General features: G+C 62.3%; 107 protein-coding genes, 2 tRNA genes and 1 pseudogene (2 of these 110 only partly in view). 57 read left to right on the plus strand and 53 right to left on the minus strand.

Annotated features, from left to right (window positions below; genetic code table 11):
- The 9 genes from G4923_RS06910 to tapM all read right to left on the minus strand — a co-directional run.
- Positions 1–798, minus strand: partial view of a Dam family site-specific DNA-(adenine-N6)-methyltransferase gene (locus G4923_RS06910; protein ID WP_139745818.1) — the 5' portion only. 75 nt of this gene lie to the left of the window's left edge; the window shows 798 of its 873 coding nt (coding positions 1–798); its start codon is at positions 796–798; its stop codon lies off the left edge, out of view.
- A gap of 70 nt (positions 799–868) precedes the next feature.
- A complete protein-coding gene (locus G4923_RS06915) occupies positions 869–2,398 on the minus strand; it encodes an SPOR domain-containing protein (protein ID WP_111910330.1) in 1,530 nt (509 codons plus the stop codon).
- Entirely contained in the window at positions 2,388–3,470 is a 1,083-nt protein-coding gene (gene aroB / locus G4923_RS06920) for a 3-dehydroquinate synthase (RefSeq protein WP_111910331.1), read from the minus strand. Before aroB ends, G4923_RS06915 begins: the two co-directional genes overlap by 11 nt.
- A gap of 16 nt (positions 3,471–3,486) precedes the next feature.
- Entirely contained in the window at positions 3,487–4,005 is a 519-nt protein-coding gene (aroK, locus tag G4923_RS06925; protein WP_010673824.1) for a shikimate kinase AroK, read from the minus strand.
- Positions 4,006–4,196: 191 nt separating this feature from the next.
- The gene (locus G4923_RS06930; protein WP_163136295.1) at positions 4,197–6,422 is read right to left on the minus strand and encodes a type IV pilus secretin PilQ; all 2,226 of its coding nucleotides are present in this window, start codon (positions 6,420–6,422) and stop codon (positions 4,197–4,199) included.
- Positions 6,423–6,438: 16 nt separating this feature from the next.
- On the minus strand, positions 6,439–6,966 hold the full coding sequence (locus G4923_RS06935) for a pilus assembly protein PilP (protein WP_025326151.1): 528 nt from the start codon (positions 6,964–6,966) through the stop codon (positions 6,439–6,441).
- 2 nt (positions 6,967–6,968) lie between these two features.
- A complete protein-coding gene (gene tapO, locus G4923_RS06940) occupies positions 6,969–7,568 on the minus strand; it encodes a PilO family type IV pilus biogenesis protein TapO (protein WP_111910333.1) in 600 nt (199 codons plus the stop codon).
- Positions 7,565–8,134: a PilN family type IV pilus biogenesis protein TapN gene (gene tapN / locus G4923_RS06945; RefSeq protein WP_106887549.1), complete on the minus strand. Its 570-nt coding sequence runs from the start codon at positions 8,132–8,134 to the stop codon at positions 7,565–7,567. The genes tapO and tapN overlap by 4 nt, the downstream gene beginning before the upstream one ends.
- A complete protein-coding gene (tapM, locus tag G4923_RS06950) occupies positions 8,122–9,183 on the minus strand; it encodes a PilM family type IVa pilus assembly protein TapM (RefSeq protein ID WP_162627200.1) in 1,062 nt (353 codons plus the stop codon). Before tapM ends, tapN begins: the two co-directional genes overlap by 13 nt.
- A 297-nt stretch (positions 9,184–9,480) precedes the next feature.
- On the opposite strand from tapM, the gene G4923_RS06955 reads away from it, so the two are divergent.
- Positions 9,481–11,970, plus strand: a complete 2,490-nt coding sequence (locus G4923_RS06955) for a penicillin-binding protein 1A (RefSeq protein ID WP_111910334.1) — start codon at positions 9,481–9,483, stop codon at positions 11,968–11,970.
- A gap of 58 nt (positions 11,971–12,028) precedes the next feature.
- Here the strand turns inward: G4923_RS06955 and oxyR are convergent, their stop codons facing one another.
- The 3 genes from oxyR to G4923_RS06970 form a co-directional block, all read right to left on the minus strand.
- The gene (gene oxyR / locus G4923_RS06960; RefSeq protein WP_139435706.1) at positions 12,029–12,925 is read right to left on the minus strand and encodes a DNA-binding transcriptional regulator OxyR; all 897 of its coding nucleotides are present in this window, start codon (positions 12,923–12,925) and stop codon (positions 12,029–12,031) included.
- A gap of 166 nt (positions 12,926–13,091) precedes the next feature.
- Positions 13,092–13,727: a DsbA family protein gene (locus tag G4923_RS06965; RefSeq protein ID WP_163136297.1), complete on the minus strand. Its 636-nt coding sequence runs from the start codon at positions 13,725–13,727 to the stop codon at positions 13,092–13,094.
- A gap of 80 nt (positions 13,728–13,807) precedes the next feature.
- Positions 13,808–14,665, minus strand: coding sequence for a Vmh family MBL fold metallo-hydrolase (locus G4923_RS06970; protein ID WP_163136299.1), 858 nt, complete (start codon positions 14,663–14,665; stop codon positions 13,808–13,810).
- 121 nt (positions 14,666–14,786) lie between these two features.
- On the opposite strand from G4923_RS06970, the gene G4923_RS06975 reads away from it, so the two are divergent.
- Positions 14,787–15,689 carry a LysR family transcriptional regulator gene (locus G4923_RS06975; protein ID WP_163136301.1) on the plus strand — a complete coding sequence of 301 codons (903 nt, stop codon included), beginning with the start codon at positions 14,787–14,789 and terminating at the stop codon, positions 15,687–15,689.
- 48 nt (positions 15,690–15,737) lie between these two features.
- Here G4923_RS06975 and G4923_RS06980 read toward each other — a convergent pair whose 3' ends face one another.
- From G4923_RS06980 to G4923_RS07005, 6 genes are all read right to left on the minus strand, one after another.
- Complete coding sequence (locus G4923_RS06980; RefSeq protein WP_106887556.1) at positions 15,738–16,520, minus strand: BPSS1780 family membrane protein; 783 nt, start codon at positions 16,518–16,520, stop codon at positions 15,738–15,740.
- A gap of 39 nt (positions 16,521–16,559) precedes the next feature.
- The gene (locus tag G4923_RS06985; RefSeq protein WP_240455268.1) at positions 16,560–17,594 is read right to left on the minus strand and encodes a fimbrial protein; all 1,035 of its coding nucleotides are present in this window, start codon (positions 17,592–17,594) and stop codon (positions 16,560–16,562) included.
- On the minus strand, positions 17,587–18,354 hold the full coding sequence (locus G4923_RS06990; protein ID WP_205597115.1) for a fimbrial biogenesis chaperone: 768 nt from the start codon (positions 18,352–18,354) through the stop codon (positions 17,587–17,589). The genes G4923_RS06985 and G4923_RS06990 overlap by 8 nt, the downstream gene beginning before the upstream one ends.
- The gene (locus tag G4923_RS06995; RefSeq protein WP_338120442.1) at positions 18,351–20,903 is read right to left on the minus strand and encodes a fimbria/pilus outer membrane usher protein; all 2,553 of its coding nucleotides are present in this window, start codon (positions 20,901–20,903) and stop codon (positions 18,351–18,353) included. Before G4923_RS06995 ends, G4923_RS06990 begins: the two co-directional genes overlap by 4 nt.
- Positions 20,904–20,979: 76 nt before the next feature.
- Entirely contained in the window at positions 20,980–21,741 is a 762-nt protein-coding gene (locus tag G4923_RS07000) for a fimbria/pilus periplasmic chaperone (RefSeq protein ID WP_163136303.1), read from the minus strand.
- A gap of 10 nt (positions 21,742–21,751) precedes the next feature.
- Positions 21,752–22,291 carry a fimbrial protein gene (locus G4923_RS07005; protein WP_025326137.1) on the minus strand — a complete coding sequence of 180 codons (540 nt, stop codon included), beginning with the start codon at positions 22,289–22,291 and terminating at the stop codon, positions 21,752–21,754.
- Between the two features lie 249 nt (positions 22,292–22,540).
- Between G4923_RS07005 and G4923_RS07010 the strand changes: the two genes are divergently transcribed.
- Entirely contained in the window at positions 22,541–23,368 is an 828-nt protein-coding gene (locus tag G4923_RS07010; RefSeq protein WP_163136305.1) for a peptidoglycan DD-metalloendopeptidase family protein, read from the plus strand.
- Between the two features lie 67 nt (positions 23,369–23,435).
- On the opposite strand, the gene G4923_RS07015 is transcribed toward G4923_RS07010, so the two are convergent.
- On the minus strand, positions 23,436–24,773 hold the full coding sequence (locus G4923_RS07015; protein ID WP_163136307.1) for an MATE family efflux transporter: 1,338 nt from the start codon (positions 24,771–24,773) through the stop codon (positions 23,436–23,438).
- Positions 24,774–24,926: 153 nt separating this feature from the next.
- Between G4923_RS07015 and mscM the strand changes: the two genes are divergently transcribed.
- From mscM to frdD, 7 genes are all read left to right on the plus strand, one after another.
- On the plus strand, positions 24,927–28,202 hold the full coding sequence (gene mscM / locus G4923_RS07020; protein ID WP_163136309.1) for a miniconductance mechanosensitive channel MscM: 3,276 nt from the start codon (positions 24,927–24,929) through the stop codon (positions 28,200–28,202).
- A 67-nt stretch (positions 28,203–28,269) separates the two neighbouring features.
- Entirely contained in the window at positions 28,270–28,947 is a 678-nt protein-coding gene (locus tag G4923_RS07025; RefSeq protein ID WP_106887560.1) for a glycerophosphodiester phosphodiesterase, read from the plus strand.
- A 159-nt stretch (positions 28,948–29,106) separates the two neighbouring features.
- Positions 29,107–30,984 (plus strand): methyl-accepting chemotaxis protein, encoded by a 1,878-nt coding sequence (locus G4923_RS07030; RefSeq protein WP_106887561.1) that lies wholly within the window; start codon positions 29,107–29,109, stop codon positions 30,982–30,984.
- A gap of 515 nt (positions 30,985–31,499) precedes the next feature.
- Complete coding sequence (frdA, locus tag G4923_RS07035) at positions 31,500–33,284, plus strand: fumarate reductase (quinol) flavoprotein subunit (RefSeq protein ID WP_025326131.1); 1,785 nt, start codon at positions 31,500–31,502, stop codon at positions 33,282–33,284.
- Positions 33,277–34,011, plus strand: coding sequence for a succinate dehydrogenase/fumarate reductase iron-sulfur subunit (locus tag G4923_RS07040; protein ID WP_025326130.1), 735 nt, complete (start codon positions 33,277–33,279; stop codon positions 34,009–34,011). The genes frdA and G4923_RS07040 overlap by 8 nt, the downstream gene beginning before the upstream one ends.
- 16 nt (positions 34,012–34,027) lie before the next feature.
- On the plus strand, positions 34,028–34,426 hold the full coding sequence (locus G4923_RS07045; RefSeq protein ID WP_106887562.1) for a fumarate reductase subunit C: 399 nt from the start codon (positions 34,028–34,030) through the stop codon (positions 34,424–34,426).
- 11 nt (positions 34,427–34,437) lie between these two features.
- Positions 34,438–34,794 (plus strand): fumarate reductase subunit FrdD, encoded by a 357-nt coding sequence (frdD, locus tag G4923_RS07050; RefSeq protein ID WP_033130989.1) that lies wholly within the window; start codon positions 34,438–34,440, stop codon positions 34,792–34,794.
- A gap of 148 nt (positions 34,795–34,942) precedes the next feature.
- Here frdD and G4923_RS07055 read toward each other — a convergent pair whose 3' ends face one another.
- Entirely contained in the window at positions 34,943–35,641 is a 699-nt protein-coding gene (locus G4923_RS07055; protein WP_163136311.1) for a DAPG hydrolase family protein, read from the minus strand.
- Between the two features lie 94 nt (positions 35,642–35,735).
- Between G4923_RS07055 and G4923_RS07060 the strand changes: the two genes are divergently transcribed.
- On the plus strand, positions 35,736–36,377 hold the full coding sequence (locus tag G4923_RS07060) for a TetR/AcrR family transcriptional regulator (protein WP_163136313.1): 642 nt from the start codon (positions 35,736–35,738) through the stop codon (positions 36,375–36,377).
- 22 nt (positions 36,378–36,399) lie between these two features.
- Here G4923_RS07060 and G4923_RS07065 read toward each other — a convergent pair whose 3' ends face one another.
- Both G4923_RS07065 and G4923_RS07070 read right to left on the minus strand, forming a co-directional pair.
- On the minus strand, positions 36,400–37,608 hold the full coding sequence (locus tag G4923_RS07065; RefSeq protein ID WP_163136315.1) for a winged helix-turn-helix domain-containing protein: 1,209 nt from the start codon (positions 37,606–37,608) through the stop codon (positions 36,400–36,402).
- A 74-nt stretch (positions 37,609–37,682) separates the two neighbouring features.
- Entirely contained in the window at positions 37,683–38,324 is a 642-nt protein-coding gene (locus tag G4923_RS07070) for a class I SAM-dependent methyltransferase (protein ID WP_111910346.1), read from the minus strand.
- Between the two features lie 129 nt (positions 38,325–38,453).
- Here G4923_RS07070 and G4923_RS07075 point away from each other — a divergent pair, with 129 nt between their 5' ends.
- From G4923_RS07075 to G4923_RS07105, 7 genes are all read left to right on the plus strand, one after another.
- Positions 38,454–39,119: a thermostable hemolysin gene (locus G4923_RS07075; protein ID WP_106887565.1), complete on the plus strand. Its 666-nt coding sequence runs from the start codon at positions 38,454–38,456 to the stop codon at positions 39,117–39,119.
- Entirely contained in the window at positions 39,116–40,621 is a 1,506-nt protein-coding gene (locus G4923_RS07080) for an AMP-dependent synthetase/ligase (protein WP_163136317.1), read from the plus strand. The genes G4923_RS07075 and G4923_RS07080 overlap by 4 nt, the downstream gene beginning before the upstream one ends.
- Complete coding sequence (locus G4923_RS07085; RefSeq protein WP_163136319.1) at positions 40,618–41,274, plus strand: iron-containing redox enzyme family protein; 657 nt, start codon at positions 40,618–40,620, stop codon at positions 41,272–41,274. The genes G4923_RS07080 and G4923_RS07085 overlap by 4 nt, the downstream gene beginning before the upstream one ends.
- Complete coding sequence (locus G4923_RS07090) at positions 41,271–42,119, plus strand: SDR family oxidoreductase (protein WP_163136321.1); 849 nt, start codon at positions 41,271–41,273, stop codon at positions 42,117–42,119. The genes G4923_RS07085 and G4923_RS07090 overlap by 4 nt, the downstream gene beginning before the upstream one ends.
- A gap of 1 nt (position 42,120) precedes the next feature.
- Positions 42,121–42,768, plus strand: a complete 648-nt coding sequence (locus G4923_RS07095) for a tetratricopeptide repeat protein (RefSeq protein WP_171275642.1) — start codon at positions 42,121–42,123, stop codon at positions 42,766–42,768.
- Positions 42,769–42,849: 81 nt separating this feature from the next.
- Positions 42,850–43,542, plus strand: coding sequence for a response regulator (locus tag G4923_RS07100; protein WP_106887569.1), 693 nt, complete (start codon positions 42,850–42,852; stop codon positions 43,540–43,542).
- Complete coding sequence (locus G4923_RS07105; protein WP_163136323.1) at positions 43,539–44,981, plus strand: ATP-binding protein; 1,443 nt, start codon at positions 43,539–43,541, stop codon at positions 44,979–44,981. The genes G4923_RS07100 and G4923_RS07105 overlap by 4 nt, the downstream gene beginning before the upstream one ends.
- Before the next feature lie 77 nt (positions 44,982–45,058).
- Here the strand turns inward: G4923_RS07105 and rloA3 are convergent, their stop codons facing one another.
- Positions 45,059–45,559 carry a retropepsin-like aspartic peptidase RloA3 gene (gene rloA3, locus G4923_RS07110; RefSeq protein ID WP_420884897.1) on the minus strand — a complete coding sequence of 167 codons (501 nt, stop codon included), beginning with the start codon at positions 45,557–45,559 and terminating at the stop codon, positions 45,059–45,061.
- 398 nt (positions 45,560–45,957) lie between these two features.
- Between rloA3 and G4923_RS07115 the strand changes: the two genes are divergently transcribed.
- From G4923_RS07115 to G4923_RS07140, 6 genes are all read left to right on the plus strand, one after another.
- Complete coding sequence (locus G4923_RS07115) at positions 45,958–47,001, plus strand: GMP reductase (RefSeq protein WP_106887572.1); 1,044 nt, start codon at positions 45,958–45,960, stop codon at positions 46,999–47,001.
- A gap of 164 nt (positions 47,002–47,165) precedes the next feature.
- Positions 47,166–48,341, plus strand: a complete 1,176-nt coding sequence (earP, locus tag G4923_RS07120) for an elongation factor P maturation arginine rhamnosyltransferase EarP (protein WP_163136325.1) — start codon at positions 47,166–47,168, stop codon at positions 48,339–48,341.
- Between the two features lie 43 nt (positions 48,342–48,384).
- A complete protein-coding gene (efp, locus tag G4923_RS07125; protein ID WP_011707002.1) occupies positions 48,385–48,951 on the plus strand; it encodes an elongation factor P in 567 nt (188 codons plus the stop codon).
- A 198-nt stretch (positions 48,952–49,149) separates the two neighbouring features.
- A complete protein-coding gene (locus G4923_RS07130) occupies positions 49,150–49,761 on the plus strand; it encodes a DUF2238 domain-containing protein (RefSeq protein WP_111910353.1) in 612 nt (203 codons plus the stop codon).
- A 107-nt stretch (positions 49,762–49,868) separates the two neighbouring features.
- Positions 49,869–50,621 (plus strand): DUF3530 family protein, encoded by a 753-nt coding sequence (locus G4923_RS07135; protein ID WP_025326114.1) that lies wholly within the window; start codon positions 49,869–49,871, stop codon positions 50,619–50,621.
- Between the two features lie 121 nt (positions 50,622–50,742).
- Positions 50,743–51,699: a D-2-hydroxyacid dehydrogenase gene (locus tag G4923_RS07140; protein WP_163136327.1), complete on the plus strand. Its 957-nt coding sequence runs from the start codon at positions 50,743–50,745 to the stop codon at positions 51,697–51,699.
- 56 nt (positions 51,700–51,755) lie between these two features.
- On the opposite strand, the gene G4923_RS07145 is transcribed toward G4923_RS07140, so the two are convergent.
- Positions 51,756–52,250 (minus strand): glycine zipper domain-containing protein, encoded by a 495-nt coding sequence (locus G4923_RS07145; RefSeq protein WP_111910356.1) that lies wholly within the window; start codon positions 52,248–52,250, stop codon positions 51,756–51,758.
- 244 nt (positions 52,251–52,494) lie between these two features.
- On the minus strand, positions 52,495–54,042 hold the full coding sequence (locus G4923_RS07150; protein WP_163136336.1) for a GGDEF domain-containing protein: 1,548 nt from the start codon (positions 54,040–54,042) through the stop codon (positions 52,495–52,497).
- A 281-nt stretch (positions 54,043–54,323) separates the two neighbouring features.
- On the opposite strand from G4923_RS07150, the gene G4923_RS07155 reads away from it, so the two are divergent.
- Entirely contained in the window at positions 54,324–54,926 is a 603-nt protein-coding gene (locus tag G4923_RS07155) for a nitroreductase family protein (protein WP_106887579.1), read from the plus strand.
- On the opposite strand, the gene G4923_RS07160 is transcribed toward G4923_RS07155, so the two are convergent.
- Entirely contained in the window at positions 54,919–55,638 is a 720-nt protein-coding gene (locus G4923_RS07160) for an HAD-IA family hydrolase (protein WP_163136338.1), read from the minus strand. The two genes, G4923_RS07155 and G4923_RS07160, sit on opposite strands and share 8 nt — an antisense overlap.
- On the minus strand, positions 55,635–55,859 hold the full coding sequence (locus G4923_RS07165; RefSeq protein WP_106887581.1) for a hypothetical protein: 225 nt from the start codon (positions 55,857–55,859) through the stop codon (positions 55,635–55,637). The genes G4923_RS07160 and G4923_RS07165 overlap by 4 nt, the downstream gene beginning before the upstream one ends.
- A 113-nt stretch (positions 55,860–55,972) precedes the next feature.
- On the opposite strand from G4923_RS07165, the gene G4923_RS07170 reads away from it, so the two are divergent.
- Positions 55,973–56,863, plus strand: a complete 891-nt coding sequence (locus tag G4923_RS07170) for a LysR family transcriptional regulator (protein ID WP_163136340.1) — start codon at positions 55,973–55,975, stop codon at positions 56,861–56,863.
- Between the two features lie 98 nt (positions 56,864–56,961).
- Here the strand turns inward: G4923_RS07170 and G4923_RS07175 are convergent, their stop codons facing one another.
- Together G4923_RS07175 and G4923_RS07180 are read right to left on the minus strand one after the other, a co-directional pair.
- Positions 56,962–57,540, minus strand: a complete 579-nt coding sequence (locus tag G4923_RS07175) for a cysteine hydrolase family protein (protein WP_163136342.1) — start codon at positions 57,538–57,540, stop codon at positions 56,962–56,964.
- 33 nt (positions 57,541–57,573) lie between these two features.
- On the minus strand, positions 57,574–58,737 hold the full coding sequence (locus G4923_RS07180) for an FAD-dependent monooxygenase (RefSeq protein WP_163136344.1): 1,164 nt from the start codon (positions 58,735–58,737) through the stop codon (positions 57,574–57,576).
- A 226-nt stretch (positions 58,738–58,963) separates the two neighbouring features.
- Between G4923_RS07180 and miaB the strand changes: the two genes are divergently transcribed.
- The 5 genes from miaB (at position 58,964) to lnt (ending at position 64,984) form a co-directional block, all read left to right on the plus strand.
- Complete coding sequence (gene miaB, locus G4923_RS07185) at positions 58,964–60,397, plus strand: tRNA (N6-isopentenyl adenosine(37)-C2)-methylthiotransferase MiaB (protein WP_106887585.1); 1,434 nt, start codon at positions 58,964–58,966, stop codon at positions 60,395–60,397.
- Between the two features lie 49 nt (positions 60,398–60,446).
- Positions 60,447–61,505, plus strand: coding sequence for a PhoH family protein (locus G4923_RS07190; protein WP_139745855.1), 1,059 nt, complete (start codon positions 60,447–60,449; stop codon positions 61,503–61,505).
- Positions 61,502–61,972 (plus strand): rRNA maturation RNase YbeY, encoded by a 471-nt coding sequence (gene ybeY, locus G4923_RS07195; protein WP_111910363.1) that lies wholly within the window; start codon positions 61,502–61,504, stop codon positions 61,970–61,972. The genes G4923_RS07190 and ybeY overlap by 4 nt, the downstream gene beginning before the upstream one ends.
- 402 nt (positions 61,973–62,374) lie before the next feature.
- Positions 62,375–63,256: a CNNM family magnesium/cobalt transport protein CorC gene (corC, locus tag G4923_RS07205; protein WP_005329827.1), complete on the plus strand. Its 882-nt coding sequence runs from the start codon at positions 62,375–62,377 to the stop codon at positions 63,254–63,256.
- 198 nt (positions 63,257–63,454) lie between these two features.
- The gene (lnt, locus tag G4923_RS07210) at positions 63,455–64,984 is read left to right on the plus strand and encodes an apolipoprotein N-acyltransferase (protein WP_163136346.1); all 1,530 of its coding nucleotides are present in this window, start codon (positions 63,455–63,457) and stop codon (positions 64,982–64,984) included.
- Positions 64,985–65,049: 65 nt separating this feature from the next.
- Here lnt and G4923_RS07215 read toward each other — a convergent pair whose 3' ends face one another.
- Positions 65,050–65,532, minus strand: coding sequence for a zinc ribbon-containing protein (locus tag G4923_RS07215; RefSeq protein ID WP_106887589.1), 483 nt, complete (start codon positions 65,530–65,532; stop codon positions 65,050–65,052).
- Between the two features lie 234 nt (positions 65,533–65,766).
- On the opposite strand from G4923_RS07215, the gene leuS reads away from it, so the two are divergent.
- The 16 genes from leuS (at position 65,767) to G4923_RS07295 (ending at position 81,523) form a co-directional block, all read left to right on the plus strand.
- On the plus strand, positions 65,767–68,343 hold the full coding sequence (leuS, locus tag G4923_RS07220) for a leucine--tRNA ligase (RefSeq protein ID WP_163136347.1): 2,577 nt from the start codon (positions 65,767–65,769) through the stop codon (positions 68,341–68,343).
- 120 nt (positions 68,344–68,463) lie between these two features.
- Positions 68,464–68,946 carry an LPS-assembly lipoprotein LptE gene (locus tag G4923_RS07225; RefSeq protein ID WP_041205225.1) on the plus strand — a complete coding sequence of 161 codons (483 nt, stop codon included), beginning with the start codon at positions 68,464–68,466 and terminating at the stop codon, positions 68,944–68,946.
- 135 nt (positions 68,947–69,081) lie between these two features.
- Positions 69,082–70,116, plus strand: a complete 1,035-nt coding sequence (gene holA, locus G4923_RS07230) for a DNA polymerase III subunit delta (protein ID WP_163136348.1) — start codon at positions 69,082–69,084, stop codon at positions 70,114–70,116.
- Positions 70,117–70,180: 64 nt separating this feature from the next.
- Complete coding sequence (gene nadD / locus G4923_RS07235) at positions 70,181–70,834, plus strand: nicotinate-nucleotide adenylyltransferase (protein WP_163136350.1); 654 nt, start codon at positions 70,181–70,183, stop codon at positions 70,832–70,834.
- A 213-nt stretch (positions 70,835–71,047) separates the two neighbouring features.
- Positions 71,048–71,383: a ribosome silencing factor gene (gene rsfS / locus G4923_RS07240; RefSeq protein WP_025326094.1), complete on the plus strand. Its 336-nt coding sequence runs from the start codon at positions 71,048–71,050 to the stop codon at positions 71,381–71,383.
- 6 nt (positions 71,384–71,389) lie between these two features.
- Positions 71,390–71,857 carry a 23S rRNA (pseudouridine(1915)-N(3))-methyltransferase RlmH gene (rlmH, locus tag G4923_RS07245; protein ID WP_005329815.1) on the plus strand — a complete coding sequence of 156 codons (468 nt, stop codon included), beginning with the start codon at positions 71,390–71,392 and terminating at the stop codon, positions 71,855–71,857.
- Positions 71,858–71,958: 101 nt separating this feature from the next.
- Positions 71,959–73,887, plus strand: coding sequence for a penicillin-binding protein 2 (mrdA, locus tag G4923_RS07250; protein WP_163136352.1), 1,929 nt, complete (start codon positions 71,959–71,961; stop codon positions 73,885–73,887).
- A 68-nt stretch (positions 73,888–73,955) separates the two neighbouring features.
- Positions 73,956–75,059 carry a rod shape-determining protein RodA gene (gene rodA / locus G4923_RS07255; protein WP_025326091.1) on the plus strand — a complete coding sequence of 368 codons (1,104 nt, stop codon included), beginning with the start codon at positions 73,956–73,958 and terminating at the stop codon, positions 75,057–75,059.
- Positions 75,059–75,193 carry an FtsW/RodA/SpoVE family cell cycle protein gene (locus tag G4923_RS21360; protein ID WP_163136354.1) on the plus strand — a complete coding sequence of 45 codons (135 nt, stop codon included), beginning with the start codon at positions 75,059–75,061 and terminating at the stop codon, positions 75,191–75,193. Before rodA ends, G4923_RS21360 begins: the two co-directional genes overlap by 1 nt.
- Positions 75,193–76,191: a lytic murein transglycosylase B gene (gene mltB / locus G4923_RS07265; RefSeq protein ID WP_163136356.1), complete on the plus strand. Its 999-nt coding sequence runs from the start codon at positions 75,193–75,195 to the stop codon at positions 76,189–76,191. Before G4923_RS21360 ends, mltB begins: the two co-directional genes overlap by 1 nt.
- Entirely contained in the window at positions 76,133–77,065 is a 933-nt protein-coding gene (locus G4923_RS07270; protein ID WP_163136358.1) for a septal ring lytic transglycosylase RlpA family protein, read from the plus strand. Before mltB ends, G4923_RS07270 begins: the two co-directional genes overlap by 59 nt.
- Positions 77,066–77,257: 192 nt before the next feature.
- A complete protein-coding gene (locus tag G4923_RS07275) occupies positions 77,258–78,487 on the plus strand; it encodes a D-alanyl-D-alanine carboxypeptidase family protein (RefSeq protein ID WP_106887597.1) in 1,230 nt (409 codons plus the stop codon).
- 289 nt (positions 78,488–78,776) lie between these two features.
- The gene (ybeD, locus tag G4923_RS07280) at positions 78,777–79,040 is read left to right on the plus strand and encodes a DUF493 family protein YbeD (RefSeq protein WP_025326087.1); all 264 of its coding nucleotides are present in this window, start codon (positions 78,777–78,779) and stop codon (positions 79,038–79,040) included.
- 82 nt (positions 79,041–79,122) lie between these two features.
- Entirely contained in the window at positions 79,123–79,800 is a 678-nt protein-coding gene (gene lipB, locus G4923_RS07285) for a lipoyl(octanoyl) transferase LipB (protein ID WP_111910370.1), read from the plus strand.
- An 85-nt stretch (positions 79,801–79,885) separates the two neighbouring features.
- A complete protein-coding gene (gene lipA / locus G4923_RS07290) occupies positions 79,886–80,851 on the plus strand; it encodes a lipoyl synthase (RefSeq protein ID WP_163136360.1) in 966 nt (321 codons plus the stop codon).
- A gap of 165 nt (positions 80,852–81,016) precedes the next feature.
- On the plus strand, positions 81,017–81,523 hold the full coding sequence (locus G4923_RS07295; RefSeq protein WP_163136362.1) for a GNAT family N-acetyltransferase: 507 nt from the start codon (positions 81,017–81,019) through the stop codon (positions 81,521–81,523).
- Between the two features lie 48 nt (positions 81,524–81,571).
- Here G4923_RS07295 and nqrE read toward each other — a convergent pair whose 3' ends face one another.
- The 4 genes from nqrE to G4923_RS07315 all read right to left on the minus strand — a co-directional run bounded on the left by nqrE (position 81,572) and on the right by G4923_RS07315 (position 85,466).
- Positions 81,572–82,171 carry an NADH:ubiquinone reductase (Na(+)-transporting) subunit E gene (nqrE, locus tag G4923_RS07300; RefSeq protein ID WP_111910371.1) on the minus strand — a complete coding sequence of 200 codons (600 nt, stop codon included), beginning with the start codon at positions 82,169–82,171 and terminating at the stop codon, positions 81,572–81,574.
- 178 nt (positions 82,172–82,349) lie between these two features.
- Positions 82,350–82,742 carry a hypothetical protein gene (locus G4923_RS07305; RefSeq protein WP_163136365.1) on the minus strand — a complete coding sequence of 131 codons (393 nt, stop codon included), beginning with the start codon at positions 82,740–82,742 and terminating at the stop codon, positions 82,350–82,352.
- A gap of 311 nt (positions 82,743–83,053) precedes the next feature.
- On the minus strand, positions 83,054–84,784 hold the full coding sequence (recJ, locus tag G4923_RS07310; protein ID WP_163136367.1) for a single-stranded-DNA-specific exonuclease RecJ: 1,731 nt from the start codon (positions 84,782–84,784) through the stop codon (positions 83,054–83,056).
- Complete coding sequence (locus G4923_RS07315; protein WP_106887602.1) at positions 84,750–85,466, minus strand: disulfide isomerase DsbC N-terminal domain-containing protein; 717 nt, start codon at positions 85,464–85,466, stop codon at positions 84,750–84,752. Before G4923_RS07315 ends, recJ begins: the two co-directional genes overlap by 35 nt.
- A gap of 260 nt (positions 85,467–85,726) precedes the next feature.
- Between G4923_RS07315 and mscL the strand changes: the two genes are divergently transcribed.
- A complete protein-coding gene (mscL, locus tag G4923_RS07320) occupies positions 85,727–86,137 on the plus strand; it encodes a large-conductance mechanosensitive channel protein MscL (RefSeq protein WP_111910374.1) in 411 nt (136 codons plus the stop codon).
- 69 nt (positions 86,138–86,206) lie between these two features.
- Here mscL and xerD read toward each other — a convergent pair whose 3' ends face one another.
- Positions 86,207–87,118 (minus strand): site-specific tyrosine recombinase XerD, encoded by a 912-nt coding sequence (gene xerD / locus G4923_RS07325; protein WP_163136369.1) that lies wholly within the window; start codon positions 87,116–87,118, stop codon positions 86,207–86,209.
- A gap of 198 nt (positions 87,119–87,316) precedes the next feature.
- On the opposite strand from xerD, the gene fldB reads away from it, so the two are divergent.
- From fldB to G4923_RS07345, 4 genes are all read left to right on the plus strand, one after another.
- A complete protein-coding gene (gene fldB / locus G4923_RS07330; RefSeq protein ID WP_163136371.1) occupies positions 87,317–87,835 on the plus strand; it encodes a flavodoxin FldB in 519 nt (172 codons plus the stop codon).
- A gap of 258 nt (positions 87,836–88,093) precedes the next feature.
- Positions 88,094–89,494, plus strand: coding sequence for a TldD/PmbA family protein (locus G4923_RS07335; RefSeq protein ID WP_163136373.1), 1,401 nt, complete (start codon positions 88,094–88,096; stop codon positions 89,492–89,494).
- Positions 89,494–90,834, plus strand: a complete 1,341-nt coding sequence (locus G4923_RS07340; RefSeq protein ID WP_163136375.1) for a TldD/PmbA family protein — start codon at positions 89,494–89,496, stop codon at positions 90,832–90,834. The genes G4923_RS07335 and G4923_RS07340 overlap by 1 nt, the downstream gene beginning before the upstream one ends.
- A gap of 206 nt (positions 90,835–91,040) precedes the next feature.
- Positions 91,041–91,436, plus strand: a complete 396-nt coding sequence (locus G4923_RS07345) for a VOC family protein (protein ID WP_163136377.1) — start codon at positions 91,041–91,043, stop codon at positions 91,434–91,436.
- A gap of 66 nt (positions 91,437–91,502) precedes the next feature.
- Here G4923_RS07345 and G4923_RS07350 read toward each other — a convergent pair whose 3' ends face one another.
- Complete coding sequence (locus G4923_RS07350; protein WP_005326662.1) at positions 91,503–92,429, minus strand: L,D-transpeptidase family protein; 927 nt, start codon at positions 92,427–92,429, stop codon at positions 91,503–91,505.
- Between the two features lie 455 nt (positions 92,430–92,884).
- On the opposite strand from G4923_RS07350, the gene trhP reads away from it, so the two are divergent.
- The 3 genes and pseudogenes from trhP to G4923_RS21405 all read left to right on the plus strand — a co-directional run.
- Positions 92,885–94,246, plus strand: coding sequence for a prephenate-dependent tRNA uridine(34) hydroxylase TrhP (gene trhP, locus G4923_RS07355; protein ID WP_106887607.1), 1,362 nt, complete (start codon positions 92,885–92,887; stop codon positions 94,244–94,246).
- A 1-nt stretch (position 94,247) separates the two neighbouring features.
- Complete coding sequence (locus tag G4923_RS07360; RefSeq protein WP_025326072.1) at positions 94,248–94,496, plus strand: YfhL family 4Fe-4S dicluster ferredoxin; 249 nt, start codon at positions 94,248–94,250, stop codon at positions 94,494–94,496.
- 134 nt (positions 94,497–94,630) lie between these two features.
- Positions 94,631–94,714: pseudogene (locus G4923_RS21405) on the plus strand (YfhL family 4Fe-4S dicluster ferredoxin); the annotation flags it as partial.
- 91 nt (positions 94,715–94,805) lie between these two features.
- On the opposite strand, the gene G4923_RS07370 reads toward G4923_RS21405, so the two are convergent.
- Positions 94,806–95,198, minus strand: coding sequence for a DUF1090 domain-containing protein (locus G4923_RS07370; protein ID WP_163136379.1), 393 nt, complete (start codon positions 95,196–95,198; stop codon positions 94,806–94,808).
- Between the two features lie 159 nt (positions 95,199–95,357).
- Between G4923_RS07370 and G4923_RS07375 the strand changes: the two genes are divergently transcribed.
- On the plus strand, positions 95,358–95,711 hold the full coding sequence (locus G4923_RS07375; protein ID WP_163136381.1) for a DsrE/DsrF/TusD sulfur relay family protein: 354 nt from the start codon (positions 95,358–95,360) through the stop codon (positions 95,709–95,711).
- Positions 95,712–95,714: 3 nt separating this feature from the next.
- Here G4923_RS07375 and G4923_RS07380 read toward each other — a convergent pair whose 3' ends face one another.
- The 16 genes from G4923_RS07380 to rlmE all read right to left on the minus strand — a co-directional run bounded on the left by G4923_RS07380 (position 95,715) and on the right by rlmE (position 112,530).
- Positions 95,715–96,926, minus strand: a complete 1,212-nt coding sequence (locus G4923_RS07380; RefSeq protein WP_163136383.1) for an MDR family MFS transporter — start codon at positions 96,924–96,926, stop codon at positions 95,715–95,717.
- A 147-nt stretch (positions 96,927–97,073) separates the two neighbouring features.
- On the minus strand, positions 97,074–99,215 hold the full coding sequence (gene pnp / locus G4923_RS07385; protein ID WP_163136385.1) for a polyribonucleotide nucleotidyltransferase: 2,142 nt from the start codon (positions 99,213–99,215) through the stop codon (positions 97,074–97,076).
- Positions 99,216–99,395: 180 nt separating this feature from the next.
- Positions 99,396–99,665 (minus strand): 30S ribosomal protein S15, encoded by a 270-nt coding sequence (gene rpsO, locus G4923_RS07390; RefSeq protein WP_005326646.1) that lies wholly within the window; start codon positions 99,663–99,665, stop codon positions 99,396–99,398.
- 160 nt (positions 99,666–99,825) lie between these two features.
- Positions 99,826–100,785: a tRNA pseudouridine(55) synthase TruB gene (truB, locus tag G4923_RS07395; protein WP_111910381.1), complete on the minus strand. Its 960-nt coding sequence runs from the start codon at positions 100,783–100,785 to the stop codon at positions 99,826–99,828.
- 1 nt (position 100,786) lies between these two features.
- Entirely contained in the window at positions 100,787–101,221 is a 435-nt protein-coding gene (gene rbfA / locus G4923_RS07400) for a 30S ribosome-binding factor RbfA (RefSeq protein ID WP_005326642.1), read from the minus strand.
- Positions 101,222–101,276: 55 nt separating this feature from the next.
- Complete coding sequence (gene infB, locus G4923_RS07405; protein ID WP_106887613.1) at positions 101,277–103,973, minus strand: translation initiation factor IF-2; 2,697 nt, start codon at positions 103,971–103,973, stop codon at positions 101,277–101,279.
- A gap of 20 nt (positions 103,974–103,993) precedes the next feature.
- Positions 103,994–105,496, minus strand: coding sequence for a transcription termination factor NusA (gene nusA / locus G4923_RS07410; RefSeq protein WP_106887614.1), 1,503 nt, complete (start codon positions 105,494–105,496; stop codon positions 103,994–103,996).
- A gap of 14 nt (positions 105,497–105,510) precedes the next feature.
- Positions 105,511–105,969 (minus strand): ribosome maturation factor RimP, encoded by a 459-nt coding sequence (gene rimP, locus G4923_RS07415; RefSeq protein ID WP_106887615.1) that lies wholly within the window; start codon positions 105,967–105,969, stop codon positions 105,511–105,513.
- 166 nt (positions 105,970–106,135) lie between these two features.
- Positions 106,136–106,212 (minus strand) — tRNA-Met (locus tag G4923_RS07420).
- Between the two features lie 92 nt (positions 106,213–106,304).
- Positions 106,305–106,389, minus strand: a tRNA-Leu gene (locus G4923_RS07425).
- 9 nt (positions 106,390–106,398) lie between these two features.
- Positions 106,399–106,725: a preprotein translocase subunit SecG gene (gene secG, locus G4923_RS07430; protein ID WP_025326063.1), complete on the minus strand. Its 327-nt coding sequence runs from the start codon at positions 106,723–106,725 to the stop codon at positions 106,399–106,401.
- Positions 106,726–107,490, minus strand: a complete 765-nt coding sequence (tpiA, locus tag G4923_RS07435; protein WP_111910382.1) for a triose-phosphate isomerase — start codon at positions 107,488–107,490, stop codon at positions 106,726–106,728. It abuts the gene before it with no gap.
- Between the two features lie 131 nt (positions 107,491–107,621).
- Positions 107,622–108,956 (minus strand): phosphoglucosamine mutase, encoded by a 1,335-nt coding sequence (gene glmM, locus G4923_RS07440; protein WP_106887617.1) that lies wholly within the window; start codon positions 108,954–108,956, stop codon positions 107,622–107,624.
- A 17-nt stretch (positions 108,957–108,973) separates the two neighbouring features.
- Positions 108,974–109,819, minus strand: coding sequence for a dihydropteroate synthase (folP, locus tag G4923_RS07445; RefSeq protein ID WP_163136387.1), 846 nt, complete (start codon positions 109,817–109,819; stop codon positions 108,974–108,976).
- Positions 109,820–109,902: 83 nt separating this feature from the next.
- On the minus strand, positions 109,903–111,855 hold the full coding sequence (ftsH, locus tag G4923_RS07450; protein WP_111910384.1) for an ATP-dependent zinc metalloprotease FtsH: 1,953 nt from the start codon (positions 111,853–111,855) through the stop codon (positions 109,903–109,905).
- Between the two features lie 45 nt (positions 111,856–111,900).
- Complete coding sequence (gene rlmE / locus G4923_RS07455; RefSeq protein WP_005326622.1) at positions 111,901–112,530, minus strand: 23S rRNA (uridine(2552)-2'-O)-methyltransferase RlmE; 630 nt, start codon at positions 112,528–112,530, stop codon at positions 111,901–111,903.
- 97 nt (positions 112,531–112,627) lie between these two features.
- On the opposite strand from rlmE, the gene yhbY reads away from it, so the two are divergent.
- On the plus strand, positions 112,628–112,816 hold the 5' portion of the coding sequence (gene yhbY, locus G4923_RS07460) for a ribosome assembly RNA-binding protein YhbY (RefSeq protein WP_025326057.1). Its footprint extends 108 nt past the window's final position; the window shows 189 of its 297 coding nt (coding positions 1–189); its start codon is at positions 112,628–112,630; its stop codon lies off the right edge, out of view.

Raw genomic sequence — 112,816 nt, forward strand, 5'->3', positions numbered from 1 at the left:
CAGCAGCTCGGCCACCTTGTTGCGGCTGCCACCGTTGCGGCTGATGGTGCGCTTGACCAGGATCTCGTCCAGCCGGGCACCGCGATAGAGTTCCCGGGTCAGCTCGATGTCGTGATTGCTGATGAGCACGGGCACCCCCTTGTGGGCGGCAGTATGGCGCGCCAGCCTGGCCAGCAGGGCCTGATCATCCAGGGTGAAGCCACCGGCCGAATAGCTGGTGAAGCTCGCCGTGGTGGAGAGCGGCGCATAGGGGGGATCGCAGTAGATCACCCAGTCTTCCTCCGCCCTGGCCATGGCATCGGCATAACTCTCGCAGATAAAGGTCGCCTTCTGGGCCTTCTCGGCGAAGGCCCACAGCTCTTTCTCCGGAAAATAGGGCTTCTTGTACGAACCGAACGGCACGTTGAAGCCGCCCTTCTTGTTGTAGCGGCACAGGCCGTTGAACCCGTGGCGATTCAGAAACAGGAATAGCTGAGCCCGTTCGAACCCGGCTTCGGTCTGGTTGAACTGGGTGCGCAACCGATAATAGGCAGTCTTGTGGTTGTGCTCGGCCACAAACAGCTTGCGCGCCTCGTGGATGAAGTTGTCCGGCTGCCGCTTGAGATGGTTGTAGAGACCGATCAGATCCGGATTGATGTCGTTGAGCACATAGGCATCGTAATCCGTGTTGAGAAACACGGAGCCCGCTCCGACGAAGGGCTCCAGCAACACACGCCCGGCCGGCAAGCGCTCGGCAATCTCTTCGACCAGGGAGTATTTTCCCCCGGCCCATTTTAAAAACGCGCGTGTTTTTTTCATGGAAGTCCGGTGTTAAGAAGGCAATGCCCAAAAAAGGGGGACGATTCTACCCCCTTCCCCGGGCGACTGGCTATTGCTTCAATTCTTTTTGTATCTGGGCAAACGACTTGGGCCAGGGCTGTCCCTTGAGCAAGGCGGGGGAGAGCTTGCGGATCGCCGCCTTGGCCTGGGTACTGTTGGCATAGTCGCCCTGCACCACCACGTACCAGGGGCTGCCACGGAAGCGGGTCTTGTAGACCCAGACCTTGCCCGCCAGCCCATGCTCGGCCACGAAGCTGTCGACCGCCTGGGTGTTGCTCGCCCCCATTAACTGGATGCTGTAATGGTTCCTCGCCTTCTTGTTGAGGGTCGCCACCGGCGTCAGGGCCACCTTGGGTGCCGGTGCCGCGGCGGGCGCAGTCGCGGCAGGAGTGGGCGTCGCCTTGGCAACAGGCGCCGTGCTCTGTGTCTGTGCCGCCGCCCCGGTCGGGGCCGCACGGGAACTCCCGCCGACCAGCTCGTCCACCACAGCCGTCGGCAGGGCACCGCTGACGTTGGGCTGTGTCATCAATTTCTCAACCACTTCATCGGAGATGACGACCCGGCGCCCCTCGTAATTGCTCGACTCAGTGGTGACCGTCTCGCTCTCGACCTTCTTGGGCAAGGTCTTGGCATCCGGTTGCCAATCCCGGGCAACCAGGTTGCTTGAAGAGCTGGCATCGGCGCCACTGCTCGCCTGAGCCCCGCTCGCCGCACCGACATTCAGCGGATCGGTGGCGACGGGGTCGGGCAATGCCATCCCCTTGGACGAGGCCGGGGCCTGCTCCTTGCCTGCCTCCTCGAACAGAGGGAGATAGCTCAGGGCCAGCAAACCGGCGGCCGCCAGGGCCAGCACGGTCGCAATCTTCTTGACGGGCAACTCGGCCTGACGTTTCTTGGGCCTTCTGTCGGTCATGACATCCTCCAATGACTGCATGATGGCGGACGGGTGTCCCCCCGCCCCCTTCAGGATCTCTTCCACTTTCGGCTTGGGCAAGAGGGCCGCCGGGATCTTCAGCTCCTTGGCCTTCTCATACAGGAAGATGCGTTGCTCAGGCGCGCTCAGTGGCGCGACTTCCAGCTCGAGTGCGGGCATGGCCCGCCCCTTGAGGGCACTCTTCTGATCGCGACACCAGACGTCACTGCCCGAGAGCAGGATGGCCAGTTTATGGGGAGAGGCCAGGGTATCGTTATGGCGACAGAGCGCCCACAGCTCCCCCACCAGTTCGGCGGGCAGGGTGTCGGCGCGCTCGATCATGAGCAGCAGGGTGGAAGGCTTGCCCTCCAGCATGCGGAAGAAGCTGTCGGCCAGCGCATCCTGCGCATTGAACAGGGGGCGCGCCACCACCTGCTGAAGCAGCAACTGGCGCACGTCCGCCATCTTCATGGCCGGGCTGCCGATGAGGCTCACCACCCGAACAGTGTCAGGCAGTTGGGCAAGCAGGGATTCACACAGGGTGCCACGGCCGCTGCCGGGCTTGCCTGAGAGAAAAATATAGGGGTGATTGAACTCAATCAGATGCAGCAGCCGGTCAACCAGCTGCCGCTGGGAAGGCAATTTCAGCAATTTGTTATTGGTCACGACCAGACTCGATCACCGCCATCAGCTGCGCATCCGTCACATCGGCCACCACCTGGGCCTGCCCGATCCCGACTGGCAACACCAGCCGCAGCTTGCCTTCCAGCACCTTCTTGTCACGGCGCATATGGCGAATGAAGGCGGCAAAGTCCATCTCGGGCGGCGCCAGCACCGGCAGCTCCGCCGCCAGCAGCAGGTCGCGGACTCGTGCAACCTCTTGCGCCGTCATGTCGCCACGGGCCAGGGCCGTTTCGGCCGCCAGCATCATGCCTGCCGCCACCGCTTCCCCATGGAGCCAGTTGCCATAGCCCTTCTCGGCCTCGATGGCATGGCCGAAGGTGTGACCCAGGTTCAGCAGGGCGCGCACGCCATGCTCGGTCTCGTCCTGACCGACCACGTCGGCCTTGATTTCACAGCAACGGCGAATGGCGTAAGAAAGGGCTTCTGCGTCAAGACGTTGCAGCCGCGCCATGTTGACTTCGAGCCAGGCGAAGAAGGCCGCATCCCAGATGATGCCGTACTTGATCACTTCGGCCATGCCGGCGGCAAATTCCCGCGCAGGCAGGGTCTTGAGGCAGTCGGTGTCGATGATCACATGCTTGGGCTGATAGAAGGCGCCCACCATGTTTTTGCCAAGAGGGTGGTTGACGGCGGTCTTGCCGCCGACGGAGGAGTCAACCTGGGAAAGCAGTGTGGTAGGCACCTGAATGAACGGAATGCCTCGCTGATAGCTTGCCGCAGCAAAGCCGACAACGTCGCCTATCACGCCGCCCCCCAGGGCGATGAGAGTGGTGTCACGCCCATGGCTGGTTTCCAGCAGAGCAGACATGATCCGCTCGAAGGTAGTCAGGGTCTTGTAGGCCTCGCCATCCGGCAGTATCAGGTGTTCAACCTGAAAACCGGGCAGCAACTGAATGATCTGCTCAAGATACAAGGGGGCGACGACTGTGTTGGTCACTATCATGACCCGCTTGCCCTTGATCGTCTGCGCCAGCACCTCGGGGCGTTGCAACAGACCAGCAGCTATCTCAATCGGGTAGCTGCGCTCACCCAGTTCGACCTTCAACCTTTCCATGGACGTCCTCTATTGATTACATACCAATCAACTTAACGATTTGATTAGCTACAACTTTTGCACTTTGATCATCCGTCTGGATGACAAAGTCTGCGACTTCTTCATACAGGGCGTTGCGCTCTTGGGCCAGACGCTCCAGCACTTCGCGGGGCGGCTCTTCGGTTTGCAACAAGGGGCGACGTTTGTCTCTCTGGGTACGCGCCAGTTGCTTTTCAATGGTGGTTTCGAGGTAGACCACGATGCCGCGCGCAGAGAGTTTGTTGCGGGTTTCACGGCTCTTGATGGCGCCGCCGCCCGTTGCCAGCACGATACCCTGCTGCTCGGCGAGTTCACCGATCACCTTCTCTTCGCGGATCCGGAAACCCTCTTCGCCTTCAACATCGAACACCCAGCCGATATCGGCACCACTGCGGCGCTCAATCTCATGATCTGAGTCGAAAAACTCCATGTGCAGTTGTTCTGCCAGATGTCTACCTATGGTGCTCTTGCCCGCACCCATGGGACCTATCAGGAAAATATTGCGTTTCTCAGCCATGTCTTTTCGTTAGTAATTACAAACTGTATGGCCCCGGTAACTACTCGACCGGGGTACCTATGAACCTTATCTTGCGATGGATCAGGAGGGGGATTATCTCAATAGAAACCAGGACTGGCAACCGCAGCCCTTACGCCCCAGCCTCATCGGGGCGTAAGGTTATATGTGTTTTACCCTCACATGTAAAGTTTTCAGAGGGCGTCGGTGACTATCCTCGGGGTCACGAAGATCAGCAGTTCACGCTTCTTGTTCTCGCTGGTGGTTTTCTTGAACAGGTAACCGAGACCGGGAATATCCCCCAGCAGCGGCACCTTGCTGACGTCGCTCTTGATGGTCTGCTGATAGATGCCGCCCAGCACCAGGGTCTCGCCGTTGTTGACCAGCACCTGGGTGGTGATGGACTGGGCGTTGATGGAGACCGCATCCCCGGTACCGGTCGGGACGGTCTCCCCCTTGGTATCCTGGGTCACGGTCAAATCCAAAATGACCCTGTTGTCCGGGGTGATCTGTGGCGTGACCTTGAGACTCAGCACCGCCTTCTTGAAGGTGACCGAGGTCGCCCCGCTGGACGAAGACTCCACATAGGGGATCTCTGTCCCCTGCTCGATCAGGGCCGGCTTCTGGTTGGCGGTGGTCACCCTGGGGCTTGCGATGATCTCGGCCTTGCTCTCCTTCTCCAGGGCGGAGAGTTCGAGATCCAGCAGAGTGCCATTGGCCAGACGAGCTACCTGGAAGGCCAGGGTACCGGCGGCATTGGTCACAGGCAGGTTGACGTTGAGACGATTGTCCAATGCGTCAGGATCACGTGTAATTTGTGAGCTGCCATTATCATTACCTGAATCATCATTACCCTCTATGGTGCCCGAGGTACTGTTACCGTGACCGTCATTCTTGGTCACCCCCCAACGCACTCCCAGGGCCTCGTCAAAACCGTCGTCTATGGTCACCATGCGCGCCTCGATCACCACCTGCTTGACCGGAATATCGAGGATATCCAGCATCCGCTTGACGTTGCTGATGACATCCGCCGTGTCCTTGACCACCAGCACGTTGGTGCGTTCATCCACGCTCACCGCCCCTCTGGGAGAGAGCAGCTTGGTACTATCGGAGGAGAGCAGGGCCGCCACTTCGGATGCCTTGGCATAGTTGATCTGCAGGTACTCGGTATAGAGCGGCGCGAGGTCGGCTACCTGATTGCGGCTCTCCAGCTGCTGTTTCTCTCGTGCGGCAATCTCCTCCGCCGGGGCTACCAGCAGGATGTTGTTGTCCAGCCGCTTGTCGAGCCCTCTGACCTTGAGGATGATGTCGAGCGCCTGCTCCCAGGGCACACCATCGAGACGCAGGGTGATATTGCCGGAGACGGAATCCGTGGTCACCAGGTTGAGATTATTGAAGTCGGCGATGATCTGCAGCACTGTCCGAACAGGAATATCCTGGAAGTTCAACGAGATTGGTTTGCCCTGATATTGTTTCGCTGTCGTGGTCGCGACCCGCTTCTTCACCTCTATGATGAACATCTTGTCGGCCTGGTCGTAGCGATAATCAAACTGACCATTGACCGAGAGCTCAAACAGGGTGTCATTGCCCTGGCGGAACACCTCCACCTGGGAGACAGGGGTCGCAAAATCCTGCACATTGATAAGATTCAGTTGATCATCCGGGATCCGGGTACCGTGGAACTTGGCGAGCACCTTCTGGCCGCGGCTGCTCACATCCACTGCCGCCGAGCTGTTGTCCAGGGTCACCAGAAACTCCCCCTGTCCCTCCTTGCCACGGCGAAAATCCACCCCCTTGACCGAGTTGAAATAAGCACCGCCTGTATTCGCCTGCGAGACGGACAACACGGGTTTGCTGGCAGCAACAGGGGCGGGAGCCGCCACGGGAGAGGAGACAGCCGCGGGCTGGTACTGAGACTGGTTCTGGGCGACCCGCTGGGTATCAATCAGCGCAGACTGGGTAACAGGCTGGCTCCTGACAAGGGCCGACGGGCTGGCAGTTGGAGAGACCGTCGTCGCAGCCACCGGCTGGCCGGCCTTCTCTCCCAATGACACCAGCAATTTGTTGCCCTGTTGATGGACCTGATAAGGGGTCAGCTGATCGAGCGCTATCTTGATATCCAGCCCCTCTCCCTTGCCCTCCACCTTGAGGTTGTCCACCCCCTGCTGCTTGATGGGCAGCGGGTTGACCGTCAGCGCCCCTATGGCGCCGGGCACGTGCAGCAGGAGCTGATTGGGCTCATACGACAGTCTGTCGGTAAATCCGCTCACTGGCTCGCTGAAGCTCAGCTCCAGCAAGAGTTGATCGGCCAGCAGCGGATTCACCTTGACCTCCTGCAACGCCGGCACCGCCCACACCTGAGTGCATACGCCCAGCCACAGCAGCGCCACACCCCTCATCCTTCTTATTGTTGTTCTCATCTCTGCTCATCCCTGATCATAGTTTTGCGTCGAGATTGGCCATGGCCAGCTGAGTTTCTCGGGTGACCCAGCATCCTTTGCCATCCGGTACCGTTTCCATCAAGTCAACATGGGTATTCGTTATCTTGATGACTCTTCCCTGATCCAGCCCCATGTACTGATTGAGCCCCACACGCACGGCTTGCCCGTCCGGGGTCCTGATCAGTGCCCACAACTGTCCCTGTTTGCCGATGGATCCCTTCATGCTCAAACTGGCCAGCGAGTAGCGCTCCAGCACCTCCTTCTCCCGACTGGCCACTATCTGGGCACAGTCCGGCTTGGTCTTGGCATCCACCCTGGAGCTGGTCTCTGGTTGCGGTTCAATGAAGGGGCTACGTTGATCACTGCGCTGATAGGCCATGGGGGAGAATGGTTTTATCTCCGGCAAGGGCTCGATCGGGATGGGTTTCCTCGCCTTGGTTTGTTGTACGTACTCGTCCATGTCCTCCTGCCCGCCACAGGCCGTCAACAACAGCACCGGCAAGAGGAGTCCGATCACTCTCATGCTCATGGCTTCTGCTCCAGGGTTTTACCGTTGTACTTGTAGGTCTTGGCCTGCATGGACATGCCTATCAACTCGTCCTGACCCCGGCCTTGATTGAGCTGAAACGAATCCAGGATCACGATACGCGGCAACGCGGCCATGTCTGCCGTGAACTTGCCGAGCTCGTGATAGGTGCCCACCACCTCGATGCGCATGGGCAGTTCGGTCGAGAATTCGTGTTTGACCTCTGCCTCCCAGTTGATCCTGTTCAATTTGAGCCCGTTATCGGTGGCGATGAAGCTGATGTCATCCAGCAGCCCCGCCACCTCATGGGTATTGGGCAACTGCTTGAGCTGGGTATCCACCAAATGTTCAAGCTGCACCATCTGCTTCCTGTACGCCTCCAGGTTGGCGGCCAGCATGGCCTTGCTCTCGAATTGGGTCTTCAGCTCCTGTTCTTTAGCGGCTTCCTGCCGCAAGGCCGTCAGGGAGTTGGCAATCACATAGTAGTAAATGGCGCCACCCAGCAGGGCACAGCAAAACAGGATGAAGATCCCCTTGGCGACTTTCGGCCAGCGCGCGATGTCATTGAGATCCAGGTCATTGAGTTGTTGCAGGTTCATTGTTGCCCCTTAGTCGCGACCGGAGCGACGCCGGCAATCTGGAACATCATGGAGAACTGGCTGAGGGCCACGGGCGCCACGTCTGCCGTGAAGATGGTGCTGAGCTGAGACTGTCCCAGCCAGCCAGACCCATCGATGCGCCTCATCATGCTGGCAACCCGCCCATAGGCTTCGGCCTTGCCGTTGACATCGATTCTGTTGGCCTGCAAGGCCAGGGTATTGAGATAGACCCCATTGGGCACCAGCACGGGTAGCTGGTTGAACAGGCGTACCGGTATGTTGCGCCTTGTCTGCAACTGCTCGATAAGCTGCATCCGATCGATCAGCTCCTTGCGGCGCTCCTTGAGCAGCCGGATCTCGCCGAGCTGGGTATCGAGTGTGGCCATCTCCTGCTGCAGACGCTGGTTGCGCTGCTGTTGATACCCGATCTGCTGCTGCACCAGCCAGTCGACGGCAAAGGCAAGGGAGGCGGTGGCCGCCAGAAAAAGGCCGATCATGATGCCAAACTGCTTCTTCTGGCGCTGGGCCCTGGCCAGCCGCCAGGGCAGGAGGTTTATATTTGACATGGTGTGAAGCTCCGCAGTGCCAGACCGAATGCCGCCATGTATTTGGCCCCATGGATGAGGCCTCCTTCCCCCCTGGGCTTGCCAAACAAGGCGAAGGGGTCGGGATGCAGCACTTCACAGTTGAGCTCGCTGCCTAGCTGCCCGACGAGACCCGGCAGCAGACTGCCCCCTCCCGTCAGCACCAATTTTGACAACTCCTTGTTGCCGGACGAGCTGCAGAAGAGCTGCACATTGCGCCTGACCTGCAACACCAGCGTGCTGAGGTGGGGCAACAACACATCCACCTCATGGTCGGCAGGCAAGCTGCCCTGAACCTTGGCAAGCTCCGCCTCTTCCAGGCTCATGCTGTAAAAAGAGGCCAGGGCCTGGCTGTATTGATCGCCACCGAAATTCTGCAGGCGGGAATAGACGACCTCCCCCCTGAGCAGGGCGGCAAAGGTCATGGCACTGGCGCCTATATCGACGATGCCGACCGGCTTGTCCCAGGTTTGCAGCTCGGGCAGACAGGCCAGCACGGCACGTCCCAGCGCATGGGCCCCCACGTCCACCACCATGGTATTCATGCCAGCCTCCGTCAGCGCACTGACCCGGCCGTTGACGCTCTCGGTGCGCGCCGCGCTCAGCAGCACCTCCTGGCGGCTCTCGTCGGCCGTCAGACCGAGGATCTCGAAATCCAGGCTGACCTCATCGAGGGGGAAGGGAATGAGCTGTTCTGCCTCCAGGTGAACCTGGTTCTCCAGCTCGTTCTCGTTGATGTTGGCATCAACCTGAATGACCTTGGTGATGACATTGGAGCCTGTCACGGCCGTGGCCACCTGCTGACAATCCCCTTGAATGAGCCGCTTGAGCGACTTGAGGGACTGGCTGACCCGTTCAATGTCCTGCAGTTGATAATCGACCAGAGTGCCCTTGGGCATGGGTATCTCGGCAACCGACTCGAGATGCACCTTGCCAGGACGTCCGCTGAGGGTGACGGCCTTGATGGTTTGACTGCCAAAATCAATGCCCGCCAAGGAGAGGAGGGATCCCTTACTTAATAGCCCAAACATATACACATCCATGCGTTATTGGGTTTTAGGACTTATTGTAGGACAGCGCATCACGAGGTGATGACTTAACTCAATATAATGCTCTATCTATCAATGTCATAAAGTTTATGTCAAAAGTTGACGCTGCTCTCCTTTCGGCCTTGATTGCGGCCCCCTTGGTAATTGCGTCCTGGAATGCTACCCTCCCGCCTCTTCTCGAGGTCGATGTCCCCGGACAGGAAAACCTCGAATCCGCGAGGGTAAAAAGGCTATACTCTGCGCCCGTTGGCTAATTTTAAGACGATTGGTAGTTCTTCCATGCTGAAATGGCTCGTTCGCCTGTTTATTGTCATGATGCTGGGTGCAGTGCTGGGTGTTGCCAGCCTCATCGGCATCTACTTCTACATCAAGCCCCAGTTGCCGGATGTGAGCGCCCTGCGCGATGTCAAACTGGCCACCCCGATGAAGGTGTACAGCCGGGATGGGGAGTTGATCTCCCAATTTGGCGAAATTCGTCGTATCCCGTTGCGGCTGGATGAAATTCCCCAGTCCATGATAGATGCCGTGCTCGCCACCGAAGATGCCCGCTTCTACGAGCACCCGGGCATAGACCCCATCGGCATCATCCGGGCCGCCACCGTCTGGGCCGTCTCCGGCCAGGCCCGCCAGGGCGCCAGTACCATCACCCAGCAGGTTGCGCGCAACTTCTTCCTGAGCAACGAGAAGACTCTGGTGCGCAAGATAAAGGAAGTCTTCCTGGCCTGGCGCATCGAGCAGAATCTCTCCAAGGATGAAATCCTCACCCTTTATCTCAACAAGATCCCCCTCGGTTACCGGGCATTCGGGGTCGGCGCCGCCGCCCAGGTCTACTTCGGCAAAGACGTCAAGGATCTGACCCTGGACGAGATCGCCATCATAGCCGGGCTGCCGAAAGCCCCCTCCATGCTGAACCCCATACGTTCGCCGGAGCGCGCCTTTGCGCGCCGCAACGTAGTCCTGGGCCGCATGCTGGAAACCGGCAAGATCACCCAGGCCCAGTTTGACGAGGCCTCCAAGATGCCGGTCAAGGCCCGTTATCACGGTGCCGAGACGACCCTCAACGCCCCTTACCTGAGCGAGATGGTGCGCCAGAAGATGGTGGAGCAGTTTGGTGAAGATGCCTACACCATGGGGCTGCACGTCTACACCACTGTCACCGCCAAGCGCCAGCGCGCCGCCCACCAGGCGCTGCTGGACGGCGTCTTCGACTATGACACCCGCCACGGCTATCGCGGCCCGACCGCCCTGCTGTGGAAGACCGGGGATACGGCCTGGGACTACGACCAGATCATGGCCCACCTGGCCAAGCAACCGACCTATCAGCCGCTGATGGCCGCCGTGGTCACCAAGGTCGGTGACAAGAGCGCCACCCTGGTGCTGAAGAATGGCAAGCAGGCCGAACTCGGCTGGAACGGCATCAAGTGGGCCCGAACCTTCATCACCGACGATCGCCAGACCTATCCACCTAAATCGGCACGGGATGTGCTCAAAGTCGGTGCCCAGATCTGGGTGCGGGAGAAAGGGGAAGAGCTGCTGCTCTCCCAGATCCCTGACGTCAACGCCGCCCTGGTCGCCATGAACCCGCAGGACGGTGCCATCGAGGCCCTGGTCGGCGGCTTCAGCTTCGAGCTCTCCAAGTTCAACCGGGTCGATCAGGCTCGCCGCCAGGTCGGCTCCAACATCAAGCCCTTCCTCTATGCCACCGCACTGGAGCAGGGTTATACCTTGGCGTCCCTCATCAACGACGCCCCGATCAACCAGTGGGATCCCGCCAAGGGCCCCATGTGGCAGCCCAAGAACTCGCCGGCCATCTATGAGGGCCCGACCACACTGCGCCTTGGCCTCGCCAAGTCCAAGAACGTGATGTCGGTCCGGCTGATGCGCGCCATCGGGCTGGATACCTATATCGATGGCCTGACCCGCTTCGGCTTCGCCCGCGAGCACATCTCCGCCAACGAATCCCTGGCCCTGGGGGCGGCCGAGTTCACCCCGCTGGAAGTGGTGCGCGGCTACTCGGTGCTGGCCAATGGCGGCTTCCAGGTGACCCCCTACTTCATCACCGAAGTGACCGACAGCTTTGGCACTCCTCTGTATCAGGCCAACCCGGCCGCCGCCTGCCGCGACTGCGGTGTGCTGGCCGCCGCCGGGCTCGACAGCGCCGATGCCTACGCCAACACTGTCCCTGACTGGAAGGCCCAGTGCCCAATTGACCCTGTCGTACCCAACAACATGGCGCCCCAGACCATCAGTGCCCAGAGCGCCTTCCTGATCACCGACACCCTGACCACCGCCATCTGGGGTGGCAATGGCTGGCGTGGTACCGGCTGGCGCGCGGCCCGTGACCTCAAGCGTCACGACATCTCGGGCAAGACGGGGACCACCAACGAATCGAGGGATGCCTGGTTCTCCGGTTACACCCCGAATCTGGTGGCCACCTCCTGGATAGGGTTTGACAATCACCAGCGCGGTCTCGGCCGGGCCGAGTTCGGTGGCGGCGCCGCCCAGCCCATCTGGATCGACTTCATGAAGACGGCGCTGCAGCAAGTGCCCGAGCGCAAGATGCCGGTCCCCGAAGGGATCATGCAGGTACGCATCGATCGGGAGACAGGTCTGCTGACCAACCGTGCCGATGGCGCCAGCATGGAGGAGTTCTTCAAGGAAGGAACTGAACCGACCCGCTATGCGAGCCAGCTCTCCGATGGCAATGAGGTCTACGGCGGCGATGGCTCCAGCAGCGATGGCCCCGTCTCCACCGACGACATCTTCTAAGCTGCCCGTTGCGGCAAAAAAAAACCGGCGCCCTGGCGCCGGTTTTTTTATCTGCCCCTCAGCCGAGCAGCCCCTTCATCAGGGCTGAGATGCGGGAGGCCAGTTCATTGAAGCAGGGGCGGCGCACCGAGTAGTGGCGATAGAGCAGGGAGATGGTGCGCCCCGGCACAGGGTCTATCACAGGGCGATAGCTGACGCCCCCCTCCTCGGCGTTGGCGGGCACCGCCAGCCTGGGCACCAGCGTCATGCCGCTGCCGGCTGCCACCATGTTGCGCAGGGTCTCGAGACTGGTGCCCTTGAAGCGCTGATCCTCGCCTATACCGGCGGCAAAACAGAAGCCCATCGCCTGATCCCGCAGGCAGTGACCGTCGGCCAGCATCAGCAACTTCTTGCCCTTGAGATTGCCAAGCGGCACCGCCCTGGCACTGGCTTCCGGATGATGCTGGGGCACCGCCAGCCACATGGGCTCCTGATAGAGAGGGATGGAACCAAAGCCGTCCATGCCCTCCAGCTCGGCGAGCACCAGGCAATCCAGCTCCCCCTCCTCCAGCCGCTTGAGCAGCACCTGGGTCTGCTCTTCGTAGAGATAGAACTCCAGCTTGGGGAAGTGTTCCCGCAGATCCTGAATGATATGAGGCAACAGGTAGGGGCCCACGGTGGGAATGAAGCCGATGTGGATCTCGCCGGACATGGGCTCGGCGAAGTGCTGGCCTATGCTCTTGAGCTCGCGCACTTCTTTGAGCACCTTGCGGGCCTGCCGCGCCATGGCATCGCCGGCCGGGGTAAACAACACCTTGCGGGAGGTGCGCTCGATCAGGATCACCCCCAGCTCATCTTCCAGCTTGCGCAGCTGGCCGCTCAGGGTCGGCTGGCTGACGAAGCAGCGCTCCGCCGCCTTGCGAAAATGTTTCTCCTCTTCCAGCGCTACCAGGTACTCGAGATCGCGAAGGTTCATAGGTACTGCATCCTGCCAATCTAAAGAGGCCGTTAGCATGCCCAAGAACGGTGCGGGGGACAAGGGAAGCCCGAAACGGGGAGTGATCTCCCCTGCCCCGCCAACCCGGCATGTCCCGCCGCCGCGCCCCTTAGGGCCGATGCGGCAAACCCGGGCATGGCCAGGATCAGGCCGTCATCAGGGCGGCGAGATGGCTCGCGAAGGCTTGCGGCTCCCCCAAGAATGAGGAGACGGGCAGCGGGATGAGGCTTCCCCCCCGCATCAGCCCGAGGGTCGGGAATCCCTGCCCGCCGAGCCGGCGCAGCCAGCCCTGGCTTTGGGCCAGATGCCCGGCGAGATCCACCTTCTGGCAGGTCTGGGCGAACGCCTCCGCCGTGATGCCCTGCTCCTGCGCCAGCAGCGCGAGACGGGCCTGGTCGCCAACCCACTGACCGTCAAGGTAATGGGACTGCTGAATGCGATGCAGCAGGCTCAAACCATCGCCCCCCAGTTCGGTGACCGCCAAGATGGCCCGGATGGGGGGCTCGGAGTCGAGGAAGAGACCGTCGCTGAGCAAGAGATCGTTGAAGTAGCGCTCACCGAAAGGCTGGCCGGTCAGGGCCTGGATCCGCTCGTCATGGGGGCGGACATGGTCCCGCAGGGCCTGGCCCATCTGCTGGCGGCGCGGGCCCAGCCAGAGGCCACCCGCATGCAGCGCTACCTGCAAATCCGGGATCCCGGCCGCGGCCTCGAGCAGGGGGGCGGCGCCATAGCACCAGCCACAGAGGGGGTCATAGACATAGTGCAGTGTGGTGTCGTTCATCTGCGTGCTCCTCGGCAATTGATCAAAAAACCGGGCAATGAATGCCCGGCAAAAAAACACAGGGAAAAGGACTCAGGCCATTACCACTTCATCTCGCCCATGTTGACCTTGGCACCTATGGCCAGGCCATCGTCCACCGGCAGGGACGGGAACGCCTTCTTCAGGCCGTCGATCAGCTGATCGCTGTGCTTGGCGGTGGCCAGCTCCTGCTCGAAGCGCTGGACGTAGTCACGGGTAAAGGTCACGGCCTGGGTGCCCTTGGGCTCTGTCCCCAGGAAATGCCCCGGAATGACCCGCTCAGGCTGGAGGGCCAGCATGCCGTCGAGGGCCTGCATCCACTGTGCCCGCGCCGCCTTGGTCTGGCTGTCCGCCATCCAGACGTGCACTCCGCTGTATACCGGCACGCCGCCAAACGCCGTCTTGATGGAAGGAGCCCAGAGATAGGCACTCGGCGTGTTCATCTCCTTGATCTCGATCTTCTCGCCATCCAGGGTCAGGTGGGAGGCCGTCATCACCTGCGGCACTATCAGGGTCTTGGGTGCCTGCTCGGCGAGGATGGGACCCCAATAGGCCAGCTTGGCATCCTTGGTCTGCTTGATGTGATCGACCACATGCTGGCTGGCCAGGATCTTGACGTCGGGGAAGGCCGCCTTGATGGGTTCCAGCCCGAAGTAGAAGTCGGGATCCCCGCCGCTGATGTAGACGGTGGTCAGTCGCTTGCCGCTCTGCTTGATCAGGTCCACCAGCGCCTGGCCGTCATTGACCCCGAACTGGGCGTCGATGAGGATGGCCTCCTTGTCGCCGGTCACCAGCTCGGAGGAGACGGGGAAGATGGCCTTGTCGCCGGGATTGTAGACGGTCACTGTCAGGGGGCTCGCCAGGGCGGTGCCACCGAGCAGGGTGGTGGCCAGGGTCAAGGTGCGAAGTACTGTGTTCATGGGTATGCCTCGTGGGTAAGTGGTCATCGAATGGACACAGTTTATTGCAAACTTTTCAGCGCAAATACCGCATAATAAGCACATCACTGTTGCACAAATCGAGCATATAGAGGTGCTGAGCATGGATCGACTGACCGCATTGCGGGTCTTCGTCTGCGTGGTCGAACAGGGCAGCCTGAGCGGCGCCGGAGAGAAACTGGAGATGTCCCGCGCCATGGTGTCGCGCTATCTGGCCGAGCTGGAGCGCTGGATGGGGGCCAGATTGCTGCACCGCACCACCCGTCGGCTCAGCCTGACCGGGCCGGGGGAAGAGGCTCTGAATCGGGCCAGGGCCATGCTGGCACTGGGGGAAGAGATGGAGCACCTGGCCATCCGCAGTGACGAGACCCCCAAGGGGCAACTGCGCATCACCAGCAGCTACTCCCTCTCCGAAGCCCTGCTGGTCCAGGCCGCGGACGACTACCTGGCTCGCTACCCCGGTACGGCCATCGACATCCTGCTGCTAGACAGAACCGTCAACCTGGTGGAGGAGCGCATCGATCTCGCGGTGCGCATCACCAACGATCTGGATCCCAACCTGGTGGCGCGCCGCCTTGGCACCTGCCACTCGGTGGTCTGTGCCAGCCCCGCCTATCTGGCCCGCCATGCGCCTTTGCAGCAGGTGCAGGATCTGGCCCTGCACAACTGCCTCACCTACACCTATTTCGGCAAGAGCCTGTGGGAATTTAAGGGGCCCGATGGTCCCGAATCCGTACCGGTGAGCGGCAACCTCAGCGCCAACATCTCCAACCTGCTGCTGGCGGCGACCCTGGATGGGGCGGGGATCAGCCTGCAGCCAGCCTACTCGGTGCAGGCCCACCTGGAGAGTGGCGCCCTGGTGCCTCTGCTGACCCAGTGGCAGCCCAAGCAGCTCGGCGTCTATGCCGTCTATGGCACCCGCAAGCAGATGTCCCCCCTGCTGCGCAGCTTCCTCGACTTCCTGATCGCGCGCATGGCGGACGATCCCCTGTGGCAGGCCCACTGAAGAGCCATGAAAAAGGGGCCTGTCGGCCCCTGTCATCCCTGTGTCGTCTTATGCCTCGAAGCCAAACGCCTTGACCGGCGACTCGCCGTCGTCGGCAGCCTCCTCGTCCACATAGATGTCGCGATAGGCGGCGTAGATGGAGTAGTTGATGGCTGGCAGCACCACCAGCAGACCCACCAGCATCAAAAGCGCACCAAAGAAAATCAGCACTGCCCCCAGCAGCCCCCACCAGAGGAAGGGCCACATGTTGCACATACAGCCCTTGAAACTGAGCCGGGCCGCCTGCCAGGCTCCCACGCCATGGAAGAAGATGAGGGCGGGGGCGAAGGTGATGGCCATCAGCACGGGCACCAGCAAGGCCAGCCCCAGCAACAGGCAGAGCAGGAACCCCTGCGCCTGTTCGGGCGTCAGGGTCAGGGTTTCCGGATCCTGGGAGAGCAGGCCGGTCAGGCCCCACTGATGCAGCATGAAGGCGCAGATGAGCAGTATCCCCATGAACAGGGCGAGCACCATCAGCCCCCCCAGCATCAGCGGGGTCAGCCGATGACGAAAACCGGCGAAGAAGTCGGCAAACTGCAGGGGGTGACCCTCATAGCCCCGGCGGGCCACCGCGACCCAACCGGCCCCCCACACCATGTAGAGCAACTGGGAGATGAAGCCCCCCGCCGGCAGCTGTTCCAGCAACATGCCCACCAGGAACCAGATCACTATCATGGCCACGCTGGCGCCCATGCCCTTGTTGAAGATGTCGAACCCGGTGCGGATCCAGATCCAGCCCTGCCCTATGGTGTGGCGTCTGGGTTCGCGGCGCAGGGCGCTGTCACTGTTCATCATTGACCTCGTCGAAAATAGGGGCAGAAAACCCTGTCATCAGGGCACGCTCACCGTGACCATGATGGTGCCCGTGTAAGCACCGGGGCGCACCACCTGACCCGGCAACCGGGTCGGATACAGCCTCACCTGATATTGGGTGTTGTGGCTGGCCGCCGAGTAGGGTACCGCGATGGCAGTATCAAATGGAATAGGGGTCAGCGTATCCTGCTCGACCATGCCCACCCCGACCCCGGCCAGGCTGGTGGTGACGAAGCGATTCTGGCTGCTGAGCGCCCCTCCGAAGCTGTATTGCAGTGGCACCAGGTAGTCACTCGGGATCTGGCTGCAGGTCACGCTCACATTGACGCTGCGCGGGGCATAGCCTCTCGGGATCTCCCCCTCGACGAAGGCACTCTGCGCCACGGCGCCGAGATCGATGGGAATGCTGGTGCCGGCGGGGAACTGGCAGGTCGGCGTCGAGGTGACGCTGATGTTCATCGCCAGGGTACTGAAGGCATTGACCGGGCTGGTGTCCGGTGCATTGGCTCGCCTCACGAAGAGGTGGGCGACAGTGCCGCTGAAGGTCTGGGTACCCGTGACCCCCTTGAGCAGTTTCAGGGTATAACGGCCGCCATTAACATCAATCCCGCCCAAGGCCAGATTCAACAGGTTACCGATGCAGACGGCCAGCAACCCGCTGCTGGTCGCGTTGAAGGGGATAGTCCGATAATTCCCTGCCGCATTGAACTCGACCTTGAGGCCGAAATAGGGGTTGAGCTTGATGAGGGTCCCCAGAGGATCGGAGAGGGTCGGCAGGCTGGTGGTTCCCTGGTAATAGACGGTCACAAGCAGCCCCACCGAGATCCCGGTGCAATCACAGGTGGCCGTGCCCGTGGTCGAGAAGGGGGTGGGACCACTGGTCCCCCCGGGCTGATAGAGACCGCTATCGGCGGTGATGGCGCCGGTCGCCACGAAGGGACTGGTGCACTGGCCATTGACGGCCTGCACCTCGCCTGGCCATGAAGCCGCCACCAGCAGGAGTGCCGCCAACAGCAAGGAAGACAGGCCCAGGTTTCCGACGCCGTCACTCATCCCGCTCTCCTCCATGCCTGCCCAGAACAAATTCCTGCTCATGATAATTGCCATCGTCGTCTATCCAGCGCAGCCGCCCGCGGGCCCCCGCCGGTACGGCGCCCGCCATGGGAAGAGAGAGGGTACCGTAAGGCGGCAGCACCCCGCCCTCGCGCCAGGCGAGATGCGGCCCGCTCAGCAACACCTCGCTCAGGCTGATGTGAAAGGGGCCCGGATTGCTGACCTTAAGTCCGCCCCCCGCCTGCCCCTGCCAGCCAAGCCGGCTAACCGCCTCGGCCGGGGAACCCGCCAATCCGGCCGGCCGGTAGAACAGCTTGATGCGGGTGCGATAAGCCAGTTGCACGCTCGCCTGCGAGGCTTGCGTCTTGGGGGGCAGTCCAAGGACATTGAGCCAGAACAGGGACTCCCTGTCCCGGGGGAGCCGGCTCAGATCCGCGCCAAGGATGCGCAGCACCTGCCCCCTCTGCGGCCCCAGCCGCATCATGGGCGGCACCACCAGAAAGGGGGTCGAGACATCGGCCGGTCCCTGCTGCTCATTGCCGCCATCGACCCAGGCCTGCAGCAGGCTGGGCTCGTGGCCGTCGTTGCGTACCATCAGCCTGGCCTCGGTGCTCCCCTCATAGATCACCCGGGTACGCATCAGGTTCAGGGCGGCCTCGCTGCTTGAGCACCACAACAGGGAGCCCAGCGCCAGCCATGACAGCACGGCGTACCCTTCCAGGGCCCGGCACCAGCCATGCCAACCAATGGGGTCTCTCATGAACTTGCTCCCGGAGTGAGGCAGCGGGCGGCGACCTGCTGATAGGGCATGGCAGGATCCGGCCGAGGAACCCGATAATCGAGCCGGCACCGCTCATCCCCCTCATTGCCCCACTGGACATGGAGGGTTCCCTGCTCGCCACGCACGAAGATGAGCCCCCCCTGGCCGACCACGGCCACGGCATCGCCGCGACCATCGACCACCTCGGCCCCAAAAGGTGGCGCACTGCCATCCTGACGCACGGCCTTGAGCAGCAAAGGCTGGCCGACATGGGTCTCATACGCCAGCTTGACGATGGCCCCCCGACGCGGGGCCACCATCTGGGCGCTGCCATCTATCTCCACATCCAGCGGCAAGCCGCCGGGATCCAGGCCTATGATGTTGGTGCGATAGGGGTTGAGCCCGGCCAGCACGGCATAGCCATCCCCATCCACCTCGCTGCCGATCCCGTGACTGACCCTGGCCCCCTGGGCTCCCTTGGCTTCCACCAGCGCCATCGTCTCCCCTTGCGTCTGCCCCAGCACCCAGCCCTCCTCATGGACCAGCAGGGTTCCCTTGGCCGAGGCCACATACTGGGCGTAACCCTCCCCCTGGCTGGTGCTCAACCCCAGCTGGGTGGCCGCCGTCTGATACTGCAGGTTGGCACCATAGCTCAGGGCCGAGTTGCCACTTCCCCGGCTCTGATTGCCATAGACGCCGTAATAGAAGCGCCCGTCCCGGGAGCCGCCGTTGAGATCCAGCCTGGCGCTGGCCCCCTGCCCCTCCTGATAGGAGAGGGTGCTGCCAAGACGCGGCGCCCCCAGTTTGTCCCCGATGGGGATGCTGAGGCTCAGCACGTATTGATCCCCCACCCCCTCCTCCAACGAGTGGCTGGCCGACAGGGTCAGACTGCCCCAGTCAAACCCCCGGTTGTAACCGAGCTGGAAGCTGCTGCTCTCCCCCTGGCCACCCCAGTAGTCGCGGCGAATGCCGTTGAAGTAGAGGTCCCCCCACTCCCCTACCGGCTGGTTGATGTTGAGCTGGAAGCGATTGCGCTCCCGCTGCAACCTGTCCAGCGCCTGGGTCTGTATCGCCGCCACGTCGTTGAGGTCGAGATAGCCTTCGCTGGAGAAGCGATAGGCGGCCAGGGTGAAGTAGGTCTGGGTCCTCTCCATCTGCTTGCTGTAAGTGAGGCGATAGCTCTGACCGACGAGGGAATCAGGCACGTTCGCACTGGCGGGCAACGCCCGCGCCCAGGAGCCGGTCACATCCAGGGCCAGGGCGCCGTAGTCCGAGCCCATGGCCGCGCCTCCCAGCAGGGCGCCGTAATCCTCGGCGGCTATGGTTCCGCCATAGAGGGTCAGGGCATCCGAGAAGCCGCGCCTGTAGGTGCCTTGCAGAAAATCCGGGCCATCGGGCCCCGCATCGTTGCGATAGCGTCCCAGGGTCAGGCTGAAGCGGGAGGTGTCGTCTCGCAACATCTGCACCACGGAGGAGAACGGCAGGGTGAAGCTGCGCTCGCTGCCATCCGCCTCCGTGATGGTCACATCCAGATCACCGGCAAAGCTGGTGGCATAGAGATCGTCGATGGCAAAGGCGCCGGGGGCGACCTGGGTCTCATAGATGAGGGCGCTGCCCTGCCGTATGGTGACCCTGGCATTGCTCTGGGCCACCCCGCGCACCACGGGGGCAAAGCCCCGCTCGAAATCCGGCAGCATGGCGTCATCGCTGGCGAGCTGCACGCCGGTGAAGGGCACGCTGTCGAAGCTGTCGCCCGGGGTGAAGTACTCCCCCAGGGTCAGCTGGGCTTTGCGGGAGGTGACATCTCGCTGCGCATAGCTGTTGAGGGGTTGATAGCCGCCCCCCTGGTTGCCCTGCCAGGAGCCGTTGTGACGCAGGCGCCAGGCACCTAGGTTGATGCCGGTGTTGAGGTTGATGCTGCTGCTCAATGGCTCCCCTATGCTCTCCTGTTCGCTGTAATAAAGGTTGGCGTTATAACCGACGAAGGCCGCATTGATCCCCTGCACCCACTGCTCAGGCCCCACATAGTCACGTCTGATCTGACCGAGATAAGCCTGGGGCAGGCTGAGTGCCCCGCTCAGGCTGGCCAGATCGAAGGTGAAGCTGGCCCCCGGCACCAGGGCTCCCACCTCGATGCAGTCGCCCTGGAGTTGCTGCTGCACCGACCCCTGATCGGGCAGCTTGTCGACCAAGAGCCCCCACTGCGTCAGCTGATCCGGATGAAAGCAGAACAGGGGCGTCCCGGGATCCTGCCCCGCTCTCACCTCCACCTGCTGGCTTATTCTCTCCTTACCATTGATGGTGATGTCGAGCTGGTAGCGCCCGGGGGGGATGAAGTCGGCACGGGAGAAGCGGGCCAGGTCGATGTTGACCCCCAGGCTGTCGAGCAGGCGGCTGTCAAACTCGATGTCAGCGGGTGGACTGACCGCTTGTCCTGCCACCTCGTCCCCCATGGCAAGGGGGCACCAGAGCAACAGGGAGAGACAGCAGCCGGCGTGCCAGAGGGCGGTGGCATGAAGGCAGCAAGAGAGGGGCATTCTGGCTGTCACTGTATAGCTCCCCCTCAGCGCCGGCCTGTGCACCGGGAGCGCCGAACCTTGAGTCCAGCTCCGGCATCTTCCGGAATCAATTGAAGACGAATTGGCCCACCTCGCGGGCACCATAGTCGTTGAGCCAATAGAAGGTCACGGCCTTGGCATTGACGGCCCCAGACAGTTGCTCAAGGGGAAAATCGAAGCTGCCCCCCGGCGCCACCATGCCGCCACTTGAGTTGCTGTAGCGCTTCGATGACGCCGTCGCCTGCAGCTCCAGATTGCTGATGCTGACGTGATAGAGGCTGGGGTTGCTGGCACGCAGTGCGTAACCGTCCCCCTGCCGGATCAGGCGCCAGCTCAACTGCCGGGCGGAGCGCTCGACATTGCCAGGCAGCCCGGATGGCCGGTAGAACATCTTGATCCGGGAGCGGAAGGCGAGCTGCACCAGATTCTGACCCGCCTGGGTCGACTTCACGCTCGGCGGCACCTCCAGCACGTTCAGCCAGAACACCGATTCGCGATCCTGGGGCAACCCCTGCCCCACGTAGGCCAGACGCAGGGACTGGCCACGCTGGGCCTCGATGCGGGTGATGGGAGGGGTTACCAGGAAGGGGAGCGCCTCGGCGCCCGGCCGGATGCGGCGATCGCCCGCATCTATCCACACCTGTACCAGCGAGGGGGTGCTCCCCTTGTTGGTCAGCTCCAGGGTGACCTCACGGGCGTTGGCCGGGTAGATGACCCGGGTGCCCGAGATCTGGACATGACCCCAGGCCAGCCAGGGCAGGAGCAGCACGCACCAGAGCATGAGGCTCAGCCCCGCCCTGCGGGGCCTATGGATACGAAGCGCCTTCATGACTGAGCGCTCAGTGGTAGTCCAGGGAGTAGATGAGATCCGCCGAGACCAGACCGGCGCCGACGGCACCTGTGGCTATGTACTGGGCGCTGTAGTAGAGGGTGGCCCCCCCGGTGGCACTGAAGTTGACCAGCACGTTGTTGCCTGTGTTGGTTCTCAGATCGATGGGGGTGCTGTTGGCCGAGAGGATCTGCACCTCCACGTTCTGGGCCGGGTTCTTGCCGCCCGAGGCGACTGCCTTGTTGCTGAGGTTGCCCGTGGTCTGCTCCACCCCGATGTTTTCGAAGTAGGCCCGCACCGACCCCGTGGTCGGGCAGCTGGTGAGGGCGAGGTTGAAGCCTGTCGCCCCTGCGGTCTGGCCTATGCTGCCGAGCGCATTGGTGCTGACGGTCGGCAGGGTCACGGTCGCCGACGCCGTACCACCATTGACAGCGATGGCACAAGTCCCGGCGGTCACCTCGCCATTGATGGTAATGACCCCGTTGAAGGCGGCAACGGGTGCCGACATCCCCATGGTGAGTCCGAGTATCAAGAGAGCCTTCGTCTTCATCACAACCTCCACCTGTCACTGGATGTCGCTGGCGACTGCTTTTCTCCTGCCAGTGCCTTACTGCCTTGCCGCTATAGGTGCCATTCAAAGACACCTTTAGTGACACATTAGTAAATAGCACAGGATTCTCAATCCCGCCGCCGTACTACTCCCTTTCCGGCGCTATGGCCCGAGGTGACGGACAGCCGGGCAAGAATGTGGCATCATTTTCCCCCTTTTGATCTCACCGCCTTATTCGATGGAGCCACCATGCGCCGCCTGTTCTTCCTCCTTCTGCTGCTCGGCAGCGCCTCCCTTCATGCCGAACCCGGCTTCATCAGCCGCCTGCTCAACCACCCGGTGCCGGGGGGCGTGGCCGTGGTGCCGCTGGGGGATGGGCCCAAGGCGCCCGCCGCTCGCTATCTGGACAAGCCGGTCCTGGTGGTGCGCGAAGAGGGGCGGCACTGGATTGCCATCGTCGGCATTCCGCTAAAGAGTCATTCGGGCCCCCATCAGCTGCAGGTGAGCGATGGCCGCACCCTGGGTTTCACCGTCGGCAACAAGCACTATCGCGAGCAGCACATCAAGCTGAAGAACAGCCGCCAGGTCAATCCGCTGGCCGAGGACATGGCGCGCATCAACCGTGAGCTGGCCGAACAAAACAAGGCCTACCAGACCTTCAGTCCTATTCAGCCCAGCAACCTGCTGTTCGACAAGCCGGTCAACGGCCCCCTCTCCAGCCCCTTCGGACTGCGCCGCTTCTTCAACGGCGAGGAGCGCAACCCCCACTCCGGCCTCGACTTCGCGGTCGGCGCCGGCACCCCCATCAAGGCACCGGCCGCCGGCAAGGTGATCCTGATCGGCAACTACTTCTTCAACGGCAATACGGTATTCGTCGACCACGGCCAGGGGCTCATCAGCATGTTCTGCCACATGTCCAAAATCGACGTGACCCTGGGCCAGAGCCTGCCCCGCGGTGGCATCGTCGGCCGGGTCGGCGCCACCGGCCGCGCCACAGGTCCCCACATGCACTGGAACGTCAGCCTCAACGATGCCCGCGTCGACCCCGCCATCTTCATCGGCGCCTTCAAGCCCTGAACCGGGCAGCACGAAACGACAAAGGCAGCCTGGGCTGCCTTTATCGTTCATGGAGAGAGGGCGTTAATCACGGGGCTGCGGCATGCTGCCCGGCCTCCTTGCCCATGGCCCGCCACATCACCAGCACCAGCAAGGTGCTGCAAGTAGGCAGCGCCAGCCAGACCCCGGCCACTCCCCACAGGGAGGAGAAGCCCCACAGGAAGCCGCCGATCAGCACCAGCTTGCCCCCGGTGAGCAGGGAGGCGATGCGGGCCCGGTTGATGGCCTGGAAGTAGGTCGCCCCCACCAGCAGCAGCCCCTCCATGGGCAGACCCCAGAAGTAGAGCCAGATGCCGAGGCTGGCCACCGGCAAGAGGGCCGCGTTGTCACCGGCGAACAGATAGACCACCCCTTCCGGCCAGAGGTAGAGCGGTATCATGCCGCACAGCGCCACCACCAGGGTCACCCCCAGCGCCAGGTTGCGCACCCGCAGCACCCGCTGCCAGTTGCCCGCCCCGGCGTTGAAGCTGGCGATGGGCTGGATGCCCATGGCGATCCCCTCGAAGATGAGATAGAAGAAGGCCTCGCTGTAGCTGATGACCCCGTAGGCGGCCACGTGCAGGGAGCTGCCGACCGACAGTAGCGCCTTGTTGTGCAGCGCCAGCACCACAGACAGATAGAGGTACATCAGGAAGCTCGACACCCCGAGTCTCAGGGTCTCCCGCATCAGCCGCCAGTCCGGCACCAGGGTATCCCAGCGAATGCGCAGCTGGCTGCGGGGGGTGAAGAAGTGCCACAGGCACAGGCCCCCGGTCACCGCCTGGGAGAGCATGGTGGCGATGGCCGCCCCCGCTAGCCCCCAGGGGATCACCGCCATCAGCAGGTAGTCGAGCAGCACGTTGAGCACGCCGCCCCCCACCAGGATCCAGGTGGTGAGACCGGGTCGCCCGTCGTTGCGCAGCAGGGCGGTGAACGCCATGGAGAGCACGGCAAAGACCCCGAGCCAGGCGTACCACTGCAGGTAGGCGAAACCGGCGTCGAAGATGACCCCCTCGGCCCCCATCCAGATCAGCATCTCCTTGCCGTACCGGATGCCGATGAAGGCGAGCACGGCGGAGGCGATGAGTACCATCACCAGCGCATTGCCGACTATGTGACGCGCCTTTGCCTGCTCCCCCTTGCCCAGATAGAACGAGGCGAGCGACGAGGAGCCCATGCCGATCAGCGCCCCCACCGCATAGAGTACGGCGCAGATGGGGTAGGCCAGCATCATGCCGGCCAGGCCGTCCTGGCCCAGGATATGGCCGACGAAGATGCCGTCTATGGTGACATAGACGCCGGTGACCAGCATGGCGGCCACCGTCGGGGTGACGTAACGCAGGAAGAGGCGAGAGAGGGGGGCCGTGCCCAGATCGACAGTGGACATAAATTGCTCAAGGGAGGGGAACGGCCAGAATAATAGCCAAACAAGACCCGGATCACCCGTTATTTATGTTGCAGATCATTAATGTGGAAGGCTTTACCCACCCCTGCCCCTGCTTTAGGCTAAGGCGACTTCTCATGAACGGAAACGTGCGCCATGTTGCAACGCCTGCTCTGCCTGATGCTCTGTCTCAGCCTGCTCCCCTTCTCCGCTGCCCAGGCCGATGATGCCGTCACTCAGGTGGAAGAGTTGCTGCAAAGCGTCCCCAAGACCGACAGCCCCGAGAACCAGCAACTGCGGGAGAGCTATCAGCAGGCGCTGCAGTATGCCCGGGATGCCCAGCGCTATCGGGAGCAGGGCAAGGCCTATCAGCAGATCCTCATCGACTACCCCAAGGAGTCGGCCCGTCTCAAGGAGAGCCTGCACAACTATCAGCCCCAGTCCCGCCCGCCCCTCTCCTCCCTCAAAGAAGAGGCACTGCGCCAGGCCATTGGCCTGAGCAGCAACCGCCAGATCAACCTGCGCAAGGAGCGCCAGGCGGTGACCGACAGCCTCAACCAGCTGGAGAGCACGGGCCAGGAGTACCATGTGCGGGTCGATGAGCTGCGCAAGCAGTTGCTGCAGACCCGCTCCCAGCTCGATCGCTTGAGCTTCAGCAACGAGTCGGATCGCCTGCAGGAGGCCCAGCAACTGGCCACCCGCCTCAAGGAGCAGAGCCTGTCGGACCGGATCCAGATGCTGGAGCTGGAGCAGCTCTCCGCCCAGCAGCGCAACGATCTCGGCAAACTGAAGCTGCAGGAGCTCAACCTCGCCATCACAGACGAAGATGAGTGGCAGAACAGCCTGCTCAACCAGCAAAACCAGCTGCGGCGGGAAAAAACGGAGCAGGCGCTGGCGGAAAGCGAGCGGCTGCGCCGGCAGCTCACCTCGGATCTGCCCCTGCTGCAGGAGCAGCAACAGCAGAACCAGGCGCTCTCCCTGCAACTCGGCGCCCTGGAAGATCAGATAGAGCGGGTACAGGACGAGCAGCGCGGCATCGACACCTCACTGTCAGGACTGAACGATCTGGTCAACTCGGTGCGAGAGCAACTGGAATGGCTGCAGATAAGCAACGCCTACGGCGAAAACCTGCGCAGCAAGCTGGCCGATCTGCCCAACTACTTCCCCCTGGAGAAGCTGGAGTCCGACATCGTCAAGGCGCGCATGGCGAAGTACCAGTACGAGACAGAGCAGGATGCCTTGAAGGATACAGTGCAGATCCGCAACAACCTGCTCAGCGGGGACGAGATCACCCTGGACAGGGCCCAGCAGGCCGTGCTCGACAACCTGCTCAAGGCCAGACGGCAACTGCTGACCCGGCTCAACGACGCCTCAGATACCCTCATTCAGGAGCAGACCCGGCTCAAGCTGCTCTATAGCCGCCAGAACAGCAAGATCGACGAGATCCGCGAGATCAGCGCCAGCCACCTGTTCTGGATGCCGGACGTGCGCCCGCTCACCCCGGCCGTCTTGCTCGGCGTGCCCACCGCCCTCAGCCTGCTGCTCGATCCCGTCAACTGGCTGCAACTGCCCAGGGCCATAGTGGAGAACAACCCCATGACCCTGACCCTGGCGGGACTCGGTCTGCTGGTGCTGGCCTGGTGCTGGGCCAAGCTGGGGCGCCACCTGGTGCAGTACAGCCACTACATAGCCCCGCGCATCGGCAAGGTGACCCAGGACAAGTTCAGCCTCACCAGCCGGCTGCTGGTGCGCTCCCTGCTCGCGGCCCTGCCGCTGCCCGCCATGGTGCTGATGATGCGCGGCCTGCTGGACGGCGCCTGGCAATACCCCTTCGCGGTGGCCGTGGCCCGGGGCCTTGGCGAGATCTGGTTCCTGCTGCTGGCGCTGCTGGTCGCCCGCCATCTGACCCTGGAGAAGGGGATCCTGATCCTCCATTTCCGCTGGCCGAAAGAGCCGGTGCAGCGGGTCTGGGGCCAGTTCCGCACCCTGCTGCTGGTGCTGATCCCCAGCTTCTTCGTGCAGGGCATGGCCAACAGCTATCAGGAGCACGCCTTCTACGACTCCCTGGGTCGCCTCGCCTTCATCGTCGGCGCCCTCTGGCTGCTGCTGTTCTTCGCCCGCCTCAACCGGGAAAAACTGCCGCTCACCTGGGGCCAGGCGGACATGACCAAGCCCCACCTGCTGCACCACTTCATCTGGAACAGCCTGATGCTGGCCCCCCTGCTGGCGGTGCTGGGCTCCCTGTTTGGCTACTTCTATACCTCCCGCATCCTGCTGCGCCAGCTGGAGCTGAGTCTGCTGGCGGGACTCGGCTGCCTGCTGGTCTACTACCTGGCCCATCGCTGGATGCTGATCCAGCGCCGCCGCCTCGCCTTCGATCGCGCCAAGAGCAAGCGGGCCGAGATCCTGGCCCAGCGGGAGCGTGACGAGGACGATCTCAGCTCCGAGATCCCGGACGTGGTGGAGGAGCCCGAGCTGGATCTGGACACCATCAGCGCCCAGTCGCTGGGCCTGGTGCGCACCCTGCTGATGCTGGGCTTCACCATGCTGGTGGTGGTGCAATGGTCGGATCTCAACTCGGCCTTCAGCTTCCTCAGCAGCATCGAGGTGTGGCAGGTGAGCAGCAAGGTGGCCGGCATAGAGCAGCTCTCCGCCATCACCTTGCAGGATCTGATGCTGACCGCCTTCGCCTTCATCCTGACGGTGGTCACCGCCCGCAACCTGCCGGGGCTGATGGAGCTCACCCTGCTCCAGCACCTGAGCCTCTCCCCCGGCACCGGCTTCGCCCTGACCACGGTCAGCAAGTATCTGGTGATCCTCATCGGCGCCCTCACCGGCTTCTCCATGCTCGGCATCGACTGGTCCAAGACCCAGTGGCTGGTGGCGGCGCTCTCGGTGGGCCTGGGCTTCGGTCTGCAGGAGATCTTCGCGAACTTCGTCTCCGGCCTCATCATCCTTTTCGAGAAGCCGATCCGGCTCGGCGATACCGTCACCATTCGTGATCTGACCGGCACAGTCACCAAGATCAAGACCCGCGCCACCACTATCGTGGACTGGGACAGGAAGGAGATCATTGTCCCCAACAAGGCCTTCATCACGGAGCAGTTCATCAACTGGTCCCTGTCCGATGCCATCACCCGGGTCAAGCTGCGCATCCGCATCGGCCTGACCCAGGAGCCCAAGCGGGTGCAGCAGCTGCTGGAGCAGTGCGTACAGGAGTCCACCCTGGTGCTGGATACCCCCACCCCCGAGGTGTTCCTGATCGAGTTCACCGACTCGGCCCTCATCTACGAGATCCGGCTCTATGTAAACAACATGGATCACCGTATGCCGATCACCCATGAAGTCCATTCGCTGATCCTGGAGAAACTCAACCAGCTCGGCATGCCTCTGCCCCACCAGCAGATCGACATTCGGATGAGCCGGGGCTGACAGACCCCCTCCCGCCTCCCCCTTAGTGAGGGCGAGGGAGGGGTTGTTATGACAACAGGAGCCAATCATGCAGATCATTGCCCATCGCGGTGCCAGCAAGCTGGCGCCGGAGAACACCCTCAAGGCGATGGAGATAGCCATCGCACTCGGAGTCGGCGCCATCGAGCTCGACGTGCAGCAGGCAGACGGCGAGCTCTGGGTCTTCCACGACCGGCGGCTGGAGCGTTGCACCGACGGCCACGGGGTGCTGACCGAGCAGTCCCGGGACTATCTGGCGAGCCTGGATGCGGGTGACGGGGAGCGGATCCCGACCCTGTGGCAGGTAATGAGCCTGATTGCCGGGCGCTGCGAGCTGCATATAGAGCTCAAGGGGGCGCACACCGCCGAGCCGGTGGCGGCCCTGACCCGGCGGGCCGAGCGCGAGCTCGGCTTCACCCCGGCCCACTGGGTCGTCTCCTCCTTTCACCATCCCGAGCTGGCGCACTTCGCCCGGCTGCGGCCGGATCTGCGCCTCGGGGCCCTGACCGCCAGCCTGCCGCTGCACGGTGCCCGCTTCGCCGAAGAGCTGGGAGCCTGGTCGCTGAATTGCGACGTGGATTTTGTCGACGCCGGGCTGGTGGCGGATGCCCATAGTCGTGGGCTCAAGATCCTGGTCTACACGGTCGACGAGTTGAGTGATGGGGCTGCATTGGCGGCCATGGGTGTCGATGGCATCTTTACCAACCGGCCAGATCGATTCAGCTGAGTATCGGCGCGGCCTGGCGGCCTATCAGGAGGTGAAAAAAGATCGAAAATTTCCTGTTCACCGGGATACATAAAGTCCACTTTCAGCCGATACAGAGTTGGCTCATAACAATAACAAACACCACACGGATCTCAGACTGACGCTCACAAGGATGTAAACATGAATCTATCCATCAAGAACAAGCTGGTCCTCGCCATCGGGGCCATTATCCTGGTCATCTCCAGCCTGCAGGTCTGGTACAACACCACCCAGCTGCGCAGCGAAACCCAGCGGCTGATCTGGAGCTTCATCGACGACAGCTCCATCGCCAACGTCAAGGGCATCTCCCGCTGGCTCGATGCGCGCATCGGCCTGGTCACCGCCACCAAGGAAGCCTTCACCAAGGAGGATGAGCCCCTCAGCCACCTGGCCCAGTCCATGAACGCAGGCAACTTCGACCTCGTCTATGTGGGCACCAAGGATGGCCGGATGATCCAGAGCAAGCAGACCAACCTGCCCGCTGGCTATGATCCGCGCCAGCGTCCCTGGTACAAGGACGCCATGGCGGCCGGCAAGCTCGCCATCACGGCTCCCTATGCCGATGCCTCGTCTGGCAACCTCATCATCACCATCGCCGAGCCCTTCAGCCGTGGCAACACCGACGGCGTCATCGCCGGTGACGTCTCCATCGACGGCCTGGTGCGCGACGTGCTGGCCATCAACTCGGAAGGCACCTACGCCATCCTGGTGGACAGCAACGGCACCATCATAGCCCACCCGGACAAGGCGCTGACCCTCAAGCCCGCCACCGCCCTCTCCCCCGAGCTGACGGCGGCCAAGGTCAACGAACTGGCCCATGACAACACCATCTCCGAGATGGATATCAGCGGCAAGGCCAGCGTGTTCGACCTCACCGAGATCCCCAACACCAACTGGTATTTCGGCATAGTGGTGGACAAGGCGGTCGCCTACCAGTCCGTCTCCCGCATGGTCACCTCAGCCCTGCTGCAAGGTCTGCTGACCATCCTCATAGTCGCCGGTTTCTCCTACGTGGCCATCAACAGCTCCCTGGCCCCGCTGAAGACCCTCGGCGAGGCGATTGCGGATCTCTCCCGCGGCAACGGTGACCTGACCCGCCGCATCAAGATCGAGCGGGAAGACGAGGTCGGCACAGTCGCCAAGCACGTCAACACCTTCATCGAACGCATCCACGTCATGGTGCAGGACATCTCCAACTCCTCCGGACAGCTCAACCAGCAGGCCAGGTCCTCCCACGACATGGCGGAGAAATCCAACCAGGGTCTGGCGCGCCAGCAGAACGAGATCTCCCAGATAGCCACAGCGGTGCACGAGATGTCCGCTACCGCCGTCGAGGTCGCCAGCAATGCCGAGCAGACCGCGGAGGCAGCCCGCAGCTCCTCCAGCAGTTGCGAGCACGGCAAGCAGGTGATCGCCCGCAACCAGCGCTCCATCACGGATCTCGCCACCCAGGTCAAGCAGGCCTCCGGCATCATCCAGGAACTGGAAAAGAACGCCCAGGAGATCAACACCATACTCTCCACCATCCAGGGCATCGCCGAGCAGACCAACCTGCTGGCTCTCAACGCCGCCATCGAGGCCGCCCGGGCCGGTGAGCAGGGTCGCGGCTTCGCGGTGGTCGCCGACGAGGTGCGGGTGCTGTCACAACGCACTCACAGCTCCACCGTCGAGATCCGCAGCATGATAGAGACGCTGCAGCGCAACACCCAGGGGGCCGTCAGCACCATGCACGAGGGCCAGCTGCTGGCCCAGAACAGCGTGGAAGACGCGAACGATGCCACCCAGGCCCTGGAGCAGATCACCACCTCCATCAACCAGATCTCCGACATGGCGACCCAGATCTCCAGTGCCGCCGAAGAGCAGCGGGCGGTGACCGACGAGGTCAGCCGCAATATCCAGGCGGTCAAGGACGTCTCGGACGAGCTGGCGGTGGATGCGGACAGCTCCCGCAATCTCTCGGCTCAACTTAAAAATATTTCAGGTGAGCTCAACAATCAGGTCGGCATGTTCCGCATCTGATCGAGCCAATGAAAAGGGGCCGTCCAGGCCCCTTTTTTTCTATAAACCCTTTTCGTTTCAATGGTTATAATTCCCCTTCGACACCGGACACTCTGTGATCCGCCTCTCCATTCGAGTATCCTTCTGACGCAACTGATGCCTGCCCTGACTATATTCGCATTACTTTTTTCGATGTTTTTTCAGCAGCCCCAAGGTGATAATAGTTATCACTAAACATTTCTGATAAAAAACTTAAAAACTTTAGGGGTAATACCTAAAAAGAGAGGCATTTCTCATTTTTTTGAAAGAAAACTACGTACAATCTTGGGGTTAAAATCACCAGAGTAGCGAGTACGGCTGATCCAGATCACTGATGGATGGCGATAATGACGGCATTTTCATCCAAGGAATGGGGTGGTTGTAATAAAAACCACCGTTGCCAAGCACTAAAACAAAGCAGTTTGACTTGCATCAAGCCTGAATTTTTTTCATAGAGCAAAATCGTGCCCAGCAAATCTATCCCTAAGGAGGCAGATGTGGATATTATCAAGACCGATGTTGCCATCATCGGTGCCGGTGGCGGTGGCCTGCGTGCCGCAATCGCCATTGCAGAAGCCCACCCGGAGCTGGAAATCGCCCTGATTTCCAAGGTCTATCCGATGCGCAGCCACACAGTGGCCGCCGAAGGTGGCGCCGCAGGCGTCGTCCGTGATGACGACTCCCTCGAAAACCACTTCAACGACACCGTCTCCGGTGGCGACTGGTTGTGTGAGCAGGACGTGGTCGAGTACTTCGTCAACAACGCCACCAACGAGATGATCCAGCTGGAACACTGGGGCTGCCCCTGGAGCCGCAAGCCGGATGGCAAGGCCAACGTCCGCCGCTTCGGCGGGATGAAGATCCCGCGCACCTGGTTCGCCGCAGACAAGTCCGGTTTCCACATTCTGCACACCCTGTTCCAGACCTCCATCAAGTACCCGACCATCAAGCGCTATGACGAGCACTTCTGTCTGGATCTCATCGTGGAAGATGGCCGCGTCCAGGGCGTACTGACCTTCGACATCCAGAACGGCATCACCCGCTTCATCCAGGCCAAGTCAGTGGTGCTGGCCACCGGCGGTGCCGGTCGCGTTTACCGCTACAACACCAACGGTGGCATAGTCACCGGCGACGGCATGGCGCTGGCCTACCGTCACGGCGTGCCCCTGCGTGACATGGAGTTCGTCCAGTATCACCCGACCGGTCTGCCGGGCACCGGCATACTGATGACCGAAGGTTGTCGTGGTGAGGGTGGCATCCTGCTCAACAAGGATGGCTATCGCTACCTGCAAGACTACGGTCTGGGCCCGGAAACCCCGGTCGGCCAGCCGAAGAACAAGCACATGGAGCTGGGTCCCCGTGACCGTCTCTCCCAGGCATTCTGGCAAGAGCAGCAGAAAGGCCGCGTGATCCAGGGCCCCATGGGCGACGTGGTTCACCTCGACCTGCGCCACCTCGGCGAGAAGTACCTGAAAGAGCGTCTGCCCTTCATCTGCGAACTGGCCAAGGCCTACGTGGGTGTGGATCCGGTCAAAGAGCCGATCCCGGTCCGTCCGACTGCCCACTACACCATGGGCGGCATCGAGACTGACGGCAAATGCGCCACCCGCATGCCAGGCCTCTACGCCGCTGGCGAGTGTGCCTCCGTCGGTCTGCACGGCGCCAACCGTCTGGGCTCCAACTCCCTGTCCGAGATAGTGGTCTTCGGCAAGGTGGCCGGTGAGCAGGCAGCCGAATTCGCGGCGACCCAGCAGCACGGCAACACCGAAGCACTGGCCGCCAAGGCCGAGGCGCTCATCAAGCAGCACCTCTCCCTGCTCGACATCGACGGGACCGAAAACCCGGCCGATATCCGCAACGAACTGGGCATGTCCATGGAAGCCGGCGTCGGTATCTACCGTACCGAAGAGCTGATGCAGGGCACCATCGACAAGATCAACGAGCTGAAGGCCCGTTACAAGAAGGTCAAGATCAACGACAAGTCCTCTGTCTTCAACACCGACCTGCTGTACGCCATCGAACTGGGCTACATGCTGGACGTGGCCGAAGCCATGGCCCATTCCGCCATCAACCGCAAAGAGTCTCGTGGTTCCCACCAGCGTCTGGACGGTTACGAAGAGCGGGATGACGTGAACTACCTCAAGCACTCCCTCTCCTTCTACAACCAGGAAGGCGCCCCGACCATCGATTACTCCGATGTGAAGATCACTAAATCCCAACCGGCAAAACGTGTGTACGGTTCCGAGGGTGAGAAACAAGACGAGGCTAAGAAGAATGGCTGAGATGATCGAAATTGAAATCCTGCGCTACCGTCCCGAGCAGGATAACGAGCCCTGGATGCAGACCTTCCAGGTGCCTTACCTGAAAGAGATGTCCCTGCTGGACGCCCTGCAATACATCAAGGATCAGCTCGACTCCACCCTGAGCTTCCGCTGGTCCTGCCGGATGGCGATCTGCGGCTCCTGCGGCATGATGGTCAACGGCATTCCGAAGCTGGGTTGCAAGACCTTCCTGCGGGATTACCTGCCGGGCAAGATGACCATAGAGCCCCTCAACAACTTCCCGATCGAACGCGACCTGGTGGTCGACATGTCCGATTTCATCGAGAAGCTGGAGAGCATCAAGCCCTACATCATCCCGTCCGAGCCGCGCAACCTGTGCGACGGCGAGTACACCCAGACCCCGGCTGACATGGCGAAGTATCACCAGTTCTCCATGTGCATCAACTGTGGCCTCTGCTACGCCGCCTGCCCGCAGTACGGCATCAACAAGAAGTTCACCGGTCCCGCGGCCCTGGCGCTGGCTTATCGCTACAACGCCGACAACCGCGACAGCGCGTCCAAGGAGCGGATGAAGATCATCAGCCAGGACGAAGGCGTCTGGGGCTGTACCTTCGTGGGTTACTGCTCTGACGTGTGCCCGAAAGGCGTAGACCCGGCCGCAGCCATCCAGCTTGGCAAGGTCGAGAGCGCCAAGGACTACATGATCGCCATGTTCAAGCCGGATTGAGACCAGGAGTGAGACCATGAACAACACCCAAAGCAAACGTAAGCCCTACGTGCGCGAGATGAAGAAAGACTGGTGGCTGAAGAATGCCTTCTACACCGGTTACATGATCCGCGAAGGCACCAGCATCTTCGTCTCCATCTATGCCGTGGTGCTGATGTGGGGTCTGCTGCGTCTGGTGCAGGGTCAGGAGGCGTTCAACGGCTGGCTGGAATCCCTGCAGAGCCCGGTTGCCATCCTGTTCCACGTCATCGCGCTGGCAGCCTGCCTGTTCCACGCCAAGACCTGGTTTGCCCTGGCCCCCAAGGCCATGCGCATCTTCCGTGGCGAAGACCTGGTGCCGGAGAAGCCGATCGTCATCGCTCAATATGTGGCGCTGGCGGCGGTATCCCTGCTGATCCTGATCATCGTGGCTTGAGGAGATTAATGATGAGACGTTCTGACGAACCCATTTACTGGGGACTCTTTGGTGCCGGTGGCATGGTGGTTGCCATGCTGCTGCCGGTGATTGTCCTCATTACCGGTCTGCTGGTGCCCATGGGCATCATGGACGTGGAGACCATGAGCTTTGAGCGCGTGCACGCCTTCGCCAGCTCCTGGTGGGGTGCCTGCATACTGCTGGTCATCATAGCCCTGCCGATCTGGCACGGCATGCACCGCATCTACCACGGCCTGCATGACCTTGGGATCCACACCACCAAGCTGCACCACTATGTGTTCTATGGCTTCGCCTTCCTGGTGTCCGCCATCACAGTCGGTCTGCTGATGGTGCTGGTACTCCAGTAATCACAGCGTGACTGATTGACCAAACCGGGCCCTGCGCCCGGTTTTTTATTACTCCTCCGATGGCTAAAGCGCCACTCCGATGGCCGGTCTTGCCCCTTTCATGGGACCAGACACCCCACGTTTGTTGGCACCAACCATGAGCGCTTCTTCACCAGAGTCGCGGCGCGGGTTCACGGCCGTTCTCAGCGTAATAGAGCGACGGCAGGAACTGCGCCAGATAGCTGAACTCGCTGTAGCAGTGGCGCATCAGGTTGAAGCCAATCTCGTCCGGCACCTCATCATGAGGATTGACGCAGGCCTTGCCCAAGAGGAAACGGCTGCGCAGCACACAGCCATAAGGGGTATCCCGCGCCAGGTGCAGCATCTCGCCATCCAGTGGCGCGCCGTTGTCATCCAGCGCCACCTGATCGCCAAAGCCGATGCGGGCGCAAATGGCGGCGGACAGTGCCTGCGTCTCCCGTGCCTCGTGCAGCGATTGCGGGGCGAACACCTCTTCGGCGCCGTGAAACTTGAGGCGGGCCGCCACCGGCGGCAGCTCGGCAAGCCACTCCACCGCATCTATGCTGGCCCCCACATAGCGCTCTCCTTTTTTCCAGTGATGGTCCCAGCCACGGTGCTCGACGTGATCGTGCGGGTGCCACCACTTGATGTGCTGGGTCGTCTCGAAAAACGTGAACCACCAGTCCAGCATGCGCCCCTTGCACCCGTGCAGATCGGTGCGGATGGCGACCGTCAGCAGGCCGTCGGTGCTGCGGGTCAGACCCATTTCAAGGCGAAGCGGCTGCGGCCTGAGCAACTCATTGATGTCATTGACGCCCCAGGGGGCAAGCAAAGCGGAAGGATTCATGATGTGACTCCGATAAATTTAGGAAACGAAGTTCGTTTCCTAAATTACGCTATGCCTGTATGCTGGGTCTGTCAATGCTTTCCAGGAGCCAACCATGTCGAACCAAACCGATGAAGAAACTCGCTCACGGGGCCGGCCGGCCACCCCGGAATCCGATCTGCGCGCCGCCCTGGCCGAGGCGACGCTGACCTTGTTGCTCAAGGGGGGGTACGGCGCCGCGACAGTGGATGCGGTAGCCAAACAGGCGGGGGTCGCCAAGAAGACACTGTACCGCTTCGCCGCCAACCGCGACGAGCTGGTGGCGCAGGCAGTGCGCAGCTGGACCGATGCCTTCCAGCCTGCATTCGAGCAGGATGCCGATAGCCCCGACGCCCTGGGGGAGATGCTGGAGCTAGGATTGCAGGCCATTGCAGGCCAGGTGCTGAGCGCACCGGCGGTCGGCATGTTCCGGCTGCTGCAGCATGAATTTGTGGGGCGCGATGCCCTGCTGGCGACCTATCAGGAGAACGGCATAGCGCGCGGCAGGGCGACGCTGGCGGACTGGTTGCAGCGCCAGCAACGGCTAGGCTGGCTGCGCGAGCTGGATGTCGCCCAAACCAGCGACCTGCTGCTGGCGATGACAATGGCGGAGCCGCTGCGCCAAATGGCGCTCGGCTTGCTGGCGCCGGGCAGCGACATTCGCGAGCGCATCGCCGCGGCCGTTGCCCTGGTGCTGCCCGGCTTGGTACGAGGGTAGGCGTCCTTCGTCAGCGGGCAGCCTACTGCCATTGTGCCAGCAGGGGAGCGGGGATGTTGCCATAGCGAAGGGTCGGGGTCTGGTGCCAGTCGGCCAGTTTTTGCAGTGCCCTGGCCAGATCCTGCGCCAGGATACGGGTCACCCTGACCCCATCCTCCAGATAGAGGCTCTTGACCTCGAACACCCCCTCCTTGCGATGAGCCTTGGCATCCATCCTGCCCACCAGTTGGCCCCGGCGCAGCAGGGGCAACACGAAGTAGCCGTACTGGCGCTTGGGGGCCGGGGTGTAGCACTCGATGCGATAATCAAAGCCAAAGAGTTCGCTGGCCCGCTTGCGATCCCACACCAGGGGATCGAAGGGCGAGAGCACGGCTGTGTGGGTCGCCTTGAGACTGCCGGCCTGGGCCCGGGCCAGCTCATCGGAGAGCGATGCGTGCACGAAGGCGCCGTGCTGCCAGCCCTCCACCCGCACCGGCAACAGCTCCCCCTCGTCCGCCAGCTGATGGAGCAGGGCGTCGTATTTGCCGCGCCGCAGGCGGTAGTAATCCGCCACCCAGCCGGTCTTGACCAGCCCCAGCGCCCGGCAGCTGGCCCGCACCATGTCTCGTTGGGCGAGCTCAGGGCTCGGCAGATCCCGCTCGTCGTTCCACTCGGGCATGACCCGTTCGGCGAGATCGTAGACCCGCTGGAAGTTGCGCCGCTCTCGCACCATCAGGCGCCCTGCGGTGAACAGCACCTCCAGGTGGCGCTTCTCGGGCTTCCAGTCCCACCAGCCGTTGCCCTTGCCCTCCTTGCGTTCAAAGTCGGCGGCCCGCACCGGGCCATCCCGGCGAATGCGCTCGACTATCTGCTCTATCTCGCCGCCGTGGGTCTTGAGCCACTGGGCGGAGAACTTCCAGCCCATGGCGGCGGGATCCAGCATGCGATGGCGCAGCAGCCGGTAATCCTCGCGAGGGACGAAGCAGGCCTCGTGGGCCCAGTATTCGAAGAGATCACCCTCGGCCAGCAACTGCTCCAGCCAGCGCGGATCGTAGTGGCCGAGCCGGCTGAACAGCACCAGATAGGGGCTGCGGGCCACCACAGAGATGGTGTCTATCTGCAGCAGCGCCATGCGTCTTATGCAGGCCAGCAGATCGGAGGGAGAAGCCTTGGCGCGGCGCGGGGTCAGCAGCCCCTGGGCTGCGAGTTGCAGGTGGCGGGCGTCTTGCAATGACAAATGGGGGATCGACATGAAGATAAGGGCATCCATTCCTGGGTGTCAGGCCACCAGCATGCCCAAGCCGCCGCCAAATGAAAACGCCCCGTTCAGGGTTTGGTGAACACGGCCACATCCGCATGGGGAAACTCGACCTGCGCCTGCCAGCGGGCCGCCAGGGCGCGAAACGACGCCTCGGCGAAGAAGACGATATGGGTCGGATCGTGGCGGTAGCGCCACGTCTTGAAGCGCTCGTCACCCAGCACCCGCTGGGTCTGCAGCACCAGGACGCCGCCGGGGTTGAGGCAGGCCCAGAGGCCGTCCAGCACGGCGCGGGGGGCGGCCAGGTGCTCTATCACCTCGGTGCTGGTGATGAAATCGTAGCGACGGGTGAGCAGCTCAGGCTCGTCGGCGTAGAACTTGTCGTAACCCGCCATCTCGAAGCCCGCCTCCCGTCCCATGGCGATCAGCGCGGGGCCGGGGCCGCAGCCGAAATCGAGGCCGCTGGCAGGAGGGCTCACCCGGGAGAGCACCTCGCCGAAGGCCCGCATCAGGAAGCCGCGGTAGCGGGGATCGTCCACCTGGTTGTCGTGCCCGTCATAGACCGCCTTCTCGGCCTGATCGTCCAGGTGATCCGCCTCATCCAGCCAGACCAGCTCGCACGCCAGGCAACGGTGATAACGCTTGCCCGCCACCGGCAGGGGGTAGCTGTGGCGAGCCGAGCAGAGGGGGCAGCTGGCGCTTGATGACATGACGGATCCTCCGGGTGACAGCCGCGCAGATTGCCTGCCCGCTGCCTTGCTGACAACTTTTTTTACTCCTTAAGGGTTTCTTAAGTTTGCCCTTTTACTCTCAAGCCATCCCAAGAGAAGGAGCCAACCATGACCATAGAGATCCAAGCCCCCTACAGATTGCTGCTGGCACAGTCCCCGCAGCAGGTCATGGCGCTGCAAGCCTATATCCAGGCCGCCTACACCCTCGAATTCAACGCCCGCATTCCCCATTTCCTGCCCTGCCTGCTCGGGCTCTACCGGGCCGATGGGGTGCTGGTCGGCGCCTGTGGCCTCAACCACGCCAGCACGGGGGAGCGTGAGCAGCCCCTCTATCTGGAGCAGTATCTGGAGCAGCCCATCGAGGCCGCCATCGAAACCCGCCTCGGGGTACGTCCGGCCCGCAGCCGCATCATCGAAGTGGGCAACCTCGCCTGCAGCGAGCCGGGCAATGCCCGCCTGATGTTTGCCGCCCTGTGCCGGTTGCTGTGTGACAACGCCCTCGACTACGTGGTGTTCACCGGCACCGCCAAGCTGCGCAACAGCTTTGCCCGGCTGCGCCTCAACCCGGTGGAGCTGGCCCCTGCCCAGGCCCATCAGGTGGGGGAAGACGCCAGTGCCTGGGGGGAATACTACCGCTGCCAGCCCAAGGTGATGGCCGGGGACATCAACCAGGGGCGCGAGGTGCTCGCCCAGAGCAGCCTGCTGCTCAACCTGCTGGGGCCCATGCCCATGCTTTTTAACCATGCCGGCCATGACAAGAGGTGCGCCCAATGAGCCTGTTCGACGCCATCGCCCGCCACGCCAGCCTGACGCCGCAACGACCGGCACTGCAAGGCAGCCAGGGAGAGCTGGATTACCAGACCCTGTGGCAGCAGATCCAGCGCCTGGCCGACCGCTTGCAACAAGCCGGCATTCGCCGCCTGGCCCTGCAGCTCGACAACGGTCTGCCCTGGGCGCTGATCGATCTGGCCTGCACCCGGGCCGGGATAGTGGTCATTCCCGTGCCCCACTTCTTCAGCTCGGCCCAGCAGGCGTGGCTGCTGGAGAGCAGCGGGGCCGATGCCCTGGTGGGCCCCGAGCATGAGGGCTGGCAGGCCGCCGCCCCCCTCATCCTGATGACGGGGGCCGCCGATGAACAGGCGCTGCCCCTGTGGCGGCGCACCCCTGTCGCCCCCCCGGCCCTGCCCCTGGGCACCGCCAAGATCACCTATACCTCGGGCACCACGGGCCAGCCCAAGGGGGTCTGCCTGTCCCTTGCCCAGATGACGGCGGTCTGCGAGTCCCTGGCCCTGCGGGTCGCGCCGGCCGGGGTCGAACAGCACCTGACCCTGCTGCCCCTGGCCACCCTGCTGGAGAATCTTACCGGTCTGTACGTGCCGCTGCTCACCGGCGCCTGCAGCCGCATCCCCTCCCTCGGCGAGCTCGGCTTCACCGGCTCCAGCACCCTCAACCCGGCCGTGCTGGGCCAGGCCCTGGCACGCTGGCCCAGCCACAGCCTGGTGCTGGTGCCCGAACTGTTGCGCCTGCTGCTGGCGCTGTGCGCCAACACCCAGGCCCTGGCCGAACGGCTCAAGGGGCTGCGCTTCGTCGCCGTCGGTGGCGGCAAGGTCGCCCCTGATCTCATCCGCCATGCCCGCGCCCTGGGGCTCCCTGTCTATGAGGGCTATGGCCTGTCGGAATGCGGCTCTGTCGTGGCGCTCAACGGCCCTGACGCCGACCTGATGGGCAGCGTCGGCCGCCCCCTGCCCCACTGCCAGGTCACCCTGGCCGCCGATGGCGAAGTCATGGTGAGCGGCAGCGCCATGCTCGGCTATCTGGGGGAAAAGAGCACCGCAGGCGAGCCTGCTGACCTGCAGATCGCCACCGGGGATCTGGGTCACCTGGACGCAGAGGGCTACCTGCACATCACGGGGCGCAAGAAGAACGTCCAGATCACCGCCTTTGGCCGCAACTTTTCGCCGGAATGGGTGGAAGCTCAGGCCCAGCTCTGCCCGGCCATCGCCCGCATAGTGATCTTCGGTGACGGCCAGCCCGCCAACGTCGCCCTGATCCAGCCGCTGCCGGGCAGCCAGTCCCAATTACCCGAGCAGATTGCCCGGCTCAACCAGCAACTGCCCGATTACGCCCGCATCCACCACTGGCTGCCGGTGGCGCTGGATCAGCACCCCGGCCTGCTGACGGCCAACGGCCGCCCCCGTCGCAACGAGATTTATCACCACTTTTCCCGGCAGATCGACCAATGCCTGACCCAAGGCCTCACAGGAGAGACCTCATGAGCTTCTACCAGACCCTGCAACACGCCACCGCCTCCGAGCGCGAGCACCTGTTCAATGCCCCCATCATCGAGGCCTGCCGCCGCGGCGACATCAGCCGGGAGACCTACCTCGCCTTCCTGGCAGAGGCTTACTACCACGTGCGCCACACTGTGCCGCTCCTGATGGCCACCGGCGGCAAGCTGGGACAGGAGTATGAGTGGGTGCGCGGCGCCATCCGGGAGTACATAGACGAAGAGTACGGTCATCAGGAGTGGATCCTGAACGACATCCGCGCCTGCGGCGGTGACGCCGAGGCGGTGCGCCACGGCAAGCCGGGTCTGCCCATAGAGCTGATGGTGGCCTTCCTCTACGACCAGATCCAGCGCGGCAACCCCATGGGCTTCTTCGGCATGGTGCAGGTGCTGGAAGGCACCAGCGTCGCCATCGCCCTGACGGTGGCGGACCAGCTCAAGAGCGGTCTGGGCCTGCCGCCCCAGGCGATGAGCTACCTGAGCTCCCACGGCGCCCTGGATCAGGAGCACCTCAAGTTCTTCGAGTCCCTGATGAACCGGGTGGAAGACCCGGCGGATCAGGCCGCCATCATTCATTCGGCCAAGGTGGTCTACCGCCTCTATGGCGACATGCTCCATCAGCTCACGGGATCCTGCCAATGAAGCTTGAAGGTAAACGCATACTGCTCACCGGCGCCAGCGGCGGCATAGGGGAAGCCCTGGCCATGGAGCTGGCGGCCCAGGGGGCGCACCTGCTGCTGCACGGACGCCGGGCCAGCACCCTGGAGCGCCTGCGCAAAGAGCTGCCTCATTCAGAGCGCCATCAGACGGTGACCGCCGATCTGGGCTCGCCCCTGGAGCGGGCCAGGCTGTTGCAGCACCCGGCGCTGGAGCAGGGGCTGGATGTGCTCATCAACAGCGCGGGCTGCAACCAGTTTGCCTGGCTGGAAGACCAGAGCGGCGAGCAGGTGACGCGCCAGCTGCTGCTCAACATAGAGGCGCCCATCCAGCTCACCCGCGCCCTGCTGCCCCGGCTGCGCAAGCCCGCCGTCATCATGAACATAGGCTCCAGCCTAGGGGCCATCGGCTATGCCGGTTACAGCGTCTATTGCGCCAGCAAGTTCGCCCTGCGGGGCTTTAGCGAGTCTCTGGGGCGAGAGCTGGAGGGCACCGGCATCAAGGTGCTGCACTTTGCCCCCCGCGCCACCCGCACTCACCTCAACTCCCAGGCGGCCTACGCCATGAACGCCGAGCTCGGCACCCGGACCGACAGCCCCCAGGACGTGGCCGAGGAGGCCGTCATCGCCCTGTGCAACGAGACGCGCCGCAGCTGGCTCGGCTGGCCGGAGAAGCTGTTCGTGCGGCTCAATGCCCTGCTGCCCGCCCTGGTCGACAAGGCGCTGGCCAGACAACTGCCCATCATAGAACGCCATGCCCGCCACCCTGTCCCCCTGGCCACAGATCACGGGGACAACCCCGCCTGTGCCACACACGAGAAGGAACATTGAGATGAAACACGCCACTTTCCGCCCCCGATTTGGTCACAGTCTCCTGCTGCTCGCCCTAGGAGGCACGTTGACAAGCAGCCTGGTTCAGGCCGCCGATGCCCTGCCCACCATTCAGCAGCAGTGGGCCCACTGTCAGTATCAAGAGACCGGCAAGGCCAAGGAGAGCTGTCTGGAGACTCTGAGCGCCCAGGCGGAGCAGGCCAGTGCCAAGGAGGCCTTTCGCACCGATCTGCTGATCTGGTCCGCCATCGTCAAGAGCACCTGGGCCGGCGCCAAGGGCGGACTCGGGGCCCTCAGCCTGGTGAAGGAGGCCAAGGCCAAGCTGGAGATCGCCATCAAGCAGGATCCCAAGGCGCTGGAGGGCTCCGCCTATACCAGCCTGGGCTCCCTCTACTACCAGGTGCCGGGCTGGCCGGTCGGCTTCGGGGATGACGACAAGGCCGAGCAGTTGCTCAAGCAGGCGCTCGCCATCAACCCCACCGGCATAGATCCCAACTTCTTCTACGGCGACTTCCTGCTGGATCAGGGGGACAAGGCCCAGGCGAAGATCTATCTGGACAAGGCCCTGGCCGCCCCGGCCAGACCGGGCCGCGAGACGGCTGACGAAGGACGCAGGACGGAAATCCGCGAACGTCTCGCCAAGCTATAAACACAAGCAGATCAGTGCGCTATTTAAACTCTGCCCACCAACTTGCATACTGGTGGGCAGCGTCATTTGAGGGAGAGAACAATGCGAGTCCTGTTGGTAGAAGATGACATCATGCTGGGGGATGGCATGGTGGATGCCCTGCGCAGCAGCGGTTACACAGTGGACTGGCTGCAGCAGGGGTTGCCCGCCCTGTCGGCGCTCAAGAGCGAGGAGTTCGCCGCCCTCATCCTGGATCTCAATCTGCCGGACATCGACGGCATCAGCCTGCTGCGCAAGCTGCGCCGGGAGGGGCAGACGCTGCCGGTGCTCATCCTCACCGCCCGGGATGCCCTGGACGATCGGGTGCTGGGGCTGGATGCGGGCTCCGATGACTACATGGTCAAGCCCTTCGCCCTGCAGGAGCTCAACGCCCGCCTGCGCGCCCTGGTGCGCCGCAGCAAGGGCCAGGCCCAGGCGGTGCTGGAGTATGGCGACATCCTCATCTACCCCGAATCCCAGCAGGTCACCTATCAGGGAGAGGCGGTCAAGCTGACCCCCCACGAGTACAAGCTGCTGCAGGAGCTCATCAGCCAGAGCGGCCGGGTGCTGAGCCGCGATCAGCTGCAGCAGAGCCTCTATGGCTGGGACGAGGGGGCAGAGAGCAATGCGGTGGAGGTGCACATTCACCACCTGCGCAAGAAGTTCTTCCCCGAGCTCATCCGCAACATCCGCGGCGTCGGCTACATAGTGCCGCAGCCAGATACCCCGGGCAGCAGAGGGATGCCCGCCCGATGAGTCGCGTCCGCTCCATTCGCCGCTTCCTGCTGTCCGGCATCCTGGCCCTGGTCAGCCTCAGCCTGGCCGTCAGCGGCCTCATCGGCTACCTGGAAGCCAACCACGAGATGGAAGAGCTGTTCGATGCCCGTCTCGCCCAGTCCGCCCGCATCACCAACCAGCTGCTCAGCCGTTATCTGAAGCAGCGCGGCGAACTGCCCAGCAACGGGGCCGTCTACCAGGAGTGGGAGCAGGCCGTGCCCGACGACCCCCATCAGGAGAAGCGCAGCTTCAGCCAGCTGGGGCGGGACAACGAGTTCACCCCCTACGGCCACGAGTTCGAGCACAACCTCTACTTCCAGCTGCTCAACGAGCAAGGCACCATACTGCTGCGCTCGCCCAATGCGCCGGAGCAGCCCCTGACCACCCTGGAGCGCGGCTTCAACAGCGAGACCAAGGATCACCACGAGTGGCGCACCTTCACCCTCTACAACGAGGATGAGCAGACCTGGCTCATAGTCGCGGAGCGGGATGACGAGCGAGGAGAGCTGGCCAGCAAGATGGCCACCCTGACCATGCTGCCGCTATTCATCACCCTGCCCTTCCTGCTCGGCCTGCTGTGGTGGCTGGTCACCCGGGGGCTGGCTCCACTGAATCAACTCACCCAGGCCATCGGCGAGCGCCATCCCGCCAACCTGAGCCCGCTCAACCTGGCCATCAAGGCCGAGGAGCTGACGCCCCTGGTGTCGGAGATTAACCGCCTGATGCACACCCTGGCGGACACCATAGAGCGGGAGAAGCAGTTCACCAACGAGGCCGCCCACGAACTGCGCACCCCGCTGGCGGTGCTGCGCATCCACAGTGAAAATGCCCTGGCCGCCGAGGATGACGCCAGCCGCGAGCAGGCCCTGCGCAAGATGCTGCTGGCCCTCGATCGCAGCGACCGGCTGATCCGCCAGCTGCTGACCCAGGCCCGCATCGACAACCAGCAGGCCCCGGCGCTCGGCAAGCTGGATCTGAGCCTGCTGTTGCAGGGCACCCTGGCTACCCTGGCCCCCATAGCCCTGAGGAAGGATCTGCAGCTCTCCCTGGAGGGAGACGAGCATCTGCAGGTGATGGGGCAGGCCATGTTGCTGGATCTGATGTTTGGCAACCTCATCGACAACGCGCTGCGCTACACCCAGGTGGGCGGCGAGGTCGCCGTGGTGATCACCCAGGAGGGCAACAGGGTCAGGGTGGATGTGCGGGACAACGGCCCCGGCATCCCCACCGCCGCCCTGTCGCGCCTGTGCGAGCGCTTCTTCCGGGTCAATCCCCAGCAGGGGGACGGGGTGGGCCTTGGCATGGCCATAGTGCAGCGCATAGTGCAGCTGCACGGCGCGGATCTCGACATCCACAACAGGCCAGAGGGGGGCCTTGAGGTGAGCGTGCTGCTGCCCGCCCCGCCCCGCCCGGCATAGGCGGTGCAAGCCTCAGGGTAAAAAAAGCGCGGGGGCCCAAGCCCCCGCGCACCATTTGTGATCCCAAAGAGGCCTTCCTAGCCACAGCTCGGCTGCACAGTGAAGGTGCGGGAAGAGTCCACCGGCCCCAGCTCCGCCAGCAGGCGACGACCGAGCAGCACGGGATAGATCATGTCGCTGCGATCCCGCAGGGTGAACCACTCCTTGTAGAGCTTGTCACCGACACAGACAGACATGGTCACAGTGGGACGCTCCTCCATGCCACCGGCGCCGCGCACCGTCACGCTGCGCTCCACCGGGCGCTCCAGGGTCTGGCGCACCTCCTTGTCGGTGTTGGCATCGGTCAGCACCAGGGTGAAGCGCACCCAGGGCTTGCCGTCACGCTTGAAGTGGTGCAGCTCTCGCGCATCGAGCGAGGACGTGAGGGCGCCTGTATCCAGCTTCATCTTGACCGCCACCCCACCCGGCATGAGCACGCCCTTCTCTATCCAGCCATAGACGGTGGGGGCGGCCCAGGCGCCCGATGAGAGGCAGAGGCTGACCAGCAACAACCAGCCTGCTTTGTGTGATACGGACAATGTGTTCTCCTCGTCGAAGCGGGCCCACGCTGGCCCTCTGCGCCAGAGTGGGCAGCACACAGGCCCCTGTCAACTGGCAAAAGGGGCGCAGGGGCCCAGACCCCGATCTTCTGGCGTTCACGGCATGGGGGACCCGACAGCAGTTGACCGTGATGCAAGGGGCAAAAAGAGGGAAGAGAGGGGCCGTGGCGAGGTGCTGGATGAAGCTGGTGGCCAACCTCAGGTTGTGACGCCAAAGGCTAACACAATGATGAGCGAATTATCAGTCTTGTTCTGGCGGGATTTTTGCCTAGACTGTTGTAAACCGGAGGCCTTGAAAACCTGCGGTTTTTTTGTGCCTGCCGAAAATTTTGCCCACTGCAACAGTGACTTTCACAAGGCTCAATAAGGAATTTGCAATGCGTATCGAAGAAGACTTGAAGCTCGGTTTCAAGGATGTACTGTTTCGTCCCAAGCGCTCTACCCTCAAGAGCCGCTCCCAAGTCAGCCTGACCCGTCAGTTCACCTTCAAGCACACCCAGACCCAGTGGCAGGGGGTGCCCGTCATCGCCGCCAACATGGACACCGTCGGCACCTTCGCCATGGCGCGTACCCTGGCGGGCTTCGAGATGATGACGGCGGTACACAAGCACTACAGCCTGGCCCAGTGGCAAACCTTCGTCAGCGAAACCGATCCGGCCCTGCTCGGCCATGTGATGGTCTCCACCGGCACCTCCGAAGAGGACTTCATCAAGACCCGCCAGATCCTCGCCATGTCAGAGGCCCTGCGCTTCATCTGCGTGGACGTGGCCAACGGCTACTCCCAGCACTTCGTCGAGTTCCTGCGCAAGATCCGTGAAGCCTGCCCCAACCACGTCATCCTGGCGGGCAACGTGGTCACCGGCGAGATGGTGGAGGAGCTGATCCTCTCCGGCGCCGACATCGTCAAGGTGGGCATAGGTCCGGGCTCGGTCTGCACCACCCGGGTCAAGACAGGGGTGGGTTATCCCCAGCTCTCCGCCATCATAGAGTGCGCCGATGCGGCCCACGGCCTCGGCGGCCAGATCGTCGGTGACGGCGGCTGCACCTGCCCGGGCGACGTGGCCAAGGCGTTTGGCGGCGGCGCCGACTTCGTGATGCTGGGAGGCATGCTGGCGGCCCACGAGGAGTGTGGCGGCGAGGTGGTGGATGTGGATGGCGCCCCCTTCATGAAGTTCTACGGCATGAGCTCCTCGAGCGCCATGGACAAGCACGCCGGCGGCGTCGCCGAGTACCGCGCCTCCGAGGGTAAAACCGTGCTGCTGCCCTACCGCGGCCCGGTCGAGAATGCCGTGCGCGACATCCTGGGCGGCGTGCGATCCACCTGCACCTACGTCGGCGCCAGCCAGCTCAAGGAGCTCACCAAGCGCACCACCTTTATCCGGGTGCGCGAGCAGGAGAACAACGTCTACGGCAAGGAGTAGCGATAACCCCACTCCGGCCCTCCCCTTAACCAGGGGAGGGTGTGTTGACTCCTCCCCCTTTCGAAGGGGGAGGCAGGGAGGGGGTTGGCGGCCCCACAGTTAGAAGCCAATCCACCGGTGTGCTACCCTGCGCACCGGTTTTTTTGCATCTGGAACCCCGAGCCATGACAAGCCCCCTGCCCCCCTTTGACTGGGACATCTTCTGCACCGTGGTGGACAACTTCGGCGACATAGGCGTCACCTGGCGGCTGGCCCGCCAGCTGGAGCGGGAGGGACATGGACAGGTACGGCTCTGGGTGGACGATCTGGCGAGCTTCGCCCGCATCTGCCCGGGGCTGGATCCCGCGCTGGATGGCCAGTGGGTCGAGGGGATCCACATCCAGCACTGGCAGGGCCCCCTGCCAGCGGATGCCATCCCGGCTAGCGTGGTCATAGAGGCCTTTGCCTGCGAGCTGCCCGCCCCCTTCATCGAACGCATGGCCGAGCAGAGCCCGCCCCCCTGCTGGATCAACCTGGAGTACCTCAGTGCCGAAGCCTGGGTCGAGGATTGCCACGGCCTCGCCTCCCCCCAGCGGGTGGGCAGGCTGAGCCTCAACAAATACTTCTTCTTCCCTGGCTTCACCCCCAGAACCGGTGGCCTGCTGTGCGAACAGGGGCTGGTGGCAGAGCGGGATCGCTGGCAGCAGGACGAGGCTGGCCTTGCCGCCTACTGGGCCAGCCTGGGGCTGCCGCCCAAGGCGCAAGACGAGCTGCGGATAAGCCTCTTCACCTACGAGAGCGAGGCGCTGAAAAGCCTGGTCGCGAGCTGGAGCCAGGGCGCTACTCCGGTCACCCTGCTGCTGCCCATGGGGCGCGCCCTCTCCGACGTGCTCTGCGGCGCCGGCCTTGAGAGTGCCATAGGCACGGCCCGGGCGGGGGATCTGCTGCAGGCGGGCCAGCTCGCCATCAAGCTGCTGCCGATGACGAGCCAGGCGGGCTACGATCGGCTGCTGTGGAGCTGCGATCTCAACCTGGTGCGCGGCGAAGACTCCTTCGTGCGAGCCCAATGGGCGGCAAGGCCCTTCCTGTGGCACATCTATCAGCAGGAAGAGGAGGCCCACCTCGTCAAGCTGGCGCACTTCCTCGACCACTATCTGGAGGCCTTGCCCGCCGAGGACGGCCAGTGGCTGCGCGAGCTCAACCTGGCCCTCAACAGAGGGGAAGATTGCAGCGAACTCTGGGCCCAATGGCCGATCCACGGCACACTTTGGCAACAACATGCGCGAAGCTGGTCACAGAAGTTGCTGCGGGAAGGGGATCTCGTCACTCGGCTGGTGAAATTTTTAGAAAGCCGTATATAATCTGGCAGTTTTTATCTGCCCGTATACGAACAGGAATTTTTACATGAAAACCGCACAGGAAATCCGCGCTGGTAACGTCGTCATGATCGGTACCGAGCCGATGGTGGTCCAGAAAGCCGAATTCAACAAATCCGGCCGTAACTCCGCCGTGGTCAAGATGAAGCTGAAAGGCCTGCTGAACGGCAGCGCCACCGAGACCGTATTCAAGGCCGACGACAAGCTGGAAGTCGTTCAGCTGGAGCGTAAAGAGTGCACCTACTCTTACTTCTCCGACCCCCTGTATGTCTTCATGGACACCGAGTACAACCAGTACGACGTCGAGAAAGACAACCTGGGTGACGCCCTGAACTACATGGTTGACGGCATGGAAGACATCTGCGAAGTGACTTTCTACAACGAGAAAGCCATCTCCGTCGAACTGCCGACCACCATCGTTCGCGAAGTCGAGTACACCGAGCCGGCCGCCCGTGGCGACACCTCCGGTAAAGTGACCAAGCCGGCCCGCCTGAAGGGCACCACCTACGAGCTGGCCGTTGCCGCCTTCGTAGAGATCGGCGACAAGATCGAAATCGACACCCGCACCGGCGAGTTCAAGCGTCGCGTCAACTGATTTGACGGCTTCACGCCCGTGTTGAAAAAAGCGAGCCCCAGGCTCGCTTTTTCTTTATGGGGATCCGCCCTGCGATCATTCAGCCCCGGTCAGTGACAGCGGGCCGCCCATTGAGGGAGAATTCCCCTGCCCCCTTTCGTCTCGCGCCGATTGGGGCTACACCATGAAGTCAGGTTCCTCCTCCCTCACAGGCTCCCTATGACATCTCATCAAAAACTCCTGCTGTTGCTGCTCACCCTGGTACTGCTGGTGCTCTCCGGCTGGCAACCCTATGACAGGGTCACCTGGCTGCTGGAAGTCGCCCCCGTGCTGATCGTCGTGCCGCTGCTGCTGCTGAGCCAGCGCAGCTACCCCCTCACCAGCCTGCTCTACCTCTGCATCTTCCTGCACGGGGCCGTGCTGATGCTGGGGGGCGCTTACACCTATGCCCGGGTACCGCTCGGTTTCGATCTGCAGCAGTGGTTCGATCTCAGTCGCAACCCCTATGACAAGATTGGCCACTTCTTCCAGGGATTCGTGCCCGCCCTGGCCTGCCGCGAGATTCTGCTGCGCGGCCACCATGTGCAGGGCAAGAAGATGCTGGTGTTTCTGGTGATCTGCGTGGTGCTCGCCGTCAGCGCCAGCTATGAGCTCATCGAGTGGGGCGCCGCACTGGCGCTGGGTCAGGGCGCCGACGAGTTCCTCGGCACCCAGGGGGACCCCTGGGATACCCAGTCCGACATCTTCTGTGCCCTGGTGGGGGCCGTCAGCGCCCTGTTGCTGCTCTCCCCCCTGCACGACCGCCAGCTCGGCAGGCTTGCCCGGCCCTGAGCCCGTCGAGGGAAGGGCTTGCCCCTTCCCTCTTTCTCCTGGATCCTCCCGGCCCCCTTCAGAAATCCGGCGCGCCGCCGCTAACCCAGTCAACCGGGGAGCGCATCATGGCCAGATTATCCTTACCACTGCTGTTTTTGACCCTGCTGGCGAGCACCACCTTGCCGGCCAACGAGATCTCGCCCCCTGCCCCCCTGGATCACTGGCAGGAGAGCGACTGGAAGGGGGTGCCTGACAGCACCCGGATCGACAAGCAGAGGGTGCTCTTTGCCAAGCACGACGGCGACAGCTACCTGGGGCTCGCCATCCTGTTGCCGGACTGGCAGCGCAGCGGCCAGCTGTGGCAGCTGACCCGGGAGCTGGGGCGACTCGGCTTCGACACCCTGCTGCTGCTCCCCTCCCCCCAGCAGACAGAGCTGGATCCGGCCTCCGAGAAGAAGCAGGAGACCCTAGACGCGTTTCGCCAGCAATTTGCCGAGCGCATCGTCAAGCTAGGTGATGCCAAGCTGCAAGAGGGCGGCTTCAAGCTGCTGCTGGCGCAAGGCACCAGCGCGGCCTGGGCCGCCAACCTCATCACCAGCGAGCAGTTGCCCGCCCCCGATGCCCTGGTGCTGCTCGACGGTTTCTTTCCCAACCAGCTGAGCAACCAGACCCTGGCCAAGCAGGTGGCCCAGGCCAGCATTCCCACCCTGGATCTCTATCAGGAAGACGGGGGGCGCTGGCCCCTGCTGGCCGCCGAGGCGCGGCGCAGCGAGAGCCGCCGCAGCCACAAGCTCAACTACCGCCCCTACGCCCTGATGGAGCTGGACGAAACGCCGGGGCGCATCCAGGGCTGGCTGACCCATCTGGGCTGGATCTGACCCGAACGACTAGCAAGTATGGAATTGGGCCATTCGGCCTGTCTGCATCCGGGCTGGTCAGCCGCCCCCCATCTTTGGCATCATGACGACTCCCACGCGGCAGCGAACGGCAGGAGGCTTCATGCAGCAAATCGTGTTTCTCGACAGTGACACCCTGGACGCCAGCATCAATCTGCGTCGCCCCGATTTCCCCCATCACTGGCAAAGCTACCCCGAGACGAGACCGGAACAGGTGGTGGAGCGGCTCAGGTGCGCCAGCATCGCCATCATCAACAAGATCCGCATCGGCAAGGACGAGCTGGCCCAGTTGCCGGAGCTGCGCCTGATCGCCCTGGCGGCCACCGGCAGTGACAACCTGGATCTGGAGGCGTGCCGCGCCGCCAATGTCGCCGTGTGCAACATCCGCAACTATTCGGGCCCCTCGGTTCCCGAACACGCCATGGCTCTGATGCTGGCCCTGTCACGCAACCTGTTCGCCTGGCGCCAGTCCCTGCAGGAGGGGCGCTGGCAGCAGAGCGGCCAGTTCTGTTTCTTCGATCACCCCATCATGGATCTGCACGGCAAGCGGCTCGGCATCATAGGCAAGGGCACCCTGGGTCAGGCCCTGGGGCAGAGAGCCGGCGCCATCGGCATGGAGGTCTTCTATGCCCAGAGCCAGGTCGGCGCCCCCGGGGATGAAGACAGATTGCCCCTGGAGGCCCTGCTGCAGAGTTCGGATGTGATCAGCCTGCACTGCCCGCTCACCCCCTACACCCGCCACCTCATCGGGGAGCGGGAGCTGGCCATGATGAAACCGGGCGCCCTGCTCATCAACGTGGGCCGCGGCGGCCTGGTGGACGAGCAGGCCCTGCTGGAGGCGCTCGGCAACGGTCGCCTCGGCGGTGCCGGGTTCGATGTGGCAAGCGTCGAGCCACCGCCCCCCGACCACCCCCTGATGCAGGCGCTGCGTTACCCCAACTTCATCCTGACGCCCCATGTGGCCTGGGCCAGCGAGGAGTCGATGCAGCGTCTCGCGGATCAGCTTATCGACAACATCAACGCCTTCGCCCTCGGCAGGCGCCAGCACCGCCTGGTCTAAACGACGGAGACGAAAAAGGGGCCACCGGCCCCTTTTTCATTATGCTCGGGATGACATCAGTCATCGTCGTGCCATCTGCGCTTCTTGTACTTCTTGTGATGCTTGTGGTGGCCATTGTGATAGCCGTTGTCACCCCGGTAGCGGTGACCTCCCCGGTAGTCGTTGTTGGACTCGTGGCTATCGCCGGTTCTGGCCCCGATGGCAGAGCCACCAGCCCCGCCGATGCCGGCGCCGATCAGGCGACCGGTATCGCCACCCACGCTCTTGCCGATGGCGGCGCCACCCAGGGCACCGACGGCGCCACCCAGGGCAGCCTCATTCTTGTTGCCCCTGTCGGCCGTGGCCGCACCGCCCGCCGCACCGCCGACTGCGGCTCCCACCAGGGCGCCGGTGTCGCCCCCCAGCTGCTTGCCTATCATGGTGCCAGCCACTCCGCCGACGCCACCACCGAGTATGGTGTTGAGGGTCTCGGACGCCTGCGCCTGACCATTGCCCAACAGCAGCGCGCCCAGCAGCGCCACTGCGCTCATGCCGTATTTGTTCATCTCCATGGGGTACTCCTGTCAAACCTGATGTCTGATTGATTATTTTTCCCTGCACTATACAAAGCGCCCCGGACTCCGCTACCGGGATTACGACGTCTTCGCCGACAGGCTGACTGTCTCTGCTTCGCGACATGGCTCAATCACATGGGCTAACCGACTGAAAATGAATTAAAAAAAAAGGTCACATGGGAAATTATCCCCACTGTGACCCCTTTCTCGGCCATTCAGGCCCTTTTTCTCCCGATGGCGGTCAGACAGATACTGTCACTACAGCCCCTTTGGAGGGAGGCGAAGTGGCTGACAGATGCCAGCAGTCCCGTCCCTGCCGCTTGCTCTGGTACAGACACTCATCCGCCCGATCGAGCAGGGCATCGGCGTCATCCGGGTAGCGAGCCCCGCCGGCACTCAGGGTGATGCACTCCTCAAACTCGCGCCACTTCAGCGCCCGCACCCGGGCCAGCAGATGGGTCAGGCGATCCTCGACCTCTTCCTGCTCCCAAGGCAGCAGGGCCGCAAACTCATCCCCCCCGATGCGGTAGACCTGAGCCTCTCCCAGGGTTCTTGCCATTATGGTGGCCACCCGGAACAGCACCCCATCCCCTACCCCGTGCCCCCAGCTGTCATTGACGCGCTTGAAGCTATCCACATCAAACAGCACCAGCCAGTGGGGCCTCTCCTCCTGCGCCAGCCTGGCCCTGTCCTGCTCGAAGGCCCGCCGGTTCATGATGCCGGTGAGGGGATCGTGCAGCAGGGCATCCTGCCCCTGCTGCAGGCTGTTTCTCACCTGATGGATCTCCCCCAGGCTGCCGTGCACGAACCAGGTGCGCTGGCGCAGCTGGATCTCCATCAGCGCCTCATCCTGAACGAGGCCACAGAGGGAGCGCTGCACCAGGGTCTGCTCCTGGCGAAAGATCCGCACCAGAAACAGCAGGCTGCACAGCCAGATGGCGAGCAGCGCCAGCGCGGGCAGCACCACCATCAGCAGGGTATCTTGCAGGTTGCCGCGAAAGTGGGTGGGGGGCAGATAGATGTTGAGATCCCAGTCGATATCCGACAGCGGCAACCTCAGGTGACAGCCTTTGCGGATCACGCTCAGCCCGGCTCCCTGGCTAGAGGCACCGGAGACAGCCGGCAGCAGTGACAGGTTGTGTCCCACCACCAGCCGCCCATCCTTGCGCTCTGTGATGTAGAGGGCGGCCTGGTCGCTGCCCATCGCCCGTTGCAGCGCCGCCTGCAGCGAGTTGAACGACATGTCGACCATCAGCAGGCCCAGCAGTTGCCCCTCGTCATCCTTGACCCGCTTGATCAGGGTCAGAACCTCTGCGTCGCTGCCGAACTCCTGGTAGGGACCAAACCAGATGAGCTCGTCGCTGTCGCTGGCCAGGGCCTGATACCAGGGGCGCCTCTGCGCCTGATAGTCGGTCGGCACCGGCCAGTCGGGATAGCTGTCGAGACGGTCGAAGCGGGCGTTGTAGAAGTAGAGGAAGTGGGCGTCGTGCTTGAACTGGTGGGCTATGGCCCAGATCCCGTTGATGGCCGAGTCGCCCCTCGCGATGGCCTGCTTGTCCAGGGAGGCCTCCAGCACGCCGAGCTGGCGCCGATTGGCCAGCACCATCTCGTGGATCAGGGTGGCGTCGATGGAGGTGAGCATGTGGTCATAGCCCGCCAGGGTCTTGTCTATGCTGCGCAGGTAGCTGGCCGCGGCCAGCAACAGGGTGGCGATCAGCACCAGGGCACCGAGCAGGAACGACAGCGGCGTCAGTATGTAGTAGCGTTCCTTGATGATAGTTGCAGGCATGCCACCCTCTATAAAATGTCACGTAAGATGCATTTTATAGTGGAAAACACCACCGTTGTATTGATTGAAGTCATTAACACCCAAGGTTAATGACAATAAAGACATCAATGGGCCATGCCCGGTTTCGTCATCTGAATATCCATAAAAAGTAGAAACAGTCATCACCCAGCGTTGACGGTTTCTTGCACAGAAGGTGTTATAGTCCATGACTCGAGAAATCGGAGCCAGATGACCTTTGTCGGCAACGCTGGCAGCAACGATTCATCAACCAAGGAGATGTTATGAGCAGTCCGTTTATCGAACAGATCAAAGTACGTCGTACCATCTATGCCCTGGGTGACCAGGTGACCCATTCCGAGGCCCAGCTGACGGCCCTCATCAAGGATGCCATCAAGCACAGCCCCTCTTCCTTCAACTCCCAGAGCTCCCGTGCCGTCATCCTGTTTGGCGAGCAGCACCACAAGCTGTGGGACATAGTCAAAGCTGAATTGAAAAAGATTGTGCCGCCAGAGGCCTATCCCCAGAGCGAAGCCAAGGTAAACGGCAGCTTCCGCGCCGGTTTCGGGACTGTGCTGTTCTTCGAGGACACCGCCGTCATCAAGGATCTGCAGCAGAAATTCGCCCTCTATGCCGACAACTTCCCCATCTGGTCCGAACATGCCACCGGGATCGCCCAGTTTGCGGTCTGGACCACCCTGGCCCAGGAAGGCATAGGCGCCTCCTTGCAGCACTACAACCCGCTGATCGACGAAGCGGTTCGCCAGGAATGGGACCTGCCCGCCAGCTGGCTACTGCGTGCCCAGATGCCCTTTGGCAGCATAGAGCAACCGGCCGGTGACAAGACCTTCATGGACGACGAGGTCCGCTTCCGGGTCTTCAAATAGTCCCGGGGCTTCGCCCGCTCAAGCCCTCGTTCGCCGGGGGCTTTTTGTTGCCCGTCTCTCGGGTCGGCAGCGTTACCAGCAAGGGGCCAGCTTCCTTCGCGACCACAGTCACCTGACTCCAATCGGGGATCACCGCCACGACCGCCGGGTCGAGCCGCCTGTCGCCCCCGATCTGCACCACGGGGCAACCGGCCTGCAGGGCGCTGAGTATCCCCGCCGGGGCATCCTCGAACACCAGGCAGTCGGCGGGAGCAAGACCCAGCCGGCGCGCGGCGAGCAGATAAGGCTCGGGATCCGGCTTGCCCCGCTCCACCTCCTCTGCCCCGATCAATAGTTTTGGCAACGGCAACCCGGCACTGGTCAGGCGGTGCCGCGCCACCCGCTGGCTGGCGGAGGTCACCAGCGCCCAGCGATCCGGCGCCAAGGCCGCCAGCAGGGTGCGGGCCCCGGCGATCGGCTCGGCCACCCCCGCATGCTGGATCTCCAGCTCGTCGAGCAGCGCCACCTCCCGGGCCAGGTCCAGCTGTGGCGCCAGCGCGCGGATCACCTCCCGCGAGCGCACCCCGTGGCACATGGCCAGCACAGGCGCGGGATCCAGCCGATGGCCCTGACACCAGAGCCGCCAGACGGTTTCCACCTCGGTGGTGGAGTGCACCAAGGTGCCGTCCATGTCCAGCAGCAGGGCCTCGGCCCTCAGGGTGAGCATGGTCATGCGGTTCTCCCCGCCAGCACGTCGACGAAGGCCTGCCGCTGGGCCGACTGCTCATAGCAGGCGAGCGCCTGTTCGGAATTGCTCGCCCACACCGGCAGGGGCCCGACGGCAAATCCCTGCTGCAACAGGCTGGTCAACAGCTCACCCGTCTCCGGCGCCGCCAGTGGCTGGGCCATTACCAGGCTTCCCTTGATCAAGAACAGATAACGTTCGCTCGACATGACATGACTCCTTGTGGCTGGTCAGAGGGCCAAAGGCCCGTTTCGAGACCATTAGAACAAGGCAGTTAGATAATTTATAATCAATAAATCGCCACATTGGATAACCAAATGGAATGAAATTCGACTTAAGGCAACTGCAGGCCTTCGTCATGCTGGCCGAGACCGCCAACTACCGGGAAGCCGCCAGCCGGCTCTTCATCACGCAACCGGCGCTGACCAAGCAGATCCAGGGGCTGGAGCTGGCGCTCGGCAGCACCCTGTTCAACCGGGGTCGCCACGGCGCCGAGCTGACCGCCATCGGCACCCAGTTGCTGCCCCAGGCCCGCGCCCTGGTGGAACACGGCAAGGGATTCGAGCACCACGCCCTGGCGCTGGCGAGTGGCGCCGCCGGGCGCCTCAAGATAGGGTTCGGGCTGTCGAGCTTCGCACTGGCCCCCTCCCTGGTGGCCCGCTTCAAGCAGCAGGCCCCCGATGTGATGGTGCACCTGCAGGACATGACCTCCGCCGTCCAGCACGATCTGCTGCTGGCGGGGCGGCTGCAGATAGGCTTTATGCGAAGGCCAGAGGCGCCACAGCTGAGGGAGCACAGGTTGCTGACCGACCGGCTGGTGCTGGCCGTGCCGAGCCAGATGACGGGGCCGGATCCGGCTGCGTTCGACGTGGAGCGGGCGCTGACCACGCAGCCGCTGTTGCAGATGGTGGGCCACCGCTGCCCCGGCCTCAGCCAGCAGATCGCCCGCTTCCTCGGCGCCAACCGGCTGACCGGCATGATCCAGGAGGCGGAAGACATCCAGACCCTGGTGGCCCTGGTGGCCGCCGGCATAGGCAACGCCATACTGCCCCGCAGCGTCGGCTTCATCGCGGGCAAGGACGTGACCCTCTATCCCCTGTCCGGCCCCTGGTCCGAGTGGGAGATAAGCCTGGTGTGGAACCCCGACTTTGCGGATCCCATTCGGGATCGCTTCCTGACCCTGGTCAGGGCTATGCACCCGGAGGCCGAATAAAACGGCGGCAAACCAAAGGGATGACCACGATCTCTCGTGCTAGCAGGAAGAGTGGGAGCAGGGACACGCACCCATCTGATGTGCGCGTCCTCAAGGCCTCAGCCGGGATCTGACAGCAGCTGGGCCACCTTGATCACCTCGGCGATGCGACCGAGCTGGCGCAGGGAGGCATGGTGCTCATTGGCATCGGCGGCGGCGCAGGCATCTTCCAGTATGGTGATGGCGTAGTCCCGATCGTGGCCATCCCGGGCGGCGGCCTGAATGGCCCAACCGGTGCTCACCCCGCACAGATAGAGGTGATCGATATGATTGGCCCGCAGTGCGGGTTCCAGCGCCGTGCCGTAGAAGGGGCTGACCCTGGGCTTGGTCAGCACCAGATCCCCGGGTGCGACATCCAGCTCGGGGTGAAAGTCGGTGCCGCTATCGGCCAGGGAGAGGGCGCCCTGCTGGTGAGCCCGGCCAAACATGGGGGAGCCCTTGGGTTGCAGCAGATAGCCGCCGTCGAAGCCAACCTTGATGAGCACCACCAGCCAGCCTCTGGTACGGGCATGGGCCAGCGCCTGGTTGGCATGGGTGATGGCATCCTGCTCCTGCACATGGGCCGCCGAGGCGGCGATGCGCCCGTCCGGGTGGGCGATGTCGTTGATAAAGTCGATCACCAGCAATGCCTTGTTCATGCTTCTGCCTCCTCGTCGTCAATGTCCTGCTGCCTACACCAGCCCCAGAGCGTAGCGCAGCGCCATCTCCTTGAGCGGGCCAGCCTTGTCCGCCAGGGTCAGGGCCAGATTGCGGGTCAGGCGCAGCGGCCCTATGTCGTTGCTGAACACCCCGTAGAAGAGATCCATCCCCGACTGCATCAGCAGGTTGTCGGGGCGGCGACGGCGCTCGTAGCGGCTGGCCAGGGTGATGTCGTGCCAGTCAGCCCCCGCCTTGCCGAGCAGCTCGGCCCAGCAGGCCACGTCCTTGAAGCCAAGGTTGACCCCCTGCCCCGCCAGCGGATTGATGGTGTGGGCGGCATCGCCGAGCAGCACCACACGGCCGGCGTGGTAGTGGTTGGCGTGGCGGCGCACCAGCGGGAAGCTCCCCTTGCCGGTCACCTGGAAACCGCCGAGCCGGGCCGGGAAGTGACGGCGTACCTCGGCGGCCAGGGCCTCGTTGCCCATGGCGGCCAGGGCCCGGATGCGGGCGGGGCTGTCATACCACACCAGGGAGCCGTGCCGGCCCGGCAGGGGCAGGAAGGCGCGCGGGCCCCTCGGGGTGAACTGCTGCCAGGTGATGTCTTCCTGCTCGAACTCGGTATCTATGTTGATCAGCATGCAGTGCTGGCGGTACTCGAAGCGCGACACCCCTATCCCGGCGAGGCGGCGGGTGAGCGACTCGGCGCCGTCGCAGGCCAGCACCCAGCGCGCCTGCAGCTCGGTGCCATCGTCGAGCAGCAGGCTGGCGTGCCCGGCACTTTGCTGCAGCCGGACCACAGCCGCCGGGGTGTGGGTCTGGATATTGGGAAAATCTTCCATTCGCCTCAGCAGGGCGAGCTGCACCAGCCGGTTCTCTATGATGTAGCCGAGCTGGGGCAGCCCCAGATCCGCCGAGTCGAAGCGGGTGGCGAAGCCGTCCAGCTCCCAGGTCTCCAGCCGGCGGTAGGGGCACAGCCGCATCTGCTGCAGGTGCGACCAGGCGCCGGCCTTGTCCAGCAGCGCCACCGAGGCCTGGCTGATGGCGGAGACCCGCAGATCCAGCGGCTGATCCGGGGCGTAATGTTCCGGCAACCGGGTCTCGATGACCCGCACGTTGAGACCCTCTGCCGCCAGCAGGCAGGCGGTGGCGGCGCCCACCATGCCGGCGCCGACGATGGCGATATCACACTGTTCCATAACTTGATTCCTGCAAGGGGTCGCCCCGGACAAGGAGAGAGGGGGCGAACCGAATGGGGCATGATAACGCAAGGAGACCGGATAAACAGTGAGTCAGACGGGCAATTGCCGCGACAGGCCAGGCCATCTGGCGGCGGCGCGGCCCCAGACTGGTCAGCACCGGGATTGCGGAGTAAAATGGCCGGTCCTTTGACCCTGCCGATCTTAAACACAGTCAAGAGTAGCAATGAGCAAGAAACTTCATATCAAGACCTGGGGCTGCCAGATGAACGAGTACGACTCGTCCAAGATGGCCGACCTGTTGGACGCCAGCAATGGCTACACGCTGACCGAAGAGCCCGAGGAGGCAGACGTCCTGCTGCTCAATACCTGCTCCATCCGTGAAAAGGCCCAGGAGAAGGTGTTCCACCAGCTCGGTCGCTGGAAGAAGCTCAAGCTGAAAAAACCGGGACTGGTGATAGGCGTGGGTGGCTGCGTCGCCTCCCAGGAAGGGGAAGCCCTGCGCCAACGTGCGCCCTATGTGGACATCGTCTTCGGCCCCCAGACCCTGCACCGCCTGCCCGCCATGATCAAGCAGGTCCAGGAGGGGCGCGGTGCCCAGGTGGACATCGCCTTCCCGGAGATCGAGAAGTTCGACAACCTGCCGGAACCCCGCGCCGAGGGGGTCACCGCCTTCGTCTCCATCATGGAAGGCTGCTCCAAATACTGCTCCTTCTGCGTGGTGCCCTACACCCGCGGCGAGGAGGTGAGCCGCCCGCTCGACGACGTGCTCTATGAAATCGCCCAGCTCGCCCAGCAGGGGGTGCGCGAGGTGAACCTGCTCGGTCAGAACGTCAACGCCTACCGCGGCCCGACCTTCGATGGCAATGACTGCACCTTCGCCGAGCTGTTGCGCCTGGTGGCCGCCATCGACGGCATCGACCGCATTCGCTACACCACCAGCCATCCCATCGAGTTCACCGACGACATCATCGAGGTCTACAAGGACACGCCGGAAGTGGTCAGCTTCCTGCACCTGCCGGTGCAGAGCGGCTCGGATCGCATCCTGACCATGATGAAGCGCCCCCACACAGTGCTGGAGTACAAGTCCAAGATCCGCCGCCTGCGCGCCGCCCGTCCCGACATCACCATGAGTTCCGACTTCATCGTCGGCTTCCCGAACGAGACGGACGAGGATTTCGAGGCCACCATGAAGCTCATCGAGGAGATCAACTTCGACATGAGTTTCAGCTTCATCTACAGCCCGCGCCCCGGCACCCCGGCCGCCGATCTGCCGGACGACGTCGACATGGAGGTGAAGAAGGCCCGTCTCACCCGGCTGCAGAACCAGATCAATCACCAGTCCATGCTCATCGGCCGCGCCATGCTGGGCTCGGTGCAGCGCATCCTGGTGGAGGGGCCCTCCAAGATGGATCCCATGCAGCTCAGTGGCCGCACCGAGAACAACCGGGTGGTCAACTTCGAGGGCCCGCACCGCCTCATCGGCGGCTTCGCCGACGTGGAGATCACCGACGTGCGCCCCTACTCCCTGCGTGGCCGCTTCATCCGCGGCGAGGACGAAATGAATCTGCGCATCGCCACGGCGCCGAGCGAAATCCTGGCTCGCCGCCCGGACAACGTCCCCGATGATCTCGGGGTGGCGGCCTTCAGACCCCATTAATTTTCTCCCCCCTCCCGAGGGCGGGGGGAACAGCCGATACGAGGACACCTTGAGCCGACACATCTCGACCCTGAACCTGCACCTGGAACCCGCCGACAACCTGCGTCTCGCCAGCCTGTGCGGCCCCTTTGACGACAACCTCAAGCAGCTGGAGCGCCGTCTCGGCATCGAGATCAGCTACCGTGACAACCACTTCCAGCTACTCGGCAAGCAGGCCCAGATAGATGCGGCGGCCGCCATCCTCAAGCACCTCTATGTGGAAACCCAGCCCCTCAAGGGGGGCAAGGTGACCGACATCACCCCCGAGATGGTGCACCTGACGGTGCAGGAGTCCCGGGTGCTGGAGCAGGACGATGACGAGGCGCCGAGCCAGCCCTATGGCAAGGAGGTGACGGTCAAGACCAAGCGCGGCCTCATCAAGCCCCGCAGCCCGAACCAGGCCCAGTACATCAGCAACATAGTGCGTCACGACATCAGCTTCGGCATAGGCCCGGCCGGTACCGGCAAGACCTATCTGGCGGTGGCCGCCGCCGTGGATGCCCTGGAGCGCCAGGAGATCCGCCGCATCCTGCTGACCCGCCCGGCGGTGGAAGCCGGTGAGAAGCTCGGCTTCCTGCCCGGGGATCTCTCCCAGAAGGTGGACCCCTACCTGCGCCCCCTCTACGACGCCCTGTTCGAGATGCTGGGCTTCGAGCGCGTCGAGAAGCTGATGGAGCGCAACATCATAGAGGTGGCGCCCCTCGCCTATATGCGCGGAAGAACCTTGAACGATGCCTTTATCATCCTGGACGAAGCCCAGAACACCACCACAGAGCAGATGAAGATGTTCCTGACCCGCATCGGCTTCAACTCCAAGGCGGTGGTGACCGGCGACATCACCCAGGTGGACTTGCCGCGCAGCACCAAGTCCGGTCTGCGCCACGCCTTGGAAGTGCTGCAGGGGGTCGATGGCCTGTCGTTCAACTTCTTCGAATCCAAGGACGTGGTGCGCCACCCAGTTGTGGCCCGCATAGTGCAGGCCTACGAGGCGTTCGACGCCCGGCAGGCGAGCGAGAAGAGCGCCCCCAATACCCGCAACGAGAACACCAGCAAAGAGAGTGCCCAATGAGCGTGACCCTGGATCTGCAGCTGGCCTGCGCCAGCACCGACGGCCTGCCGACCGAAGCCCAGCTGCAAGGCTGGCTCGATGGCACCATTCTGGGTTTCCAGGAGGAGGCCGAGGTGACGGTACGCCTGGTGGACGAGGCGGAGAGCCGCGAGCTCAACCTCACCTACCGCGGCAAGGACAAGCCCACCAACGTGCTATCCTTCCCGTTCGAAGCTCCTCCCGGCATGGAACTCCCCCTGCTCGGGGATCTGGTGATCTGTCGCCAGGTGGTCGAGGCCGAGGCCCTCGAGCAGAACAAACCCCTCGAGGCCCACTGGGCTCACATGGTTGTGCACGGCAGTCTGCATCTGCTAGGTTATGACCATATCGAGGACGAGGAGGCCGAGGAGATGGAGCAGCTCGAGCGCGACATCATGCAGGAGCTCGGCTTTGCGGATCCCTACCTCGACGACGAAGTCGAAGGATAAGGTGAATGAGAAGCCGAGGAGATGGTGCAGTTCCAGAGCGCGACATCATGCAGGAACTCGGCTTTGCGGATCCCTACCTCGACGACGAAATCGAAGGATAAGGTGAATGAGAAGCCGAGGAGATGGTGCAGTTCCAGAGCGCGACATCATGCAAGAGCTCGGCTTTGCGGATCCCTACTTCGACGACGAAGTCGAAGGATAAGGTGAATGAGAAGCCGAGGAGATGGTGCAGTTCCAGAGCGCGACATCATGCAAGAGCTCGGCTTTGCGGATCCCTACCTCGACGACGAAGTCGAAGAGTGACAGGCCGGTAAGGGGGTCACCGTCTTGAAACAGACAGCCGCCATCCTTATATCGGCAAGACAACATCCCGAATGTTCACACGAGTAACCAAGAGAGAAAATGACCGACGATCACCCTAGTACCGGCTCGCCGAAGAAAACCTGGCTCGACAAGCTCAGCCAACTCTTCCAGGGCGAGCCAAAAGACCGCAATGATCTGGTGGAAGTCATCGCCGATGCGGAAGAACGCGACCTCATCGATCAGGACACCAAGGACATGATCGAGGGCGTGCTCGAAATTGCCGAGCTGCGCGTGCGTGACATCATGATCCCCCGCTCCCAGATGGTGACCATAGAGAAGTCCCAGCCTGTGGACGACTTCCTGCCCGTCATCATCGAATCCGGACACTCCCGCTTCCCGGTGATCAACGAAGACAAGGATCACGTGGAGGGCATCTTGCTCGCCAAGGATCTGCTGCCGTTCGGCTTTGGCGGCCATCACGCCAGCGAGCCGCTGCAGCTCGAGAAGATCCTGCGCCCCACAGTGATAGTGCCGGAAAGCAAGCGGGTCGATCGCCTGCTCAAGGAGTTCCGCGAAGAGCGCTACCACATGGCCATAGTGGTGGACGAGTTCGGCGGCGTCTCCGGTCTGGTGACCATAGAAGACATACTCGAACTGATTGTTGGTGAGATAGACGACGAGTTTGACGACATAGAGGATGAGCCGGAAGAGATCCGCCGCATCAGCAAACGGGTCTTCTCCGTCAGCGCGCTGACCGAGATCGAAGATTTCAACGACTTCTTTGGCACCCAGTTCAGCGATGAAGAGGTGGATACCGTGGGCGGCCTGGTGATGCATGCCTTCAGCCACCTGCCCAAGAAGGGCGAGGAGATAGAGCTGGACGGCTACCTGTTCAAGGTGATGCACGCGGACCGTCGCCGCCTGCAGCAACTGCAGGTGAAGATCCCGGAGAATCACGCTGCGGCCCAGCCGGAGTCCTGATCCCGCCCTCCCCGCGCCGTCAATCAACGCCCCTGCTTTCAGGGGCGTTTGTCATTCTGCCGCCCCTGCCCCTTCCCATTCCCCTGCTGCGCCCCCCTTCGACATCCGGCTGGCCGGGAGGCTCGCCGTTGGCGCTGTTTGCGGTTAAGATGTCGGCCATTCCACTTTTATTCAGCCCAATTCGAGCCCCGATCCCCCGTGAAATCGAAACTTCTGACAAGCCTGTTCGCCCTGGCCTCTGGCGCCATCGCCGTGCTGGCCTTCTCCCCTTTCGGCTACTGGCCTCTGGTGATCCTCTCCCTGCTCGGCCTCTATGCCCTGCTGGAGAAGGCCAACCCCAAGCAGGCGGCCTGGCGCGGCTTCGGCTATGCCATGGGGCTGTTTTTGCCGGGACAGTGGTGGATCCATGTCAGCATGACGGAGTTTGGCGGCATTCCGCTGCCCGCCGCCTTCGTGCTGCTGGCCGGCCTCTGCGCCTATCTCTCCCTCTATCCGACCCTGGCCTGCTGGGCCTTCGCCCGCTTCTTTGGCGGTCGCCACTGGAGCCGCTGGCTGCTCGCCTTCCCGGCACTCTGGCTGATGGCCGACTGGCTGCGGGGCTGGGTGATGACCGGTTATCCCTGGCTCTGGTTTGGCTACACCCAGATAGACGGCCCCCTCAAGGGCTTCGCTCCCATTCTCGGGGTGCAGGGCATCACCCTGGCCCTGCTGCTCACCACCTCAGCCCTCTGGCTCACCTGGCAGAGCCGCAAACCGGCCTGGCTGCTGCTGCCGGTCGTGCTGGTCGGCGCCGCCCAGGGGCTGATGCAGATCAACTGGGTGACCCGGGGTGAGCTGGTCAAGGTGGCCCTGGTGCAGGGCAACATAGCCCAGTCCCTCAAGTGGGATCCCGAGGCCCTGATCCCCACGGTGCGCACCTATCAGGATCTCAGCCGCGAGAACCAGGACGCCGACATCATCATCTGGCCGGAATCGGCGATCCCGGCCATAGAGAAGGAGATGGGCACCTATCTGGAGAGCCTGGACAAGGCAATGAAGGTGAACGACACCGGCCTGCTGGCGGGGATCATCCATTACGATCTGAAACAGCAGCGCTTCTACAATACAGTGCTCGGCATGGGGGTGCAGGATCTGGACGGCAAGGAGTCCTATCACTACGAGCACAAGAACCGCTACTACAAGTACCACCTGCTACCCATCGGCGAGTTCGTGCCCTTTGAAGATCTGCTGCGCCCCATAGCCCCCTTCTTCAACCTGCCCATGTCCTCCTTCAGCCGGGGCGACGAGGTGCAGCCGAATCTGATCGCCAAGGGGCTCAAGTTTGCCGCCGCCATCTGCTACGAGATCATCTTCCCGGACGAGGTGCGCCGCAACGTGCAGCCGGACACCGACTTCCTGCTGACGGTCTCCAACGACGCCTGGTTCGGCACCAGTATCGGCCCCTGGCAGCACATGGAAATTGCCCGGATGCGCGCCCTGGAGCTGGCTCGCCCGCTGCTGCGTGACACCAACACCGGCATCACCATAGTCACCGAGATCGACGGCAGCATCATAGGCCAGATCCCCCAGTTCGAGGCCGGGGTATTGCGTGCCGAGGTGCGCCCTGCCCACGGCTCGACCCCCTATCTGCGCTTTGGCAGCTGGCCCATGTACGCGCTGGCCGCCCTGCTGCTCGGACTGGCGCTGGTGCTGCGGCCCCGCGCCCATCCCTGGGCTCGCCAGCGTTAAGCGAGCCTGGCCCATATAAAAGAGGCGCCCCATGGGGCGCCTCTTTCTTTATCGATTCACTTATCTCAAGGGGAGAGCGGCTCCCTGTGATACTCGTTGGCCCCGCACTCCGGGCAGGTGCCAAGCTGCTGCGGGTGCAGCACAGTGTGGCGCCACTCGCAGTGATCGCACACCAGCACCCCCAGCCCCACCCAGTCGCCGGCCCGATAGACCCCCTTGTGTTCCAGCTCGTCCGCCAGCTCGCTCCACTCCACCTGGGCGCGGTCTGTCACGTCCGCCAGCCAGGACCACACTGTATCTTTCAATGCCAGCATAAAGGCGGACTCGGGCACCTCGGCGCGGCTCTCGTCATAGTTGCCGAGATCCCGCTTCACGTATTCTGCGATCAGCGCCAGCTCGTCCTGGGTCAGATCGCCGGCCGCCTCCAGATAGGCCTGTACCTTGGCGATCATCCGGTTGAGGCGTTCCCCCTGAAACTCTTCGGTCTCCTCCCACTGCTTCTTGAGCTGGGCGATGAAGGCTTCATACCCTTGTCGACGTTTGTCCATGGCCATTACTCCTCTGCTGAACCCTGATCGTGCCCGGCCTGAGCCAGAGACTGAGCCGTGCTGGCGGTGGTTGCCGCCCTCTGTCACCCTTGCTGCTCCGCGAAACCTCGATGCTGCCCGGGTCGGCCTGAGACTGGGCGGATGCTGGCGGTTGTTGCCGCCGCAGGATATGGGTATTCTATCGGGATTTCCCAGCTGATTTATCTATTCATTTCACAGATCCGGATGTCACCAATGCAAGAGCAATACGTTCCCCAATCCATAGAACCAGCAGTGCAAAAGCACTGGGATGCCAAGAAAACCTTCAAGGCCGTGGAGAAAGTAGACAAGGAAAAGTTCTACTGCCTCTCCATGTTCCCTTATCCGTCTGGTCGTCTACACATGGGGCACGTGCGTAACTACACCATAGGTGATGTGATCTCCCGTTATCAACGGCTCAATGGCAAGAATGTGCTGCAACCCATCGGCTGGGATGCCTTCGGTCTGCCGGCAGAAAATGCCGCCATCAAGAACGCCACTGCGCCGGCCCCCTGGACCTACGAAAACATCGAATACATGAAGAACCAGCTCAAGATGCTGGGTCTGGGTTATGACTGGGACAGAGAGCTGGCCACCTGCAAGCCGGATTACTACCGCTGGGAGCAGTGGTTCTTCACCAAGCTCTACGAGAAGGGTCTGGTCTACAAGAAGACCTCCTCCGTCAACTGGTGCCCGAACGACATGACGGTGCTGGCCAACGAGCAGGTGATCGACAACTGCTGCTGGCGCTGTGACACCCCGGTGGAGCAGAAAGAGATCCCCCAGTGGTTCATCAAGATCACCGACTATGCCGAAGAGCTGCTCAACGACATCGACAATCTGGAAGGCTGGCCGGAGATGGTCAAGACCATGCAGCGCAACTGGATTGGTCGCTCCGAAGGGGTCAACATCAGCTTCAATATCGACGGTCAGGATGAGCAGCTGGAGGTCTACACCACCCGTCCTGATACCTTCATGGGCGTGACCTATGTGGGCATTGCCGCCGGTCACCCGCTGGCCGCACAGGCTGCTGCCAGCAATCCGGAACTGGCCGCCTTTATCGAGGAGTGCAAGCACACCAAGGTCGCCGAGGCTGACATGGCGACCATGGAGAAGAAGGGCATGGCCACCGGCCTCTACGCCATTCACCCGCTCAATGGCCGCAAGGTACCGGTCTGGGTCGCAAACTTCGTGCTGATGAACTACGGCACCGGCGCCGTGATGGCAGTACCGGGTCACGATCAGCGTGACTTCGAATTCGCCACCAAATATGGCCTCGACATCAAGGCGGTGATCAAGCCGGTTGATGGCGAGGTGGACGTGAGCACCGCCGCTTACACCGAGAAGGGCGTACTGTTCAACTCCGGCGAGTTCGACGGTCTCGACTTCCAGGGCGCCTTCGACGCCATCGCCAACAAGCTGGAAGCCCTCGGCCACGGCAAGCGTACCGTCAACTTCCGTCTGCGTGACTGGGGCGTCTCCCGTCAGCGTTACTGGGGTGCCCCCATCCCCATGTTGACCCTGGCTGACGGCACTGTGGTGCCGACCCCGGAAGATCAACTGCCGGTGCTGCTGCCGGAAGACGTGGTGATGGACGGCATCCAGAGCCCGATCAAGGCCGACCCCGAGTGGGCCAAGACCACCTACAACGGCCAGGAAGCCTTCCGCGAGACCGATACCTTCGACACCTTCATGGAGTCCTCCTGGTACTACGCCCGCTACTGCTCCCCGGACTACGACAAGGGCATGCTGGACCCGGCTGCTGCCAACCACTGGCTGCCGGTCGACCAATACATCGGCGGCATAGAGCACGCCTGTATGCACCTGCTCTACGCCCGCTTCTTCCACAAGCTGCTGCGTGACGCAGGGCTGGTCAACAGCGACGAGCCGTTCAAGCGCCTGCTCTGCCAGGGCATGGTGCTGGCCGACGCCTTCTACTACAAGGACGAGAAGGGCGGCAACGTCTGGGTCAGCCCGACCGACGTCAAGGTGGAGCGTGACGACAAGGGTCGCATCACCAAGGCCGTGGATCTTGAGGGCCGCGAGGTGATCCACTCCGGCATGACCAAGATGTCCAAGTCCAAGAACAATGGCATAGACCCGCAGCTGATGGTGGAGCGTTACGGCGCCGATACCGTCCGCCTGTTCATGATGTTCGCCTCCCCGGCCGACATGACCCTGGAGTGGTCCGACTCCGGCGTGGAGGGCGCCCAGCGCTTCCTGCGTCGCCTGTGGCGCACCACCTTCGAGCACGTCTCCGGTGGCGCCGTTGCCGCGCTGGATGTGGCGGCTCTCTCCAACGAGCAGAAGGCAGTGCGCCGCGAGCTGCACAAGACCATCGCCAAGGTGAGCGATGACGTGGGTCGCCGTCAGACCTTCAACACCGCCATCGCCGCCATCATGGAGCTTATGAACAACCTGGCCAAGCTGGGCTCTGACGAGCAGGACCGCGCCCTGATGCAGGAAGCGCTGGAAGCCGTCGTCGTCATGCTCTACCCCATCACCCCGCACATCGGCTTCGAGCTGTGGAAGATGCTGGGCAAGGAAGGGGACATAGACGTCGCGGTCTGGCCGGTGGCGGATGAAGCCGCCATGGTCGAGACCGAGAAGCTGGTGGTGGTACAGATCAACGGCAAGATGCGCGGCAAGCTGACAGTGCCGGCCGAGATAAGCCAGGCCGACGTCGAGAAGCTGGCCATGGCCGATGCCTCGGTGCAGAAGTTCACCGAAGGCCTGACAGTGCGCAAGGTCGTCTATGTACCGGGCAAGCTGCTCAACATAGTCGCAAACTGAGATTGACCCGCACTCCCGCCCTCCTTCCCCTGTCGGGGGAGGAGGGCGGCAGGGTCTGAATCTATATGTGACGGCGGGCAGGCGCCCGCCGTTCTTCACTTGATGCAAAGAGGAATTCACATGGGCATGTCCCTCACTCGCTGGATTGCCATCATGCTGACGGGCCTGCTGCTGCAGGCCTGCGGTTTTCAGATGCGGGGAACCGCCATCCCCCCCGAGCTGATGACCATGAAGGTGGTCGGTGACAACAAGAGCGACTTCTATCGGCTGGTCACCACCCGCCTCAAGGCCTCGGGGGTGACCCTGGCGGACAAGGAGGGCATTCCGGTGCTGACCCTGTCCGGGGTACGCAGCAGCAGCCAGGTTGCCTCCGTCGACTCCATCGGCCAGGACCGCGAGTACCTGCTGGGTTACAGCACCCAGTTCACCGTATCCATGCCGGGCAAACCGACCCAGGTCTTCCCCATCACCTTCAACCGCAGCTTCCTGAACAAGCCGGATGCGGCGCTGGCCTCCTCCCGCGAGCAGGAGCAGCTTGGCAAGGAGATGCAGGAGCAGGCTGCCAATCTGGTGATCCGCCAGCTGAGCCAGGTCAAGTTCTGATGCGGGTATCCTGATGAGAATCTACCCCGAGCAGGTCGCCGACCTGGTGATCCATCAACCTGAGCCAGGTCAAGTTCTGATGCGAGTCTGCCCAAAGCAGTCTGCGGAACACCAACTCAACCAGGGCAAGTGCTGATGCGGATCTATCCCGAGCAGTTTGCGGACCATCTCAAGGCAGGGCTCAAGCCCTGCTATCTCGTTTTTGGTGACGAGCCGCTGCTCAAGCTCGAGGCCATAGACGCCGTGCGTCAGGTGGCCCGCAAACAGGGGTTTGATGAGCGCCACAGCTTCGTGGTGGAAGCCGGGCTGGACTGGAATCAGGTCTATGACGCCTGTCAGGCCATGAGTCTCTTCTCGGCCCGCCAGATCATCGAGCTGGAGCTGCCCGCCAAGGTCGACAAGGACTTGGCCGCCCGCATCACCGAGATCGGCAAGCAGCTGCATCCCGACCTGCTGCTGGTGCTCTCGGGGGGGCGTCTCAATCAGACCCAGATGAAGGCAGCCTGGTTCGACAAGCTGAGCCAGAGCGGCACCTATGTGCCGGTCAATCACCCCGAACCCCGCTTCTTCCCGCGCTGGATGAGTGCGAGGTTTCAACGCTTTGGCCTCAAGGCGCTGCCGGATGCGGTCAACTTCATGTGTCACGCCTTCGAGGGCAACCTGCTGGCCGCGAGCCAGGAGATAGAGAAGCTGACCCTGCTCGGCCCGCCCCAGCCCATCAGCGTCGCCTATCTGCAAGAGACCATCATACGCCACGCCCACTTCACTCCCTTCCAGCTCGTCGATACCCTGCTGGAGGGCAAGGTGAACCGGGCCCAGCGCATACTGCTGGCGCTGCGGGCCGAGGGTACCGAGCCCGGCATGCTGGCCTGGACCCTGTGCCGGGAGCTGGAGCAGCTCACCGAGCTGGCCCTGGCCGCCCGCGCCGGTCAGCCTCTGGTGGAACACTTCAGCCGGTTGCGCATCTGGCAGAGCCGCCAGCAGCTCATTCAGCAGGCCCTGACCCGGCTGCCCGTTGGCAAGATACAGCAGCTGTGGCAACTGATGGCCCGGCTGGACGATGCCCAGCGCCGGTTCGACACCGAGCAGGCCTGGCTGATGTTGCAGACCCTGGCACTCGGTTTTCGCGATGGCACGCCGCTGCCCCTGCTGGAGGCGGATCCATGCTGAGCGCCCCCATCGAACGCCAGACCGGCCCCTTGGCCCCCCTCCATGATCTGACAGGGAGAGCCTCATGCTGAAGGCCCCTATCGGCATCCTGGGCGGCACCTTTGACCCCATCCACATAGGTCATCTGAGGCCCGCCATCGAGGCCCGCGACGCCCTGGGCCTGGCCGAGGTGCGCCTGCTCCCGAACCATATCCCGCCCCATCGCGCCAATCCCTTCTGCTCCAGCGAGCAGCGGCTCGCCATGGTCGCGCTGGCGGCGGCGGAGAACCCGGGCTTCGTGGTGGATGAGCGGGAGCTGCAACGGGACAAGCCCTCATGGACCATAGACACCCTCATCGAGCTCAAGCAGGAGCTGCCGGATACCCCTGTCTGTTTCCTGATGGGCATGGACTCCCTGCTCGGCCTGCCGGGCTGGCATCGCTGGCAGGAGCTGCTCGAACATGCCCACCTGGTGGTGAGCAAGCGCCCGGGCTGGCAACCGGATTACCCGGGCGAGGTGGCCAGCCTGCTGGCCCGCCACCAGACCCGGGATGTGCAGGATCTTCATCGACAGCGTCAGGGCCATGTCTGGATCGCCGACAACCTGCCCATAGAGCTGTCGGCCACCCGGCTGAGGGCCCTGCTGGCGGCGGGGCAGGATCCCAGATACCTGCTGCCGGCCCCGGTCGCCGACTACATCCGGCGGCACCGGCTCTATCAGCCATCGCCAAGCCGGTGAGCGGCGCCACGCGGGTTTGTCAGCCGACACCCTGAGGCGCACCCGGCACGGGCTTGACTATTGTCCCGCCCGGTTGCGCACTATAGTGATCAACAGGGGCCTGCCTTGCCCATGGGTGGCGGCCCCGGATCCATTCCCCTTTGCCAGACTGGGAAACGGGAGTGACCATGATATAATCCGCCGCCCTCTGGCGCCGGAAGATAGGAGAAGACATTGCAAGGCCAAGAACTGCTCGCCTTTATCGTCGACAAGATCGATGACATGAAAGGCCGCGACATCATCACCCTGGATGTACGCGGCAAATCCAGCATCACGGACACCATGATCATCTGCTCCGGCAACTCCAATCGCCACGTCAGCGCCATTGCCCACAACCTGGCCAGTGAGGCCCGCCATGCGGGGCTCGACCTGCTCAGCGTGGAAGGTCAGCTCACAGGGGAATGGGTGCTGGTGGACATGGGTTCCGTCATCGTCCACGTGATGCAGGATGAGTACCGCGACTTCTACCAACTGGAGAAACTCTGGGGTGGCACCCAGGTGCAAGCGTAACGAACGATGAAGATCCAGTTGATTGCGGTGGGCACCAAGATGCCTGCCTGGGTAGAGCATGGCTTCGAAGAGTACCGTCGCCGTTTCCCGAAAGACATGCCGTTCGAACTCGTCGAGATAGGCGCGGGCAAACGGGGCAAGAATGCCGACATTCCCCGCATCCTGCAAAAGGAGGGGGAAGCCATGCTGGCCGCCGCCGGCCGCTCGCGCATCGTCACCCTGGACATTCCCGGCAAGCCCTGGACCACGGAGCAACTCGCCGTGTCGCTGGAGGCCTGGAAGCTCGATGGCCGGGATGTGGCGCTGCTGGTGGGCGGGCCTGAAGGCTTGTCCCCCGAGTGCAAGGCCGCCGCCGAACAGAGCTGGTCCCTGTCACCCCTGACCCTGCCCCATCCGCTGGTGCGGGTGCTGGTGGCCGAGAGCCTCTACCGCGCCTGGAGCATTACCACCAATCATCCGTATCACAGGGAATGAGCCATGACCCCTTGGAACATCACTCCCTCATACACCCAGTACCACAGGGAATAGTCCATGTGGTACCCGCCCTTGCTCCCCGTCAGCCATAAGGTAACGGCATGCTGAAGAATCGCATCGAAATGCGCGATCACAGTGCCGAGGGACGTCTGTTCTTCCGGCGCACCCTGGTAGCCTACATCGGCATGGTCGTCCTCATGCTGGTGCTGCTGGGTAATCTCTACTACCTGCAGGTAGAGTCTTACGAAACCTATCAGACCCGTTCCAACGACAACCGGATCCGGGTCGTGCCGGTGGCACCGCCACGGGGCCTCATCTATGACGCCAACGGCGTGCTGCTGGCGGAGAACCGCCCCGTCTACAGCCTGGAGATAGTGCCGGAGGAGACCGAGGATCTGGAGAAGACGGCCGACGAGCTGATCACCCTGCTGGCCCTGCCGGAGGGGACCAAGGAGCGGTTCCTGGCCGAGGTGAAGCGCCAGCGCCGCTTCAAGCCGGTGCCCCTGTTCGAGAAGCTGACCGAGTACCAGGTCGCCCTCTTCTCGGTCAACCAGCACAACTACCCGGGCGCCAGCATAGAGGCCTATCTCAAGCGCTACTACCCCTTTGGCGATACCCTGACCCATGCGCTGGGCTATGTGGCCAAGATCAACACCCGTGACGTGGAGCGCCTCGACAAGGAGGACAAGCTCGCCAACTATGCCGCCACCAAGGACATCGGCAAGCAGGGGGTGGAGAAGTTCTACGAGGATCAGCTGCACGGCGTGGCGGGCTACCAGGAGGTCGAGGTCAACAACCGCGGCCGGGTGGTGCGCACCCTCAAGTTCCAGCCGCCGGAGCCCGGCAAGGACATCTATCTCAACATCGACATCCGCCTGCAGTTGAAGGCGCAGGAGCTGCTGGCCGGCCGCCGGGGCGCCATCGTCATGATGGATCCCAATACCGGCGCCATCCTGGCCATGGAGTCGAGCCCGAGCTACGACCCCAACCTGTTCGTGACCGGCATCTCCAACACCAATTACTCGGCGCTGCTCAACGATCCGGCGCGCCCGCTGGTGAACCGCACCACCCAGGGCATCTATGCCCCCGCCTCCACCGTCAAGCCCATGATGGCGGTGATGGGGCTGAACGAGGGGGCCATCACCCCCAACTATCGCTACTTCGGCGGTCCCAGCTTCTCCATCCCGGGCACCACCAAGAAGTTTCGTGACTGGCGCCGCTGGGGCCATGGCTGGCTCGACGTCTATCGCGCCATCGAGGTGTCGGCGGACACCTACTTCTACGATCTCGCCTACCGGGTCGGCATCGACAAGATCCACGCCTACATGACCAAGTTCGGCTTCGGTCAATACAGTGGCGTAGACCTCTATGAAGAGACCAAGGGGGTCATGCCGTCCCGCGACTGGAAGATGGCGCGCTGGCGTCAGCCCTGGTATCAGGGGGACACCATCTCCATCGGCATAGGCCAGGGCTACTGGAGCTCCACCCCCATTCAGCTCGCCAAGGCGATCAGCATACTGACCCAGAACGGTCACGACGTGACGCCGCACCTGCTCAAGAGCACCGCCTCGGTGGACGGCGTGGTCAACGCCCCCATCAACCCGAACGTGGCCATCGCCGCCAAGAGCGACACCTACTGGCAGGTGGCCAAGGATGGCATGTGGCGCGTCATCAACGGCCATGAGGGGACGGGGCGCCGCGCCTTTGCGGGCACTCCCTACAAGGCGGCAGGCAAGTCAGGTACCGCCCAGGTGGTGGGCCTCAAGGAGAACCAGGTCTACAACGCGGCTACCACCAAGGTGGAGCACCGCGACAACGCCCTCTTCGTCGCCTTCGCCCCGTTCGAGGCCCCCAAGGCCGTGGTGGCCCTGGTGCTGGAAAACGCCGGTGGCGGCAGTGCCATGGGGGCGCCGGTCGCCCGCCACATGCTGGATGCCTATCTGCTGCCGCCAGAGCCCCAGCTGCCGCCGGCGCCCGACAAGCCGTCCACCCCTGGCCCGGATCAGCGCGAGGCAGTGCCCTATGAATAACGCCGCACGCCTGCTGCGCACCTTGCCTCTCCTCCCGAGGCCATCCATGCAGAACGAGGTCTTCTCTCATGAGTAACTCCGCCCGTCAGCAGAGTATCTGGTACAAGCTGCACATCGACCTGCCGCTGCTGCTCGGCCTGCTGGCGCTGATGACCCTCTCCATGGTGGTGCTCTACTCCGCCTCGGGCCAGGACTTTGACTCCATAGTGCGCCAGCTGGTGCGTGGCGGCCTCGCCTTCGGCCTGATGATAGGCCTGGCCCAGCTGCCCCCCTCCCTTTATGCACGCTGGTCCGTGCCCCTGTTCACCCTGGTGGTGCTGCTGCTCATCGCGGTGGACGTGTTCGGCCATATCGGCAAGGGGGCCCAGCGCTGGCTGGACCTCGGCTTTATGAAGTTCCAGCCCTCCGAGGTGATGAAGCTCTCCATGCCCATCATGGTGGCCGCCTGGCTCAGTCGGCACTCCCTGCCTCCCAAGTTCAGCCATGTGCTGATCGCCCTGGTGATGGTGCTCTTGCCCACCCTGCTCATCGCCGCCCAGCCCGATCTCGGCACCTCCATCCTGGTGGCGGCCTCCGGCTTCTTCGTCATCTTCCTGGCGGGGATCAGCTGGTGGCTGATCGGGCTGGCGGTCTTGCTGATCTGCGCCTTCATGCCGGTGCTCTGGTTCTTCCTGATGCACGACTACCAGCGCCAGCGGGTGTTGATGCTGCTCGACCCTGAGAAGGATCCCCTCGGCCGCGGCTACCACATCATCCAGTCCAAGATAGCCATCGGCTCCGGCGGCGTATTCGGCAAGGGTTGGCTGCAGGGCACCCAGTCCCAGCTGGAGTTCCTGCCGGAGCGCCACACCGACTTCATCTTCGCGGTGTTCAGCGAGGAGTTCGGTCTGGTGGGGGTAGCCCTGCTGCTGGTGATCTACCTCTATATCATCAGCCGCTGCCTGTTTATCTCCATGCAGGCCCAGAACAGCTTCGAACGCCTGCTCGGCGGCGCCCTGACCCTCACCTTCTTCGTCTATGTGTTCGTCAACATGGGCATGGTGAGCGGCATATTGCCTGTGGTGGGGGTGCCCCTGCCCCTGGTGAGCTATGGCGGCACCTCAATGGTGACCCTGATGGCAGGCTTTGGCATCCTGATGTCAATTCAGACCCATAGAAGGCTACTGGCCTGATGAGGTGGATATATTCTGCCTGTCGTGGAGGCCCCCTGCCGCAGGTGAGCTATGGCGGCACCTCCATGGTGACCCTGATGGCAGGCTTCGGCATCCTGATGTCCATCCAGACCCACAGAAGACTACTGGCTTGATGAGAGCTGGCTGGCTGGTGCTCTGTGCCTGCTCGCTCACGGCGGGGGCGAGCCTCTCCCCCGAGCGGCTGAACCTGCTGGCCGAGCAGCACTCGGTGCCGCTGGCCGAGTTGCAGGCCGCCGCCGCCCAGGCGCGACTGCGTCAGGAGGTGCTCGACACCATCAGCCGCCCCTGGGAGGCCAAGCCCTGGCATAGCTACCGGCCGCTGTTCGTCACCCCGGAGCGGATCCGGGACGGGGTCGGCTTCTGGCAACGCCACGCCGCTACCCTCGCCAGAGCCGAGCAGCACTACCGGGTGCCCGCCGCTCTCATAGTCGCCATCATAGGCATAGAGACCTTCTATGGCCGCCAGATGGGCCGCCATCCGGTGCTCGACAGCCTCTACACCCTGGGGTTCCACTACCCCGCCCGTGAGGAGTTCTTCGCCAAGGAGTTCGCCCAGCTGGTGCTGCTTGCCCGGGAGGAGAAGTGGCCACTCACCTCTCTCAAGGGCTCCTATGCAGGCGCCATGGGCATGGGCCAGTTCATGCCCTCCAGCTATCGCCACTACGCCGTCGATTTTGACGGGGATGGCAAACGGGATCTGTTTGCCAACCCGGCGGACGCCATCGGCAGCGTGGCCAACTACTTTGCCGAGCACCGCTGGCGCTGGGGGGAGTCTGTGGTGGAACCCGCCTTGATCGGATTGGCGCCAGTAGGTACCCTGCTGGGGCCCGAGCCCGAGCTCAAGCAGCGCTGGGCCGAACTGGCCGCCGCCGGGATTGAACTCGCCACCCCGCTGGCACCGGACACGCCGGTGAAACTGCTGGCATTGGAGCAGGCCGATGGACCGGAATACTGGGTCGCGCGCCACAATTTTTATGTGATCACCCGCTACAACCGCAGCCCTCTCTATGCGATGGCGGTGCATCAACTCAGTCAAGCAATCCAGGACGCTTATGCATTACAGCCACAAACTTCTCCCCCTCACGCTGACCTTGTTGCTGGCCGCCTGTAGCAGCCAACCTGAGCAGGCGCCCCCGCCGCCGGTCCCGGTGCAGCCGGAAAAACCCCAGGTGATCGAGATACCGCAGGCGACCGGTGCCATCCCGCGCCCCGAGCCCATGAGCGAGAGCGGCAACCGGGACTACTGGATCGGCAAGCAGAAGTACGAGGTGTGGCGCGACATCAAGCACTACAGCGAGGAGGGCACCGCCAGCTGGCTGTCCCAGGATCTCGATGGCAACAAGACAGCCAACGGCGACGTGCAGGACAGCACCCTGTTCAGCGCCGCCCACCGCAATCTGCCGCTGCCGAGCTATGTGCGGGTCACCAACCTGGACAACGGGCTGGAGACCATAGTGCGGGTCAACGATCGCGGCCCCTTCGGCAGCGAGCGCCTGATCGATCTCTCCCATGCCGCGGCCAAACAGCTGGAGATGGTCGACGGGGGCGAGGCCAGGGTGCGGCTTGAGCTCATCACCGATCAGCCGGATCAGATGGTCGAGATGGTGCCCATGACGCCGATGGCGCCCATGCAGCCGGCTGCCCAGGAGGCCGCCCTCCTGGGTGAGGCCCAGCCTGCGGCAGCGGCCACCGTCACCCCGGCCAAGGCCGCTCCCGCGGCGGCTGCCACGGCGACCAGCACCCTCTCCACCCCCAAGGCCGCCAGCGGCCAGGGCAAGATGATCCAGGTGCTGGCCAGCGGCTCCCAACCCAGGGCCGAGGCCATGGGCAAGGTGATGACCCAGCGCTACGGCGTGCCCTACCAGGTGGTGGCCCACGACGCCATCTTCCGGGTGCTGCTGGGACCGGTCGCCGCCGATCAACAGGCAAGCCTGCTGGAACAGATCCGGCAGGGGGGGCTGGAGCAGGCCTTCATCGTTCCCTGATGGCAGGGCTCACAGAGTGAATCGTCACTCTCCCCCGGCGTCACGTCGTTTCCCGGCGTAACGCCGACAACCGATGGATAAAAAACCAGACCAGATGGCACGCCGGACTATGACCGACCGGCACATCTGGTATAGTGGAGCCCGCTTTTTTTCAACTTGGGTAATCCCCATCCAGGCACCAGGAATTTCAAGATGTCCAAATTTGCCCGTTCCGTTATTCTGGCCTCCCTGCTAAGCGCGACCGCCCAGGCCAACCAGCCGGTACCGACGCCGGATTCGGCTCTGCCGACTGCCCAGCCGGTCCCCACCCTGAACAGCGCCCCCATGGTGGTGCCTGCCGCGCCGGAGATCTCCGCCAAGGCCCATATTCTGATCGACTACTTCTCCGGTCAGGTGCTGGCCGAGCAGAACGCCGACGAGCGCCTGCCCCCCGCCAGCCTGACCAAGATGATGACCTCCTACATAGTCGGCAACGAGCTGCTCAAGGGGAACATCAAGGGCACCGACATGGTGACCATCAGCCAGAACGCCTGGTCCAAGAACTACTCCGACTCCTCCAAGATGTTCATCGAGGTGGGCAAGCAGGTCTCCGTCGATGACCTCAACAAGGGCATCATCATCCAGTCCGGCAACGACGCCTGCGTCGCCATGGCCGAACACCTGGCGGGCAGCACCGACTCCTTCGCCAGCCTGATGAACGCCTGGGCCGCCAAGCTCGGCATGAAAGACTCCCAGTTCAAGAACCCCCACGGTCTGGATGCGGAAGGTCACTACAGTACCGCCCGCGACATGGCCCGCCTGGGTCAGGCCCTGATCCACGATCAGCCTGAGGAGTACAAGATCTACTCCCAGAAATCCTTCGTGTTCAACGGCATCACCCAGCACAACCGCAACCGCCTGCTGTGGGATCAGTCCCTGCAAGTGGATGGCATCAAGACAGGCCACGTCAGCCAGGTCGGCTACAACCTGGTCTCCTCCGCCACCAACAACGAGGGCATGCGCCTGATCGCCGTGGTGCTGGGCGCCAGCAGCGAAGGCTCCCGCGCCGCCGAGAGCAAGAAGCTGCTCACCTACGGTTTCCGCTTCTTCCAGAGCCTGACCCCCTACAAGGCGGGTACCGAGCTGGTGACCCAGAAGATCTGGATGGGCGACAAGTCCGAAGTGAAACTCGGGGTCGATCAGGATGTCTCCGTGCTGGTCACCCGTGGCCAGGGCAACAACCTGAAGGCGGACTTCCAGCTCGAGAGCGAGCTGAAGGCCCCGCTGGCCAAGGGTCAGCGCGTCGGTACCGTGTTCCTCAAACAGGGTGACAAGGAGATCAAGCAGGTTCCGCTGGTCGCCCTGGAAGAGGTGCAGGAAGGTGGCCTGATGAGCCGTCTGTGGGATTACCTGGTGATGCTGGTCGCCAGCTGGTTCAAGTAATCTACCGCACAATCCCGAGCAAGCAGCGGCGCCAACAGGCGCCGCTGCTGTCTTTGCCGCGCCGGGGCAGTGAATAACCCTGCAATCTGCAGGTTCCGCCGACGCTCCATTTGTGGTAAAAAGCAGCATTCCCACGTCCTGTCGACCTGGCGGGCCTTGATCCCGCGCCGGGCAGTGCCCATATAAGATGGAGCCGTGCCCATGGTTGACGCGACTGGCGGCCCGAGTCCTTCCGGCCAGACAAGATGCAAGATGAAGTCGTTGCGTGACGACGCTAAAGGTGAGTGAGATGAATACCAAGTTTGATGAGCTGCTGGAGTTCCCCTGCAAGTTCCCGTTCAAGGTGCTTGGGGTGGCCGATCCCGCCCTGCCGGATCAAGTGGTTGAAGTGCTGCAGCAACATGCCCCAGGTACTTACAGCCCGACCGTTCAGCCCAGCTCCAAGGGCAACTACCACTCGGTCCGCGTAACCGTGACTGCCCAGAGCAAAGAGCACATCGAAGCGATGTACCACGCCCTTGGCAAGATCGAGCTGGTGAAATACGTACTGTAATTTCTCTCTCGCCCCGCCATCGGGGCGAGCGATTATTTGCCATTCTGTTTTGCCGACGCAAGCGCCTGCCTGTGAGGAAAAGATGTCACCCCAGATCCCCGCCCAGCCACAGCTGCTCGTCAGACACCTGGGTCGTCGCCCCTACCAGCCGGTATGGGACGCCATGAAGGCCTTCACCGACAGCCGCACCAGCGAGACGCCTGACGAGTTCTGGGTGGTTGAGCACGATCCCGTCTACACCCAGGGCCAGGCCGGCAAGGCCGAGCATCTGCTCGCCCCCGGTGACATCCCTGTGGTGCAGAGCGATCGCGGCGGCCAGGTGACCTATCACGGCCCCGGCCAGCTGGTGCTCTATGTGCTGGTGGACGTGCGCCGCAGCAAGCTCTCGGTGCGAGAGCTGGTGACCTGTCTGGAAACCGCCATCATCAACACCCTGGCCAGAAGCGACATCCAGGCCTATGCCAAGGCCGATGCCCCCGGCGTCTATGTGAAGAACGATCTCGGCATCGAGGCCAAGCTCGCCTCCCTGGGCCTGCGGATCCGCAAGGGCTGCTCCTTCCACGGACTGGCCCTCAATATCAACATGGACATGACCCCCTTCCTGCGCATCAATCCGTGCGGTTATGCAGGCATGGCCATGACCCAGACCAGCGCCCTGGGCGGCCCGCAGAGCGTGGCCGAGGCGCAATCCATCCTGGTGATGGAGCTGGCCAGCCTGATTGGCTATGAAACGATCACGAATACCGAAGAGGCAGCATGAGCAAGCCCATGCCGCGTGGCCATGAGGGCCCCGAGAGGACCCTGATGGCTATCAATCAGACAATAACAAACACCGAGAGTGAATCATGAGCAAACCCGTTCGTATGGAGCCGGGCGTCAAGCTGCGCGATGGCGACAAGATGGCCCTGATCCCGGTGAAATTCATGCCGGATCCCAACGAGGAAGTGCTGCGCAAGCCGGACTGGATGCGGATCAAGCTGCCGCCGTCAAGCCAGAAGATCGAGCACATCAAGAGCACCCTGCGCAAAAACAAGCTGCACTCGGTCTGTGAAGAGGCCTCCTGCCCCAACCTGGCGGAGTGCTTCAACCACGGCACGGCCACCTTCATGATCATGGGTGCCATCTGCACTCGCCGCTGCCCCTTCTGCGACGTGGCCCACGGCCGCCCGCTGGCACTGGATCCCGAAGAGCCGAAGAAGCTGGCGCTCACCATCAAGGAGATGGGGCTGAAATACGTGGTCATCACCTCGGTGGACCGCGACGATCTGCGCGACGGCGGTGCCCAGCACTTCGCCGACTGCATCAAGCAGATCCGCGAGCACAGCCCCCAGACCCGCATCGAGATCCTGACCCCGGACTTCCGCGGCCGCATGGAGCAGGCGCTGGAGGTGTTCCGCGAGACCCCGCCGGATGTGTTCAACCACAACCTGGAAACCGCACCGCGCATGTACCGGGTCGCCCGCCCGGGTGCCGACTACAAGTGGTCCCTAGAGCTGCTGCGCCGCATCAAGGAGATGCACCCCCATGTGCCGACCAAGTCCGGCGTTATGATGGGCCTTGGCGAGACCAACGAAGAGATAGTCCAGGTGCTCAAGGATCTGCGCGAGCACGGCGTCAACATGCTGACCCTGGGCCAGTACCTGCAGCCGAGCCGCCACCACCTGCCAGTGAAGCGCTACGTGCCGCCCGCAGAGTTCGACGCGCTGAAAGATGTCGCCATGGGGCTGGGCTTCTCCCACGCCGCCTGCGGCCCCTTCGTGCGCTCCTCCTACCATGCGGATCTGCAGGCCAAGGGCGAAGAGGTCAAATAACCTCGCCCGAAAAGAGGGGTCAGATAACCTCTCCTGCTAAAAGAAGAGCGCCCAAGGGCGCTCTTCTTGTTGAACATGTCGGACTCGACACTCCCGGCCAACCCCTTGGCTAATTCCCGGTTCCGGGGTTAAGGTGGCGACTCCCTTTCCTTGAGTGAAGCTCCGATGCCAACCCCTATCGTTCGTCTCATCCCCATGGACGAAGCGGCTTTCCCCGCCTATCGCGACTACTTCATCGACGACTACGCCCAGGATCTTGCCAGCAATCACGGGCTGACCCTGGTCTATGCCCGCCAACAAGCCGAGGCTTCCTTGCTGCAACACCTGCCCCAAGGAGCCGCCACGCCGGGCCAGAGCCTGCTCTGCATCATCCCTGTGAGTGACAATGTCGGGAGCGCAGTCGCACCGACTGCGGGCATTGTCGGCTATCTCTGGCACAGCATCGACAGCGCCGCCCACACCACCTTTATCTATGACTTCTACACACTCCCGACCCATCGCGGACTGGGATATGGCAAGGCCGCCATGGCGGTGCTGGAGGCCGACTTGAAGTGCCTTGGCGTCAGCCAGATCAAGCTGAGAGTCGCCTATGACAATCCGAGGGCCAGGGCGCTCTACGAAGAGATCGGCTTTCACATCACGGGCTACAACATGGCCAAGACGCTGGCTTGATGGCCCCCGTCATCAAGCCTCTTCCGTTATGCCGTGGCGAGCCGACGCTCAGAGCGAGATGCCGGAAAAGGACATGAAGCCGAGCGACATCAGCCCCGCCACTATGAAGGTGATGCCGATCCCCCTCAATCCCTGTGGCACATCCGAGTACTTCATCTTCTGGCGCAGACCGGCGATGGCGACGATGGCCAGCAGCCAGCCGAGTCCTGAGCCCGCCCCATAGACCACGGATTCGATGAAGTCGTAATCCCGCTGTGCCATGAACATGACACCGCCGAAGATGGCGCAGTGCACAGTCAACAGCGGCAGGTAGATCCCCAGGGCCTGGTGGAGCGCCGGAAAATGCTTGTCCAGCACCATCTCCATCACCTGCACCAGGGCTGCCAGCACGCCTATGTAGATGATGAAATCGAGGAAACTCAGATCAAATTCCCCGAGGAAGGTACTGTCCGGGCGCAGTATATGGCGGTAGATCAGGTTGTTGAGGGGAATGGCGATCACCATGACCACCAGCACCGTCATGCCCAGGCCGAAGGCGGTGTTGATGTTCTTCGACACCGCGAGGAAGGTACACATGCCGAGAAAGAAGGCCAGGGCCAGGTTTTCCACAAAGATCGACTGAATAAACAAATTGACGTAATAGTCCATGAAGGCTGCTCACCACTTGATTGTGCAAAGAGAGGGTCCGCCCCTGACCAGGGGCCAGCGGCAGGAACCGGATGACAGTCAGCACGGGCGCGATCGCAGACGACGGGGGTCGGCGGATCAACAGACAGGGATCAGCGGCAGAGACGGCGTCGGCGTGTGCCCGGCGAGGGGAGCGACGCTAGTCGCCGTGGCAGAAGCGAAATTGCAGGTGATGACAGAGCAGTTGCCGCTGGTGCAGATGACCGAGGCAGTTCGGCCACTGCCTGAGGTAGATGAGGGGCAGGAAGAACAGCAGGCCACAGAGCAGACCGAGGATCTCGTGCTGGAACCAGGCCAGCAGCATCTGGTAGAGATCCGGGTCCCTGGCCCCTTCCAGCCGTCGCCCCTGCTCGAAGCTGAGCCGCCACTGGGAGGCCGGGGGCAGGCTGAGGTTGTCGGCCAACCCAGGCGCGAGGGGCTCGTGCAACTGCATCGAGGATGTCGATGTCCCCTGGTCCGACAGCGCGGGCGCACCGAGCCCTGCCGCGGCAGAGGCGGCAAGCCACAGCAGGCAGGCGACGGCGAGCGCCATCGGCCAGCACAATGGTCGGCCAAGGGGTGGCAAGGGGACAGGCTCCTTGAAAAGGCAAGGGATTGAACGGGGCCGAATATATCACAATCCCTCCTTATATTGAATTTTGGCATCCAGTAACCGAAAAAATTCGATACAAACAACCTTCTTTTCCCCCAAAGCGGGCATTTAACCCCCCCTCTACGAAAACAGCGGGGAACGACTCCCATCATCGCCCCTTGAGCCCCATTCAGTGAGGGCATAACCGCTCTTGCAACAAAAACGGCCACCCGAGGGTGACCGTTTTCATTGCCGGGCATGGCGACTGCCCACTAGAGACCGGCGGCCTCCAGATGCTCCACCAGCAGCTGTACGCTGCGGTTGCCGCGCCACTCGTTGACGTCGAGCCGGTAGACCAGCCGCACCCGTTTCACCGAGGCATCTGGCCAGCGCTTGAGATCCACCCCGAAGGCGATGGCATCCACCGCATGACCCGAATCCGTGGTCAGCATCATCTTGAGGTGTTTCTCCCCCACCAGCCGCTGCTGCACCAGCACGAACTCGCCGTCGAACAGCGGCTCGGGGAAGGCCTGGCCCCAGGGGCCGGAGGCGCGGATGAGCTCCGCCAGCTCCAGACTCAGCTCGTCCGGCAGCAGCTCGCCGTCGGTGAGCAGCACCCCGGTCAGCAGCTCCGGGGTCACCAGCTCGGCGATGACCGCCTCAAACGCCCGGCCGAAGGCCTCTATATTGGCCTTGGGCAGGGTCAGCCCCGCCGCCATGGCGTGGCCGCCAAACTTGCCCATCAGGCCGGGATGGCGGGTATCGAGCAGCTCGAGGGCATCGCGCAGGTGCACCCCGGGAATGGAGCGGCCCGAGCCCTTGAGCTCGGTGTCGCTGCTCTGCGCAAAGGCGATCACGGGTCTGTAGTACTTCTCCTTGATCTTGGAGGCCACCAGCCCCACCACCCCCTGATGCCACTCGTCCCTATGCAGCACTATGCCGCTTGGCACCTCGCCGTCGCGAAACCGGATCTGCTCCAGGGTGGCGAGCGCCTCCTGCTGCATCCCCTGCTCTATCTCCTTGCGCTCCTGGTTGAGGCTGTCCATCTCGGCCGCAAGCTGGCGCGCCAGGTTGAGATCATCGCTCAGCAGACAGGCGACCCCGAGGGACATGTCATCGAGACGGCCCACCGCATTGAGGCGGGGCCCCAGGGCAAAGCCGAGATCGGCGGCGCACAGGCGGCGGCCATCGCGGCCCGATACGTCCACCAGCGCCTGGATGCCGGGGCGGCAGCGACCGGCCCGGATCCGCTGCAGCCCCTGATGGACCAGGATGCGGTTGTTGCCATCCAGCGCCACCACGTCGGCGACTGTGCCGAGGGCCACCAGATCGAGATAGTCCGCCACATTGGGGGCGCGAATGCCCTGGCGCTCATACCAGCCGCTCTGGCGCAGATGGGTGTTGAGGGCCGCCATCAGATAGAAGGCCACCCCGACCCCGGCCAGGGACTTGGAGGGGAAGTCGCAGCCACGCTGGTTAGGGTTCACTATCGCATCGGCGTCGGGCAGCTCCTGGCCCGGCAAGTGGTGATCGGTAACCAGTACCCGCATTCCGGCCGCCTTGGCCGCCGCCACCCCGGCAATGCTGGAGATGCCGTTATCCACGGTGATGAGAAACTCGGCGCCCCGGGCCACCGCCAGCTCGACGATTTCGGGGGTGAGGCCGTAGCCGAACTCGAAGCGGTTGGGCACCAGAAAATCGATGTGATGGCCCCCCATGGCCCGCAGGGCCAGCACGCACAGGGCCGAGCTGGTGGCGCCGTCGCAGTCGAAGTCGCCGACGATGAGGATGCGCTGCTGCGCCGTCAGGGCATCCGCCAGCAGCGGCACCGCCTGCTCCATGCCGAACAGCCGCTGGGGCGGCAACAGCTGGCTGGCGCTGCGCTCCAGCAGGGCGGGATCCTCCACGCCGCGGCTGGCGAAGATTTGACGAAGCAGGGGATGCAGGGTGGCGGGCAGATGGGAATCATCAACTCGCGGACGACGACGGATTTGCAGGGGCATTGATGTGATCCAGTATCTTGAGCAGTTGTTCAGGGCTCTGATATCCCCGCACCAGATCCCCGTTTGGCAGGACCCAGCTCGGTGACGCCTTGATCCCGAGCCACTGGCTCAGGCCGATATGATGGGCAAGGATCTCATTACATCCGGCCGCAGGCAAACGATCACTGAGACTGAGTTCACCCAGCAGGGCAGGATCGCACCAGAGCGCCTGCGTTTCGGCCAGCTCGGCGAAGGGGGCCGCCAGGGGCAGCAACTGCACGCTCACCCCCCTGGCCTGCAATTGAGGCAGATCGTCCAGCACGGCGTGACAGCGGCGACAGCCGAGATCGGTAAACAGGGTAACCCGGTAGCGCTCGTTCGGCGCCTTGAGCCAGAGTCGCGCCTCGCCTACCTGCGCCAGCGCCAGCCGACGTTGCTGCTGCTGGCTCAGGCGGGTGAGGTTTTGCATGTCGTGGGCCAGATCCAGCATGGAGCCCTGCAGCACATAGTTTCCCCTGGCATCGCTATAGAGCAGCCCCTGGGCTGTGCCCAGCAGATAGAGCCCGGGCACCGGGGTCTCGTCCACCAGGAAGACCTGCACCCCGAGGCGCTGCCCTATGGTCTGTTTCAACAGCTGGGGATCCATCCCCGCGCTGGCAGCAAAGGTGCACAGCAGCATCATTCCCAGCAGTAAATGTCGCACTTGATGGCTCACCTGGCATGATTGAATGGATTCATAAGGTAACTCAGTGCACATCCTTGCCCCAACCTCTTAATTAGCGATTGATTAATAGCGTGGATCGCAAAAAAATCCCGATCTGACAGGTTGCCAATTGGGCTAAGGCCCAGCAAGCTAATCAAGACGACGGGAGACACCATGGTCATCCCTCTGTTTTATTGATGTTTTATCGTCCAAACAGCGATGTGGTCGCACCGCATCCTGTCCATTTTTTAGGGGGAAAAATGAGTCTGATTCAAGAGTTCAAGGCCTTTGCGGCCAGAGGCAACGTCATCGACATGGCGGTCGGTATCATCATAGGTGCCGCCTTCGGCAAGATAGTCTCCTCCTTCGTGGGCGACGTCATCATGCCGCCCATCGGCCTCATCCTGGGGGGGGTGGACTTCAGCGATCTGGCCGTCACCCTGAAGGCCGCCGAAGGTGACATCCCTGCCGTGGTCATCGCCTACGGCAAGTTCATCCAGACCATCATCGATTTTCTGATCATCGCCTTCGCCATCTTCATGGGGCTCAAGGCAGTCAACACCCTGCAGAAGAAGCAGGCAGAGGAAGCCCCTGCCCCGGCCGGCCCCACCAAGGATCAGGAGCTGCTGACCGAGATCCGCGATTTGCTGAAATCCCAGCAGGGGAAATAGACGCCAGCTCCTGTCGTGGAGTGATGAAAAAACCGCCATTTGGCGGTTTTTTATTGGCGGCGGCACGGGTCAGGCCCGGGGATGGTGCTCCCCATGGAGTGCCTTGAGACGCTCGTTGGCCACGTGGGTGTAGATCTGGGTGGTGGAGAGATCCGCGTGCCCCAGCAGCATCTGCACCACCCGCAGATCGGCGCCGTGGTTAAGCAGATGGGTGGCAAAGGCGTGGCGCAGGGTGTGGGGGGAGAGCTCTCCCCGGATCCCCGCCCGCTGGGCATAGAGCTTTATACGATGCCAGAAGGTCTGGCGGGTCATCATCCTGGCCTGCTTGGAGGGGAAGACCACATCCGAGCTGGTGCCCCCCAGCAGCAGGGTGCGGGCCTCCCGGTAGTAACGCTCCAGCCAGTGAACCGCCTCCTCCCCCATGGGCACCAGTCGCTCCTTGTTGCCCTTGCCCACCACCCGCACCAACCCCTGGCGCAGGCTGACATGCTCGGCGGTGAGCCCCACCAGCTCGGAGACCCGCAGTCCGGTGGCATAGAGCAGCTCGAGCATCGCCTTGTCCCGCAGCTCCAGCGGGTCATCCACCAGGGGCGCCGTCAGCAGTGCATCCACCTCGGCCTCGCTGAGATCCGAGGGTAGCTTCTTGGGCAGCTTGGGGCCCTCCAGCAGCACCGTCGGGTCGTCGCCGCGCAATTTTTCCCGATTCAGATACTGATAGAAGCGGCGCAGGGCCGAGAGGAGGCGGGCCGTGCTGCTCGCCGCAAACTGGTGGTCCACCCGCCAGGCGAGGTAGTGCTGGATGTCGTCCATCCCCGCCAGCAGCAGGGAGCCCCCCTGCCCATCGAGCCAGAGGGCAAACTTTTCCAGATCCGAGCGATAAGAGCTGACCGTATTGTCGGACAGTCCCCGCTCCAGCCAGAGGGCATCCAGGAAGGGCTCGATCAGGGGATGGTTGTGCACGGCAGGGGCAGGCTTGGTCATGGAGTGTCGGTCTTGGGCAAACGGTGGCCCATTGTAGCCTGCCAGGCCGGCGCGCACATCAGGGGCTTGCGCTTCCCCGGCAGGCATACCAGGCGGTGAAGCGCGAGGGGCAATCTGCTAGACTGGCGCCCTCACTCGGGCGGTCCGGCCCCATGGTTGCCCGACACCCCCTTGCCTACTGCGATCAAGAGAAGAGCGATGAAGATAGGTTTGTTTTACGGCTCAACCACCTGCTACACCGAGATGGCCGCCGAGAAGATCCGCGCCCTCATTGGCCCCGAGCTGGTTGATCTCCACAACATCAAGGACGTGCCCCTGGCCCGCATGCAGGAGTACGACATCCTGATCCTCGGCATCTCCACCTGGGACTTCGGCGAGCTGCAGGAAGATTGGGAATCCCGCTGGGAAGACATCAAGGATGTGTCTCTGGAAGGACGCATCATAGCCCTGTTCGGCATGGGCGATCAGCTGGGGTACGGCGAGTGGTATCAGGATGCCCTTGGCCTGTTGCACGATCAGCTGGTGCCCAAGGGGGTCAGGCTGGTGGGTTACTGGCCCAACGAGGGGTACGAGTTCGATGCCTCCAAGGCGCTGATCGACGATGGCCGCCACTTCGTCGGCCTGGCTCTCGATGACGCCAACCAGTACGACCAGACCGAATCCCGCATCGAGCAGTGGGTCGATCAGATTCTGAATGAGATCCACGAGCTGCTGTGATCCCGCCTGGCGGCGCCACAGAGCGCCGACGACCCGGCTCCCTCATCGCCCCTCGAAAGCGACGTTGATCTTCCCTGCCGGCAGCCGGCCACACTGGCTGCCGGGCGCAGTTATCGCACCGATTTTCTCGTTCGGTATCATCGCCTGACGCTATAGCGACTTTTTGCTGCTGGTCTGCAACAATGCAACCGACACCCCATAACACAATCAGAACGGGTGTCGGAAGCAAACAGGAAACAGACCAGAAAAGGAAATTCTATGACCTCATTCTCCCTGTTGGCCCCCACCATAGCCCGCGACGTGCTCGATCACGCCCTGCGGCTGGGTGCCGACTTCGCCGAGCTGTTTGTGGAGCGCAAGCGCCGCAGCCAGCTCAGCCTGCTCTCCAGCCAGATAGAGAACATCAGCGGCGGCCTCGATTTTGGCATAGGCGTGCGCCTGTGCTACGGCCACAAGGTGCTCTACGGCTACACCAACCTGGCCAGCCGCGACGAGCTGCTGCGCATCGTCAGCCTGCTGGCGGCCAAGGACAGGCGTGACCCCGTGGTCACCGCCACCGCCTTCGATTTCACCCCCATCACAGACCGCAATCCGGTGGCCCTGCCGCTCTCGGCCGACAAGCAGCTGGAGCAGAAGATTGCCTATCTGCATGCCATGGATGCGGTGGCCCGCGCCGAGAGCGGCAAGGTGAGCCAGTTCTCCGGCAACGTGCTGGGCTGGGAGCAGGAGGTGGAGATCTTCAACAGCGAAGGGCTGCAGGTGAGCGATCGCCGCCACTACAACCGCATCATGGCCCAGACCATAGCGGTGGAAGGGAGCGAGCAGAGCGTGGGCTATGAGGCCCCCGGCGCCCTGATGGGCTGGGAACATGCCGAGCGCATAGACCCGCGGGAGCTGGCCCTCACCGCCACCCGTCAGGCGCTGGTGAAGCTGGGCGCAGCCCCCTGCCCGAGCGGCACCCTGCCGGTCATCATGGAGAGCGGATTTGGCGGCGTCATCTTCCACGAGGCCTGCGGCCACCTGCTGGAGACCACCTCGGTGGCCAAGAAGGCCTCGGTGTTCCACGACAAGATGGGCCAGCTCATCGCCAATCCGGCGGTCAGCGCCGTGGATGAAGGGCTGCAGGGCAACGCCTGGGGCTCCATCAACGTCGATGACGAGGGGATGGCGACCCAGCACACCCAGCTCATCAAGGAGGGCGTGCTCACCGGCTTCCTGGTGGACAGAATGGGCGCCATCAAGACCGGCCATGCCCGCACCGGCTCAGGAAGGCGCGAGTCCTACAAGTTCGCCCCCACCTCCCGCATGCGCAACACCTACATAGAGCCGGGCAGCCACAGCCTGGACGAGATGCTGGCCACCGTCGAGCACGGCATCTACGCCAAGAAGATGGGGGGCGGCTCGGTGCAGCCGGGCACAGGCGAGTTCAACTTCAACGTGCAGGAGGCCTACCTCATCGAACATGGCAAGATAACCCGGCCCCTCAAGTCGGCGACCCTGATCGGCACAGGCCCGCAAGTGCTCAAAGAGATCTCCATGGTGGGGCGCAATCTGGCCCTGGCCGCCGGCATGTGCGGCTCAGTCTCCGGCTCGGTGCCCACCTCTGTCGGCCAACCCGCCTTGAAAGTTGACAAGATCCTGGTAGGAGGGAACGCCTGATGAGCACACTCAATATGAATCAACTGCTCAGCCGCCTGCTGGAGAAGGTCGCCGACCTCGATGCCGAGGCAGACATCATCGCCAATCAGGACAAGGCCTTCTCCCTCAAGGCCGACAAGGGGGAGCTCGGCGAATACAAGGTCACCAGCAGCCAGCAGCTCGGCATTCGCCTGATCAAGGCGGGCCGGGTCGGCATCGCCTACTCGGAGTCCCTCGATGAGCTGGCGCTGGATGCCATGCTGCAAGACGCGCTCGATGCCAGCCGCTTCGCCAAGGTGGACCCGGATCAGCGCATCTCGGTAGCGGGCAGCCGGATCAGCACCGACTGCGCCGAGATAAACCAGCCCGATACCACGGCGGTGGAGGAGAAGATAGCCCTGGCCCTGCGCCTCGAGGCGGATATGCTGGCGCAACCTGATGTGACCGGTGCCCCCTACAACAGCTTCTTCGAGGGGGAGAGCCGCCTCTGGCTCGCCAACAGCCTAGGCAGCCTCTGCCAGCACAGTGAATTCAGCGTCGGTTGCTATACCTCGGCGCTGGTGGAGCGGGATGGCCGCCAGTCGATGCACTCGCAAGGGCAGTATGGCCGCCGCTTCGACGAGCTGGATAGCCAGACCCTTATCGAACAGATCCATGCCGTGGCCCATGACCTGCTGCCGGGGGAAGCGGTACCGAGCGGTCGCTACAGCGTCCTCTTCAGCACCAACTGCCTAGCCAGCCTGTTTGGCTGCTTCCAGGGGGCGCTGTCGGGCAAGTGGGCCCAGCAGGGGATCAACCCCTGGCGAGACAAGGTGGGTCAGAGCGTGGCGTCCCGCTGGCTCACTCTGGAGAGCCGGGCCTATATGCCGGGCGGCATGCACATCAAGGCGTTCGATGGCGAAGGGGCAGCCACCTCGGATCTGTTGCTGATTGGCGAGGGGGAGCTCAAGACCCTGCTCCACAACAGCACCACCGCCCGCCACTTTGGGGTCGCGAGCAATGGCTCGGCCGCCCGCAGCGCCCGCAGCGCGCTGGATGTGACCACCCGCCACCTGGTGTTTGGCACAGGCCCCCACAGCGAGGGCGAGGTGCAGAGCGGCGACTATCTGGAGCTGGTCAAGTTGGACGGTCTGCACTCCGGTGCCGATGCGGTGAGCGGTGACTTCTCGTTTGGCGCGTCAGGGTTCCTGTGCCGCGATGGGGTACGGCTCCAGCCGGTGCGCGGCATCACGGTGGCGGGCAACTTCTACCGCCTGCTCGGGGAGCTGGAAGCGGTCGGCAATGTGCTGCACCACAACGATGGCAAGGGCTTCTATGCGCCGCTTATCCGTTTCGGTGGCTTGAGTGTCGCTGGCAAGTGACAACCAAGGGATGACAAGGAGTTCTATGCTCCTCCATCCATCCGTTTCGGTGGCTTGAATGTCGCAGGCAAGTGACTGTATCTAGTGGGAAAAGCAGTTATCTTCCCCATCCAAAAGCGGCGCCATCAGGCGCCGTTTTTTCATTGATGGCGCCCCTGTTCGGCCACTCCTACCCTCAAAGAGCCACCGACCGCATCGGCCGGAACATGCTGGAGAATACGAAGATGGACAACACCCTGGTCTGGGCCGACATTCCGACACGGGATCTGGATCGCGCCATGGACTTCTACTCGGCCCTGCTCGATGTGCAGGTCACCCCCATGCAGGAGGAGGAGATGCGGTTTGCCATGCTGCGCTACGATGGCAGCAACGCGGCCGCCTGTCTCGGCCCCATGGACAAATACCACCAGCCCGGTGGCGCCGGTCCCCTCATCTATCTCTCCCTGGGGGACAGGTTGCAGGAGGCTGAGCAGCTGGTTCCCCGGCTCGGCGGGCGGGTGCTCGAACCCCTGCATTCCATCGGCAGCGGTCACGGCTCCCGGGTCATCATAGAGGATACCGAAGGCAACTGGCTGGCCCTCTATGCCCCGCCCGCCCCTTGAGCCGCATAAACAATAACGGCGACCCTGGGGTCGCCGTTATTGTTACCTGACACCTATCAGAAGCGATCAGGCTTCAGGATTGAGGCGAGTCGGCATGCCGGTACGCTGTTCCAGCACCTGCTTGACCACATTGGAGTCGCTGTCCATGTGGGCGATGAAGCGGGTGGTGGCCGGGGTCATGGGGAGCGGCACAGAGGCGGTGGAGTTGAACTCCTCCTCGGTGCGCGACAGCGGCTCGTGCACTTCCATGTAACGACCGCCATCCGGCTCGACCGTGGTCTTGACCGGCTGGTTGACGAACTGGACGCGAGTACCGACCGGCACGTTGTCGAACAGGTACTTGATGTCATCGGCGCGCAGACGCACGCAACCGCTGCTCACCCGCAGACCTATGCCAAAGGTGGCGTTGGTGCCGTGGATAGCATAGAGGTTGCCGATATAGAGGGCGTGCAGGCCCATGGGGTTATCCGGACCGGCCGGCCAGACCGCGGGCAGTGTCTTGCCCTGGGCGGCGTAGCGGCGACGGATGTTCTCGGTCGGGGTCCAGGTCGGGTTGGCGCGCTTGCGCTCTACCTTGGTGATCCAGTTCTCCGGGGTGTTGACCCCCAGCTGACCGATGCCGATGGGCAGCACCTGCACCACGTTCTTGCCTTTCGGGTAGTAGTAGAGACGCATCTCCGCCACGTTGATGACGATCCCCTCGCGCGGCGCATTCGGCAGGATCAGCTGATGCGGAATGGTCAGCTTGCTGCCCGGCGTTGGCAGATAGGGGTCGACGCCCGGGTTCGCTTCCATGATGTTGGTCAGGCCCAGCTGGAAGTCGGCGGCGATCTGCTCCAGCGGACGGTTGTCTGCGGGCACCACGTATTCCTGGTTCTCACCGATCAGACGGCTGTTGGCGGCTGGCAGCGCGTATTCAACGGCGGCGGCCTGCTGGCTGACCAGGGTCAGAGTGCAAAAAAGGGCCGAAGCGGCAATGCGAAGGGGATTCATAAAATTCCTGTATGGTTTCCTGTACCTGTTGGCCTGAAGCCGGTTCATCCTCGGTCTGTCCCTTGTCACGAGTAGCGCTCGCCCGAGGCCAATACCGAGCGCGCATTCTTTCCCGAGTCGGACAAAATTTCAACTTGAAGAGGGGGCTTTTTCGCGGAAAAGATCCATTCTCCCCCCAACAATCGACCGTATCGGGTGCCTGTCAGCCTAACATCGCCAGTCTGAGCGCAAAATGAACATGCATCCGGCCCGCCACCCTAGCCCCAAATTGCATGATGGCGCCGTCACGAGTACAATCTCGCACCCCTTTTATCAGGAGTATCGAGTCATCTCGTGCTCTGGGTGTACCTCATCGGGTGGCCGTGCGTCGAGTACGGTCGCACCATGCCGATGACCCTATACGGCGCCATCAGGTGGCGCCGTCCTGATTTGCAATCAGACAGAAAGAGTCCAACATGTTCAGACCAGAATTGCTCTCCCCCGCCGGGACCCTCAAGAATATGCGTTACGCCTATGCCTATGGCGCCGACGCCGTCTATGCGGGCCAGCCGCGCTACAGCCTGCGGGTGCGCAACAACGAATTCGATCACGAGAATCTGCAGCTCGGCATCAACGAGGCTCATGCCCTGGGCAAGCAGTTCTATGTGGTGGCCAACATCCAGCCCCACAACTCCAAGCTCAAGACCTTCATCCGCGACATGCGCCCCGTGGTGGACATGAAGCCGGATGCGCTCATCATGTCAGACCCCGGTCTCATCATGATGATGCGCGAAGCCTTCCCGGAGATGCCCATCCACCTCTCGGTGCAGGCCAATGCGGTCAACTGGGCCACGGTGAAGTTCTGGCATCAGATGGGCCTGACCCGCGCCATCCTCTCCCGCGAACTGTCCCTGGACGAGATCGAAGAGATCCGCATGCAGGTGCCGGAGATGGAGCTGGAAGTCTTCGTCCACGGCGCCCTCTGCATGGCCTACTCGGGCCGCTGCCTGCTCTCCGGTTACATCAACAAGCGCGACCCCAACCAGGGCACCTGCACCAACTCCTGCCGCTGGGAGTACAAGGTGCACGAGGGCAAGGAAGATGACGTGGGCCAGATTGTGCACCGTCAGGAGCCCATTGCCGTGCGCCCGGACAACACCCTGGGGCTCGGCAAGCCGAGCGATGCCCTGGTGCTGCTGGAAGAGTCCAACCGTCCCGGTGAATACATGACGGCGTTCGAGGACGAGCACGGCACCTACATCATGAACTCCAAGGACCTGCGCGCCGTCGAGCACGTGGAGCGCCTGACCAAGATGGGCGTGCATTCGCTGAAAATCGAAGGCCGCACCAAGTCCTTCTACTACTGCGCCCGCACCGCCCAGGTCTATCGCAAGGCCATCGACGATGCGGTCGCCGGTCGCCCGTTCGATCCGACCCTGATGGGCACCCTCGAGAACCTGGCCCACCGTGGCTACACCGAGGGCTTCCTGCGCCGTCACAACCACAGCGAGTACCAGAACTACGACTACGGCTACTCAGTCTCCGACACCCAGCAGTTCGTCGGCGAGATCACCGGTCGCCAGGGCGACATGGTGGAAGTGGAAGTGAAGAACAAGTTCCTGGTGGGCAACAGCCTGGAGCTGATGACACCCCAGGGCAACGTCAGCTTCAATCTGGAGCAGATGCAGAACCGCAAGGGCGAGCTTATCGACACGGCGCCGGGCAACGGCCACGTGGTCTATGTGCCCGTCCCGAAAGAGATCGACATCAACTACGGCATACTGCTGCGCAACCTGGGCGATCGTCAGGACACCCGCCAGCCCCACTCGGCGGCCTGAGATGGCGCTGCTCATCACCGACAAGTGCATCAACTGTGACATGTGCGATCCCGAGTGTCCGAACCAGGCCATCAGCCTGGGGGACAAGATCTACGAGATCGACCCGGATCGCTGCACCGAATGCGTCGGCCACTATGAGAAGCCCACCTGCATCAGCGTCTGCCCTATCGATTGCATCATCTGGGATCCCGCCCACGTGGAGACCGAAGAGCAACTGATGGACAAGTTTGTGCTGATGCACAGGCAATAAAACCGGCATCAGCGTCTTCGACTCACTGACTGTATCCTCCGGGATCCTGTCCATATGGTGGAGACCGAAGAGCAGCTGATGGACAAGTTTGTGCTGATGCACAGGCAGTAAACCGGCATCAGCGTCTGCGCCTTGTTGACTGCATCCTCCGGGATCCCGCCCATGTGGAGACCGAAGAGCAACTGATGGACAAGTTTGTGCTGATGCACAGGCAGTAAACCGGCATCAGCGTCTACGCCTATGGACTGCATCATCCAGAAATAGAAAAAGCCGGGCATGCCCGGCTTTTTCTATTGCGCTGCAGCCCGGTCAGGGCTTGATCAGTTTCTGCAGCGCCTCAAGCTCGCGCTGGGCCTCCAGCAGCTCGGCCTGGGATGCCTCCAGCTTGGCCTGCTTCTTGGCGATCTTGTCCGGCTTGCCCGAGACCCGGGCGCTCTGCAGATCCGCCAGGCGCTCCTCCACCTCTTGCTTCTGCTTGGCGACCTTCTCTTGCTGCACCTCGACGAGCCCGGCATCGGTGCAATGGGCCTCGATGTTGCGCAGGGCCTGCTCCAGGCCCGCCACCTGCTGCGCGTTATCGTGCGCCCGGGCGAAGGTCAGCTGCTCGGTCACCGCCTGATGTCTGGCCTTGCAGCCGACGTTTTCACTGCCATAGGCCTGTCCGGCCAACAGCAATAATCCTATTCCGGCAATCTTCCACATAACGACCTCTTTGCTCTGTCATACTGGATGGCCGCCTATGAAACCTGACTCATCTCCCGAGGTCAAGGCACAGGGAAAGGGCTACGACAGAGTTTGCACTGGGTCATGCCGCCGCCAAGCTGGCGACGCTACAATGCCCCTTTCAACCCGGAGAGTCCCATGAAACAAGAGATCCTCATCATCGCCAACGGCGCCCCCTATGGCAGCGAGTCCCTGTTCAATGCCCTGCGTCTGGGGATAGCCCTCAACGAGCAGGAAAGCGTCATCCTGAAGATATTCCTGATGTCCGATGCCGTCGGCGCCGCCCTGGCGGGCCAATCCCCCGCCGAGGGTTACAACCTGCGCCAGATGCTGGAGATCCTGTTGGCACAGGGCACCGTCATCCGGCTTTGCAAGAGCTGCACCGACGCACGGGGCATCAGCTCCCTGCCACTTATCGAGGGCATAGAGATAGGCACCCTGCCCCTGCTGGCCCAGTGGACCCTGGCGGCCGACAAGGTGCTGACCTTCTAGGGATCAGGGCTTGGCCCGGACCAGCGCAGGGCGTGAGGTCCGGGTACTCAGGCCATAGAGCATCAGGATCGCCAGGCAGAGCAGCGCCATGCAGCCATAGAGCCAGCTGCCCCCCCAGTTGGCCAGGATCCAGCCCCCCAGCAGGGCACCGATGGCGATCCCGAGCCCGGACATGGAGGCCGCCCCGAAGTAGCTGCCCTTGAGGTGCTCCGGCGCCATCTGATCGACCAGCACATTGAGCAGCGGGAACAGGATGCACTCGCCGACGCTCAGCAGGATCACCGCCACTATCCAGTGCCACCAGATAGCGGTATCCCCGAGCGCGAACTGCAGCTGGGCGCTGAGGAAGAAGGCGACCCCGAGCTGCAGTCGACGCTTGATAGACCAGTTGGCGGTCAGGTGCAGCAGCGGGAACTGCAGTATCACTATGGTCAGCGCATTGGTGCTCACCAGCCAGCCGATGAGGCGCTCCACTTCCGGGGTGCCCGCCCGGGTCAGATACTGGATGAGCGGTGATTCGAACTGGGCATAGACCAGCATCAGCAGCATGTTGGCCATCGTCAGCAGCAGGAAGCCCCTGTCTTGCCAGAGCACCCGCAGCACGGCGCGCATGCCCGGACCGGCGGCATGGCTTGGCTGACAGGCGGCCAGCCGAAAGCCGACGAAGAAGATGAAGCCCAGCAGCAGATAGCTGACACTGAGCAGCAGGAAGGTCTCCTGGCGGGCGCTCAGGCCGTAGCTGACCCCGAGCAGGGGGCCTATGGCTGCCCCCAGGTTGAGCAGAAAATAGCGCAGGTGCAGCGCCAACTCGCGGGCTTTGGGCTCGGCCAGGCTATCGGCCATCAGCGCCTTGCCCGGCGAATCGATGAGCCCGTAGGAGAGCCCGCTGCCGATCACCCCCATCGCCAGCCAGATCACCTGATGGGAGAGGCCGAGCAGGGCGACGCTCAGGGCGGACACCAGGCAGCCAAACAGCAGTATGTTGCGCCTCCCCCACTTGTCCGACAGCCAGCCGCCGTAGAAGCTGACCAGGGTGGAGAGGGCCGCCGTGGCCCCCAGGATGAGGCCGATCAGGGTCGCCGAAAGCCCATAGTCGCGGTAGAGCAGGATGGAGAGAAAGGGCCAGACCATGAAGAAGGTGGTGCGCACCATGAAGGTGCCCAGGATGACGATCCAGACCAGCGGGGGAAACTGCCTGAGATAGGCCCATGACATGCTGCACTTCCTTTTGACAACGTGACGGCGAGTCGTCCCTTATAGCAACTGGCGCCAAAAGGAACAAGGCATCTTCTCCCTGGACCCCTCAGGCAGACAGGCACAAAAAAGCCGACCCTGAGGTCGGCTTTTCACAGAGCGGATGCCTTATTCGGCAGCCGGCTCTTCGGCAACGGCCACGTCGGCAACCGGGGCGGCGGCTTCGGTCGGTGCATTCGCTTCCTTGATGGAGAGACGCACACGGCCTTGACGGTCCACTTCCAGTACCTTCACCTTCACAACGTCACCGATCTTCAGGAAGTCGGCCACGTTCTGCACGCGGGCATCGGTGATCTGGGAGATGTGTACCAGACCGTCTTTACCCGGCAGGATATTGACGAAGGCGCCGAAATCGGCCAGACGCACAACCTTGCCTTCATAGATGCGGTTCACTTCGATCTCGGCGGTGATGGCCTCGATGCGACGGATGGCTTCCATGGCGGCTTCGTTGGCAACGGCGGAGATGCGGACTGTACCGTCATCATCCAGCTCGATGTTGGTGCCGGTCTCTTCGGTCAGGGCACGGATCACGGAACCGCCCTTGCCGATGACATCCTTGATCTTCTCAGGATTGATCTTGATGGTGTGGATGCGCGGGGCGAAATCGGAGATCTCGGCACGCGGCGCCTGGATGGCTTCGTCCATGACCTTCAGGATGTGCAGGCGAGCGCCACGAGCTTGCTTGAGGGCAATCTCCATGATCTCTTTGGTGATGCCTTCGATCTTGATGTCCATCTGCAGCGCGGTGATACCCTGGGTAGTACCGGCTACCTTGAAGTCCATGTCGCCCAGGTGATCTTCATCACCCAGGATGTCGGACAGCACGACGAAACCTTCTTCTTCCTTCACCAGACCCATGGCGATACCGGCAACGGAGGCCTTGATCGGCACACCCGCGTCCATCAGCGCCAGGGAGGAACCACAGACGGAGGCCATGGAGGAGGAACCGTTGGATTCGGTGATTTCAGACACCACGCGTACCACGTACGGGAACTCGGCGGCGCTCGGCATCACGGCAGCAACGCCGCGCTTGGCCAGACGACCATGACCGATTTCACGACGCTTGGGGCTGCCCATCATGCCGGTCTCGCCGACGCAGTACGGCGGGAAGTTGTAGTGCAGCATGAAGCGGTCGGCACGGTGGCCGGCCAGCTCGTCGATGTTCTGGGCGTCACGCTCGGTACCCAGAGTCGCAACCACGATGGCCTGAGTCTCACCACGAGTGAACAGGGCGGAGCCGTGAGCACGGGGCAGGATGCCGGTGCCGACAGACAGGGCGCGGATCATTTCCGGATCGCGACCATCGATGCGCGGCTCGCCACGGACCACACGGCCACGGACGATGCGGCTTTCCAGGCTGTGGAACTCTTCGCCGATCTTCTTGGCATCTTCTTCCACGCCGGAGGCGATGACTTGCTCAACCACACGGGACTTGATGGCACCGATGGCGGCGTAACGCACGGCCTTCTCGGTGATGCGGTAGGCTTCACCCAGTTCGGCGGTGGCCAGCTCGGCAACCTTGGCTTTCAGCGCTTCGTTGACGGCAGGCGGGGTCCAGTCCCACGGCTGGGTACCCACGTCGGCGGCGAATTCGTTGATGGCGTTGATCACCACCTGCATCTGCTCGTGGCCATAGACCACGGCGCCCAGCATCACCTCTTCGGAGAGGATGGCCGCTTCGGATTCCACCATCAGCACGGCGTTGGCGGTACCGGCAACCACCAGATCCAGATCGCTCTGGGGCAGTTCGGTGGTGGTCGGGTTCAGCACGAACTGACCGTTCATGTAACCCACGCGGGCAGCAGCAATCGGGCCGCCGAACGGGATACCGGAGATGGCCAGGGCAGCAGAGGCACCGATCATGGCTACGATGTCGGGGGACACGGCCGGGTTCACGGACATGACGGTGGCAACCACCTGAACCTCATTGAGGAAGCCTTCCGGGAACAGCGGACGAATAGGACGGTCGATCAGGCGGGAGATGAGGGTCTCACCTTCGCTCGGACGGCCTTCACGACGGAAGAAACCACCCGGGATACGACCAGCAGCATAGGTACGCTCCTGGTAGTTGACGGTCAGCGGGAAGAAATCACGGCCGTGATCGGCCTCTTTCTTGCCGACGACGGTCACAAATACGCAGGTATCGTCCATGCTGACCATAACGGCCGCAGTGGCTTGACGGGCCATCACACCGGTTTCCAGGGTGACGGTGTGTTGACCGTACTGGAATGACTTTACAATAGGATTCACGTGAATTTCCTTTTTACAATTTGGCGCTTTAAATTCGCGTGCAAGTATACTTGATTCGCATCAAAAGGTAAGCGGTGGCGCGCATTCTGTGAGGCAGGCAACGGTTTGCTGCGCGATAAAAATGATCCATAAAAAAGGGGAACCTCACGGTTCCCCTTTTTCGCGAAATCTGATGGTCGATTAACGACGCAGACCCAGCTTGGCGATCAGAGCAGCGTAACGCTGAACGTCTTTACGCTTCAGGTAGTCCAGCAGCTTACGACGCTGGGAAACCATGCGCAGCAGACCGCGACGACCGTGGTGATCCTTGGAGTGCTCCTTGAAGTGACCTTGCAGATGGTTGATCTGGGCAGTCAGCAGGGCAACCTGCACTTCGGGGGAACCGGTGTCGTTGGCGCAACGAGCGTTGTCAGCAACGATGGAAGCTTTGATCTCAGCATTTAGAGACATGGTATTACTCCAGTAGAGTGTTTAAAGGTTCACAGCCAATCTCTAATTCAGCCGTGAAATGAGGGCGGTATCATAATCGCAGCCGCCCCTTTTCGCAACGATAAAGAGGACCGAGCTGCACGCACCCTGGCCGGTAAGCCAGAGCGATGCCGCCAGAGGATCACTCCTCGTTGTTATCGTCGTGATAACGCACCAGTCGCTTGGGGGCGACCCGCCCTTCGTCGTCGATTTCGCCGACGCCGATGAACTCGCGCTCAGGACCGACCGTCATGCGGACCTGGCCGCTTTGCGGCGCACCTGCCACCTGCACGGCCTGGCCCTGGTTCACATAGGCGGCCACGGCCGTCAGCATGTTCACCTCGGGCAGAGACGCCACTGCGGTATCCATCGGCAGCAACAGGGGATCCAGCTGCTCCCGCGGCGGAATGCTCTCGGCCTTGGCCTGCTCGAAGATGCACTCGAGCTGATCCAGGGTCAGCATCCTGTCATAGGGATAGCTGGCCACCTGGGTGCGACGCAGCTGGGTGACATGGGCGCCACAGCCCAGCACTTCGCCGAGATCGTCCACCAGGGAGCGGATGTAGGTGCCCTTGCTGCAATGCACCTCGAGGCGCACCTCATCCCCTTCGAAACTCAGCAGTTTGAGCTCGAATACGGTGATGGGGCGGGCTTCCCGCTCGATCTCTATGCCTTCACGGGCGTACTCGTAGAGCGGACGACCGTTGTGCTTGAGGGCGGAGTACATGGACGGCACCTGCATGATGGGGCCGCGGAACTGGTCCAGCGCCTCGATCAGGGTACCCACGGCCACGTTCACCGGACGGATGGAGACCACCTCGCCGTCGGAGTCGCTGGTGTTGGTGCGCTCGCCCAGCTTGGCGGTCACCTCATAGCGCTTGTCCGCCTCCAGCAGATACTGGGAGAACTTGGTGGCCTCACCGAGGCAGATCGGCAACATGCCGGTCGCCAGGGGATCCAGGGCGCCGGTGTGGCCGGCCTTGGCCGCGTTGTAGATCCGTTTGACCCTCTGCAACACATCGTTGGAAGTCAGACCGGTCGGCTTGTCCAGCAGCAGGATACCGTGTACGTCACGGCCCTTGAAACGACGTCTTCGAGACATCTCAGGCTTTGTCCTCAGTAGTATCATCCGGTGCGGCTTCGTCTTCTTCACGACCGGCTTCGGTCATGCGACGCTTGTCTTCACGCACAGTGTTGGTCACCAGGTTGGAGAGGCGCATCCCCTCGACCAGGGTCTGGTCGTAGTAGAAACGCAGCTCAGGCACCACCCGCAGACGCATGGCGCTGCCAAGCAGGCTGCGAATGTAACCGGCCGCTTCGGTCAGGCCCTTGAGCCCTTCCGCGATGCGCTCGGCGTCATTCTCCAGCTGCAGGAAGGTGACGTAAATCTTGGCATAGTTGAGGTCCTTGGAGACTTCCACGTCGGAGACGGTCACCATGCCGATGCGCGGGTCTTTCACCTCGCGCTGCAGGATCAGCGCGATTTCGCGCTGGATCTGCTGCCCGACCCGACGGGTCCGGCTGAATTCTCTGGCCATATTCTATCCTGCGATAAAAGGGGGCCGCAGCCCCCTATTTTGTCTAACTGTCGGCTTACAGAGTCCGTTGAATTTCAATGGTCTCGTAAACTTCGATCTGGTCGCCTTCGCGTACGTCGTTGTAGTTCTTGACCGCGATACCACACTCGTAACCGTTGCGGACCTCGTTGACGTCATCCTTGAAGCGGCGCAGGGATTCCAGCTCGCCTTCATAGATAACCACGTTGTCACGCAGAACGCGAATACGGTTGGAACGCTTGACCACACCTTCGGTAACCATACAGCCGGCAACGGCGCCGAACTTCGGTGACTTGAAGACGCTACGGACTTCAGCCAGACCGATGATCTCCTGACGATACTCAGGAGCCAGCTTGCCGCTCATGGCCTGCTTCACTTCGTCGATCAAATCATAGATGACGGAGTAGTAACGCAGATCCAGGCTCTCGGACTCGATGACCTTGCGCGCAGAAGCGTCGGCACGGACGTTGAAGCCCACCAGGATGGCGCTGGAAGCAGCCGCCAGGGTAGCGTCGGTTTCGGTGATGCCACCGACCCCTGAACCCACGATCTTGACCTTGACTTCGTCGGTAGAGAGCTGAACCAGCGCATCGCAGATAGCTTGCACCGAACCCTGTACGTCGGCCTTGATCACCACGTTCACTTCGGACACTTCGCCCTCGGTCATGTTGGCGAACATGTTTTCCAGCTTGGCCTTCTGCTGGCGAGCCAGCTTGACGTCGCGGAACTTGCCCTGACGATAGAGTGCCACTTCACGGGCCTTCTTCTCGTCACGTACAACGGTGGCTTCATCACCAGCAGACGGCACCCCGGACAGACCCAGGATTTCCACCGGCAGGGACGGGCCCGCTTCCTTGATCTCGCGACCCAGTTCGTCACGCATGGCACGGATACGACCGTATTCCAGACCACAGAGTACGATGTCGCCCTGGCGCAGGGTACCTTCTTGTACCAGCACAGTGGCAACCGGACCACGACCCTTGTCCAGGAAGGATTCGATCACGACGCCGCTGGCCATGCCATCGACAACCGCTTTCAATTCCAGTACTTCGGACTGGATCAGGATGGCTTCCAGCAGGTCGTCGATGCCTTCGCCAGACTTGGCGGAGACGTGAACGAACTGGCTGTCGCCACCCCAGTCTTCGGACATGACGTTGTAACGGGCCAGCTCGGTCTTGACGCGATCCGGATCCGCTTCGGGCTTGTCGATCTTGTTGACCGCAACCACGATGGGCACTTCTGCCGCCTTGGCGTGCTGGATGGCTTCGATGGTCTGCGGCATGACGCCGTCATCGGCAGCAACAACCAGAACGACGATATCGGTCGACTTGGCACCACGAGCACGCATGGAGGTAAAGGCAGCGTGACCCGGAGTATCCAGGAAGGTGATCATGCCACTGTCGGTCTCGACGTGGTAGGCACCGATGTGCTGGGTAATACCACCGGCTTCGCCAGCGGCAACCTTGGCTTTACGGATGTAATCCAGCAGCGAGGTCTTGCCGTGGTCGACGTGACCCATGATGGTCACGACTGGCGCGCGCGGCTTGGCTTCGGAGGTCTCGTCACGATCGGACAGTACCGCCTCTTCCAGCTCGTTCTCGCGACGCAGCAATACCTTGTGACCCATCTCCTCGGCGACCAGCTGAGCGGTCTCCTGATCGATCACCTGGTTGATGGTCGCCATGGCGCCCATCTTCATCATCGCCTTGATGACTTCGACACCCTTGACGGCCATCTTGTTGGCCAGCTCGGCCACTGTGATGGTCTCGCCGATGACGACGTCACGGTTCACCACGGCGGCAGGCTTGTTGAAGCCGTGCTTCATGGCGTTGGGCATGGCGACCTTGCCGCGCTTGCCTTTGCGAGCACGGGGGTTGCGGGAGTCACGGTCGTCTTCGCGGCGAGTGGCCTTTTTCGGGGCCTTGACTGCTGCAGCAGCAGTGCGACGACTGGTCTCTTCCTTCCGGTCCAACTCGTCTTCTGCGGCTTGCGCATGCTTGTTGGTGGTCAGATGGTAGTCACTGCTCTCTTTGGCACGAGCAGCTTCTTCTTCAGCCCAGCGAGGGCCGTTCTGTTCCGCCATGACGCGAGCCTCTTCGGCTTTCTTCGCGGCGAGTTCTTCTGCTTTTTGCAAAGCGGTTTGTTCCTGTTGGCGCTTCAGTTCTTCTGCTTCGCGCTTGGCCATCTTTTCTGCCTCTTGCTGAGCTGTGCTAGCGGCTACTTTGGCGGGCTGTGGAGCCTGTCGAGCCTTTGATTGTGCCTCGATCCGCGCCTTTTCCTCAGCTTCACGACGAGCCTGCTCAGCCTCACGGCGAGCCTTCTCTTCAGCATCGAGACGGGCCTTGTTTTCGGCCTCGTGACGAGCTTTTTCTTCTGCTTCCAAACGCGCTTTTTCCTCGGCTTCCGCCTGACGCTGTTCATCTTCCAGCGCCGAGCGTTTTACATAGGTGCGAGTCTTGCGCACTTCAACCTGCACTTCCTTGTTCTTGCCGCCAGTCCCTTGAACACTCAGGGTGCTCTTGGTCTTGCGCTGCAAAGTCATGCGGGCTGGTGCGGTGATCTCGTCACCTCCATGCTGTTTTTTCAAGTGAGCCAGCAGAGTCTGTTTCTCAGACTCGCTGACGAGGTCGTCGGCCTTGCTCTTGCTGATACCGGCATCGACAAACTGCTGGAGAAGACGATCAACCGGCGTGTCGATGTCAGTGGCAAGTTGTTTGACTGATACTTCTGCCATTCATTTTCCTCCGTTTGATCTTATTCAGACTGCTCTTCTCCGAACCAACAGATATTGCGAGCAGCCATAATCAGCTCACCGGCTTTCTCAGCGGTCAGCTCTTCAATGTCGGCAAGGTCGTCGATACCTTGCTCTGCCAAATCTTCCAGGGTGCCGACGCCGCGAGCGGCCAGGGCATACGCCATTTCACGGCCAAGGCCGTTGAGATTGAGCAGTTCTTCGGAAGGCTCTACGCCGTCGAAGGATTCTTCTTTGGCCAGGGCCTTGGTGGTCAGGACATCCTTGGCACGCTTGCGCAGCTCTTCCACCATGTCTTCGTCCAGACCGTCGATGGCCAGCAGCTCATTGACGGGTACGAAGGCGATCTCTTCCAGGGTGGAGAAACCTTCTTCCATCAGCAGACCGGCGAAATCGTCGTCGATGTCCAGGGCGCTGGTGAACAGGGTCAGGATGCGATCGTTCTCGGCCTGGTGCTTGGCACGCATGTCCTCGACGGTCATGACGTTCAGCTCCCAGCCGGTCAGCTGGGAGGCCAGACGCACGTTCTGACCGTTGCGGCCGATGGCCTGGGCCAGGTTGGCGGCTTCCACGGCGATGTCCATGGTGTGGTTGTCTTCATCAACGATGATGGAGGCCACATCGGCAGGCGCCATGGCATTGATCACGTATTGGGCCGGGTTGTCATCGTACAGGACGATGTCGGCACGCTCACCGCTCAGCTCGGCGGAGACGGCCTGAACGCGGGCACCGCGCATGCCGATACAGGCACCGATCGGGTCGATACGACGATCGTTGGTCTTGACCGCGATCTTGGCGCGGGAACCCGGATCACGGGCGGCGCCCATGATTTCGATCATCTCTTCGCCGATTTCCGGCACTTCGATGCGGAACAGCTCTTTCAGGAAGTCAGGGCTGGAGCGGCTGACGAACAGCTGGGAACCACGGGCTTCCGGGCGGACGGCATAGAGCAGGCCACGGATGCGGTCACCGGGACGGAAGGTCTCACGGGGCAGCATGTCGTCGCGGAAGATCACGGCCTCGGCATTGCTGCCCAGATCCAGGATCACGTTGTCGCGGTTGCTCTTCTTGACCACGCCGCTGATGATGGTGCCTTCCTTGTCCTTGAACTGGTCAACGACTTGGGAACGCTCGGCCTCGCGCACTTTCTGCACGATGACCTGCTTGGCGGTCTGGGTGGTGATGCGGTCGAAGGTCACAGAGTCAATCTGGTCTTCAACATAGTCGCCGATCTGGATATCCGGCTGCTCGATCTGAGCGGCTTCGAGAGTGATTTCCCCGTACGGGTTCTCCATGGAAGCCTGATCGGCCACCACGACCCAACGGCGATAGGTGTCGTAGTCACCGGTCTTGCGATCGATTTCGACCCGAACTTCAATCTCGCCTTCGTATTTTTTCTTGGTCGCAGTCGCCAGCGCAGTCTCCAGAGCCTGGAAAATCTTCTCGCGGGGGACAGCCTTCTCGTTGGACACAGCGTCAACGACCAGCAAAATCTCTTTATTCATATCCGATAGCCTCGTTAACCAAAGTTCGGCACTATGTTCGCTTTTTGGATATTGGTGAAAGCCAACACCTCGTCCTTACCATCTACTGTCAGGGTGACCATGTCCCCCTGCACAGCTTTGATTACGCCTTTGAACTTGCGGCGGTTGTTTGTTGCCATCCGAAGCGAAACCGCCGCCTCTTGGCCAACGTATTTTTCGAACTGGGCAACCTTGAACAGCGGACGATCCAGGCCCGGGGAGGAAACCTCGAGGTAATACTCCTCGGTGATGGGATCTTCAACGTCCATGATGGCGCCAACCTGGCGGCTCACCTCGGCACAGTCTTCCACCGTCACGCCTTGCTCTGAGTCGATGAAGACGCGCAAGGTCGAGTGCTTACCCGCACGGATAAACTCGACACCCCAAAGTTCAAAACCCAAGGCAACGACCGGAGCCTCGAGCAGATCGGTCAAACGTTGTTCCAACGTAGCCAAAGTCACCCTCCGAAAAACAAAAAAAGGGCATATAGCCCAGATAGAGATCGATTCAGAGTAAATCGCACATAACAAAAAGCCCCGATGTCAAATCGGGGCTTGGCGCTTTACCCTGATTGTCGCCTCGCAGCGACCGCCTTCCTGAGCGTAGGAAATGCGTGAAATTTGGTTGCGGGGGCCGGATTTGAACCGACGACCTTCGGGTTATGAGCCCGACGAGCTACCATGCTGCTCCACCCCGCGTCCGAAATCGTGCGAGATTATAGCCAGATCATTCTCTTCATACAAGACTGAGTGGCTATAATACACCCGGTTACCCGGGCTCACTGCTTAATTGGTGCCGTGGGCGGGACTCGAACCCGCACACCCTAGAGCACTACCCCCTCAAGATAGCGTGTCTACCAATTCCACCACCACGGCAAAAACTCTTTACTCGGGAACGTCAGTGTCTTTCTTTACTGGCGCTTTGGTCTGCTCAACTTGCTGAGTCTGTTGCAGATTTTCCCATTCGCTACCCTGTTTTACCTTGTTGCTTGACATGGAGCCGAGCACCAGGCTGATCAAAAAGAACAGAGTGGCCAAAATTGCAGTTGTGCGGGTCAGGAAACTGCCTGAACCACCGGAGCCGAATACAGTATTCGATGCCCCTGCACCGAAGGAGGCGCCCATATCAGCCCCTTTACCTTGCTGAATCATCACCAGACCGATCAGAGCCAGTGATACCAGCAGATAAACGACTAAAAGAATCTCGTACATTTAACTTGCACCCTTTGCCGCTTCAACAATTCCTAAAAACGCATCGCTGTCGAGGCTTGCTCCACCTATCAGTCCGCCATCAATGTCGGGCTGGGCAAACAAATCTCTCGCGTTGGTCGGCGTCACGCTCCCACCATAGATGATTCTGACTTTCTCACCTATTACCGGAGTATCCTCCGCCAAGCGACCACGAATAAAGGAATGAACCTCTTGTGCCTGCTCGGGTGTGGCGCATTTACCTGTACCTACAGCCCAAATCGGCTCGTAGGCGATGATAGCATTATCGAAAGCCATCGCGCCATTTTTCTCTATGACGATATCCAGCTCTTCGGCGATCACCTCGAAGGTTCTTCTCGCCTGCCTCGCCGCACCTGACTCCCCCAGACAAAGGATGGGAATCAAACCTGCCGCTCTGACTGCCGCAAACTTCTCTGCGACGATAAAGCTGGTCTCACCAAAGAGACGCCTGCGCTCGGAGTGCCCAACCAGTACGTATCGGCACCCTGCCTCGACCAGCATCTCACACGAGACTTCACCCGTATAAGCGCCTTGTCGGTGCTGACTCACATTCTGAGCCCCCAACCTTATCGCCTTCTGCTCACCGAGCAGTCGTGCGGTAAAGTCGAGATGCACATGGGAAGGACAGAGAACGACATCTACATCATCACCAACACCCTTCAGGCATTGACTCGTAAACTGCTCTAACTGCGACCTACTACCGTGTAACTTCCAGTTGGCTGCTACAAACGGCTTGCGATGTCCCATCGGCAACTCCCTTGCGAAAGCGGGGCTGATAATATCCAGAGGATGATCAGCTGACAAGTGCTATTTTCAAATTTTCGAATCGTTTGAACAAGATACAACCAGGACGGTTAAAAAATCGCCCTGGTTGCTCATTAAAACGCCGATTCGACCTGTTGGGCGATGCGTTGTGCCATGTCACGCACCTGTTGCTCATGCTCCCCTTCCACCATCACCCGGATCAGGGGCTCGGTGCCGGATTTGCGCAGCAGGACACGGCCACGGCCACCCAGTTCCTGTTCCACCTTGGCCACTTCCTGCTGTACGGCTTCGGCCGCCAGCGGATCCTTGCCCTCGGCAAAACGTACGTTCACCAGTACCTGGGGGAACTTGCTCATACCGGAGCGCAGCTTGGCCAGCGGCATCTCCGCAGAGCACACCGCCGTCAGCACCTGCAGGGCGGCGACTATGCCATCCCCTGTGGTGGTCTGATCCAGGCAGATGATGTGACCCGAGTTCTCGCCACCTATGCGCCAGCCCTTCTCGTTCATCATCTCGAGCACATAGCGGTCACCCACCTTGGCACGGGCAAACGGAATACCGAGCGTCTGCAATGCCAGCTCCAGGCCCATGTTGGCCATCAGGGTCCCGACCACGCCGCCCTTGAGGCGACCGTTGCGCAGGGCATCACGGGCGATGATGTAGAGGATCTCGTCCCCGTCGATGATGTAGCCAGTGCTGTCTACCATCACCAAGCGATCGCCATCACCGTCGAAGGCGACACCGAGATCGGCCTTGCACTCCAGCACCTTGGCGGCCAGCGCCTCAGGTGCGGTGGAGCCCACCCCATCGTTGATGTTGAGGCCATCCGGGCTGCAACCGATGGCAATCACCTCGGCGCCCAGCTCGCGGAACACTGAGGGTGCTATGTGATAGGTGGCGCCATGGCCGCAATCCACCACCATCTTCACCCCTTCCAGGCTCAGATGGGTGGGGAAGGTGCTCTTGCAGAACTCGATGTAACGGCCGGCGGCATCGTCGATGCGCTGCGCCTTGCCAAGTTCGGCGGACTCCACGCACTTGAGCTCGTGATCCAGTTCGGCTTCGATGGCCAGCTCCACCTCATCGGGCAGCTTGGTGCCGTCGGCGGAGAAGAACTTGATGCCGTTGTCGTAATAGGGGTTGTGGGAGGCGCTGATGACGATGCCAGCCTCGGCACGGAAGGTGCGAGTCAGGTAGGCCACCGCCGGCGTCGGCATGGGGCCCATCAATATGGCCTTGAGGCCCGCAGCGGAGAGGCCCGCTTCCAGCGCCGATTCCAGCATGTAGCCGGAGATCCGGGTGTCCTTGCCGATCAGCACCTTCTTGGTGCCCTTCTTGGAGAGCACCTTGCCGGCGGCCCAGCCCAGCTTCATCACGAAATCCGGGGTGATCGGGTATTCACCCACCTTGCCGCGCACACCGTCTGTGCCGAAGTACTTTCTGGTCATTGTCTGTTCTCGTTATTTTATCTGGATACGAAATCTTGTCCCGTCATGGTCATCCAGCCTACGCGCAGCGCGTCCATGGTGGCTCGCACGTCGTGCACCCGGATGATCCTGGCGCCATGTTGCAACCCGATCAGGGCGCAGGCCAGGCTGCCGGCCAGCCGCTCATCAACGGGGCGGCCAAGCAGATTGCCTATCATAGACTTTCGCGACATCCCCACCAAGAGCGGCAGACCGTAATCCAGCAACTTCTGCTGCTCGGCCAGCAACTGATAGTTGTGTGCCACCGTCTTGCCAAAGCCATAACCCGGATCCAGCAGCAGGTGCTGGCGCGGGATCCCGGCATCCAGGCAAGCGGCTATCCGCTCGTCGAAGAAGGCCCTCACCTCCCCCAGCAAGTCGTCGTAATGGGGTTCGGCCTGCATGGTTCTTGGCTGTCCCTGCATGTGCATCAGGCACACGGGCACGTCAGCCTCTGCCGCGGCAGCCAGAGCATCGGGCTCGAGCAGGGCCCTCACGTCATTGATGAGGTGGGCGCCTGCCGCGCAGCCCGCCCTCATCACGGCAGCCTTGGAGGTATCGAGGGAGATCATCACATCCAGCTCCTGCACCATCCGCTCGACCACGGGGATGACCCTGTCCAGCTCCTCCTGCTCGCTCACGTCGGGGGCGCCAGGGCGGGTCGACTCGCCGCCGATGTCGATGAGGGTGGCCCCCTCCTCCATCATCTGGCGGGCATGGGACAGGGCCAGTTCAAGCGGCTTGAAGCGGCCGCCATCGGAGAAGGAGTCCGGCGTCACGTTGAGGATCCCCATGACGTGGGGACGATCCAGGGAGAGGCTGCGCCCCTTGCTGATTAGTTGCATCTTTACATCTACCTGTCACAAGAAAATCTGGGTATCGCATAAAGAAAAACCCCGGGCAAGCCCGGGGTCTGGATCATGAAAGCTTATTTGGCCGGCACATCGTTCGCCTTGTCGATGTCATTGCGCGGTGCGCTGTTGTCATCGGCCTGCGCCTTGACCTCGGGCTCGCTGCTCACGCTGGCGCCGCCTTGCGGGGTGTCACCGTGCTCATCGTGCCAGTTGCTGGGAGCCCGGACCTCACGACGGGCCATCAGATCGTCGATCTGCTTGGCATCTATGGTCTCGTACTTCATCAAGGCATCCTTCATGGTGTGCAGCACATCCATGTTGTCCTGCAGGATCTGCTTGGCACGAGCATAGTTGCGATCGATGACCTGCTTGACCTCGGCATCGATGACCCGCGCTGTGTCGTCGGACATGTGCTTGGCCTTGGCCATGCTGCGACCAAGGAAGACTTCACCGTCTTCTTCGGCATAGAGCATGGGGCCCAGACGCTCGGACATACCCCACTGGGTCACCATCTTGCGGGCGATGTCGGTGGCACGCTCGATGTCGTTGGAAGCACCGGTCGATACTTTCTCTGCACCGTAGATCAGCTCTTCCGCCAGACGACCGCCATACAGGCTGGAGATCATGGACTCCAGATGCTGCTTGGAGTGGCTCCAGCGATCCTGCTCCGGCAGGTACATGGTCACCCCAAGGGCACGGCCACGGGGGATGATGGAGACCTTGTAGACGGGATCATGATCCGGCACTACACGGCCGATGATGGCATGACCGGCTTCATGATAAGCGGTCATCTCCTTCTCGGAGTCTCTCATCACCATGGAGCGACGCTCCGCACCCATCATGATCTTGTCCTTGGCCTTCTCGAACTCCAGCATGGAGACCACACGACGGCTCTCACGGGCGGAGAACAGGGCGGCTTCGTTGACCAGGTTGGCGAGATCGGCGCCGGAGAAGCCCGGGGTACCACGTGCAATCACAGCGGCATTGACGTCATCCGCCAACGGAACCTTGCGCATGTGTACCTTCAGGATCTGCTCACGACCGCGGACATCCGGCAGACCGACCACGACCTGACGGTCGAAACGACCCGGGCGCAGCAGAGCGGGATCCAGCACGTCTGGACGGTTGGTCGCGGCGATGACGATGACGCCTTCATTGCCTTCAAAACCATCCATCTCGACCAGCATCTGGTTCAGGGTCTGCTCACGCTCATCGTGGCCACCACCCAGACCGGCGCCACGCTGGCGACCGACCGCATCAATTTCATCGATGAAGATGATGCAGGGGGAAGACTTCTTGGCCTGCTCGAACATGTCGCGTACCCGGGAGGCACCGACACCCACGAACATCTCGACGAAATCAGAACCGGAGATGGTGAAGAAAGGCACCTTGGCCTCACCCGCGATGGCCTTGGCCAGCAGGGTCTTACCTGTACCGGGCGGGCCGACCAGCAGCACGCCGGTGGGGATCTTGCCGCCCAGTTTCTGGAACTTGGTCGGATCGCGCAGATAGTCGACCAGCTCTTTGACCTCTTCCTTTGCCTCGTCACAACCCGCCACGTCGACGAAGGTGGTCTTGATCTGATCTTCACTCATCAGGCGAGCCTTGCTCTTGCCGAACGACATGGCACCCTTGCCACCGCCGCCCTGCATCTGACGCATGAAGAAGACCCAGACACCGATCAGCAACAGCATCGGGAACCAGGAGATGAAGATGGACGTGATCAGAGACGGCTCTTCCGGCTTCTCACCCATCACCTTCACGTTGTGGTTGAGCATGTCGTTGAGCAGTTGGGGATCCGGCGCAGGGATGATGGTGGTGAAACGTTCACCGGTGCGCTTGACGCCATTAATGACCTTGCCATCCATCCGCACTTCACGGATCTGCTCTTGGGTCACTTCTTTCACGAAGCTGGAATAGTCCAGCTGGCGACTGGTGGTATCGCTGGGGCTGAAGCTATTGAATACCGACATCAGCACGACGGCGATGACCAGCCACAGGATTAGGTTTTTCGCCATGTCACTCAAATCAATGACCTCGCAGACTGACAGTTAACGATGAGGGTTAGGGTACTACAGTTTAAAACCGGTAGCCACAATGTAGACTTCTCGTGAACGGGCACGGGAGGAGTCTGGTTTACGAATCTTGACGACAGAGAAAAGTCTACGAATTTCATTGAGATAGGCATCAAACCCCTCCCCCTGGAATACCTTGACCACGAAACTGCCATTACTGCGCAGGACCTGATTGCACATGTCCAGCGCCAGCTCGATCAGATACATGGAGCGAGCCTGATCCACCTGCTGGGTCCCGCTCATATTGGGCGCCATGTCAGACATGACCACATCAACCTTGTCCGGGCCAACTCGTGCCAGCAAGGCGGCAAGCACAGTTTCCTCCCGAAAGTCCCCTTGCAGGAAATCGACACCGGCAATGGAATCCATCGGCAGAATATCGCAAGCAATCACTCGCCCCTTGTCACCCACCTGATCGATGGCAAACTGGGACCAGCCACCGGGGGCCGCCCCCAGATCCACCACCGTCATGCCCGGCTTGAGCAGTTTGTCCTTGCCCTGGATCTCATCGATCTTGAACACGGCACGGGAACGCAGTCCCAACTTCTGGGCTTTTTTGACGTAATGATCGTCAAAATGTTCTTTTAACCAGCGGGTTGAACTGGGGGAATGTTTTTTCTGGGTCATGATTGTCGACTTTAAAAAACCACAAGGGTTATTAGTATTAAGGGCTAAGTGGGGGTAGAATACGCCCCTTTCAACCCTGACTTATGAAGAAATTGCCATGATTCTCAACAATAAACAGAAACAGTACCTCAAGGGCCTAGCCCACAGCCTGAAGCCGGTCGTCCTGCTGGGACAACACGGCCTGACCGAAGGGGTGCTGGCCGAGATCGATCTGGCGCTGAACCACCACGAGCTGATCAAGGTTAAGGTGTCGTCTGAAGATCGTGAGATGAAACAGCTGGTGATG

This window comes from Aeromonas rivipollensis (assembly GCF_010974825.1).
GTDB classification, from domain to species: Bacteria; Pseudomonadota; Gammaproteobacteria; order Enterobacterales; family Aeromonadaceae; genus Aeromonas; species Aeromonas rivipollensis.

Excerpts from the sequence above, each read along its gene's own strand:
- folP (WP_163136387.1), bottom strand. The coding sequence starts at position 109,819 with ATGCAACTAATCAGCAAGGGGCGCAGCCTCTCCCTGGATCGTCCCCAC.
- G4923_RS06955 (WP_111910334.1), top strand. The coding sequence starts at position 9,481 with ATGCTGAAATGGCTCGTTCGCCTGTTTATTGTCATGATGCTGGGTGCA.
- G4923_RS07040 (WP_025326130.1), top strand. The coding sequence starts at position 33,277 with ATGGCTGAGATGATCGAAATTGAAATCCTGCGCTACCGTCCCGAGCAG.
- mscM (WP_163136309.1), top strand. The coding sequence starts at position 24,927 with ATGTTGCAACGCCTGCTCTGCCTGATGCTCTGTCTCAGCCTGCTCCCC.
- G4923_RS07010 (WP_163136305.1), top strand. The coding sequence starts at position 22,541 with ATGCGCCGCCTGTTCTTCCTCCTTCTGCTGCTCGGCAGCGCCTCCCTT.
- G4923_RS06965 (WP_163136297.1), bottom strand. The coding sequence starts at position 13,727 with ATGAACGACACCACACTGCACTATGTCTATGACCCCCTCTGTGGCTGG.
- infB (WP_106887613.1), bottom strand. The coding sequence starts at position 103,973 with ATGGCAGAAGTATCAGTCAAACAACTTGCCACTGACATCGACACGCCG.
- G4923_RS06975 (WP_163136301.1), top strand. The coding sequence starts at position 14,787 with ATGGATCGACTGACCGCATTGCGGGTCTTCGTCTGCGTGGTCGAACAG.
- G4923_RS07155 (WP_106887579.1), top strand. The coding sequence starts at position 54,324 with ATGAGCAGTCCGTTTATCGAACAGATCAAAGTACGTCGTACCATCTAT.
- efp (WP_011707002.1), top strand. The coding sequence starts at position 48,385 with ATGAAAACCGCACAGGAAATCCGCGCTGGTAACGTCGTCATGATCGGT.
- earP (WP_163136325.1), top strand. The coding sequence starts at position 47,166 with ATGACAAGCCCCCTGCCCCCCTTTGACTGGGACATCTTCTGCACCGTG.
- G4923_RS07160 (WP_163136338.1), bottom strand. The coding sequence starts at position 55,638 with ATGACCATGCTCACCCTGAGGGCCGAGGCCCTGCTGCTGGACATGGAC.
- nusA (WP_106887614.1), bottom strand. The coding sequence starts at position 105,496 with ATGAATAAAGAGATTTTGCTGGTCGTTGACGCTGTGTCCAACGAGAAG.
- G4923_RS07060 (WP_163136313.1), top strand. The coding sequence starts at position 35,736 with ATGTCGAACCAAACCGATGAAGAAACTCGCTCACGGGGCCGGCCGGCC.
- G4923_RS07140 (WP_163136327.1), top strand. The coding sequence starts at position 50,743 with ATGCAGCAAATCGTGTTTCTCGACAGTGACACCCTGGACGCCAGCATC.
- leuS (WP_163136347.1), top strand. The coding sequence starts at position 65,767 with ATGCAAGAGCAATACGTTCCCCAATCCATAGAACCAGCAGTGCAAAAG.
- G4923_RS07225 (WP_041205225.1), top strand. The coding sequence starts at position 68,464 with ATGGGCATGTCCCTCACTCGCTGGATTGCCATCATGCTGACGGGCCTG.
- G4923_RS07090 (WP_163136321.1), top strand. The coding sequence starts at position 41,271 with ATGAAGCTTGAAGGTAAACGCATACTGCTCACCGGCGCCAGCGGCGGC.
- ybeY (WP_111910363.1), top strand. The coding sequence starts at position 61,502 with ATGAGCGTGACCCTGGATCTGCAGCTGGCCTGCGCCAGCACCGACGGC.
- G4923_RS07165 (WP_106887581.1), bottom strand. The coding sequence starts at position 55,859 with ATGTCGAGCGAACGTTATCTGTTCTTGATCAAGGGAAGCCTGGTAATG.
- G4923_RS07370 (WP_163136379.1), bottom strand. The coding sequence starts at position 95,198 with ATGTGGAAGATTGCCGGAATAGGATTATTGCTGTTGGCCGGACAGGCC.
- G4923_RS07215 (WP_106887589.1), bottom strand. The coding sequence starts at position 65,532 with ATGGACAAACGTCGACAAGGGTATGAAGCCTTCATCGCCCAGCTCAAG.
- tapO (WP_111910333.1), bottom strand. The coding sequence starts at position 7,568 with ATGAACCTGCAACAACTCAATGACCTGGATCTCAATGACATCGCGCGC.
- G4923_RS07095 (WP_171275642.1), top strand. The coding sequence starts at position 42,121 with ATGAAACACGCCACTTTCCGCCCCCGATTTGGTCACAGTCTCCTGCTG.
- nqrE (WP_111910371.1), bottom strand. The coding sequence starts at position 82,171 with ATGGACTATTACGTCAATTTGTTTATTCAGTCGATCTTTGTGGAAAAC.
- rbfA (WP_005326642.1), bottom strand. The coding sequence starts at position 101,221 with ATGGCCAGAGAATTCAGCCGGACCCGTCGGGTCGGGCAGCAGATCCAG.
- G4923_RS07360 (WP_025326072.1), top strand. The coding sequence starts at position 94,248 with ATGGCGCTGCTCATCACCGACAAGTGCATCAACTGTGACATGTGCGAT.
- nadD (WP_163136350.1), top strand. The coding sequence starts at position 70,181 with ATGCTGAAGGCCCCTATCGGCATCCTGGGCGGCACCTTTGACCCCATC.
- G4923_RS06985 (WP_240455268.1), bottom strand. The coding sequence starts at position 17,594 with ATGAGTGACGGCGTCGGAAACCTGGGCCTGTCTTCCTTGCTGTTGGCG.
- G4923_RS07130 (WP_111910353.1), top strand. The coding sequence starts at position 49,150 with ATGACATCTCATCAAAAACTCCTGCTGTTGCTGCTCACCCTGGTACTG.
- secG (WP_025326063.1), bottom strand. The coding sequence starts at position 106,725 with ATGTACGAGATTCTTTTAGTCGTTTATCTGCTGGTATCACTGGCTCTG.
- holA (WP_163136348.1), top strand. The coding sequence starts at position 69,082 with ATGCGGATCTATCCCGAGCAGTTTGCGGACCATCTCAAGGCAGGGCTC.
- G4923_RS07065 (WP_163136315.1), bottom strand. The coding sequence starts at position 37,608 with ATGTCGATCCCCCATTTGTCATTGCAAGACGCCCGCCACCTGCAACTC.
- trhP (WP_106887607.1), top strand. The coding sequence starts at position 92,885 with ATGTTCAGACCAGAATTGCTCTCCCCCGCCGGGACCCTCAAGAATATG.
- frdD (WP_033130989.1), top strand. The coding sequence starts at position 34,438 with ATGAGACGTTCTGACGAACCCATTTACTGGGGACTCTTTGGTGCCGGT.
- G4923_RS07075 (WP_106887565.1), top strand. The coding sequence starts at position 38,454 with ATGACCATAGAGATCCAAGCCCCCTACAGATTGCTGCTGGCACAGTCC.
- G4923_RS06935 (WP_025326151.1), bottom strand. The coding sequence starts at position 6,966 with ATGAGAGTGATCGGACTCCTCTTGCCGGTGCTGTTGTTGACGGCCTGT.
- G4923_RS06970 (WP_163136299.1), bottom strand. The coding sequence starts at position 14,665 with ATGAACACAGTACTTCGCACCTTGACCCTGGCCACCACCCTGCTCGGT.
- G4923_RS07115 (WP_106887572.1), top strand. The coding sequence starts at position 45,958 with ATGCGTATCGAAGAAGACTTGAAGCTCGGTTTCAAGGATGTACTGTTT.
- miaB (WP_106887585.1), top strand. The coding sequence starts at position 58,964 with ATGAGCAAGAAACTTCATATCAAGACCTGGGGCTGCCAGATGAACGAG.
- G4923_RS07030 (WP_106887561.1), top strand. The coding sequence starts at position 29,107 with ATGAATCTATCCATCAAGAACAAGCTGGTCCTCGCCATCGGGGCCATT.
- G4923_RS07305 (WP_163136365.1), bottom strand. The coding sequence starts at position 82,742 with ATGGCGCTCGCCGTCGCCTGCCTGCTGTGGCTTGCCGCCTCTGCCGCG.
- G4923_RS07270 (WP_163136358.1), top strand. The coding sequence starts at position 76,133 with ATGCATTACAGCCACAAACTTCTCCCCCTCACGCTGACCTTGTTGCTG.
- G4923_RS07015 (WP_163136307.1), bottom strand. The coding sequence starts at position 24,773 with ATGTCCACTGTCGATCTGGGCACGGCCCCCCTCTCTCGCCTCTTCCTG.
- lipA (WP_163136360.1), top strand. The coding sequence starts at position 79,886 with ATGAGCAAACCCGTTCGTATGGAGCCGGGCGTCAAGCTGCGCGATGGC.
- G4923_RS07055 (WP_163136311.1), bottom strand. The coding sequence starts at position 35,641 with ATGAATCCTTCCGCTTTGCTTGCCCCCTGGGGCGTCAATGACATCAAT.
- rodA (WP_025326091.1), top strand. The coding sequence starts at position 73,956 with ATGAGTAACTCCGCCCGTCAGCAGAGTATCTGGTACAAGCTGCACATC.
- oxyR (WP_139435706.1), bottom strand. The coding sequence starts at position 12,925 with ATGAACCTTCGCGATCTCGAGTACCTGGTAGCGCTGGAAGAGGAGAAA.
- G4923_RS07335 (WP_163136373.1), top strand. The coding sequence starts at position 88,094 with ATGACCTCATTCTCCCTGTTGGCCCCCACCATAGCCCGCGACGTGCTC.
- G4923_RS06980 (WP_106887556.1), bottom strand. The coding sequence starts at position 16,520 with ATGAACAGTGACAGCGCCCTGCGCCGCGAACCCAGACGCCACACCATA.
- G4923_RS07275 (WP_106887597.1), top strand. The coding sequence starts at position 77,258 with ATGTCCAAATTTGCCCGTTCCGTTATTCTGGCCTCCCTGCTAAGCGCG.
- tapM (WP_162627200.1), bottom strand. The coding sequence starts at position 9,183 with ATGTTTGGGCTATTAAGTAAGGGATCCCTCCTCTCCTTGGCGGGCATT.
- G4923_RS07080 (WP_163136317.1), top strand. The coding sequence starts at position 39,116 with ATGAGCCTGTTCGACGCCATCGCCCGCCACGCCAGCCTGACGCCGCAA.
- G4923_RS07100 (WP_106887569.1), top strand. The coding sequence starts at position 42,850 with ATGCGAGTCCTGTTGGTAGAAGATGACATCATGCTGGGGGATGGCATG.
- corC (WP_005329827.1), top strand. The coding sequence starts at position 62,375 with ATGACCGACGATCACCCTAGTACCGGCTCGCCGAAGAAAACCTGGCTC.
- G4923_RS07025 (WP_106887560.1), top strand. The coding sequence starts at position 28,270 with ATGCAGATCATTGCCCATCGCGGTGCCAGCAAGCTGGCGCCGGAGAAC.
- mrdA (WP_163136352.1), top strand. The coding sequence starts at position 71,959 with ATGCTGAAGAATCGCATCGAAATGCGCGATCACAGTGCCGAGGGACGT.
- mscL (WP_111910374.1), top strand. The coding sequence starts at position 85,727 with ATGAGTCTGATTCAAGAGTTCAAGGCCTTTGCGGCCAGAGGCAACGTC.
- G4923_RS21360 (WP_163136354.1), top strand. The coding sequence starts at position 75,059 with ATGAGGTGGATATATTCTGCCTGTCGTGGAGGCCCCCTGCCGCAGGTG.
- tpiA (WP_111910382.1), bottom strand. The coding sequence starts at position 107,490 with ATGGGACATCGCAAGCCGTTTGTAGCAGCCAACTGGAAGTTACACGGT.
- G4923_RS07180 (WP_163136344.1), bottom strand. The coding sequence starts at position 58,737 with ATGGAACAGTGTGATATCGCCATCGTCGGCGCCGGCATGGTGGGCGCC.
- G4923_RS07295 (WP_163136362.1), top strand. The coding sequence starts at position 81,017 with ATGCCAACCCCTATCGTTCGTCTCATCCCCATGGACGAAGCGGCTTTC.
- G4923_RS07345 (WP_163136377.1), top strand. The coding sequence starts at position 91,041 with ATGCTGGAGAATACGAAGATGGACAACACCCTGGTCTGGGCCGACATT.
- G4923_RS07375 (WP_163136381.1), top strand. The coding sequence starts at position 95,358 with ATGAAACAAGAGATCCTCATCATCGCCAACGGCGCCCCCTATGGCAGC.
- truB (WP_111910381.1), bottom strand. The coding sequence starts at position 100,785 with ATGTCTCGAAGACGTCGTTTCAAGGGCCGTGACGTACACGGTATCCTG.
- xerD (WP_163136369.1), bottom strand. The coding sequence starts at position 87,118 with ATGACCAAGCCTGCCCCTGCCGTGCACAACCATCCCCTGATCGAGCCC.
- G4923_RS07145 (WP_111910356.1), bottom strand. The coding sequence starts at position 52,250 with ATGGAGATGAACAAATACGGCATGAGCGCAGTGGCGCTGCTGGGCGCG.
- G4923_RS07045 (WP_106887562.1), top strand. The coding sequence starts at position 34,028 with ATGAACAACACCCAAAGCAAACGTAAGCCCTACGTGCGCGAGATGAAG.
- mltB (WP_163136356.1), top strand. The coding sequence starts at position 75,193 with ATGAGAGCTGGCTGGCTGGTGCTCTGTGCCTGCTCGCTCACGGCGGGG.
- G4923_RS07000 (WP_163136303.1), bottom strand. The coding sequence starts at position 21,741 with ATGAAGGCGCTTCGTATCCATAGGCCCCGCAGGGCGGGGCTGAGCCTC.
- G4923_RS07170 (WP_163136340.1), top strand. The coding sequence starts at position 55,973 with ATGAAATTCGACTTAAGGCAACTGCAGGCCTTCGTCATGCTGGCCGAG.
- fldB (WP_163136371.1), top strand. The coding sequence starts at position 87,317 with ATGAAGATAGGTTTGTTTTACGGCTCAACCACCTGCTACACCGAGATG.
- G4923_RS06990 (WP_205597115.1), bottom strand. The coding sequence starts at position 18,354 with ATGAGAGACCCCATTGGTTGGCATGGCTGGTGCCGGGCCCTGGAAGGG.
- G4923_RS07135 (WP_025326114.1), top strand. The coding sequence starts at position 49,869 with ATGGCCAGATTATCCTTACCACTGCTGTTTTTGACCCTGCTGGCGAGC.
- aroK (WP_010673824.1), bottom strand. The coding sequence starts at position 4,005 with ATGGCTGAGAAACGCAATATTTTCCTGATAGGTCCCATGGGTGCGGGC.
- rpsO (WP_005326646.1), bottom strand. The coding sequence starts at position 99,665 with ATGTCTCTAAATGCTGAGATCAAAGCTTCCATCGTTGCTGACAACGCT.
- G4923_RS07105 (WP_163136323.1), top strand. The coding sequence starts at position 43,539 with ATGAGTCGCGTCCGCTCCATTCGCCGCTTCCTGCTGTCCGGCATCCTG.
- glmM (WP_106887617.1), bottom strand. The coding sequence starts at position 108,956 with ATGACCAGAAAGTACTTCGGCACAGACGGTGTGCGCGGCAAGGTGGGT.
- G4923_RS07070 (WP_111910346.1), bottom strand. The coding sequence starts at position 38,324 with ATGTCATCAAGCGCCAGCTGCCCCCTCTGCTCGGCTCGCCACAGCTAC.
- aroB (WP_111910331.1), bottom strand. The coding sequence starts at position 3,470 with ATGGAAAGGTTGAAGGTCGAACTGGGTGAGCGCAGCTACCCGATTGAG.
- ybeD (WP_025326087.1), top strand. The coding sequence starts at position 78,777 with ATGAATACCAAGTTTGATGAGCTGCTGGAGTTCCCCTGCAAGTTCCCG.
- G4923_RS07350 (WP_005326662.1), bottom strand. The coding sequence starts at position 92,429 with ATGAATCCCCTTCGCATTGCCGCTTCGGCCCTTTTTTGCACTCTGACC.
- tapN (WP_106887549.1), bottom strand. The coding sequence starts at position 8,134 with ATGTCAAATATAAACCTCCTGCCCTGGCGGCTGGCCAGGGCCCAGCGC.
- G4923_RS07175 (WP_163136342.1), bottom strand. The coding sequence starts at position 57,540 with ATGAACAAGGCATTGCTGGTGATCGACTTTATCAACGACATCGCCCAC.
- lipB (WP_111910370.1), top strand. The coding sequence starts at position 79,123 with ATGTCACCCCAGATCCCCGCCCAGCCACAGCTGCTCGTCAGACACCTG.
- G4923_RS06930 (WP_163136295.1), bottom strand. The coding sequence starts at position 6,422 with ATGAGAACAACAATAAGAAGGATGAGGGGTGTGGCGCTGCTGTGGCTG.
- rlmH (WP_005329815.1), top strand. The coding sequence starts at position 71,390 with ATGAAGATCCAGTTGATTGCGGTGGGCACCAAGATGCCTGCCTGGGTA.
- G4923_RS07005 (WP_025326137.1), bottom strand. The coding sequence starts at position 22,291 with ATGAAGACGAAGGCTCTCTTGATACTCGGACTCACCATGGGGATGTCG.
- G4923_RS07085 (WP_163136319.1), top strand. The coding sequence starts at position 40,618 with ATGAGCTTCTACCAGACCCTGCAACACGCCACCGCCTCCGAGCGCGAG.
- G4923_RS07380 (WP_163136383.1), bottom strand. The coding sequence starts at position 96,926 with ATGTCATGGGCCTATCTCAGGCAGTTTCCCCCGCTGGTCTGGATCGTC.
- G4923_RS07340 (WP_163136375.1), top strand. The coding sequence starts at position 89,494 with ATGAGCACACTCAATATGAATCAACTGCTCAGCCGCCTGCTGGAGAAG.
- rlmE (WP_005326622.1), bottom strand. The coding sequence starts at position 112,530 with ATGACCCAGAAAAAACATTCCCCCAGTTCAACCCGCTGGTTAAAAGAA.
- recJ (WP_163136367.1), bottom strand. The coding sequence starts at position 84,784 with ATGCCCCTGCAAATCCGTCGTCGTCCGCGAGTTGATGATTCCCATCTG.
- G4923_RS07150 (WP_163136336.1), bottom strand. The coding sequence starts at position 54,042 with ATGCCTGCAACTATCATCAAGGAACGCTACTACATACTGACGCCGCTG.